Raw genomic sequence first — 87673 nt, forward strand, 5'->3', positions numbered from 1 at the left:
AGTCCACGAAGCCGGCTTTCCGGCCGGCGTCGTCAACATCATCACCGGTTTCGGCCCTTCCTGCGGTGCGGCACTCGGGCGGCATCCGAAGGTCGCGCATATCGCCTTTACCGGCGGGCCAGAGACGGCACGCCATGTCATCCGCAATTCGGCGGAGAACCTCGCCTCGACATCGTTGGAACTAGGGGGCAAATCGCCCTTCATCGTCTTTGCCGATGCCGATCTCGAAAGTGCCGCGAATGCGCAAGTCGCGGGCATTTTCGCGGCGACCGGCCAAAGCTGTGTTGCCGGCTCGCGGCTGATCATCGAGGCCAGCGTCAAGGAGGCATTTCTGTCGATCCTCAAGCGCAAGGCCGAAGCAATCCGCATCGGCTCACCGCTTGATATGGCAACCGAGGTCGGTCCGCTCGCCACCAAGAGACAACAGGATCATGTGGCCGCGCTTGTCGAGACATCCATCAGGAGCGGCGCTCGGCTCGTCACCGGCGGGCAAAAGCCCGACGGCGTGGGTTACTATTTCCCGCCGACGATCCTGGATTGCGATGGTGTCAGCTCGCCGTCATTGGCCGAGGAATTCTTCGGGCCCGTTCTGTCGGTTGTCTCGTTCGAGAGCGAGGCAGAAGCGTTGAGGCTTGCAAACGACACTCGCTACGGACTGGCATCCGGTGTCTTCACCCAGAACCTTACGCGCGCCCATCGCCTGATGAAGGGCATCCGCGCCGGCGTCGTCTGGGTCAACACCTATCGCGCGGTATCGCCGATCGCGCCCTTCGGTGGTTTCGGCCTCTCAGGCCATGGCCGGGAAGGCGGGCTTGCGGCTGCGCTCGATTACACGCGCACCAAGACCATCTGGCTTCGCACGTCGGATGATCCGATCCCCGATCCCTTCGTCATGAGGTGAGGCCGATGTTTTACGAGATCCGCACCTACCGACTGAAGAACGGCACCATCCCGCAGTATCTGAAGGTCGTCGAAGAGGAAGGGATTGCCATCCAGAAGGCGCATCTCGGCAATCTTGTCGGCTACTTCCATTCGGAAATCGGAGTAATCAACGAGATCGTGCACATCTGGGCCTATTCAAGCCTCGACGATCGTGAGGCGCGGCGCGGGCGGCTGGCGGCGGACCCCGAGTGGCAGGCTTTCCTGCCAAAGATCCGCGACCTGATCGAACAAGCGGAAAACAAGATTATGAAGCCCGCCGGTTTCTCCCCATTGGGATGAACGGGCGGGTGCGTAAGGCATGCCTCTAAGAACTTAAAAACAAGGACAAGGGAACATGAAAGCAAGAATTGCACTCGCGGCCTTTGCCGCAATGATAGCCGCATCCATGCCCGCCAAGGCCGAGACCATGGTCTTTACAAGCTGGGGAGGAACGACGCAGGATGCGCAGAAAGTTGCCTGGGCCAACCAGTTCACGGCCAAAACCAACATCGGCGTCATGCAGGACGGCCCGACTGATTATGGCAAGCTGAAAGCGATGGTCGAAGCCGGCCAAGTGAGCTGGGACGTCGTCGACGTCGAGGGCGATTATGCCGCGCAGGCTGGAAAGGCAGGCCTGCTCGAAAAGTTGGATTTTTCCGTCATCGATAAATCGAAACTCGATCCGCGTTTCGTCAGCGATTATTCGGTCGGAAGCTTCTATTATTCCTTCGTCATCGGATGCAACGCCGATGCCGTCAGCGCCTGCCCGAAGACCTGGGCGGATCTTTTTGACAGCAAGAAGTTTCCCGGCAAGCGCACCTTCTACAAATGGTCCGCGCCCGGCGTCATCGAAGCCGCACTGCTCGCCGACGGCGTTCCCGCCGACAAGCTCTATCCGCTCGATCTCGATCGCGCCTTCAAGAAGCTCGATACGATCAAGTCGGATATCGTCTGGTGGTCGAGCGGCGCGCAATCGCAGCAGCTGCTGGCGTCGGCCGAGGCACCTTTCGGCAGTCTCTGGAACGGCCGCATGACGGCGCTTGCCAATAGCGGCGTCAAGACGGAGACGTCATGGAGTCAGAACATTACGGCAGCGGATTCCCTTGTCATCCCGAAGGGTGCGCCGAACCTCGAAACGGCGATGAAGTTCATCGCGCTTGCGACCTCGGCACAGCCGCAGGCCGATCTAGCGAAGGCAACCGGATATGCGCCGATCAATCTCGGCTCGGCGAAACTGATGGATCCGGAGACGGCCAAGACCTTGCCCGACCAGCAGACGGCGAGCCAGGTCAACGCCGATATGAGCTATTGGGCCGCAAACCGGGATGCCATCGGCAAGAAGTGGTACGCCTGGCAGGCGCGATAAGCGGCGGAGATGACCAGACCACCGCGGAAAAATCTCCGCGGTGGGGCAATGCGAGGTCCAGGCCCGCGAGTAGCGCTCGCTGCCCGTCGGCGCCCGTGGTGGGAAAGGGTTGCCATGTCGACATACATAGACGTTGCGGATAAGGCCGCACCGGCGCGCAAGGCGGCAAGGCCCACCGGATTTGCCCAGGTGGCGCCGGCTCTCGCTTTCGTCGCGATCTTTTTCATCTTTCCGGTCATCGCGCTGCTTTTGCGCAGCGTGATGGAGCCGGCATTCGGCTTTGGCAATTATGCAGAGTTGTTGGGCTCCGAAACCTATCTGAAGATCTTCGGCAATACATTCATCGTGTCGGGCGTCGTGACCGTCTTGTCGCTGCTGATCGGTTTTCCTGTCGCATGGACGCTGGCGATCATGCCTTCGCGCTGGTCTTCCATCGTCTTTGCGATCCTGCTGCTGTCGATGTGGACCAACCTGCTGGCGCGAACCTATGCCTGGATGGTGCTTTTGCAGCGCACGGGACTGATCAACAAGATGCTCATCGGCATGGGTCTGATCGATAAGCCGCTTGCCCTGGTCAATAACCTCACAGGCGTGACGATTGGCATGACCTATATCATGCTGCCCTTCATCATTCTGCCGCTCTACGGCGTCATCAAAAAGGTCGATCCGGCCGTGCTGCAGGCGGCAGCGCTCTGCGGCGCTAGTCGTCTGCAGTGCCTGACTCGCATTCTGCTACCGCTTGCCGCTCCCGGCATGATGGCGGGGGCCTTGATGGTGTTCGTCATGTCGCTCGGCTACTACGTGACCCCGTCGCTGCTTGGCGGTACCGCCAACATGATGCTCGCCGAACTCATTGCGCAATTCGTGCAATCCCTCGTCAATTGGGGCATGGGCGGCGCAGCAGCCTTCATCCTGCTCGTCGTCACCCTGACGCTCTATGCCGTCCAGCTGCGGCTCTTCGGCGCCCAGAATATGGGAGGACGCTGAGATGCTGCTGAATTTCGATCGCCTCGGCTGGTGGAAATATGTGCTGCTCGCCATCACCGTCCTGACCGCGGCTTTCCTGCTGATGCCGATCCTGTTCATCGCGGCCTTGTCGTTCGGCTCGTCGCAATGGCTGATCTTTCCGCCGCCGGGCTGGACATGGCGCTGGTACACGGAACTGCTGTCCGATCCGCAATGGCTGGCTTCGGCCTGGACGAGCTTCAAGATCGCGGCGATCGTCACGGTGCTTTCGGTGCTGCTCGGCCTTGTGACATCCTTCGGCCTCGTGCGCGGAAAATTCCTGTTTCGCGATGCATTGAAGGCTCTGTTCCTGACGCCGATGATCCTCCCCGTCGTCGTCTTCGCCGTGGCGCTTTATGCGTTCTTCCTGCGGATCGGGTTGGGGGGCACTCTGATCGGCTTCGTCCTCTCTCATCTTGTCCTGGCGCTGCCATTTTCCATTCTGTCGATCTCCGGCGCGCTTGAGGGCTTCGACAAATCGATCGAGGATGCCGCCGTACTTTGCGGCGCCTCTCCGCTCGAGGCGAAGATCAGGGTGACGCTGCCGGCCATCAGCCACGGATTGTTCTCGGCCGCCGTCTTCTCGTTCCTGACATCGTGGGATGAGGTGGTGGTGGCGATCTTCATGGCGAGCCCGACGCTGCAAACCCTGCCGGTCAAGGTCTGGGCGACGCTCAGGCAGGATCTGACCCCGGTCGTCGCCGCCGCTTCCACTCTTCTCATCCTGTTGACGGTCATATTGATGACATTGGCCGCGATCGTACGCAAGGTTCTGAAATCATGAGCGAATCTTTCTTGAAGATCAAAGGCATCCGCAAGGAATACGGCCCCGTCGTCGCTGTCCACGACGTCAATCTCGAGGTCAGGCGCGGCGAGTTTCTGACCTTTCTCGGCCCCTCGGGTTCGGGCAAGAGCACGACGCTTTATATCCTCGCCGGTTTCGAGAACCCGACCAAGGGCGATATCCTGCTGAACGGCGAGACGCTACTGTCGACGCCATCGCACAAGCGTAATATCGGCATGGTGTTCCAGCGCTATACGTTGTTTCCGCATTTGACTGTCGGAGAGAATATAGCATTTCCGCTGAAGGTTCGCCGCAAGTCCAAGGCAGAGGTCGACAGCCGGGTCAGGGAAATGCTCCGCCTTGTCCGGCTCGAAGGCTTCGAAGACCGCAAGCCCGCGCAAATGTCGGGCGGCCAGCAGCAGCGCGTCGCCCTTGCAAGGGCGCTCGCCTATGATCCGCCGGTGCTTCTCATGGACGAGCCCTTGTCGGCGCTCGACAAGAAATTGCGCGAAGAGATCCAGCACGAGATCAAAAGGATCCACGAGCAGACCGAAGTAACGATCCTCTATGTGACTCACGACCAGGAAGAGGCCCTGCGGTTGTCCGATCGTATCGCCGTCTTCTCCAAAGGCATCATCGATCAGATCGGCACCGGGCCGGAACTTTACGCCAATCCGAAAACCCGCTTCGTTGCCGAATTCATCGGCGACAGCGATTTCATTTCGTGCCAACTGCTGTCCTCGGACAATGGCCAGGCGACGATCTCGCTCAGTGACAAGACCGTCTTCGACAGCATCCCGGTTCACGGCCGGCCGATGTCGGGCAGTAAGGCGGCATTGATGCTGCGGCCCGAGCGCATCCGGCTCGGGCGCGAGGCGGGTGTGAGCAAGGGCCTCAGCGCGACGGTCAATGATATCACTTTCCTCGGCAACAACGTGCATGTGACCACGCGGATTGCCGCCGGCGAAACCCTGTCCGTGCGTCTGCCCTTCGGCCATGAAGCCATCTCGGGCTTGAGCCGTGGCGACAATGTGCATCTGGAGTTCGATCCTGACGCCGCACATGTCTTCTGCTAGTGCTGGCCGGCACTCTTACTGCGCAATGAAGGCAACGACTGCGACGACGGCAATCAGGACCATGAAAAGCAACCGAAAACGCACGGAGTCGCTGGCGCACTGCGTCGGGGCTGCAGTTCATACAGACCCGCGTCGGCCGCTGGCTGGCTTTCAGGCTGTCGAGAGCCTTCCTAAGGTGGGCTGCATCCTTGGCATCGAAGCCCCTTTACACCCCCCGACATAGACCTAATCACCCTTTCGGCCGCCAAGAGGAGGGCTCCCGATCCCGCTGCGGGCATCGGTCGGTCACCCATCGCTTACAATCATGCAACTTTCCCTCTTTTCTATCGCTATTCGCGCCCCGGAAAATCAGGCGCTGATCAATCGCTCAGCCGTAAACTTATCGGTCACGAGTATGTCGATGACACCGGTATCGCAAATTGCGGTTCTGTCGCAAAACGATATTGAGGTCACGGATGCGGAGCCATGCACTGGGGCTCAAGCGGCAATAAGTTCGGAATTGCTCTGCGATTGACGGGCGTGGATTGTCGGCGAACCTCGCCTGCCGTTTGTGCATCATATGGACCATCTCGATACCGTGTTGCGACAGAACCTTTACAGCTTCATAGGGGAAGCTTCGGTTCGCCTTATGACCTGCGGCAGGCGCCATCTCCTTACCCTTATGATTTGCGGGCAAGTGCGCCGCTCACAGAATGGCCATCAATACAGTGGCCAGGATCGTGGCGCCCATGAGGACATTAACTGCTCTCTCTGTCGCTGGCTTGAGGTTGGCCCGACCAAGGGCGACGCCAGCCCAGAGCCAGGCAAGGTCGACGACGACCATGACAGCAACGCAGACGATCCATTTGATCGACATGTCAGCAACGGTGTCGAGCCGGACGATCGAGTACGATGCCATGAGCGACGCAAAGGCGATATAGGCCTTGGGATTTGTCACGCCAAGGAACGCTCCGCCGGCCACCGTCGAGGCGAAGTTCGTTCGGCTCTCTGTTTCACTCGCTCCAACCGGTGCGAAAGCGATCTTGTAAGAGAGATAGAGCAGATAGGCGGTTGCGATGAACATCATCGCCTTTGTGGCACCCGGAATGGCGGCGAATATGGAAAAGAGGCCGGCCGCGCTCGCACCGGCGGCAATCGCCAGACCAAGCTGCAGGCCGCCGTAGAAGCGCAAACCCTGGAGAAATCCCCGGTTCTTGCCAACAGCAATAAGCGCCGCAATGGCTGGGCCGGGCGACCCAAGCAGAAGTACCGCAGCAATCCAAAAAAGGGATAAATTCCCAATATCAATCGTCATGAAAGCCATCACATAAAGGATTCTTTATGTCTTTATATGTTCTTGGCCAAGTTGCGTCAAGCGATCACCAGGGGCCGAGCGAGGAAGATCTGTTCGACGCCAGTCCAGACTATAGCTCCTCAATCCGGGCCTCGTGTTTGTCGCTCTGGGCATGCGAGGGTCGGCTGGGGAGGGCGGACCTGTGGCCGGCTGGCGCTTGCGCCTAACCCGAAAAAGGCGGCTTCATTAACCTGAAATGACCGACGACATCGTCGGAGAGCAGCTAATTACATCATGGCAAGCGCTCTGGTTGCTATAAGGGAGGCTGAACCACATCGCCTCGCCGATCGCAAGATAGCGGCTACCAAGACGGCGACATTTGCTAAGGATACAATTCTCTCCTAACGCGTGGTGATGACGTTGGACCAGCCGGGAATTCGTACGACAAAGTCGCTGAGTGTGGCACCGGGGCGTGTAACAACGTAGGCCGAATACGGTATGATCTGGATCGTCGGTTCCACGATCGTGTGGTGGCCTGATCTAGTCGAAAAATAAAATCCGAGCGGACGCCGGCTTCGGTGGCCCTGTCCCTCGAAGCTCCGGGATACCCCGAAGCTGATTGCGGCCCACCTCCTTTCCATTACTTATCCGTCCTCCAACGCAGGCCATGTCAGTCCCTTGCAAGCTTATGGAAAACGGTCATGCCACCCAGAAGAGCTACAATAGCAAGCACCACCGCAAATCCTGTCGAACCAAGGGAAAGACCCGCCCTATCGATGACGAAGCCGGTCGCGACAGGCATCAGCCCGGCCGGGATATAGCCGCCGATATTGAGAACGGCGTTTGCCTCCGCCCGATGATTGCCTGGGACGTGCAGTCCGATCAGCGTCAGGCCGCCGAGCTGCCCGAGGCCCTGTCCACTGCCAGCAAGCAGTGCTGCGACAATCAGGGCGGCGACATTAGACGAGATCACCGCCAGCGCGATGCCTGCCATGGACAGGATCGTTGCCGCGGCGGCGCATAGGAAAATGGTGCGCACGGAAAATCGGCGGGCGGCGAATTGGACGCCGGTCGCCGTAAGAAACATGGCGCAGGCCATGCCGCCGGCGATCAATGGGCTGGTGACACCGAGCAGATGCGACAGCAGCGAGGGGCCGAGTGCCAGCACAAAGGACGTCGCGGTGATACCCGGCCCAAAGACCGCAATACCCAACAGAAGATGGCGATGATTGGCGCGCGGCACGCTCGGCAGATGCAGCCGCCAGCCATGATCGGCCTTTGTGCCGTGATGCTTCAGTGGCAGGATCAGGATCGCGGCTAATGCACTCAGCAGTACGGCAAGCTCGACGGCAAAGATCGGAATCACCGGTGCCGCCAGCAAGAGGGCGATGCCGCCGGCGAGCAGCGGCCCGAGGCCAGCCCCGAGAACCATGGAGACGGACGCGATCAGCGAGGCTTGCCGTTTGCGTTCTGGTCCGCCGAGATCGACCACCGCCGCCATGCCCGCCGACACTACGACGCCAACAGCTACACCCGATAGGAAGCGCGCGGCGATCAGCATCGCCACCGAATGGGCGCTGGCGAAGAGCACACAGGCGACGAGTGCGGCCGCGAGTCCCGGGACAAGGACGGGCTTGCGCCCGTAACGATCGGAGAGCTGCCCGGCGACCAGCAGCGTCAATAGCAGGCCAAGAATGTAAGCGGCGAAGATAACGGTCAGCGTGGCTGATGAGAAGCCAATCGCAGCCTGCCACCGCACATAGAGCGGTGTCGCCGAATTCGAGAGAATGAAGACGGCGGTGATGATCCAGGCGGCCATCCACATACGCCAAGGCGGATGGGCGGCGTTCTCATAGGCTGAGTGGACAGTGTGGGCGGGGTTAAGAGACGACATGGGCAGACTCCATTTGTCAGTACGATTTTAGTCGTACTTACCATAGTTCGATGGAAGTCGTACATATTAATTCGACAGGAATCGTACTGACGTGCTATGAGAGCTGCCATGGCCCTTTCGACCACCGACACCCACCACTCAATTCCCACCGATCTCCCGGCGCCGCTGCCTGAGCCGTCAGCAGAGGATTTGCGCCTCGATATCATCATGGGAGCGCTCGCCGATCCCTTGCGTCTCACCATCGTCAGAAAGCTGCTTCTGGAGTCGGAAGCCTATGACCACACCTGCGGATGGTTCGGTTTCGACCGGCCGAAGTCCTCGCTGACCCATCATTTCAAGGCACTGCGGGAGGCGGGCTTGATTCGGCAACGGCAATATGGGCTTGAGCGCCGTAGCCGGGTGCGCGCTGAAGACCTCGATACCCGGTTCCCAGGCCTTCTCGATCTGGTGAAGGCGTGGCAGCCGTAAGACCAAACCGATGACTAAGTCTGTCTCCGTCTCCATCGGCGAATCGACCATTGTGGTCCGCTTGCGTCGTTTGGCCATTGTCGTCGGGTTTAAACCGCATTGGACGGCCAGGGACCGGGCGCTTTCCTAGGCTCGAAGCAGCGTCGTCATTCGGGAGCTGCCGCGGAGGCAGTCGAGAGGAACATGCCCCAGACGGCAGCGCCCGTCACACAGAACGCGAGCCCAAGTAGCACCTGCACCAAGCCCGGTACGTCGAGATGTCTGGCCAAAATTGCAAGCGATGCGAGAATGCAAAGCTCCGGGGAAAATCATATACCGAGCGCCGTTGCTCTCATTGTCTGTCCACGACGTCGTTGGATTCGTTCGCTCATTTTTGAAGCAGTCCTAAGCCGGTTAAGAGCCGAATGATGTAGTCTCTGAGCTGCTCCTCCGTTTGGTCCGCAGGCTCGAGAAGGATCTGATGGAGCAGAGCGCCGGTCAGCATGTCTTGGATCAGTTCCGGATCGAGACCACCCGAAAGAGCGCCAGTGGCACGAGCGCGCCGGATCATGTTGGAGAAGGCCGCTCTGCGTGGACGCAGGACGGCCTCGGAATAAATTGCCTTCAGCTCTGATTTTTCGCCCAGGGCCAGCACGCTGCGCGAAAGGCCCCGATAGAGGGGGTTGAGCATCTGACGCGGCACGTTCTCGACGAACCAGTCCATCACCTCTGAAATCGGCCGCTCGGCCCAGTCGGCGAATGTGGCCTCCGCCTCCTCGCGAAGACGGCCCAGAGCTCGCGCGAGGATTTCTTCTCTGGAAGACCAGCGGCGGTAGATCGCGGTCCTGCTGACGCCGGACCGTTGTGTGATCTGCTCGAAGCTAACCGCGCTGAGGCCGCCCTCGATGAATAGCGCCAACGCTGCATCAAGGATCGCGGCATCGACCTCGGGGCTGCGGGGGCGGCCGGTTCCGATGCTGGAGGATGCGCACATTGACAAGGATCCAAACCAAAGTTACGCTACAGTAACGTATCGTAAGTCGGTGCGTCAACATCGGAGGCGAAAAATGGTGGCGAAAGTCCTCGCAATCCTTCTGGCTGTCTATTCCCTCCAGGCCCTGGCGAAGTTCGGCTTCTTCTTCGCGCTCAGCTATCGCAGTCGCCGGATGGCCCTAGATCGCGCGTATGCGGGCAAGGCGAGCGCCACCAAGACGGCCGATGCCTTTCTCCTCGTGCTTGCCATTGTGCTCGCGGTACTGCTCGACCTTCGGGGCGCTGACCATGTGAGCTTCCTCACAGGCTTGCTCGTCGGGATGACCCTCATCCAAATCTACTTCCATCAATTCTCCGTCCCGCTTTCCAATGAGGAGGCGCCGGAGCCTCCTTCCTCGCCGATCAAGATCATGTCGTACGCGATCCAGGCGCGGCCCAGCCGTCCCTGGAAGGAGTTGGTGGTGATCGCAGTCTTGCTCGTCTGGTCGCTGTACGGCCTCGCCCAGCAGTACGGATTGCTCTGGTGAACACCAACGCCGAACGGTTCCGATCGCTCCGGCGCGAGCGGGCGCGATGTCGCTTTGTCCGCTATAGTCAGCGCGAACATCGGGATTTTCGGCGCCTTGTTCTTGTTCAGGATGTCACGGGTGCAGGATGAGGGGATCGTCGGTGCTTGAAACGGTGGCCTGCCTCGGCTCCAGCAGCACCGCTGGCAAAGGGCAGGCATTCGATTGGATTGGCGAACTATCTCGACGGCCGCGCAACGCACGGTTCAAATTTCTCAACTTCGGCGTTGGCGGCGATTTGGCAAACGATGCCCTGAAGCGCGTGGACAGCGTTCTGGCGAGCACACCGGACCGCATCGTTGTTTGGGTCGGCGGTAACGATGCCCTGGCGATGGTATCGCCTAAGGCACGACGACTTTTCCGAATAATGAAGTTTGCATCCACGCCTGCGACCGAGACGCGGTTTGACGACTGCTTTGAGAGGCTCGTTCGACGGCTGAAGTCCAGCGGCGCCCGCGTGGCCGTATGCTCTCTCGTGCCGATCGGGGAATCGCCTACATCCCATCATCCTTTTCAGGCTGCGCTCAACTCCGCAATCCGCGACTTAAGCGCAAGTATCCAACGCATCGCTTGCGATGAAACCGTCGAGTACATCCCGATGTTCGAGACCTTCCGGGCTGCCATCGCGGCCGATCCGGGCCGGGCGCTTACGACCCTTCGGTTCCTATCGATGTACCGCGATGCGTTTCGTGCGATGGTGCTGGGGATGTCTCCCGATGAAATCGGGCGGTTGAACGGTTGGAAATTTCATAGCGACGGCATCCATCTCAACGGCAGAGGAGGGATGATCGCTGCGGACCTGATCCAATCCAACTTGGACGGCCCCAACCCTTTTTCGGCCTCAACGCGAATTGGCGATCGAGAGACGGGCATATGACACATTGTCGTCTGGCACTTTCGTGGTTGCCTTCATTTGGCGAGAAGTTTCTGCCCTTAACGGCACCGCAACGTTACTCGGTCATCTCGGCTGGTTTCGGGTCGATTGAGCCGCAGGTTGCCACGATGGATGAGTCATCGCAGGTCCTGGGCTGCATGCTCAACCTAGGCGGCAGGAATTAAGGCTCGATTCCTTATTCAAGTGCTTAAATGCCATTTCGCATTATAAGAGGTCAGTCACTGCCGAGGTAGCGACTTCACTCGAAGCGATAGTCGGAGAGATCTACCCCGACGATGAGGGGCTCTGCGGCCGGCCCGTTGTCCGGACCGCGGGGATAGACCCGGAATTTGGACGGCAGCACGATGCCCTCCACGGTCACGTGCTCGAGGAGATAGCGGGCGGCCGTGTTGTTGCCCTGGATCTCAACCTCATAGTCATGGCGCCGGATCAGTCCGTCCGGACCGATGTAGAAAGTCTGCTCTCTGCTGTGGGTCGCGATTGTCGCCGGAAAGGTCGTCCGCAGCCGGCGCCACGTCTCGCCTTGCTCTGACCAGGGTGCTATTTCCTCTGCCACGACGCCCGGAAGTGCGAGAAGGAAAGGAGAGGTCAGATAGGTCCACATCGTGTAGCCCGCGAAATAGGCGAGTTGCGGATCGCTCCAATGCGTCTCCATCGCGAACCCATCGAAGCTCGCGCGCGGCCGCGAGAGCTTCTCGACAACCTCACCTTCCGGCGTCTCGATCGTCACCTCGTCCGGTGTGAAATGTGAGCGGTTCTGGGTCGGACGGAACGGCCAGTGTGACACCTCCTCCTTCCGAAGGTTCACGCGCACATTGGCGTGAGTGAGCGTGCCAGGCTTGCCCTTCAGGTCCCAGAGAACGCCGAACTGGTGGAGCTTAGCCGTCAAAAAGGAGAACCGCCGGAACCGTTCGAGGCCGCCATGCGCGTCGATCACCGCCTGCTTAAGGTCTTGCATAGGTGGATCTCCTCAGGCGTCCAGGAAGGTGTGGCAGTGGGCAACGAAGATCTCCGGGTACTGAAACAGCGCGCCGTGGCCTGAGTCGGGATAGAGGACGAGCTGCGCATTCTTCATCGCCTTGAACATGTTGTAGGCGTTGATGCTCGGGAACATCGTGTCGTCGCTGCCATGCACGATCAGCGCCGGCTGGGCGATGGCGCGCAGCGTCGTATCGCCTTCATCCTTTGCCGCGCACCAGCCGATGATCGCCTTGGCCTGGGGCTCGCTGACATCGTCGCCGTTGTCCGGGTCGCGGTCCTGCGTGCGAGCCGTGGCGCGGGCCACGAAGGCTTTGCCGGCGCGCTGGCTTTCTTCCGAGGGCGTGAAGAACAAGGGCAGGCGCACATCCGGCGCGCCTTTCGCGAAGGCGTCCTCCACCACGGCGAGGAGATGCTCCTCGCCGCCACGGGGCGCCGCACCGGCGATGATGATCTTACGGATCAGGCTTGGGTACTGCACGGCGAGGACCTGGGTGAGCATGCCGCCCAGGGAGAAGCCGAGAAGATCGACCTTGCTCAGGCCGAGGCCGCGTATGAACGTCGCCGCATCGGCCGCCATCTGTTCCACCGTGTCGGGCGTCCGACCAGTCGAGGTGCCGATACCGAGATTGTTGAAGGCGATAACGGGCCGCGTTGTGGCAAGGCCGTTCGCCACCGCAGGATCCCAAGCATCCATCGTCCCGGTGAAGTGCTGCAGTAGGATAAGTGGTGTCCCGGCTGGCGGGCCAAGCCGCCTGAAGGCGAAGCGGACGTCGCCGACGTTCAAGTATTCTGTTCTTGCGGTTTCGAGTGACATGATTGTTCCTTTGTGAGCTGCCTCACCCGAGGCAAAGTCGATCTGTATGATTGGCGCATCTACATGGTGAGGACGATGCGGAAGCGGGCTTCTCCCGCCATCATCTTGCGATAGGCTTCTGGCGCGTGTTCCAGCGGCATCGTCTCGATCATGGCGCTGACGTCAGCGAGCGAACTGAAACGCAATGTGGCGTCGGCGGTTGCGGGGTCGCCGGTTAAGGCGCCCTCGACAGAGCGCCCACCGAACAGGAGGTCCGAGGTTGCGATATCCACGGGTTCGGGAGATGCGCCAAGCGCGATGATCCGTCCGCGCGGCCTAAGCCCCTTAACCGCGTCGGCCACGGCCCTACCACCCGACGCGGTAACAACAACGAGATGCGCACCCCCAAGATCCTGCAGCGCCGAAGCAACCGTGATGGCGGAGCTATCGATATAATGATGCGCGCCGAGCTTTTCGGCGAGACCACCCTTGTCCGGTCCGCGCCCGATCGCCACGACCTCGAAGCCCATGCGCCGGGCGAACTGCACCGCAAGGTGCCCGAGCCCGCCGATGCCGATTACGGCTACGAGATCGCCGGCGCGTGCGGGAGAGTTGCGCAGCGCGCTGAAGGTCGTCAGCCCCGCGCAGAGCAGCGGAGCGGCGTCCTCCGAGGCGAGGCCGTCGGGGATCGACACGAGACTGCTGGCGCGTGCGAGCATGTATTGCGCGTAGCCCCCGTCATGATGAATGCCGGTGAATTCCTGGTTCCGGCAGTTGACGAGATCGCCGCCGCGGCACTCCGCACAATGTCCGCAACTACCTCCGAGGAAACCGACGCCGACACGCTGCCCGAGCCTCCAGCCCTCAACGTTGCTGCCGACGGCATCGATCACGCCGACCACCTCATGGCCCGGCACCCTCGGCCATTGAATGGGGAAGACCCCTTCGACCGTCGCGGCGTCGGAGTGGCAAACCCCGCAGGCTTCGACGCGCAGACGGACCTGCCCGACGGCGGGATCGACAAGTGGCTTTTGCGTCAGTTCGAGCTGTCCCGGCGCGACAGCTTGGACGGCGATGTATGTTGTCGGATGGCGCGACATGAAAAACTCCAGCGTCTGATACTTTGTCAAAGCGCTATCAGCGGCCTCTCCAAGCCGACAGGACGTAGATGCCATCATTCCAGCCATGAACATGGCGAAGTGTCGCCAGAACAATTATTTATGCACGGAAAGCAAACATCACGGAGTAAGCATGAAGATCGGCCTTGTCCTTTGCCCCAGTTTCCAACCTGTCTGCTTCGGGGCCGTTGCGGCATTCGACGTGGCCAACAAGCAAGCCGGTGAAACGCTCTACGACGTGCGTGTCCTCTCGGAAGAAGGAGGACTGGTCGCCTCGGGTGCCGGCATGCGGGTTATGACGGACCCCTTCGACGACGCGGCCTATGACACGCTGATCGTCGCCGCGGGTCTCGAGATACCGACGTCTTCGCCGGGCCTGGTCCGGCTGCTTCGAGTTGCTGCGCGCGACGCCCGCCGCGTCGCCGCCATCTGCCTCGGCTCGTTCATCCTGGGAGATGCCGGCTTGCTGAACGGCCGTCGCGCCACGACACACTGGCGCTATGCCCAGACCCTGCAGGAGCGGTTTCCGAGCTGTCAGGTCGACATGGACAAGATCTACGTCGCGGACGGCCCGATCTGGACATCGGCGGGCATGACGGCGGGAACGGATCTCGTCGTTGGCCTGATCGAGCGCGACCATGGGACAGAAGTCGCCCGGTCGGTCGCGAAGGGAATGGTCATGTACCATCGCCGATCGGGCGGGCAGTCCCAGCATTCCGCGTTGCTGGACCTCGGCACCAACGAGGACAGAATTCAGCGCGCGCTGAACTTCGCCCGCCAGAACCTCGCCCGAAGCCTGACGATCGACGATCTTGCCGAAGCTGCAGCCCTCAGTCCCCGCCAGTTCACGCGGCTCTTTCGTGCAGAGACCGGCACAACGCCGGCAAAGGCGGTCGAAGCGCTCAGGGTCGAGGCCGCCAAGATGATGCTGGAGCAGAGCCGGTTGCCGATCGAGGTGATCGCCCGCGAGGCGGGGTTCGCGAACAGGGAGCGGATGCGCCTCGCCTTTGTGCGCGTGCACGGGGAGGTCCCGAGGGCGATTCGCAACGACGCTGGGCCGCTCGCCGCCCTTTAGCCGGCCGCCCTAAGCAGCACAGCTTCGAGTTCACGATCGATATAGAGCCCCACCTCGTGGACATGTGCGCCGCCCAACTGACCAAACAGCGATGAAGGGCGATCATATTCGGAGACCGTCTCTCCGTAGTCGGTTTCAAACAACGCCACGCAGAACGGCGCGTAAAGCGAAGCACCACTCGGCGTCCGGTTCAACGTGCCAGGGCCAATGAAACTAGCTGAGGCGGATGTTTGAGAGATCGATCGAGACGACAAGCGGGTCGGTGCCGAAGCTCCCGTCGGGCTGGCGGGCATAGATGCGGCGTTTCGTCGGAAATTTGATACCTGATACTTCCGCATAATCCTCAATGATGTGCGCGCCGGGCGTGTTGCCTGAGATCTCGACATCATAGTCATGACGCTTCAGCAACCCGTCCGCATCGAAATAGAGCGTCTGCACGGTGCTGTGTGTTGCGATTCCGATAGGGAATCGCACCGCGAGGCGGCGCCAGTCGCCGCCGTCGGTCGGCCAAGGCTCCAGTTCTTCCGTTTCGACATTCGGCCAAGCCAGCAGGAACGGCATGTTCAGATAGGTCCACATAGCGCAACCGGCGAAGTAGGCGAGTTGCAGTTCCGTCCACGGCGTTTGCAGGGTGTGACCGGCAAAGCTTGCCCGCGGCTCAAGCAATTCCTCGCGAACCGTTCCATCCTCCGTTTCCAGAACGACGCGGTTCGGCTCGAAGCGGGAGCGTCGTTTGCCGCCGCCGAACGGAGCGTGCGAAGCCCACTCCTTCTTGAGCCCGACGGTAACGGTCGTGCGCTCGAGCGTCTGTGGGTGGCCCTTCAGCGGCCACAAAACGCCTCCCTGAATAAGATCGGCGGAGACCTGCTCGAACTGCCGCCAGCGCTGGAGGCCCCCATGAGCTTCGATGGCAAGTTCTTTAAGTCGTATCATGATCTGCTCCCAGCGGTGCCACGCGATGGCGAGGCTTCTGTCGTTGGAGGCTAGACGGTTGATGACACTTCCTGAACGTCTTAGATGCCTTGATTCTGGCCACTGTCCTCGAACTGGTGAAGCCTTGCGTGCACGAGAGCAGACTGATCCTACTGGCGAAGCTAGGTCGTTCCAAGCGATAAGAGGGCGAGCATGATGTCTCTCGGAAAGAGGGCCGTCCAACTGGAAAGAACAAAAGGCTCGGTTGGAAATTTGCTATGTCGGCGATCGCTCCGTTCGTCGCTTGGCGGTGCCTTCGCCATCGTAGGAAGCACGCGGCAACCTACATCGATCAGAACTAGATCCCGCTGTTTTGAAAGCGATTTTATACCGTGGTCGGCGGTTCGATTCCCTTCAAGAGCTTAGATCATTTCCGAACGCGCTTGCCTGCAGCGGAGCATCACCATGTCAGCCACTGCTTGATAGACTTGTGCACCAGAGTGGCCGCCACTTTTCATCTCAAAAGTGTCGCTTCCAGTAGAAGTGGCGAGTCGCGCGCGGAGTTGTGTTGCGCTTCAGATCGACTTCGAAGTTGTATATACAAATAAGAATTGGATATTTTGCTGTATTTGTGAATAGATATACATGTAGTTTCGTAATATTAATCAATTTCGATATTTATCCTCGGGCGGCGATAAATGAAGGACTGAAGCTACATGGCTCTTCCGTCGAAAAAATTGCCTCGAACATTTCTGATGGCGGTGCTGACGTCCCTTCGAAAGGCGTTCTTCAGCATCGCGATTACGAGTGCCGTGATTAGCGTACTGGCCCTGACAGGTTCCTTTTTTATGCTTCAGGTCTACGACCGGGTCATTCCCGGTCACAGCCTTTCGACACTGGTCGGTATTGCGATCATCGCTGCAACCCTTTTCGTGTTTCACGGCGCTCTTGAGCTGTTGCGTTCGATGCTCCTGGCGCACGTTGGCGTGGCGCTGGACGAGCGGATGAACGGTAAGGTCTTTGCCTCGCTGGTGCTTCAACCACAAGTAATGCCGGTGACAGGCGATGGAATGCAGTCGGTTCGCGATCTGGACAGAGTTCGGTCTTTTCTCTCCAGTACCGGTCCGATCGCCCTGTTCGACCTGCCATGGATACCGCTTTATCTCGGATTGTGCTTTCTTTTCCACTTCTGGATTGGGCTGACCGCGACCTGCGGCGCCATCGTCCTCATCGTTCTGACCGTTCTTGCCGAGATATTGTCGCAACGTCCGGCAGCCGAGGCGGCCAAACAGTCGGCAGCGCGCCTTGCCTTTGCTGAAGGTGCACGACGAAACTGGGAAGCGGTTGTCGCAATGGGTTTCGTCGGTCGGATGGCGGAACGATGGGCCGATCTGAACGGCGCCTATCTCGAAAATCAACTTGCCGCCGCCAACGTAACTGGAATCCTGACGACCACCTCCCGCATCCTTCGCATGATGCTTCAGTCTGCCGTGCTTGCGGTTGGCGCAGTCCTCGTTATCCGGCAAGAAGCGACGGGTGGCATCATGATCGCAAGCTCGATCTTGGTCAGCCGGGCCCTCGCACCGGTGGAGCTTGCTATCGGCCAATGGAAGGCCTTCGTTGCCGCCCGGCAAAGCTGGTTGCGCCTTGTCAAACTGCTTGAAATCCTGCCTGCCGGAGAGCGGAGCATCAGCTTGCCGGCACCCAGATCAAAATTGACGGTGGACGGTCTGAGCCTCGCCTCTCCGGGAAGCCGTGAACTCATCCTTCGTAACATCTCGTTTGATATATCGGCCGGGACCATATTGGGTGTCATTGGTCCCAGCGCCTCGGGAAAGTCGTCGCTTGCGCGCGCGGTCACCGGCCTCTGGCCGACGACGATCGGCTCGGTACGCCTTGATCACGCCGCTCTCGCGCAATGGGATCCCTCGGAACTTGGGCGTCACATCGGCTATCTTCCACAGGATGTCAGCCTCTTCGATGGTTCGATTGCCGAGAACATCGCCCGCTTTGAAAAGCAGCCTTCATCGAAATTGGTTGTCGCTGCTGCAAAGTCTGCCGGCGTCTATGACATGATCGTGGAGTTGCCGCAGGGCTTCGATACGATGATCGGGGAGGGGGGCTCTCGGCTTTCTGCTGGGCAGCGGCAGCGCATTGCGCTTGCGCGAGCGCTCTATGGCGATCCGTTTTTGGTGGTGCTGGATGAACCCAATTCCAATCTCGATGCAGAAGGCGATGCGGCTCTGACCCAAGCTCTCCTCGGCGTCGGTGCGCGGGGCGGCATCGCAATGGTCATCGCCCACCGGCCGAGCGCTTTGGTGGCGGCCGACATGTTGATGGTCATCGCCGCGGGAAGGCTGCAGGCGTTTGGACCTAAGGACATGGTCCTCGGAAAGCCGGTGAAGCAACCGGTCAAACAGAGTGCGGTCCGCCTGATGGTCGCCGGCGAGGACGCCGGATCATGAGCACAGAAAAGCCGTCACCCAGCGAGCGTTCGATACGCCGGCTTTCCGTTGCGGCGTTGGGGACGATCGTCCTGCTTGTCGGCGTGATCGGTGGCCTTGCTGCGACCACGGAGATATCGGGTGCGGTCATTGCCCCCGGAACGCTTGCGGTCGACAGCTATGTAAAATCAGTTCAGCATCTCAAAGGGGGAGTTGTCGGCGACATTCAAGTCAAGAACGGTGATCGTGTCGATGCTGGCCAACTTTTGATCCATCTCGACGATACGCAAACGAACGCCAATCTCGCAATCATACGAAAACGATTGGATGAACTGTCCGCAAGGACCGCGCGGCTGGTAGCCGAACGCGACGGCGCGCCAGCGATCGCCTTTTCGGCGGAACTGCTTTCGCGGGCCGACGAAGATGAAGTCTCGCGCACGATCGCCGGCGAGACGCGCCTGTTCGAAGACCGATTGGCATCCAGGCAAAGCCGCAAATCACAGCTGAGCGAGCGTATCCAGCAACTGAGCCAGGAGGTGGACGGTCTGGTCGCGCAAGAGAATGGCAAGCGCAGGGAGATCGATCTGATCGCCAAGGAGCTTTCCAGCCTTCAGCGGCTGTTCGATAAGGGCATCATCCCTGCGGCGAAGGTCTATGCGCTGCAACGCGAGAGTGCCAGCCTGACCGGAGAACTCGGTAATCTCGTTTCGAGCATCGCACAGGCCAAAGGCAAGATGACCGAGACGGAACTGCAAATCGGACAGGTTGACGACGATCATAGCGCCGAGGTTTCGGAGCAACTGCGTCAGGCGCAGAGCGACACCGGGCAATTCATGGAGCGACTGGTGGCCGCAAAGGATGATTTGAAACGGATCGACATAAGAGCGCCGCAGGCCGGCATCATCGACCATCTGAGCGTGCATGCGGCGGGTGCTGTGATATCGCCCGGAGAAACCATTATGCAGATCGTGCCGGATCGGGACGCACTTGTCGCCGAGCTTAAACTTTCGCCGCGGGATATCGACCAGGTCACCATCGGGCAGCCGGTCATGCTCAGGTTTTCAGCGTTCAGTCAGCGGGATACGCCTCAACTGAACGCGCAAATCACTAAGATTTCCGCCGAGCCGACCACTGACCAGCATTCCAATGCAAGTTATTACGTCCTTCGCGCCCGCATATCGAAGGAGGAGTGGGGTCGGCTCGGAAAGCTCACTCCCGTCTCCGGCATGCCGGTCGAGGCCTTCTTGCAGACCGGTGATAGAACGGTACTGACCTATTTGACAAAGCCGATGGCCGATCAGATGGCTCGCGCTTTTCGCGAGGAATAGCGCCCCGCCGCTACATCGCTGCCGTCAATTCGCTGCAGCTGGAAAAAAGCTAGTCTGCAGGATCAATGGGATAGGAAGCAGGCTTGATTTGACCCTTGATTTTAGGGGGGTTCGGTCGCAAGCTTAAATTTCATTTAAGCTTGGAGGGGCCGAGATGATTAAGGTAGTTCCTATAACAACAGCGAATTTAACCGACCATCAAATCGGCTCGGACGATATATTGATAGCGCCGGATTCGACGAACATCCTTTATGGGGATGCCGGAGGCAGCCTGTTGGATCACTCCACAGGCGGCAACGATAATCTGACCATACATGGCTCGGGCAGCTTTTATGGCGATGCCGTCAGAAATATCGCTGATCACGCGATCGGTGGCGACGATTCTCTGTTCGTCCAGATAACCGGATCAAGCAGTACTACGACCAATTTGTATGGGGACGCGGGAGGAAGCCTCTCTGACAGCGCGAAAGGCGGCAACGACGTTTTCAGCGTAGCTCCAGGCCAAACCAACATCACGGTTGCCATGTATGGTGACGCCGGAAAGGATATGTCAGGGCACGCAGCGGGAGGCAACGATACGTTTCAGCTTTCTGCGTTTCAGAGCACTTTCACAATCTATGGCGACGCTGGCGGCAATATGAAGGATCATGCCGTCGGCGGCAACGACACAGTCACAGACAGTAGCTCCGAGGGCTTCGTTACATTCTACGGCGATACGGGCAAGAACATGTCCGGCCATGCGCATGGTGGTAATGATGTTCTTAATACAGGCCTTGAAGACAGCGTAACGTTTTACGGCGATGCAGGTGGTGATCTCCGCGATCACGCCATTGGCGGCAACGATACCATGAACGTTGCGTCCGTCGGGGCAGTCCTGGCTTATGGCGACGCCAATAGCATGTCGGGCAATGCCCATGGTGGTAATGACAGCCTGATCGTCAGGGCGCAACAAAACGCAAATGACATGATCGTAGGTGATGCGCAAGCAATGTCAGGCAATGCGTATGGAGGCGACGACGTATTGAACGTCTCTGCGGTTCGTCACACGGATGGGCCTATTACCCTGATTGGCGACGCCCAAAAGATGTCCGGTAATTCCCACGGCGGCAACGATACCCTGATCAGCGGCAACGGCAACGAGGACATGTGGGGTGATGCACAGGTAATGATCGGCCACGCCGAAGGTGGAAATGACACGTTTGTATTCAAGCCCAGTAACGGCAGTGACAAAATCGAGGATTTTGGTCAGGGCGCTTGCGGCCCAGGATCGAATTGGGGAGTCGATCACATTGACGTTTCGGCATTGGGAATCAAAGACTTCAGCCAGCTCAATATTATCTCAGCGTTCGATCCAGTTACGCACGACACCACGATTGCATTCGGTACGGGTGGTGTGGTCGTGCACAGTCAGCATGCGCTGCTGGCGCATGACTTTCTGTTCGCATAAGCAGCGGAGTTAAAGCCCTTTGGGGATGAGCCGAGAGGCAGCAGCGTCAATTTGACGAGGGTGCCATCGGACAGCGGGATATAGTACCCCCTGTATTGTCGCGTATTTTGCATTTTGTTGGCATTGCATGTTGGCGGTCCACGCAATGGCGAAAACCGGAGCGGACCAATTTGTCGTGGAGGTAGAGATGTCTACGATCGATCTTACCCAATACCAACTGACGTTTGACGACGAGTTCAACACGCGCAGCATTTCTCAGACAGGTAACGGCACGACTTGGGCCGATATCCGTCCGCAATGGCGCTACGACGCCAATTCCGATATCGGCTTTGGTCGTTCTTCATTCGTTGACCCTTCGTCGGGTTACGATCCCTTCAAAGTGAGCGACGGTGTGTTGACGATTACGGCCGTGCCCGACCACACCGCGTCCGGCTTCCCCGGCAGCTGGGAATCCGGCCTGATCACGACGCAGGGGCATTTTTCGCAAACATATGGCTACTTCGAGATGCGGGCTGATTTCTCGAACCTTCCGGGAGCATGGGCCGCGTTCTGGCTTCTACCGGACAATATGATAGCCGATCCAAATAACGCCGGGCACTGGCAGGAACTTGACGTCGTCGAAAACTATGGAAGTTTCGAGAAGGGCATATATAGCGGCATTCATACGACCGATGCCGCGGCGAATCTTAACTGGCAACAAAATTTGCAGGTCTATAGCGAGCTCGCTCAGCCAACCGGTTTTCATACATATGGATTGGATTGGAATGCCGATACCCTAGGCTTCTACGTCGATGGCCAGCTTATGGGAACGAAGGCCACGCCGAGTGATATGCATGGGCCAATGTATCTCTTGGCCGATCTGGCCACGCAGGACGATCCCAATAACAATGCGGATATTACCAAAGCGCCGATTTCAGAACAGATCGATTATATCCGCGTGTATTCTCACCTTCCCGCTACCACTCCGACGCCTCCCGTAACCGTTCCTCCGCCAGTGAGCGACGGAACCACGATCGGTACCGGAGCGGACAAACTCGTTTTGTTGATCAGTGAGGATGCCTATCTTGGCGACGCCCAGTACAGGGTTACCGTCGACGGAATACAAATCGGTGATATACAGACGGCGCACTCTCCTCATGGCTCTGGCCAGTCAGATCACTTGGTGGTGCAGGGTGATTGGGGCCAAGGTGTCCATGACGCGAGCGTGACGTTCCTGAACGACGCGTGGGGCGGGACACCCACCACCGACCGAAATCTGTATTTGGATGGTGCTACCTACAACGGCGCGGATGTCTCCGGCGCGCAACATGCTTTGATGGGTGTCAGTGCATTCCACTTCAATATATATTCTGACCCTCCTGCTACCACCCCGACGCCTCCCGTAACCGTTCCTCCGCCAGCGAGCGGCGGAACCACGATCGGTACCGGAGCGGACAAACTCGTTTTGTCGATCAGCGAGGATGCCTATCTTGGCGACGCCCAGTACAGGGTTACCGTCGACGGAATACAAATCGGTGGGATACAAACGGCGCACTCTTCTCACGGCTCTGGCCAGCCAGATCACTTGGTGGTGCAGGGTGATTGGGACAAAGGTGTCCATGACGCGAGCGTGACGTTCCTGAACGACGCGTGGGGCGGGACACCCACCACCGACCGAAATCTGTATTTGGATGGTGCTACCTACAACGGCGCGGATGTCTCCGGCGCACAACATGCTTTGATGGGCGTCAGCGCGTTCCACTTCAACTTCTTCGATGTCTGAAGCCGGTGGCGTTCAGATCATTGGCGACATGCAGGACTGCGTGGTGGCTGCCGCCGCTGCGCGGAAAGTTCCCGTCAAATGACAACTTAGGATGAAGGGTGCTCGGCGCCCTCTTTTTGCCCGCTTCGCAACCGAGAGGATGGACGTCAGACAGACGGCGGTGATGGCTTCGCTAAAGCCTCTATTGAAGCCATCGAACGTGCGGGGTTCTCATGATCGTTTCCAAAATGGTGCCGCTCTTCAGCCTGATGGCTCTCGCCCCCGTGGTCGCCTCCATCGCTTTTGCAGCGCAAGACCTCGTCGCGCTCCGACAGGCCGACATGAAGGCCATGGCAACCGCTGCGAAAACCATGGCGGAGATGTTCCGCGAGCCCGGCAGCTATTCGTCGATGGAATTCGAGAAGGCTGCCGCTGCGATCAGCGCCAGATCCGATACGGTGCTGGCTGGTCATTTCGCTCAAGGATTGGATGATCCGGGCTCGAAAGCCAGCTCCGAGATCGGCGCCGAACGTGAACGCTTCGGCGCTTTGGCGAACGATCTGCGCGATTATGCGCGGGCGCTAGAGGCGGCTGCTGTCGAGAACCCCGGAGCGATGACAGAGAGCATGCGGATGAAGCCCGGCGAGGCGATGGGCGGAGGCCCGTTCGGGACTCACGTCCAGAGCAAGGCACAACTGGCATCCATTCCTGCCGAGCACATCTTCCACTTGATGATGCAGACCTGCACGACTTGCCACGCAAGGTTCAGGACGAGCCGCTAAGACATCGGACTTCCGCAACCTGCGGCAGCTTTCGTATCTTGCGTTCGCGAAGCAGTCAGACCGCGCACGGCCTCAAATCGGTCATTCCTGCGGACAAAGTCAACGTCCGTTACTGAGGAATTTCAGACACATAACTTTTGTGACAACCGGATCGCCGGTTCTGATCCATTCAAGAGCTTCATCAGAGTTCTTCTAGGCTTTCATTGAGCGCCTCAATGTTGCGTAGCCGCTTGCGCCCTTCCACGCCGGCTTTTTCGAGGCAGCGGGTGATCAGCAGGTGGCATAGCGCCATGACCGCGGTGTGATTGAAGAGCGGGCCGGGGGCGAGCGTCTGGCACTGGAAATGCCAGGTCGCGCCGGTTTCGAACGCGGCGCCCTCGTCGGTGATGTAAAGAAGCTTCGCCTTCGACATGCGGATCTGTGCGAGAATGGTGTCGATCTGGGCGATCCGACGGCGCATGGCGAAGAAGACCACCACATCTTCCTCCCGCAGGCTGACGAGATGTTCGCCCAAAGTCTGCCCCGTGCCGGGGATCGCGACAATTTCCTCGATCACCTGCGTCAACTGCCATTGCAGATAGGAGGCGAAAGGATGGCTGCTTCGGAAGCCGAGCACCCAGACCTTGCGGGCCGCCATCATGGCGTCGGTCACGGCTCTGATCTGGCCATCGGAAATGGAGAGAAACGTCGCTTCCAGATTGGCGATGCCTTGCGCGACATGCGCCTGCATCGACTGTGCCGCCGACGCATCGGCCGCCGCCGTCAGGAACAGCCGCGATCCCGTCTGCTTTTCCGCGCGCGCGTGGCGGCGCGCTTCTTCATAGGTCTGGTAGCCGAGGTGCTGGATGAAGCGGGTGACGGTCGCCTTGGAGACATGTGCAAGGGCCGCAAGTTCCTGCGCCGAATAGCTGGCGAGTTCGCCCGGAAAGTCGCAAACGAATTCGCCGAGCCGCTTTTCAGCAGGATGCAGATCGGGCAAGGCCTGCCTCACGCGATACAGGAACGATCTATCCTTCGGCACCGGAAACTCCTCCGAGACATCAGGGGGCGGAATTTCGCGTGGAGTTCTCCGGCGTGCAACAGAAAAAGCATCCCGGTGACGGCGCGATGCGCTCATCGCGGTGGCCCCGCATTTGCCGTCCGCAGCCCGCCGATACGGGACAGGAGAAGTTCGACGGCGGAGCGGATCGGCGCGATCACCGGCGCAAACATCTGCCGCCGCAGGTCGTCGGCCGCCTGTCCGAGCGGCCCGCCGCCGATGATGACGGCTTCCGCCCCATCCTTTTCGAAACATTCGCGCACGGCGACCGCGAGTGCCGCATGCAGGCGTTCGAGATCGGAGGCGAGGGCGACCGGGTCGCCGCTCGTCAGCCGCGTGCCCGTGAAGAGCGGGGAGATACCCAGCGCATCGGCCTTTGATGCGAAGCTGCCGACAAGATTGGGTGTTACCGTCGCGATGCCGAAACGCCGTCCGCCGGCGGAAGCTTCCAGCATGCTCGCCTCGCAGATGCCGACGGCCGCAATGCCGGAGACCTCCCTCAGCCGCTCGAGCCCCGGATCTCCGAAGGCGCTGACGATCAGCCCGTCCGAGCGACCGGCCGCGGCGACCCCCATGTCTACAACGCCCTCCGCTGCTGCCGAAAGCGCCGCAGCGTCGAGGATCATCGGCACGCCCCGGGCGGCGGTGACGCCGTCAATGGTGAATTCCTCGGGGAGATATTTTCGGGCGATCTCCGTCATCATCGCAGTGGTCTTCCGCGACGTGTTGGGGTTAATCAGGGTGATGTGCTTCATGTCGAGACCGGTATGTTATCGCCGGCCGCCTCCCTTTGTCTGTTTTTCATCATCCTAGTCCTCTTCAGGCATATTGCACACAGGCGACCTTCGAGGTTTCATCGGTTGCCATAAGCGCAGGTATTTCGGTTCGGCAGAGATCGGAAACTTGGGGGCAGCGCGGCGCGAACGCGCAGCCGGCCGGCATGTTGGCGAGATCCGGGGGAGCGCCGGGAATGGTGATCAGCCGGTCACGGCCATTGGCGAGCTCGACGCGGGCGCCGAGTAGGCCTCGCGTGTAGGGGTGCCGCGGGTCGCGGATGATGTCCGCCACCTTGCCTTCTTCGACGATCCGCCCGGCATACATGACGGCGATCCGGTCCGCGACTTCGGCGGCGACGCCGATATCGTGGGTCACGAAGATGACCGCGAGGCCGTATTCCTTCTGAAGCTCGCGGATCAAGAGCAGGATCTGGATCTGCACGGTGGCGTCGAGTGCCGTCGTCGGCTCATCGGCGAGCAGGACCTTCGGATTGCAGGCAAGCGCCATGGCGATCATCGATCGCTGCAGCATGCCGCCCGACATTTCATGCGGATAGTTCTGCAGCCGGCGCTCGGGGGAGGGAATCCTCACCTTCTGGAAAAGCGCAAGCGCCCGCGCCGCCGCTTCCGAGCGCGAAATGCGTTCGTGCCGCATGATCGTTTCTTCGATCTGCCGGCCGAGCGTGTAGACCGGGTCGAGCGCCAGCCGCGGCTCCTGGAAGACCATCGAGACCACCGCGCCGCGCAGCCCCGAAAGGTCGCGCGAGGAAAGCCCCATCACATCCTGCCCCGCGACGGACATCGAGCCTTCGATTTTCGTGCCTTTCGGATGTAGGCGCAGCAGCGAGCGCATGGTGACGCTCTTGCCGGAGCCCGATTCGCCAAGCAGCGCCACCACCTCGCCGGGCCGGACCGACAGGCTGACGCCGGTGACGGCCTTCACGGGCTTACGGCCGCGGTTGAAGGTGACGGAAAGGTTGTTGATGTTGATCATCGCATCGTTATGCATCTCAGGCCTCCATCGGGGCCGGCGCGCGGCTGTGGCCGGATCCCGGTATGGACATCAGGCAGGCGGCCGCCTGGCTTGCGGACACGTCGGTGAGCGGCGGTAGCTTTTCGCTGCACACGTTTTCGGCAAACGAACAGCGTGTGTGGAAACGGCAGCCGGACGGCGGATCGATCGGGTTGGGCGGGTCGCCGGAAAGCGGCGGCTCCGTCGTCCGCGCGGACGGGTCCATCTTCGGCATCGAGGCAAGCAGCGCCGACGAATAGGGATGCCGGGTATTGTCGAAGATCGCCTCGCGGCTGCCGACTTCGGCCACCTTGCCGAGATACATGACCATCACCCGGTCGCACATGAAGCGCACGACGTTCAAGTCGTGGGAGATGAACAGGTAGGTCAGGCCGAAATCTCGCTTCAGGTCGAGCAGCAGATTCAGCACCTGCGCCTCGACGGATTTGTCGAGCGCCGAGACTGCCTCGTCGAGGATGACAAGGCGTGGTTCGAGTGCCAAGGCGCGGGCGATGTTGACGCGCTGCCGCTGGCCGCCGGACAGTTCGTGCGGATAGCGGCCGGCAAATCGGGATGGTTCCAGCCCGACCCGGAAGAGCAGGTCATGGACCCTCGCGATCGCCTTCGCCGTAGGCACGCCGTGGACGCGCGGGGCAAAGGCTATGGATTCCTCGATCGTCAGACGCGGATTGAGCGAAGCGTAACTGTCCTGAAAGACCATCTGCACCTGGCGGCGGTAATCTGCGAGCGCCAGTGCCTCGCCGACCTTTTCGCCGTCGAACAGGATATCGCCCTGGTCCGGCACGATGAGCTGCATGAGCAGGCGCGCCGTAGTCGACTTGCCGCAGCCGCTTTCGCCGACGATGCCGAGTGTTTCGCCCTTGAGGATGTCGAAATCGACACCGTCGACGGCGCGGACGGCCTTTTTGGGCCTCAGGAAGCCGCTTCCCTTCACCGGAAAATGCTTGAGCAGGCCGCGGGCGGAAATCAGCGGCTGAGCTGGGCCGCCGCGTTCGCCGACGGGCAGGTCGTAGGCTAGTTTTTCAACGATGCTGATCATGATTTCACGTCCATGGCTGAGCGCAGCCCGTCTGAGAAAAGATTGAAGCAGATCGAGGTGATGAAGATCATCACGCCGGGAAGGGCGGCCACGAACGGGTTGTTGTAGATCGCCGTTCTCAGCGTATTGAGCATCAGCCCCCATTCGGCATCCGGTGGGCGCACGCCGAGCCCGAGGAAGGAGAGGCCGGAGGCGAGGATCATCGACACCGAGATCAGGCTGGTCGCAAAAACGAAGATCGGCCCGAGCACGTTGCCGAGGATATGCACCCGGATGATTGTGGCCGGCGGGGCGCCGGAGGCACGGGCGGCATCGACGTAATCGAGCTTGCGCACTTGTGTCGTGACGCTTTCAGCGACGCGGGCGATCTGCGGGATGAACACAACGGTCAACGAGACGAGCGCGTTGGTGAGCCCTGATCCGAGCGCACCTGAGAGCGCGACCGCCAGAAGCACGGAAGGGAAGGCATAGAACACGTCGACGGTGCGCATGATCAGCGTGTTGACGAGACCGCCGGCGTAACCGGCGATGATACCGATCGCCGCGCCGATCACGAAGGCGATTGGCACCGGCACGACACCCATGATCAGCGACAGCCGGGCGCCGTAGATCAGCCGGGATAGCATGTCGCGGCCGAGTTCGTCCGTGCCGAGGATATAACCTTCCGTGCCAATTGGCTTCAGGCGGCGAATGACGCTGCCCTTCGACGGGTCGTAGGGCGCGATATAGGGTGCCAGGATCGCGATCAGCACGAGGATGATGAGGATCGCCAGCGCCGTGATCGCGACGGGATCATGACTGAGGCGGCGCAGTACGCCGCTCCAGAAGCCCGGGGACCTGGCGATGTCAGGTGTGGGACCCGAAATGTCTGCGGTGACGACGGCCATGGTCAGTTCCTCTGGATGCGCGGATCGATCACGCTCTGCAGCACGTCGACCACCAGGTTGAGGAAAACGAAGAACATTGCCAGCACCAGGATCGTGCCCTGCAGGATCGGCAGATCGCGGGTGAAGATCGCTCCGTTCAGCAGGAAGCCGGTGCCCGGCCAAGAGAAGACGGTCTCGATCAGGATCGAGCCGCCCAGGAGATAGCCGAGCTGCAGGCCCATGACCGAAAGCGCGGTAGGCGCCGCGTTGCGCACCACGTGCCGCAGGATTTGCCGCGTCATCAGTCCCTTGGCCGCGAGTGCCTGAGTGAAATCCTGGGAAAGGATGTCGGCCACCAGCGAGCGGATGGTACGGGCGATGATTCCCATCGGGATGACCGACATGGTCACTGCCGGCAGGATGAGGAACTGCAGATAGGCCCAGCTCAGGCTGCGGCCCGATGACCCTTCCGGCCCGCCTCCCATTGCCGGTAGCCAGCCGAGCGTGACGGAGAAGGCGATCACCAGCACCATGCCGAGCCAGTAATGCGGCACGCTGACGCCGAGCATTGACACCGCCGAGGCCAGCCGGTCGATCCAGCCGCCGCGGAGAACGCCGGCGAGGAAGCCGAGCGTCAAGCCGGCCACGAAACCGATGAAGGCCGCGGCGACCGCCAGGATGATCGAGTTGACCGAGGCATCGAGGATCTCGCCGAGCACCGGACGGCCCGTGGCGATCGAAGTGCCAAGATCGCCCTGCAGTGCATGCCAGGCCCACAGCGCGTATTGCATGGGTAGGGGCTGATCGAGGCCGTAGAAGGCACGCATCCGCGCCTGCATGTCGGCGGAAGCGTCCGAGGGCAGGATGGCGGCGAGCGGATCGCCCGGCGCGATATGGATGAGCATGAAACAGACGATGCTGACGCCGATCGTGACAGGGATGACGTGGAGCAATCGTTTCAGGGCATAGAGCAGCATGGTGTCCTCGCCGGAAAGGGTTGATCGGGCATCATGAAAGGCGGTGCGCCGCCGTGGTGCAAATGGCAGCGCACCGCATGCTCGAAATCATTCTATCGAGATCGGTGAGAAATCCTGGAACCAATTCTGCGCCTGCACGAAGCCCTTGACCTTGACCGTCATGGCCCGCGGGTTGACATCATGCGTGACCATCAAGAACAGCGCATCGTTCACATATTTCTCGTGAATCTGCTGCATCACCTTGTCCTGTTCCTTGGCGTCGAAAGTGTTGCGCACCTTGTCGAACAACGCGTCCATCTCCTTGTCGCAATAATAACCCCAGTTGGTGCCGGTCGGCGGAGCGAGGTTGCACTGCGACTGACGGATCATCGCCGTGAACGGATCCTGGATAAAGTAACTGTAGTTGATTGCCGTGGCGCCCTTGGCGCTCGCGTCCTTGGCACCGGCGCGCCAGACGTTGATTACCGTGTTCCAGTCCATGACCTCGTATTCGACCTTGATGCCGACTTCGGCGAGCGTCTGCTGGATGTATTCGTTCATCTGCAGCGGCAACATTTGGCCGGAACCGGACGAGGAGATGATGACCTTGGTCGTCAGCGGCTTTTCCGGCGTGTAGCCAGCTTCCTTCATCAGCTTCTTGGCTTCCTCGACATTGTAGTCAAGCTTGAAGGTCGGCTTGCCGAACCACTGGTGGCCGGGCGGCATGTAGCCTTGGGCCGGCACCGATAGGCCGCCGAGCAGTTCGTTGAGGCCGGTGCGGTCGACCGCGAGGTTGGCGGCTTTGCGAATGCGGATGTCGTTCCACGGCGAACCTTCTATGCGCGATAGATGCCAGGTCCAGTTATGCGGGTAGGAATTGGTGATGACCTTGAATCCGGCGTCCTTCAGCGACTTTACCGAATCCGGCGCCGGTGCCTCGATCCAGTCTACCTGGCCCGAGCGCAGGGCGGCGACGCGGGTGTTCGGCTCTGGCAGCGGGATCAGCACCAGTTTATCGAGCTTCGGGATGCGCGCCTTGTCCCAATACTCCTTGTTCGGGGTCAGCTCGGCGCGCTCGCGTGGGGTAAAGCCGTTTTCGAGCTTCCACGGACCGGTGCCGGAGGGCTTCTGGGCAACGGTATCCCAGTTCTTGCCCTGCTTCTCCCAGTTTGCCGGCGAGGACATGAGGATCCAGCTCAGCTGGTAGGGAAGCGTTGCATCGGGTCCATTGGTGGTGATCTCCACCGTCAGAGGATCGATCGCCTTGTAGGACGCAACGCCAGGAATACGCGACTTGCCCTGCGCCGCCTGGCGCTTGTCGAACTGCGGCGCGTCGGGCTTCAAAAGCTTGTCGAGGTTCCAAACGACGGCATCGGCATTGAACACGCTGCCGTCATGGAACTTGACGCCATCCCGCAGCTTAAAGGTCCACTTAGTTTTGTCGGTCGCATCTACCTGCCAGGACGTGGCGAGGCTCGGGATGAGAGCAGAGGGCTTGTCGGCGCTCGACAGGTCCCATTCAATTAGCGAATTGTAGACCGTGTAGCCCATGAAGCGCTGACCTTCGCCGCCCTGGTCGGTCTGGCCGGTGGTGAGCGGAATGTCGGAAGCCGTCATGCCGATGCGCAGCGTCCCCGCCGCAAGCGCCGGATTGGCGGCCGCCGCCGTCAGGACGATGGCCGCGAAGCCGGCCACCGCCATCGTCTGAAGGGTCGCAGTCAGGCCGGTGTCGTGTTGGGTATTCAATGATGTTCTGGTCATGCTGTTTCCCTCCTTTATGAATTGCTGCCAAGCTTTCGCCCAGTCAGGAAAAGAGAAGCAGATTTCATGCCATTTAATGTGAAATTATAGTTTCATTTAAATATCATAAGGATAGAAGAAAATCGCCAAAGTGCGCCGGAAGAATGCCGGCGGACTTGCTGATTTCCGAGGCGTAGCAACGCGATCTGATGAAAATTGTAACGCCGATCATCCTGCATGGCGTCGACCGCAATAGCCTTGCAATGGACCCCAGGCGACGTTGCGGAGTAGGGGCTTGCTGAAATCACCAGGCGCAGGACCTTTTCTCATCCCTATCCTCCGGTCGCTCTTGTGCCTTGGGATGAGGATGGTCGGGCGTGATGCCCCTACCATGAGCTGTCCATAGCACGTGCTTCGAGGCACCAGCTACCCGATATGCGGCGATTGCTCCGAGGATGAGAGCCGATCGCAACGGCTGCTCATTCTCGGTGTGACATCTGGCAATGGCGATTTACGGTAGGGCAGATCGCTGGCCGGAGCAGCCTTACGGTGCGATCTCCACCACGACACGCCCCCTGATTTTGCCCTCGACGATATCCTGAGCGAGGCTCGGAAGCTGGGAGAAGGGCTCGATCGTCGCCAATGTCCCGATCCTTTCTGTTTTCAGGTGTTCGGCCAGGGTCTGCCATGCGCGGATCCGTTTGGGCATCGGTGCCATAACGGAATCAATGCCAAGCAGTGCCACACCGCGCAGGATATGCGGAAGAACCGTTGCTGGCAGGTCTGCGCCTGCCGCAAGGCCGCAGGCAGCAACCGCCCCGCCGTAGACGGTCTGCGAAAGTGCGTTTGCGAGCGTCGTCGAGCCAACGGAATCAATCACGCCGGCCCAGCGCTCCTTTTGTAGAGGGCCGCCCTTTTCTGAAAGCGATGCCCGGTCAACGAAAGCGCTCGCGCCGAGCGATCCGAGATAGTCCCGCGTTTCCGGCCGGCCGGTCGATGCGGTTACTTTGTAACCCTTGTCCGCAAGCAGGCTGATCGCCACCGAGCCGACACCGCCCGCCGCACCGGTCACGAGAATTTCGCGATCATCGTTGGCGATCGTGCCCCAATCCTCGAGTGCATTGACACAAAGCGCCGCCGTGTAGCCGGCCGTTCCAATTGCCATTGCCTGCGAAAGGCTGAACGTTTCGGGCAGTGCGATCAGCCATTCCGCTTTCAGGCGCTGAAATCGCGAATATCCGCCCCATTCTGTTTCAGACAGGCCCCAGCCGTTGACGATGACCTTGTCGCCGGGCGCCCATTTGTCCGATCGGGATTCAACCACGATTCCGGCAAGGTCGATACCTCCGACCATGGGAGTACGCCGGGCTATCCGTCCCTTGCCGGTTAGGGCAAGGCCATCCTTGTAATTGATGGTCGAATAATGAACCTCGACGAGAACATCATGATCCGGCAGATCGGAGAGTGAAAGCTGGCGGAAGCCGGCCTGCGGCTTGCCATCGGCCATGTCGATGACCATTGCCTGGAATGTATCGGACATGTGTCCCCCTTTTTACACTTGAAATCGGCCATTCGCCTTGTCAGGCCTGATGCTGCGCCTTCATCCTGTCGCGTGCGTCCATCGCGGTTGCGTAGCTGTTGCGAATGTAGGCTAGCAGGTCCGCCAATGCCCTTATCGCGGTCTCGGTATCGCGCTTGGCGACGGCCTCCATGATCTGCCGGTGAAAGCCAGCGACCTTGCGGCGCTCGCGAACCCGAAAGACGATCATGTTGGTGATGGGGATGAAGGACTCGATCACCGTGTACATCATCAGCTTCAGCGGGCCATTACAGGTGGAATCCACCAGAGCGCGATGAAAGCGTACATCGGATGCACAGAAGTCTTCGTCACTGATCGTCTCGTCACGCTGGATCTCGATCTCCACCGCCATTCGCTCCAGATCGGCAGCGCCGTGATTTTCGCAGGCGAGCCTGCAACAGATCGTCTCTGTCTCAAGGCGGGCCGTAATGATCTCGTCGATATCGAAGGCGCCGATGCCGACAAGCAGGGTTGCTGCTGCGGTGATCGCGTTGGAAAGCCCTTCCGGATCCGGCCTCTTGACGAAGTTTCCTCCGAGCGGGCCACGCCTCGAGTGGATGAGGTTTTGCGCTGCCAGGCGTTTCAGCGCCTCGCGCACGGTCGGCCGCGATATGCCGAAGCTTCTCGCGAGATCCTCTTCCGTGGGGAGCCGTTCGTCGATCTTCAGGCGGCCATCCATGATCGCGGACTTTATGTTCTCCGCAACCTGCTTGGCGATGCCAGCCCTCACGACCTCATCAAATTTCAACGTCATCGATTGTTGCCCTCACCTCGATTTCATAGATGCCATGGCCGCTTCGAAAACGCTACTGAAAATTGAATATAGGTTTGACAAATATCGGATAGACGATAACCTGCCCTCGATCCAGATAACCAAGGGGAACGAAATTGGGCGGATCGACTGGTCGGGCGGAGATCGCCCAAGGTGCCTATGCGCCTGTCGGCCGGCCTGCAGAGTTGCTGCGCCGTCTGAACGGAAGGATCGGTAGTAAGGCCGTTCTCGCTGGCGACGACGTCGGCGACGGCTATCGCAGTGACGCAACCGACGAGCGCGGTGAGCGCCCGATAATCGTTTTCCGGCCCGCGGATACGGCGGAAGTATCCGCTATCCTTGAAGAATGCAATCGTCTGGGTCAGCCCGTCGTCGTCCAAGGCGGCAGGACGGGTCTTGCGGGCGGGGCGAGGCCTCATGTCGGCGAAGTGTCGCTTTCGCTTGAGCGAATGGTGAACCTGTCGCCGGTGGATGAGAATGCCGCCACCATCATCGCAGAGGCCGGTGTGACGCTTCAATCGGTACAGGAGGCTGCGGCAGGCTACGGGCTATTTTTCGGTGTCGATATCGGCGCGCGCGGCACGTCCACGGTTGGCGGCAATGTTGCCACCAATGCGGGCGGTATCCGTGTCCTGCGCTATGGCATGTATCGGTCCCAGGTTCTGGGGCTTGAGGTTGTGCTTGCGGATGGCTCCGTCCTGACCAGCTTGAAGGGATTGCCCAAGGACAATTCGGGCTTCGATCTCAATCAGCTCTTCGTCGGAAGCGAAGGTGTGCTTGGCGTGGTCACGCGGGCCTGTCTGCGGCTGCATCCAGAGCCGCGGTCGCAGGCGAATGCCTTTTGCGGATTGCCGTCGTTAAGTGCCGCTATTGCCCTTCTGAAGCATTTGCGTTCTGCGCTCGGCCCGTCGCTGTCGGCCTTCGAAGTGATTTTTCCGAACGTTTATGACGGGGTTCTGTCGCTGACCGGTGCTCAGCCACCTGTTGCGGCAGGTGCCGAGATGTACGCCCTTGTGGAGATGCAGGGACAGGACGAGGCCGGCGATCGGGAGCGTTTTTCCGAAGCGCTCATGGCTTGCTACGAAAGCGGAATCGTGACGGACGTGGCTGTTTCGGGGTCGTTGCGCGAGTATCACGCAATCTGGAAACTTCGCGAGGCTGCCAGTGAATTCATCTTCTCGATGGACCACGTCTCCGGCTTCGATGTCAGCCTGCCCTTGTCCAACATACAGGCCTTCCTTGATGCTGCCAGCCACGAGATCGCGGCCGCCGATCCGAATGCCGAGATCTATATTTTCGGCCACCTCGGCGATGGCAATCTGCATTTTCTTGTCCGCACTCATCATCATGAGCGGATCGCCGATATAACTCTTTCTGCCGTGATCCGTGCCGACGGCGCGATTTCCGCCGAGCACGGAATTGGCCTTGAGAAGAAGAAATGGCTGCCTCTCGGGCGAAGTGCCGCCGAGATGGATGCCATGCGCCGGCTGAAGGCCGCCTTCGATCCCAACAATATTCTCAATCCTGGTCGGGTTTTCGACATGCCGTCGCCGGGCGTGCCGGAGCGTGCGTAGATGCAGAACCTTTCCGATATGACCCGCGCATCGCCCAGTGAAAAAGGCCCAAGCCTTGATGACCGGTATACGGTCGATCATGGAAAAATCCTTGTGTCGGGCACACAGGCGCTGGTGCGTCTTCCAATGATCCAGCGACAGCGCGATCTGGCAAGGGGCCTCAACACTGCCGGTTACGTCTCCGGTTATCGCGGTTCGCCGCTCGCAAGCTTCGACCGCGAGATGGCGCGTGCCAAGACCTATCTCGACCAGAACCATATCCGCTTTCAGCCCGGCCTCAATGAGGACATGGCGGCCACGGCTGTATGGGGAACGCAGCAAACGGCGATGTTCTCCGGCGTCCGCTATGACGGTGTCTTCTCGATGTGGTACGGCAAGGGGCCAGGCGTCGATCGCACCATGGATGTGATCCGGCATGCCAATGCCGTCGGCACCAACCCGAATGGTGGCGTGCTGCTGCTCGTCGGCGACGATCATGGCGCCGTCTCATCGACCTTGCCGCATCAGAGCGAGTACAACCTGATATCGGCCATGGTGCCTTTGCTGTCGCCCGCCGGCGTTGCCGAATATATCGACTACGGTTTGCTGGGATTTGCGCTAAGCCGCTATTCGGGTGCGTGGATCGGCTTCAAGTGCCAGACCGAGATTGTCGAATGCACGGCAACAGTCGATCTCGATCCGGCTCATCCCGCGATCGTCTATCCGGATGCGCAAGGCAATCTGTCGCTTCGCTGGCCTGACGGGCCGCATGCGATGGAGCGCCGGCTGGAAGACAAGCTTTCTGCCGTTCATAGATTTGCCCGTCACAACGGGCTCGACCGTACCATCTGGCAGGGGCAGCCCACTAAGGCGCGTCTCGGCATCGTCTCGACCGGCAAGTCCTGGCTCGATCTGATGGGCGCGCTTTCGCGCCTCGGCATAAACGAGCGGCGTGCAGGCGAGCTCGGCATCCGGCTCTACAAGGTGGGTCTTGTCTGGCCAATCGAGCCGGAGGGGATCGCACGGTTTGCCGCCGACGTCGAGACGCTACTGGTCGTCGAAGAAAAGCGCCCGATCATGGAAGACCAGATCAAGGCTCTGCTCTTCAACATGCCGTCCGATGACAGGCCGAGAGTGTTCGGCAAACTCGGGCCGGCGGGCACATCGCTTCTGTCCGCCGTCGGCGAGATCGATGCGGTGGCCGTCGCGAGGGCCATCCTTGCTGTGCTCGGGCCACAGGCCGATGATCTCGATAGCCGGTCGCGGGAGATGGAGGCAATTGTTGCAGCCGGCGTAACGGAAAGTCCGGCACTCAAGCGCGATCCGTATTTCTGCTCCGGCTGTCCGCACAGCGTCTCGACCCGGCTGCCCGAAGGAAGCCGTGCGTCGACCGGTATCGGATGCCACATGATGGTCATCGGGCTTGAGGACCGGAACACCTCGACCTTTACCCAGATGGGGGGTGAGGGCGGTGCATGGATCGGGCTTTCTCAGTTCACCGATGAAAAACATATCTTCGTCAACATGGGCGACGGCACCTATTTTCATTCGGGCCTGCTTGCGATCCGGGCCGCGATCGCCGCGAAGGTCAACGCCACTTACAAGATCCTCTATAACGATGCCGTCGCCATGACCGGAGGTCAAAAGCACGATGGTGAGGTCTCTGTTCCCGGTATCGTCGGTCAGATGCTGGCCGAAGGGGCTGCAAGAGTGGCCGTCGTCGCCGAGCGGCCGGAGGTCTGGCGGGGTCGCTTGCCACGCAATGTCACGGTCAACCATCGCGACGAACTCGATCAGGTGCAGCGTGAGCTGCGTGAGATCGACGGGGTGACGGTGCTGGTCTACGATCAGGTCTGTGCGGCAGAGAAACGCCGGCGTCGCAAGCGCGGGGCGCTGGCGGTCTCGGACAAGCGAGCCTTCATCAACGAACTGGTCTGCGAAGGATGCGGCGATTGCTCGGCCGTTTCCAACTGCATCTCGATCGAGCCGCAGGAAACGGAGTTTGGCCGTAAGCGCAAGATCAACCAGTCGAGTTGCAATACCGACCTTTCCTGCATCAAGGGCTTCTGTCCGAGCTTCGTCACGGTGGAGGGCGGAAAGATCAGAAAGCCGGCTGCGAAAGCCCAGCAAGCAACATTCGATGACATGCCGTTACCTGTTCTAACGGAGATCGGAGCGCAGCCGTATAATATGCTGTTAGCCGGTATCGGCGGGACGGGGGTGATTACCGTCAGCGCTATCCTCTCCATGGCGGCGCATCTTGATGGGCTTTTTGTGCAGACGCTGGATCAAACGGGGCTTGCGCAGAAGAACGGGGCTGTCATTTCGCATCTTCGCGTGGCGCGGATGGCTGGTGACTTGTCGGCGGTCCGGATCGGTGTCGGCGAAAGCGATCTGGTGCTCGGCTTCGACATCGTGGTGTCGGCCGGTCGCAATGCGCTATCGACCTTTGGCGCTGGCCGCACGCGCGCCGTTCTCGACAATCACTTTGCGCCGACGGCGTCTTTCGTTCAGAACACGGCGATCGATTTTCAGCAGGAAGCGACGCTGAAAACGCTGCGCCGCGCAGCAGGCGACGACGCTGTTCACCTCGTCTCGGCGACCAAGCTTGGCGCGGCGCTGATGGGCGATGCGATTGCAGCCAACATGTTCCTGCTCGGTCATGCATGGCAGCGCGGCCTGGTGCCGATCAGCCTTGCTTCCATCGATCAGGCGATTGCACTCAACGGAACCGGCGTTGCGATGAACCGCGCCGCTTTCGGCTGGGGCCGCCGCTCGGCGGTCTCCCCCGATATCGTCGCCAGCGCTGCGGGAGCTGATCTAGCCGAGGTCAAGCCCGTCGAGACACTCGACACGATCATCGAGCGGCGTGAGGCTTTTCTCGTCGCGTATCAGAGCGCTGCCTATGCGCGCCGGTACCGGGCACTGGTCGATGCTGCGCGGCAGGTCGAAAACCGGCTCATGGCCGGCGAGGAGTTTGCAATGGCCGTCGCCAAAAATGCCTTCAAGCTGATGGCCTACAAGGACGAATACGAGGTGGCGCGTCTGCACCGCGACCGGAGCTTCAAGGCCGCGATCGAAGCGCAGTTCGAAGGCGACTTCAGCATCAAGCATCATCTGGCGCCACCCATCCTGTCACGGCGGATCGACAAACGCACCGGAAATCCGGCGAAGATCGCCATCCCCGAGAAAATGATCGGCCCGGCCTTTGCGCTTCTGGAAAAGCTGCGCTTCCTGCGCGGGACGGCGCTGGATCCCTTCGGCTATACCGAAGAGCGCCGGATGGAGCGGCGCCTGATCGCTGACTATCAGGCGATGATCGAGGATCTCACGAGACAGCTTTCCGTCGAAACGCACGCCCATGCCGTCGCGCTTGCCCGACTGCCGGAAGAGATCAAGGGGTTCGGCCCCGTCAAGATGGCGTCGATCGGGCGCTTCGAAAAGAAGATGGCGGCCTTGCTTGCAGCGCCAGCCAATGACGAGAAACGAACAGCGATGCCGGATCAGGACGCGGCCAAGAGGAAAAGCATATGAGCACTTCCGAGACCTTCGAGACGATCCTTTACGAGAAAGACGGCCGGGATAAATTCGCGACGATCACCATCAATCGTCCTGAAAAGCTCAATGCGATGAACAAGACGACGGTGCGCGAAATCGACCGCGCCGTCGCCATGGCTGTCGCCGACAAGGAGGTCAACGCGCTCATCATCACGGGGGCGGGCCGTGCATTCTCGTCCGGCTATGATCTTCAGGGCGCCGATTACGATGTCGATATCGAGGACTGGCATGCGGACATGTCGGAGAACGCCCAGGCGCTCCTCAATATCTGGAAAGCACCGATCCCGGTCATCGCTTCCGTGAACGGTTATGCGCTTGCGGGTGCGCTTGAGCTGATGATGGCCTGCGATCTAACTATTGCCAGCGACAATGCGAAGTTCGGCGAGCCGGAGGTGCGACACAATTCCGGCCCGCCGGCACTGTTCATGCCCTGGCTGCTGGCCACCCGTGACGTGCGCTGGCTGATGTACACAGGCGATTTGGTCGATGCCGAGGAAGCCTTGCGCATGCACCTCATCAACAAGATCGTGCCCGCCGATCAATTGAGGGAAAAGACCGAGAACCTGGCACGCAAGCTGGCCCGCATGCCCGTGCCGGCAATCAAGTTCGCCAAGTCCTCCATCAACAACCAGCAGATGGCCGCTGGCCTGATGACATCCTTCGATTTCAACGTCCACGCCATCGCCGCCCTGCATGTCAGTCGCGATGGGCAGGAGTGGATGCGCAATCTGCAGAAGATGTCGCTGAAGGAATATCTCGAATTCCGCGATGCCCCGTTCAAGGGGCTCGACTGACCATGTTTTAAGATATCGCCCGGCGGCACTCATTCGGTGCTATCGCCGCAGCCGATGAAGGAAAGAGGCTCCAGGATGCAGACGATCACAGCGCCGGATGAGGTGCAGGACAGCATACCCGTCATCGATATTGCACCATTCATCGCAGGCGCGGAAGCAAGCCGAAAGGTCGTCACCGCCATTGAGGATGCCTGCCGCCGAACCGGCTTCTTCCTCGTGACGGGGCACGGCGTCAGCGCTGACGTGACAACCCGTCTCTACAACCTCGCTCGCGATTTCTTCGATGAGCCGCAGGAGTGGAAGATCGGGCAGGGAAGAGGCACCTCGATAGAGGGTGGTGTTGCCTTTTCGCCGATCGCCGACGAGGCGCTTGCAGCGACACTCGGCATCAAGACGCCGGGCGATTACAAGGAAAGCCTGAACTTTGGCCCGCGCCTGCCCGGCGATCTATGGCCAACCAGGCCGGAAGGGCTGGAGCAGGCCTTTGCCGACTACTTCGCGGAGATGGAAAAGCTTGCAGGCCATTTGCGCCGCGCATTCTGCGAGGCGATAGGCCTCGCCCCCGACTACTTCGAGCCGGCGTTTGAAAACCACCTCTCGGCGCTACGGGTGATCAATTATCCGGAGCAGAAGGAGAGCCCGCTGCCGGGCCAACTCCGCGCCGGCGTTCACACCGATTACGGCTTTATGACCATCCTGCGTTCGGAAGCCTCGCCGGGTGGATTGCAGGTGAAAAACCGGGCAGGTGACTGGCTGGATGCGCCGAATGTCGAAGGCGCCTACGTCATCAATATTGGTGACGCCTTTATGCGCTGGTCCAACGATGAATGGCTGTCGACGCCGCATAGGGTCGCCAATCCGCCCGGTGCTTTCAAGGGGGCGACGCGTCGCCAGTCCATCCCATTCTTCCTCAATCCGTCCAGGGACACCGTGATTGAGTGTCTCGCGCCTTTTGCAGCAAAGGGCGCCGCCAAATACGAGCCGATCACCTACGGCGACTACATTTCACTGAAGACCAGCCAGGCCTTCGGCAAAAGCTGACGGCAAGAAGCGGAATACCGCCTGCCCCGCAATACATGACCAAGTCAGAACCATTTTGAGGGAACGTCAATGATGAACATGAACAGGCGGCAGGTTCTTGCCGGAATGGGTGGAGTAACAGCGGCGGCCATGGTTGGCCTGCCGGCATGGGCGCAATCCAAGACACTTGTCGTGCCGACGCTCGGCGGCGCATGGGAGCAGTTCTGGCGCCAGACGCTGGCACCGGCCTTTACTCAGAAAAGCGGCGCTCAGGTGACACTGGACGCGGGTAACGGACGTGTCTGGAGCGCCAACCTGCGGGCGGCGGGGGCGCAGAAGCCGCCATATTCGATCCTGATGACCAATGAGGCATTCGCATCGAGCCTGCGCAAGGAAGGCTTCTTCGAAAAGCTCGATCTGGCGAAATTGCCAAACTATGCCGACCTCTATCCGCTTGCCAAGAAGACCGACGGCTGGGGTGCCGTGGCCATGGTGTCACCGATCGGCCTCGCCTATCGCACGGACATGGTCCAGACGCCGCCGAAAGCCTGGAAGGATCTCTGGGACAACCCCGAATTCAAGGGGCGCATCGGCCTCTACAATTTTGCCAATACTGCCGGCAAGATGGAACTGATGCTCGCATCCAAGATCTTCGGCAAAGATCAATATGATGTCGATGCCGGTTTCAAGGCGCTGGAAAAGCTTGGCCCAGTCATCCAGGCCGATTTCAACCTTTCCACCGGCATCGCATCCGGCGAATTCGTCGTCGCTCCCTTCGATTTCGGCGAGGTGGCGCGTCTGCGCGGCCAGGGCCTTCCGATTGACGTCATCGTGCCGGAAGAGGGGCTTTTGATGTTCGATCAAACCCTCAACATTCTCGCAAACGGCCCCGAGAAGGATCTGGCCTATCAATATGCCAACTTCCTTCTGTCACCTGACGGCCAGTTGCCGCTGATGAAGCAGTTCTTCGTCTCGCCGACCAATGCCAAGGTTGTCGTCCCTGACGATCTGAAGAAGGACGTGCCGATTTCCGGCGAAGTGATGGATAAGATCCTCACCTGGGACTGGGACTTCATGAACGAGAAGCAGGCAGGCTTTGCCGAGACCTGGGCCAAGATCATGAAATGATTTCTGTCTTCTCCATGAGGCAGCAACAACCGGATCGCCTTGTTGGGGCGGTCCCTGCATTCTCCCCTGACGCGATGAGATTTGCGGTGCGCCGCACAGACAATCTGGAAGATCGATCATGACCGAGGTGAGCATCGAAGGGCTGACCAAGCATTACGGCGCCTCGCGTGCCGTCAACGGCATTTCCGTCAAGATAGGACAGGGCGAGTTCATCTCGCTGCTCGGGCCATCAGGATGTGGCAAGACCACGACGCTGAAGATGATTGCTGGCTTCGAGGATGTCACATCCGGCGCCATCCGCTTCGACGGGCAGGATGTCTCGCATGTGCCGGCGGAAAAGCGCGATATCGGCATGGTGTTCCAGAACTATGCACTCTTCCCGCACATGACCGTGGCGCAGAACCTCGCTTTCGGGCTGGAAATGCGCAGGATTTCGCGGTCTGAAATCACAATCCGCACCGCCAAGGTTCTGGATATGGTGCAGCTATCCGGATATGCCGACCGTTATCCGCGCCAATTGTCCGGCGGCCAGCAGCAGCGCGTGGCGCTTGCCCGCGCGCTGGTCATCGAACCCCGTATCCTGTTGCTTGATGAGCCACTTGCCAATCTCGATGCCAAGCTTCGTGACGAAATGCGGGTCTTCATACGCGACCTGCAGAAGCGCGTGGGCATTACCACGGTCTATGTGACCCACGATCAGGCCGAAGCGATGACGATGTCGGACAGGATCGTCGTGATGTTCGGCGGGCAAATTGCGCAGTATGGCGCTCCGTCTGATGTTTATGACCGACCGGCAAGCCTGGAAGTCGCGCAGTTCGTCGGGCAGGTGAATACGTTGCCCGGCCGCCTGAAGGGCAGGAGCGATGACGGTACGTCGATCGTCGAAACCGTGCTTGGAACGGCGAATGTCAAAGGTACCGTGCCGTCGAGCGACGGCTCCATCCCCGTATTGCTGCGGCCAGAGGCCATCGAACTTGCGGCCGCGGGGGAAGAGGACGCCGGTATTATCGCAACGGTTTCGCAGAGCTATTATTCCGGCAGTCTGATCGACTATCGGCTGATGCTCGAAAGCGGCGAAGCGCTGAGCGTCCAGACCTTTCCGCGAAGCCGTTTCCAGCCGGGTGATCGCGTGACGGTGAAGGTCGATAGCGAGCGTTTCTGGGTGCCGGGAACGATCGCATGATACGCCGCGCCAGATCCGCCTATCCGCTTCTCCTGATCGCGCCCTCGGCATTGCTTCTCGGGCTGTTTCTTGTTCTGCCTTATCTCAATATTGTGGTGATGAGCCTGCGCAACCCGGCCAACGGCTCGCCCTATGCGCCCGGATTTACGGTCGGCAATTACCTGAGGCTGGCGACCGATACGTTCTACATGCAGCAGGTGGCGAACACGCTCTTGATCGGTCTGGTCACGACGCTTGTTTGCCTCATTCTCGGTTTTCCGGTTGCCTGGCAGCTGTCGCGCGAGAAGATGCGGTTTCGCGGCCTTGCCTATGGGCTCGTGCTGTCGCCGCTTCTTGTCGGCATTGTCATCCGTAGCTATGGGTGGACGATCCTTCTTGGAAATAACGGCATCATCAACAAGACGCTGATGAATTTGGGCCTGATCGATCGCCCGATCGGACTGATGTACAACGTCCTCGGTATCGTCATTGCGCTCGTCCACGTCTTCCTGCCCTTCATGATCCTGCCATTGATGAGTGCGCTGCAGGGGATCGACCCGTCGTTGAAGTCGGCCGCACGCTCGCTTGGCGCGGGAAAGCTGACGGTCTTCAGGCGCGTAATCCTGCCGCTGGCCATGCCGGGCATCCAGGCGGGCTGCATTCTGGTGTTCGTGCTTTCATTGAGCGCCTACGTGACCCCTGCCCTGATCGGTGGCCTGAGGGTGAAGACGATGGCAGTCAGCGTCGTCGACGCGCTGATCGACACATTCCAGTGGCCGTTCGGCTCCGCCATGGCACTGACGCTTTCCCTTACCGGAGCGGTGATCGTTGTAATCTTCGCGCGGCTTACCCGCATGAAATGGAAGATGAGCTGATGTCCAAGCATATGTTGAATGGCTATTGCCTCATCATCTACGGCTTTCTGCTGCTGCCCATTCTCGTGGTCGTCGGTGCCTCCTTCAATGCAGGGTCATTTCTGACCTTCCCGCCCCAAGGCCTCTCATTTCGGTGGTATGTTGTCTTCTTCCATAACGATGTCTTCTGGCGTGCTATTCGAACCTCGCTTTGGGTCGCGGCCGTCTCGACCCTGATTTCCGGTGTCATCGGCACGATGGCCGCAATGTTCTACGTGCAGCATGCGGGGCGATGGAAGGAGAGTGTCCGGCTTGCGCTGCTGTTGCCGCTGCTTTTGCCGGAAGTTCTGACAGCGATCTCGCTTCTGTTCTTTGTCTACGCGATCGGTATCGGCACGACGACAATGGCTGGCATGCTGATTGGGCATGTGCTCATGACGCTGCCCTTCGTCTTCATCAACGTGTCTGCGGCGATGGAAGCCTATGAACCGTCATGGAGCCTTGCCGCCCGCAGTCTTGGTGCCGGACCATTCACGCGCTTCAGACGCATTATGCTGCCATTGATCAAGCCCGGCGTCATCGGCGGCTGCCTGTTTGCGTTCATCATCTCGTTCGACCTCTTCACTATATCGTTCATGTTGAAGAATGTCGGAACGGCCACGCTTCCGATCCAGATCTACGATTATCTCAGAACGAACTTTACCCCGGAGGCGGCGGCAGTATCGACATTGTCTATCGTGATGACGGTCGTCGTGGTCGTGGTCTCGGAAAAGCTGTTCGGCTTGCGGATACACCGTTTTTGAACGGACTCTGTTGCAAATATTCCAGGTGACTGAAGAAAACTAGCTTAATCCGCCGTCATGCAGGCTGCCCCTCAAGGCTCAAGAGCATTTCCGCTTTTCTTCGAATCGCGAAAGCGCTCTATCTTTTGTTTTTACGCAGTTCCAGACGCAAAACCGCTTCGCACTTTTGCTGGAACTGCTCTAGGTGAGTAAAGCTACAGCTTCCCTCAAGGCGCTCGATTCAGGGTGTCAAAGAGCGCTGTGATGTCAGCTTCGTTGATCGCGTCACCGACATACCAGCTCAAGGTATCGTAGAAGCCCAGGAAAGAGCCGTTGAGCTTTTCGAGGATGGCCATCGCTTCATCGCCGGAGATGCGGAGCTTCCTCGCCAGCAATTCTGTCAACGCAGGTATCGCCCGTTCATTCGCGAAAACCAGCGCTGGCGGCGAAAGGGTAGACAGGGTTGCCGGAGGGAAGCGCTCGGAACGGCAAGCGAGTCGGCTTTGGAGGCGGATATCGCGCGAGGAAGCCGCCGCCTCGATGATGAAAGCTTCTGCATCGAGCACCCATGCACCGCGCGCGGTATCGAAATATTGGAAATCCCGCGCGGAAAGCGTCAGGGTCACAACCTTGGCTTCGCCCGGTTGAAGCTCGACCTTAGTAAACGCCTTGAGTTCCCGGATCGGCCGCCGGTGGTTGGGCTTTATCGGACGGACGTAGAGTTGGGCGATTTCCTTGCCAGCCACTTCGCCGGTGTTGCGGATGGTGACGCTCACTCTGCAGCCCATCGACGGGCCGATTTCCTGCCTGTCGAGTGCCATGCTCTCGTAAGAAAAACGCGTGTAGCTTAGGCCATGACCGAAAGGGAACAGGGGCGTCACCGCCTTGAGGTCATAGAAGCGATAGCCGACGAAAATTCCTTCGCTGTAGACATGCCGGCTGTTCTCACCGGGATAGGTGTGCCAACCGGGAATGTCCTCGATGCGGATGGGCATCGTCGTCGTCAGTTTTCCGCAAGGGTTCTGTTCGCCGAACAGAACGCGGGCAATGGCTTCGCCGCCGCCCTGGCCAGGATAAAAGCAGGCCAGCACGGCCTGCGTGGCACCCAGCCACGGCATTTCGACTGCATCCGGTGTCGTTAGAACGACGATTACTTTCCGGCCGGCCTCAGTGAGCGAGCGGATCAGGCTGTCGTGGCCGGCCGCCAGTTTCAAGGTGTCGCGATCATTGCCTTCGCCGTTATGCGACTTCTCGTTCTCGGTGAAGATGATGACTGCGTCCGCTGTCGTTGCAGCATCTAGAACGGCTTGTGTTTCACTCTCCATCGGAATGCTTTGCGCTGTCGGGAAAGGCACGTGACGTACCTTCAGATGCTCTCCCGCACGTGCTGCGATCCGCTCCAAGGGGCTGTCGACGCGATAAGGATTGGTCGTCGCTGACCCCGATCCCTGGATCGTTGGGACCAGGGCGCCATCGCCAACCACGAGTAACTCGCCGGTAGTCGCCGCATCGAGCGGCAGTGTCTGCTGTTCGTTGCGCAGCAGAACGATGGACTCAGCTGCGATCTGTTGGGCGAGGGCGTGATGGCGGTCCAGATCGACAGGGGCTGCGGGCAGCCTCTCGGCATGACAGCGGCGGACGAGGCCGATAACCCGCTCACAAGCCCGATCGAGTATGTCGTCGGCCACCTTGCCTTCTTCGATAGCCAACAGAAGCCGTGCCTTGCGAGGTTTGCTTTCCGGCATGTCGAGGTCAGTACCGGCTTTAAGCGATGCCGGCCGATCCTTGATGGCGTGCCAGTCAGACAGGACAAGCCCGTCATATCCCCATTCATCCCTCAGGATGTGTTTCAGCAACCAGTGGCTTTCCGCCGCTTGAACGCCGTTCACCGGATTATAGGCGCTCATCACGGTCCAGGGCGGGCTCTTGCGGATCGCCCGCTCGAAGCCTGCGAGATAGATCTCCCGCAGAGCCCGTTCATCCACATCGGAACTGGTCGTTGTCCGATCGATTTCCGAGTTGTTGCAGGCAAAATGCTTCAGCGAGGCACCGATACCGTTGTCCTGCAGGCCGGAAATCAGAGCGGCGGCAAGATCGCCGTTGATGACCGGATCCTCCGAGTAATATTCATAGGCGCGGCCGGCGAGCGGCGTCCGTCGTGTGTTGATACCCGGTCCGAGCAGGAGATGGATTCCCAGGCTACGGCATTCGAGAGCAAGCGCTTCGCCCATGCGATACAGCAGGTCCACATCCCAGGAACATCCGACGAGATTGCCGTTCGGAAAGCAGGTGGCTGGTCGCGTCGTGCCAAACATGCCGCCTTTATCGTCGGCCTGTTGGTTAATCAGGTCGAGGAATGCGGCGAGGCTTTCTTCATCGCCGGTGCCGGCATCTATCTGGGTTGTCGAGTAGCGCACGCCGTAGGTGCCATCCGTCATCAGAATCGCGTCGATCCCGAGCCTTTCGATTGCGGCTGTTCTCCAGAGGCCTTGGCCACTGACGAGAGCGACTTTCTCATTCGTGGTCATGGAGGTGACCAGCGCTCGGATTTCCGCATCGTCCGCTTCGGGCATGGTGTGTCTTCCCCTGTCTGAGTAAATAGGCGCGGACCACATGTAGTGCCGTCAACAGATCTTCTGGAGCAGTTCCATCAGCATCATGCGCTCGGCAGCTGTCAGCGGCCCCAGGGTCTCTTGCGAAATCTCCAGCGCAATGGAGAGATTACGGTCTACAGTGGCCTCGCCTTCGTCGGTCAGTGTCAAGACCAGGCGTCGTGCATCTGCGGGGTCGGGCGCGGTGTGCACCAGGCCACGCTTGACGAGGCGGTCGACGACCCCCTTGATGGTCGCCATGTCCATTGCGGTTTCGCGGCCGAGGTTACCTTGCGAGCAGGGCTGCAGATCCTTGAGCTTGACGAGCGCCGCCCATTGGGTGGTCGTCAGCTTCTCGGAGATCAGGCTGGCGAAGATCGAGACGTGGCGTTGGTTCGCCTGGCGCAGGAAGAAGCCGATCTGCTCGCCCAGTGCATATTGGGTGTGGTTCGGTTTCGCTGCCATCTCTGCACCCTTCGCTCCCCGGGCCTTGTCCTTGAGTGGAATATCCATCTTGTCTCTCAGCCGGGCTTGCTGCCGAATCGGGCAATCCAAATCAACGTCATACAGTCCACAAACCCAGAATGGCTTCAGTTGTCAAAATTTCAATCTGCTCCGAAAACCTCGGTGCCAGACGCGTCAGTACCATCTCGTGTGCCACCATGTCGCCGCTCGCCAGAGCGTCGCTGGCGAGGACCACCCTGTAGCCAAGATCGACCGCGTCCAATGCGCTCGCATACACGCAGACATCAGTCTCGACACCGGTGAACACAAGCGTATCGACGTCTTCGCTATCAAGGCGATCGATAAAGCCGGGAGCTCCGAAGATCGAAAAGGTTTCCTTGTCGACGATTGACCCCGGCTGCGCGAACGCAGCCAGCGGTGCAACAAGATCCAGCATCCCCGGATCGAGTTCGTCCAGAGTTACCGTTTTCCAGCGCTCATAATAGGCTTGCCATCGGCCTTTCGCCTCCTCGGGACGTTGCGCGACGATGAAGCGGGCAAAGACCGTCCTTTCAGGCCTGGCCTCGGCAAGCCGTTGCACATTCGGCACGATGCCCGCGAGGGCCGGCGTAGACCAAGGCGTTTCCTCGGCGAAGAGCCGTTGCATGTCGATGACGACATGCAAGGTCTTATGGGACAACGGTGCCCTCGTCATTGTCAATCCACAACGCAGACGGTGTGTTCCGGCGACCAGTTCAGCGTCACGCTGTCACCCTCCTTGAGGACGGTGCCGTCTCGGTTCTGAACGAAGAGTTTCAGTGGCAGACCGTCTTTGGTCTCAAGGAGATAGGAGAGCACCGGTCCGGCGTAGATGACCGTGGTGATCCGCGCCGTAAGGCTGTTGCCTTCGGCATTCCCCGCCGAGATTGACATCTTCTCCGGCCGCACTGCGAGCGTGACCTTGGTCCCATCGCCGGGCAGGGGGCTTGCGCTGCGCACTGTCGTGCCGTCGGAAAGCCGCACCGCACCGTTCTCGACGGTGCCGACAAGGAAGTTGGAATCACCCAGAAACTCCGCGGCGAAACGCGTCAGAGGCTTCTCGTAGACAGTCTCGGGCGCGCCCATCTGCACGATACGACCTTTGTCGAGAATGGCCACCTTGTCGGACAGCGTCAGAGCTTCTTCCTGGTCGTGGGTGACGAAGATCGTCGTCAGGCCGCTCTCGCGCTGGATCCGCAGCAGTTCGACCTGCATCTCCTGCCGCAGCCTACGGTCGAGCGCGGACAGTGGCTCGTCAAGCAGCAGCACGCTCGGCTTGATGACAATGGCGCGTGCCAGCGCTACACGCTGTTGCTGGCCGCCCGAAAGCTGCTTTGGCATCCGGTTGCCAAAGCCCGGCAGGCGCACCATTTCCAAGGCGCGATCGACTTCTTTGCGGGCTGCGGCACCCTTGATGCCGCGTCGCTCGAGACCGAAGGCCACGTTCTGAGTAATCGTCATGTGCGGGAACAGCGCGTAGGACTGGAACATCATGCCGATGTTGCGGCCCCATACTGGAATGTTCGTGACATCTCTGCTGCCGATGGTCACCACACCCAGATCAGGCTTGATGAAGCCGGCGATGATGCGCAGGAGCGTCGTCTTGCCGGAGCCTGAAGGCCCAAGAAGGCTGGTGAACGAGCCCTCGGGGAATTCGGTGGTGATATCGGCCAGAACCGGCGTGGTACCGTAGGTCTTGGCGACGGAATTGACGTTAACGTTTGTCACGGGTGTCTCCGGGCTTGGCGAAGCGCGCGAAAATCAGGATCACGGTCATCGACCCGAGCAGAAGCACAGTCGAGATCGCATTGATTTCGGGGGTGAAGCCCTTGCGGATCGAGGAGTAGATCTGAACCGGCAGCGTGGTGAAGCCGGGCGTTGCGAGAAAATAGGAAATCACGAACTGGTCGAGCGAGACCGCGAAGGCAAACAAGGCGGCGCCCAGGATGCTGGGGTAAAGCAGCGGCAGGGTGACGGAGAAGAACGCATGAACGGGGGTGGACCCCAGGCTCATGGCCGCCTCTTCGAGATCGGCCCGGATTGTCCGGAAGCCGGTTCCCACCACCAGGACTACATAAGGGATGGCAAGGGCAACGTGACCGATGATAATCGCGTGCATGCCGCGGCCGATGCCGGTCCAGTAGAAGAAGATCAGCATCGCCGTGCCGGTGATCAGCCATGGAATGGCGATCGGCGGCAGCAGCATGATCTGCAGGAAGCTCTTGCCACGGAACGTGCCGCGCGACAGGGCAACAGATGCCATGGTGCCAAGCGCGGTTGCGACAACCGCCGTAATGACGGCGATGATGATGCTGTTCATACCAGCAGTGAGCAGGATGCTGTTGTTCCAGAGCGCCTCGTACCAGCGGGTCGAGAAGCTGAACGGCAGTTCGTAGAGCGGCGAGGCGTTGAAGCCCATCGCCATCATCACGAGGATCGGCGTGTAGAGGAAGAGCAGTACGACGATCAGATAGAAACGACCAAGCGATCTCATTCGGTGTTCCTTCCTTTAAGCTGCCGTGCCGCGGCGCAGGACGCCGGAGAACGTGCCGAAGATTGCAAGTACGACGGCGAGCAACGTGAAGGACAGCGAGGCGCCGAGCGGCCAGTTGAAGGCTTGCGTGAACTGGTCCTCGATGACGGTGCCCATGGTGACGCCGACGCGGCCGCCCAGAATTCGGGGCTCCATGAAGGACCCGATGACAGGGATGAAGGTCAGCACGGCACCCGAGATCAAGCCTGGAGCAGCCATTGGCACGAGAATCTTGAAGAGAATTGTCCACCACCGCGCACCAAGGCTGGCGGCCGCTTCGATGATCGCGTCATCGATCGTAACCAGCGCGATATAACAGGTGAGGATCATGTAAGGCAGATAACCATGTACCAGGCCAACAACGACTGCATAGCGTGTATAGAGGAAGCCGATCGATCCAGCATCCGGTAAGACCATGTGGAAGATGGTGTCGAGGAAGCCGTTTTCGCGCAGCACCATTGTCCATGAGAAGATACGGACAAGGCCGTTCGTCCAGAATGGCAGCAGGATGAGGATGAGCAGCATCTCGCGCGTCTTGCCGAAGGTGGAACGAGCAAGCGCAACGGCTGCCAGGAAGCCGAGCACGGCGCAGGCAAACGTCGTCCAGAAGCCGATAAGCAGCGACGTGAAAGCAATACCGATCAGATAAGGCTGGTCGATGAAGGCACGATACTGCTTCAGGGTAAAGACGATCGGCGCCTTGCCCATTGGGGTTGCCGCCATGAAGCTGAAGACCAACATGGTCAGCAGCGGGAGAAAGACGGCAAGCGTCAGCCAGCCGTAGGTTGGCATCAGCAGCGCCGTCGTCGACACCCAGGACGGCAGGGGACGCCGCAAGCGCGGACCCGAAGGTCCGCGCTCTGACGCCGATGTCAGATTGTCATTCTGCATAGAAGGCTTTCACTTCCTGCCATAGGTTGTTGAAGGCTTCACGACGGTCATCCGGCAGAGCCGACATGATGCCCATGGTCTTCAGGTATTCCGGCTTGTGAACCTGGCGGCTCAGGTCGTCGGCCGGCAGGCTTGCAAGTGCTGCGGAGTTGGACGATGCCGGTGCACCGACCTTGGTGGCCCATTCGAGATAGAAGGTTGGGTCGATCAGCCAGTTTGCGAAGACCAATGCGCCTTCGGCGTTGGGAGCCGACGCCGGAATACCGAGACCATCGACCCAGCCGATGCCGCCTTCCTTGGGAACGACGAAATCGACAGGCAGCTTCGAATTGCGCTTTGAACGGACCGAGCCGCCCGACCAGAAGAGCGAAAGGTCGAATTCCTTGGCTGCAAAGGACTTGTTCCATTGGTCTTCCGTCGACCATAGCAGCTTGACGTTCGGCTTGATGGACTTCAACGCGTCGCGAATGACACCGAGATCCTTCGGGCTATTCATGTCCTGACCGGTCATCAGGGCACCGGCGGCAACGCAGATAACCGCATCGTCGTCCATGGCAACGCGGCCCTTATAGGCGGGATCCGCCAGGACCTTGTAGCTATCTGGAACAGGCATGCCGTCGCGGATGGCGAGCGAAGTCATGCCCCAGACCCATGGCACCGCATAGCCCTTGCCATCCTTCAGGAAGTTGGCGTTGGAGCGCAGATTTGCGTCGATCGTGGCAGCGTTCGGAACCTTGCTGAAATCGATCGGCTGCAGGAGGTCTTCCGCGGTTGCCTGCGCGCAGCGCGCAGCGTTGAGAACGACGAGATCATAGGCGCCCGGGTTGGTGCGCAGCTTGGTCAGCATTTCCGACTCGGAGCTATAGTAGTCGTGGACGACCTCGATGCCGGTCTTCTCGGCAAAGGCCTTGATCGACCAGGCTTCGTCGGTGCCGTAACCCTGCCAGTTTAGAACCGTGATCTTACCGGCGGAAAAGGCCATGCGCGGCATGGCCGAGAAGGCAGCGCCGGCAATGACCGCTCCGGACATCAGCTTCAGCGTGTTGCGTCTTGTGATTTCAGTCATTTGGAACCCCTCTTGAAAATCTACTCTTGTCAACGGCCGCGGCGGCAGCCGACGACCTCAGGCTTCACGCAAATCATCGGCAGTCCGCTTATTAAAAGCGCGCCATATGATTTGTATGCAAACTAAATTGACGTGAGGCTGACGACCGGTCACGCCCAATTGGAACGTACGGGTTCTCCCAGCGCCTTTCGGCGCAGCGTTAAATCCTAGCCATTCTATCAGGCATTGCCGTTATGAATTTGCTATCGCGAGCGTGTCGCTCCCGATAGGCAATTCCGTTCAACCCTCATGCTCTTCCGGCATTCTTTTTATTTGTATGCAAAGTAATATGGCTGATCTGCGCCTGTCAAGTTCCATCAGGCGCCAATACCACTCACACTGTCAAAAAATAGACATCCAGTTTCCGGCCGTGCGTGGCCCTTGCGATTTCGAGACGCGCGCCATCGGTACTCGCCTCGAACCGAACTTCCTGGCCATCGAGATGTGCTGCCACGATGCGGTCTGGCTCGACCTTCGGAAGCGCGACAAACCCGTCGTTGCCCGTCGGAATGATGGTGCAGGAGAAACGTGCATCACTGACAGCGATCTGCGTGAACGATGTTTGCAGGTTAGTCTTCAGCGATGCGCGACCGTCCAGGCTCATTTCCAGCAGGCCATCGGAGATCGAGACCGAAAGCATTCCAGAAGGCGACAGCATCGGACCGACGGAAAGGTCAGCGCCGGCATTGTGAAGGGTCCAGCCGCTCCACGGATCGAAGTCGATGATCTCCCCGACAGCCATCAGCGGCAGCATGGCCGCCCAGATGTAAAAGGGATCCGTATCGCCCTGGTCCATCGCTTCGCCCGTCGTGGCATTATAGTTCTCCGCCGCGATCCGGTCCGTGTTCCAGGACTTCATGAAGAGCTCGTAGCTCTGCCGCGCAAGCCTATTCGCCTCCGCTGCAAAGCCGTAGCGGCGCAGCCCGAGCCAGACCATATAGTTGACGTTCGGCCAGATGCGGCCACGCCAGTAGACATTGTCGGCAAAGGCGGGATCGTCACGCGTCGCGTTCGGCAGGACGTAGTCCCCGCCGAAGGTGGTTTCGTCGCTGAGGTGTTGGAGCAACTTCTCGGCCTGCTCGGACGTGGCTGCGCCACATAGCAGGGGATAGAAGCTGGTCGGCGAAAGCGACCGCACAAAGCCGCCCTGGCGCTGCCGGTTGGCGAAGATGTTGCGGTTTTCATCCCACAGGTTTTCCGAGATCAGCTTGCGGCAGCGTTCGGCGATGGCCGCGAATTCACTGGCATCCTCCTCCTTGCCGAGAACCTCGGCTATCTTCGACAGCATCTCGGCATCAAGCGCCGCCGCGCAATTCAGCCCGAGATCGAATGTCGAAAGGGTGCGCGTGATGGGATCGTAGACGGCCTCGTCATGAGTGGCCGAATTATCCATGCCTGTTTCGTTGCGCGCGGCAAAGTGCGTGCCCTTATAGAGGCCTTCGCCGACGTCCGATGTGCCGCAGGACAGCAGGCCGGAGGCGTCGGGATCGCGGTGTTCGCGCCACCAACGCTGATTGCGGGCCAGCGCATCATAGCTTGCCGCCAGAAGCGAACGCTCGCCGGTGCGCTGGTAAAGCTGCCAGGCAACGAGCGCGCCGTTTGGATGCTGGCTGCGGTCCACCCAGGCATCATTCGAGGTAACGATGCAGGCGATATTGCCCTGAGGGGTGGCGCTTGCCATCGCCGTTGCCATATTCTCGCGGGCGAGATCGGCGTCGAAGACACCGGCCAGCAGAGCGGCAAACAGCTGATCATTGTACCAGACGGCGAATTTGCCGAGATTCCAGATACGCGTCACAGCCGTATAGGGCCGGGAGTTGGTTTCATCCCAGATCGTGTTCCAGGCGACGACGTCGCGGATCGCGTCCAGAGATCCTTCGTACGTGCCATTATGGGCGGTGGGAGCAGCGCTCGGGTTGTCGGCCGCAAGGCAGGTCTGTGCTTTGAGAACCGCAAGTTCGGCGCTGTCGGCCACGGCGGCGGCATAGGCTCCCTGGCGCATCATTTCCAGATTGAAGCGCAGGGCGATCACTGGCGCCTCGTTTTTCCGGCTCGCAGTGTAGAAATATCCATTCGCCTCGAAATCGGCGCGCAGGTCGTCGATCGTGTCATGGCCAGTCACATGCACCGGAGCCTCGGCCGTCGCCACCGCGACGAAGCGCGTGCCGATCTTGACGAGTGTGACGTTGCGGCCGGCTTCATGCGTGACCACTTCTCCGCCGTCTGCCGAAATCGCCAGGGTCAGCCAGAAGCGCAGCCCCCATTCACCACCCGCTTTGCCCTCCCAATTTCCGCGAACCGCGAAGGGATCGGACTTCTCGGTTCTGAAGGCGACGGTGGTTCCGCTATGTTCCGTTTCCAGTTCGATCAACGATCCGTCGATGGCATGGCGGCCGAGCCGCACCGTGTTGCGACGCGGCTCGATGGCTGACGTCGTCCGGCTGCGCGTGGAATAGAGAACGGGCGTGATGCGCACACCGAGCGGCAGAAACACCATTTCCGCCGGTCTGTCGGACCAGCTGTTCCAGGCGCGCATCAAGGGAACGGTAGAATGTTTCAGCATCGTTCTTATTCCGGTCTGTTTTGCAACGGTATGAGGAGGGGGCTGGCTGTCAGCCCGCTCTTGTCCGGGCCGCTGCCGAGATAGGGCGTGTTGTCGTAATAGCGGTTTGCCGCCGTGTTGGCGACGTGAAGCTCGAGTTCATGGGTGCCGGCGGCAAGGCGGCCGAGCCCTAAGCGATAAGGCCGCCAGCCGCGGCGTCCCGCTTCGGTTCCATCGATATAAGCAGTGACCGCCGTATAAACGGTCGGCAGTTCCAGCATCCAGTCGGCATCGGTTTCCGTTGTGAAGGAAAGCCGGTAGATGCCCGTGCCACTGAAGGCCGGAAAGCCTTGCTCTTCCCAGCCGCTGTCAACGGAAATGGGCGCGAAGGCCTGATCTTGGCCGGGCGCGAATGTCCAGCCGTCTGCCAGAGCAATGAGCCGGTTTCGCTCAAGCGCCGGTCGGCTCGATAGATGGCCGATGGCGACAGCCGCCTGGTCGTTTTGACGGAGACGGATGCAGCGAACTTCGTGCGGTTCCAATTCTACGGTCAGCTTGTGAACGGCGGCGAAGGCTTCGACAGCCCCTTGTTCCGCGTCCCATATCGCATAATCGAAGCCATCTCCGAGCAAGATGTCAAAGCTGATATCTTCTGCGCCATCGTTGAAAACGACCATCCTCCACCAGCCGTCAACATCATGACCGATCCATTGCCACGGCCTTTGGCCCGAAATCTGCGGACCGTCGAGCGTCAGGGTCGACAGGAGGGCGGACACCGTTTCGGCATTGGGCATCGCTGTGGTGTGCGACGTGACGCCAACCGAGCCGGAGACTCTCTCGCCCGTGCAAACCGTGGAGACGGTTTCGCCCGAAGACCAGATCCGACCGCCGGCCTTCGTGAAGGCATCGAGCTTTTGAAGCGTAACAGCCGTTTCCAGTACCGTCACCGAAGGCAGCACCACCGCGTCGAACGCGAGACCGGATGCAAGCAGACGTCTATCTTCTATAGCCGCGTTTGCGATATCCGCCTCGCTCACGAACATGAAATCGCAGCCCTGCGCCAACAGTTGCTCGCACCAGGCGCCGATATGGGTGGCATGGCCGTGGCGAGGCCCTTCGGCAAAGGCAGTGTAGAGAGGATAGAGAATAGCTACCGGTGCCTGCGGCCTTGCAGGTTCGATAAAGGCGGAAACGCGTGCGATCTCTTCGGCGAAAAGATCATGATAGAGCCACCACGGCTCGAAGTTGATGCCGGGCGCGAAGTCGAAGCGCGGATTGGTGAAGGGTGTCGGGTCGTTGTCGAGTCCATCGGTCTGGTAGACGCCGTGCCAGAGGAACTGCCGTGTGCCAAGGCAGGCAAGCCGGATCGCCTGGGCGCGCGATGCCTCCAGCGTCACCTCCCATTGGCCGGCAGCGCGCACTTCAGTGCGTTCGGCGCTGAAATAGGTCTCGACGACGCAGCGGCTGCGTCCATTCGAGCGGGCGACGGAATCACCCATCTTGGGAGCCAACTGTGGCGTGAGATTGTTTGCGTCCACGACCGTTTCGTGCCTGATGGCGTCGATGCCGAAGAAGTCCACCGCCGGCGCGACGCGCGGATCGATACTTGTGAAGCCGCCATTGGGTGCCCATGAGCTGACATGAGCGAGGATCTCATGCCCCGTGAGGACGATCCCTTTTCCTTCCGCCCAGCCCCTGAGCGTGCCGAAGAATGCATTGTTCATCAAGGTGGAATAGGCTGCGTGAAACAACGCACGCAGTCGCAAGGTTTCCGGCCCAACGTTACGCACCACCGCGAGAAGGGCGACGGCGAACGACACGCCCGTCTTGGACAGGGCACAGTCTTTCAGCGCAGGCGCAAACAGCAGGCTGTTGCCGAGATTTCCCGCCATCTGGTCCCAGCGATAGAAGCCGGGGGCCGGCTGATCGTAGAATACAGATCCAACGGGATCGGGCACGCGCTTGCCAAGGGCTGTGACGATGGGTTCGAGGCCAACGTCGATGAAACGCTGGGCTGCCTCCGGCAGCAGATAGTTGATGATCCGTGATGTCGCGGATCGCGCGCTTATGAAGACCGTCAGCGTCCAGCCGAATGCGACCGCGCCATCATAGGAATAGGTGCAGGAAGCACGATCGGAACCTGTGATGCTGACCTGCGATGTTACGTCGATGATCTGATCATATGCCTCGATTGGGCCGGAGGGATGCAGCACTGCTGCCTCGACTGTCCATTCGCACCATTCGATGTGGCCGCCTTCATATTGCCAGGCAATGATGTCGGCGCCCATCTTCAGCGTGAATGCCGGATGGATCCTGCTTATCGTGCCCTGCGTATCTGCCGAAGACGACCAGAACAGGTGACGCTCGCGCAGTTCGTCACGCCCTTCCACAGTCTTGCCACCGGCATGGCCGCTGATCCAGTTATAGTCGTCATAAATGCCAAGCTTGAGCCCGAGCTGAGCCGCGATGTCGGCGGCCAGCCTGTAGGCTGACAGATAGTGCGGTGACAGGTACTGTTCGCGCGGCAGGGCGAGTCGCGCCTGGATCAGGATGGTGCCGATGCCCTTCGCCTGGAAATCGGCAAGCTGTGTCCGGCAGGTCGCCTCATCGGGAATGCTATGCCAGAACCAGTAGGCTGAAGGACGAAATGCGGCAGTCGGGCGCTCAAAGAGGGCCCGACTTTCGTTATCCGCAATGGCCGCTGTTTCAGGCAATGTGTGTTCCTCAGTGTGCGGTGGCGGCAATGCGTTGCAATGCCGCCGATGTATCGCTCCAGGCCGGCTTGTCCGGCGCGAAACGGGCGCGCAGGTAGTCGGTGAGATCCTTCAGCTGCGTCTCGTTCAGCGTATCGCGGAATGCCGGCATGGACATGACTTCCGGCGCTTCGCGGCCGGTGGTTTCCGCAAGGATCGCCGGGGCTTCGACACCGCCGAGGATCGCCTGGATGAGATTGTCGGGCGTATCGGCATGCAGATTGCTGTTCAGCGCCAGCGATGAGAGGACCGTGTTGCCGGTATGGCATGTGGCGCAGGCGCCATTGAAGATGCGCTCGCCCTTGGGCGAAACCAGTCCCACACTGACCTTTGCCGCCTCGCTGGCTGCAATCGCTGCCTGGCTCTGGGCCACGGCCTTCGAAGGGTCGCTGTCCTTATTCAGGCTGGCCAGATAATTTGCCATGGCGCGGATGTCCGAGTCCGGCAATGGCTGCATGACCTCCACCACATGCGCCATCGGACCGGCGGCGCTGCCGTGGTCGCGCGAATGACCCGTGCGCAGGTAGTCGTAGAAGGCATCTTCTGTCCAGCCAACCGGACCCTTGGCCATGGCGTTGAGCGCAGGCGCCTCCCAGCCATCGGCAAAGCCGCCCGAGAGATGGGCACTTCCGGTCTTTTCAGCACCCAGCGCATTGCGTTCGGTGTGGCAGGCGGAACAGTGGCCGAGCGTCTCGACGAGATAGGCGCCCCTATTCCAGGTGGCATTGCGCGTCTGGTCGTAGGTCATGGGCGTCGACTTCAGGAACAGCGCATTCCACCCTGCCATCATCATGCGGATGCTATAGGGAAACTTCAGCTTTGTTTCCGGCGCCTTTCCCGCCACTGCCGTCTGCGTCATCATATAGGCATAGAGCGCCTGCAGGTCCGCATCCTCAGCGCCAGCGAAGGATGTGTAGGGATGGGCCGGATAGAGGTGGTGGCCATCGCGGCTGATGCCTTCACGCATGGCCCGCTCGAAGGCGGTGTAGGACCAGGCGCCGATGCCGTTTTTCACATCCGGCGTGATGTTGGTGGCATAGACCGTGCCGAATGCCGTTTCGAAGCGTCGGCCGCCGGCGAAGGGTGTGCCGTCGTTGCCGACATGGCAGACATTGCAGGCGCCCGCCGCAGCGGCCAGGCGGCCGCGCTCGATCGTGGCTGCGCTATAGACATTCACGTCCGGCCGCTCGATCGTGGCGATCGCCGGCCGCCATGGGGATGCCATCGCCACAAGCCCTGAAATTGCCGCCGCGGCTCCGGCAGCCGAGATGCCGATATTCCACCACCGCTTCCTTTTCGCGGGGGGTGCCGGAGGCGGCGTGGCCGTATCGCCCTTCAGCGCCGCCAGCACCATTTCCGGTGTCAACGGCAGTTCGCGGAAACGTATGCCGGTGGCATCATAGACCGCGTTGGCGATGGCCGATGCGCTCGGAACGGAAGCGGATTCACCGACGCCGAGCGGCGGCTCGTCCTGTCTTGGAACCATCAGCACGTCGATATCGGGCAATTCGGGGAAGGTGATCAGCGGATAGCCGCCCCATTCCTTCGAGGTGACGGCGGTGGAGGAAAACTCGACGCGTTCCTTCAGCACCCGGCTGGTGGACTGGATGACGTTGCCGTGGATCTGATGCCGCACGCCGTCGGGATTGATCATCATCCCGGAATCCTGCGCGCAGGTCACCTTCGTCACGGCGATCTCGCCGGTCTTGGTGTTGACGGCGACATCGGCCACCCAGGCCGCCCAGGCGGCAGCCTTGCCCGGAAACGGCCCGTGAATATAGACGGCATAGGCGAAGCCGCGGCCGTAAAGCAGGTCGCCTTCGCCGCCGAGCGTGCCCCATTTTGTGTGGGGCACCCAGTTCGCCCGCTCTGCCAGGGCGTGCACGAGGTCCACGGCACGGGGATCATGAAGGTATCGCAGCCGGTATTCGATCGGATCGACGCCGGCCGCGGCCGCAAGTTCGTCAATATAGCATTCATGCGCGAAGGTGTTCGGCATCGCGGAAACGCCGCGGAACCACGAGGCCCGGGCAATCGGCGGCATATCGTGGACGGTGACCCGAAGATTGCCATAGGCATAGGGTGGGATCGCCGTGCGGTCGCCCATCTGCACCACGTCGGATACCGGCGGGACCTTGCCGGTCAGGATCAGCGGTAATGTCGGTGCGAGATTGGACGGATAGCGCGTCTCGAAATCATAGGCCGAAGGACCGCCCTCAAGATCGAGGCCGCCGCGCACGTCGATGATCTGGGCAGCGCCCTTTGGCTCCCAGGCATGCTCCTGCTCGCGCGTGAGCTGCACGCGCACTGGCGCGCGCACGGCGCGGGACAGAAGCGCTGCATCGGCAGTCACATCGTCGGCGCAGTTGCGGCCATAGCAGCCGGCGGCTTCCAGGCGCTCCACGAGGATCATATCCTCGGGCATGTCGAGGAGGAGTGCCAGATCGCGACGCATGGGGAAGGGGTTTTGCGTGCCCGACCACACAGTGAGCCCGGTCTCGCTGTAATCGGCCACGGCGCAGGACGGCCCGATCGAGCCATGCATCTGATAGGGCCAGATATAGGTGCGGTTCATGGGTTCCGCGCTGCCGGCGAGCGCCATCTCGACATTGCCGCGATCGATCAGCTTGCGCGGCGTGGCGGGATTAGCACGCAGCGCCATCTCCGGCGCGTTCAGATCCGGCCGCAGCGGCGGCTCCCGCCACAAGACCTTCAGCGTCTTCGCAGCCTCGATGGCGATTTCCTCGCGCGTTGCGACGACGCCGACGAAATCACCGATGGCGACAACGCCGACAACGCCATCGATATGGGCGATCGAGCCTTCGTCGATGGATATGAGGCTATTGCCGACATGCTCGCCGTGATCAAAGCCGGCATAGAGCGGCCGGATGACCCGGCCATGCAGCATGCCGGGCACGCGCACGTCATGCACATACGTCCATTGACCGGTTGCCTTGGCCGGGATGTCCACGCGCGGTCGCGAGGAGCCGACGATGCGGTAGGCAGACGCGGGCTTCAGCTCAGCACTGGCGTCGATCGACAGGCGCACATGCTCCCCCGCGACGAGTTCGCCGAAGGTGAAGCTCCAGTTCGCTCCGTTGCCGGCGCGGATGACGCCGTCTTCAAGGATAAGGTGCTCGACCGTGGTGCCCTTCAGGGCAGCAGCCTTCGCCATGAGGTGATGACGCGCCGTTGCCGCGGCCTGCCGAAGCGGCACGGCGGTGATCTGGATCGTCTCGCTGGCGATGGTGGCGCCCTGGTTGGGGACGGCGGAAGTCGCGCCCAGCACCATTTCCACATGCTCGAAAGGAACATGCAGTTCCTCGGCGATGATCTGCGCCAGTGACGTGCGGATGCCGGTTCCAAGATCGACATGCCCGTTGAATGCCTTGACGCGACCGACACTATCGATGGCGATGTAGAGCTCGGCTGCATCGCCCAGGGAGGCATCGGAGACGATCAGTAGGATGTCTGATGTGGCGAGATAGGCAGCTCTCGGCGTTTCGCGGTGGATGCTCATGGCGAAACCTCGATCCTGTCTTCCGTTCCCGAGCCCGCGGACTTTTCGGCCTTCGCATAGGCGACGGCGCGGCGTGCTGCGGCAAGTATTTCCATATGCGTGCCACAGCGGCAGAGATGATGCCGGAGCGCCGTGCGAATATCGCTCTCGTCGGGCTCCGCCTTCGCTTCCAGCAGGCCGGCGATGGCAATGATCATGCCATTCAGGCAGTAACCACATTGCGCTGCGGCTTCTTCGATGAAGGCGCGTTGGACGATATGCAGATGGCCGGGTTTTCCCAGGCCTTCAAGCGTCGTGACCTTGCGATCGCCGATTGCCTTCAGTGGCACGGCGCACGAGCGCACGGGCCGGCCGTCGATGAGGACCGCGCAGGCTCCGCATTCGCCGAGGCCGCACCCGTATTTGGGCCCGTTGAGGCAGAGATCGTTTCTGAGGATGTAAAGGAGTGGCGTTGCGCCGCCGGCTTCGATGTCGCTGACAGTGCCGTTGACGTTCAGGCTGAATGAGGCGGCCCCTTTCAAAAGCCCGGCTCCACCGCGCGGTCACCCGCCAAAGTGAGGCCGTCGATACTCAAATACGCCATTATGCTGAAGGCCTCTTCCTGATGCCTGCAATTCATAATGACGCGATTGCAGATCACGTCACGCATTTGCTGTTCCTTGCTCATTTATAAAGCGTATGCACTTTATATGGCCGTTTCTCCATGCGCATGCATGTGCCGGCAACAGCGACGATAATCATATTTTGCGGAAAAGCCAGAAGGAATTTTTGCAAAAGTGCAGATGCCGTACTTGCTATTTACAGCGTATGCGCTACAAAATTTGTCATACTTCCAATTCCAGTTTACGCGTCCAGGTGACGGCGAGAAGGGTCGGCCATGTCCAGCAGCAAGGAAAGAATCGCGATTATTGGCGCCGGCCTCGGCGGCGCCGTGGCGGGAGCGCTGCTCCAGCATGCCGGCTTCGACGTAAACGTCTATGAACAGGCGCCGAGCTTCTCGCGGCTGGGCGCCGGCATCCACATGGGCCCGAATGTTCTCAAGATCTTCGAGCGCATCGGCGTTGCCGAAAAGGTTGTCAGCATCAGCAGCACGCCTAGTCATTGGTTCAGCCGTGATGGCATCAGTGGCGACTATCTGTCGCGTATCCCGCTTGAAGGTTACGGCGCGACCTACTGCACCGTGCATCGTGGTGATCTTCAGGGCATCCAGTGCGACGCCCTGCAGCCAGGAACGCTGCATTTCGGCAAGAAGCTGACCCGTATCGACGACAATGGTACGGATGTTCTCATCGAGTTCGAAGATGGCACGTCTGTAAGGGCGGACATCGTGATCGGCGCCGACGGCATCAATTCACGCGTCCGCGAAACGCTGCTGGGTGCGGAGAAGCCAAACTACAGCGGTTGGGTCGGCCATCGTGCGCTAATTTCCTCCGACAAGCTGCGGAAATACAACCTGACCTTCGAAGATTGCGTCAAGTGGTGGGGTCCGGACCGCCACATGATGGTTTACTACACGACGGCTCGTCGCGATGAATATTACTACGTCACCGGCGTGCCTCATCCGGCCTGGGAATTCAATACTGCATTCGTACCCAGCAGTCGCGAGGAAATGGCGTCCGAGTTCGAGGGTTATCACCCCATCATCCAGGCGTTGATCGAAAGCACGGACGAGGTCACCAAGTGGCCGCTGTTCAACCGTAACCCGTTGCCTCTTTGGAGCAGCGGCCGACTTGTCCTGCTGGGTGATGCCTGCCATCCGATGAAGCCGCACATGGCGCAGGGTGCGGCCATGGCCATCGAAGATGCCGCCATGTTGACGCGCTGCCTCCAGGAGACCGGCGTCAACGATTTCGCCACCGCGTTCGGCCTTTACGAAGCCAATCGCCGTGATCGCGCAACCCGCGTGCAGAGCGTCTCCAATGCCAATACCTTCCTGCTGACGCAGGAGGATCCGTCCTGGGTCTACGGCTATGACGTCTATGCCGAACCGCTGCGCACGGAGAATGCAGCATGAGCAGCCGGTTCCTCCATGGTGCGAATGTCTTCGCCAACGGCATCCGTCAGCACTATCTGCGCTATGGCGGCAAGGGGCCGGTGGTCATTCTGGTTCCCGGCATAACATCGCCGGCAATCACCTGGGGTTTCGTTGCCGAAAGCCTGTCGCTGCGTCATGACGTTTATGTTCTTGACGTCCGCGGCCGTGGTCTTTCATCGACGGGCCCGGACCTCGACTACGGCCTCGATGCGATGGCCGATGATGTGATCGCCTTCGCCGGCGAGCTTGAACTGAGACAGCCCGCCATTCTCGGCCATTCCATGGGCGCGCGCATCGCGATGCGGGCGTCCAACCGCGCGCCCGGTTCCTTCAGCCGTCTGGCGCTGATCGATCCGCCGGTTTCCGGTCCCGGCCGTCGCCCGTATCCGAGCAAGCTGCCGTGGTATACGGATTCGATCGCACTCGCCGAGAAGGGAATGGGTGCCGAGGCGATGAAGGCGTTCTGCCCGACTTGGACCGGAGAACAGTTGCAGCTGCGCGCCGAATGGCTCCATACCTGCTATGCGCCTGGGATCGTCAAGGCGTTCAACGATTTCCACGATATCGACATCTTGCCCGATTTCGCCACCCTGACCGTTCCTGCGATGCTGATGGTCGCGGGCCGCGGCGGCGTGATCCAGGCGGCCGACGAAGAAGAGATCAAGGGTCTCAATCCCTCGCTGCAGATCACCCGCGTGCCAGACGCCGGTCACATGATCCCCTGGGATGACTTCGACGGCTTCTTCCTGGCGCTCGGCGACTTCCTGTCCCGCTGATTGTGGTGGCGGAGCATTTTGCTTCGCCGCTTGCCTGTCTTTCGCCTTCCATGCAGCAGAGGATTTCATCCGTGCAGAAATATTACCGTATCGGCCAAATCGTTCCGAGTTCCAACACCACGATGGAAACCGAAATTCCGGCCATGCTGACCGCCCGCCAGTCCATCCGGCCCGAGCGCTTCACGTTCCATTCAAGCCGCATGCGGATGAAGAAGGTCGTCAAGGAAGAGCTGGCGGCGATGGATGCGGAATCGGACCGCTGCGCCGTCGAGCTTTCGGATGCGCGCGTCGATGTGCTGGGTTATGCCTGCCTTGTTGCCATCATGGCCATGGGTCTCGGTTATCACCGCCAGTCGGAAAAGCGCCTGACGGGGCGCACACAGGAAAACGGCGCGAACATTCCAGTCGTTACCAGCGCCGGTGCCCTAATCGAGGGCCTAAAGGTGATGAATGCACGGAAGATTGCCGTCGTTGCGCCCTATATGAAGCCGCTCACGGAGCTCGTGGTCGATTATATCCGCGAAGAGGGCTTCGAGGTCATGGACTGGCGCGCGCTGGAAATCCCGGACAATCTCGATGTCGCCCGGCACGACCCGGAAAATCTTCCGGCCATCGTCCAAACGCTAGATCTAACGGATGTCGATGTGATCGTCCTTTCGGCCTGCGTCCAGATGCCTTCGCTGCCTGTTATCGCGAAGGTCGAAGCCATGACCGGCAAGCCGGTGCTGACCGCCGCTGTCGCCACGACCTATTGCATGCTGAAATCGCTCGGGCTGGAAGCCGTTGTGCCGGGTGCCGGCGCGCTCCTGTCCGGCGCCTACTAAGGGAGACGACAATGCAAACCGCCGAAGCCAATTATCAGGGTGTCTGGGGCAACCGCATCGGCTTCGGCCAGCGGCCAGCGCTCGTCGTTATCGATTTTCTCAAGGCATACACGATCGAAGGAGCGCCGCTCTATGCACCCGGCGTCGTCGAAGCGGTGGCACAAACACCGGCGCTGATCGCCTCCGCCCGGGCTTCAGGCATCCCCGTGATCCACACACGCATTCTCTATCTTGCGGAAAACTGCGCCGATGGCGGCATGTGGGTCAAGAAGTCGCCAGTCATGAAGGCCATGGTCGAAGGCAATGCGCTAGCCGAATTCTGCGAGGGCGTAGAGCCGGCGGCCGGCGAGCTTGTCATCGTCAAGCAATATGCCAGCGCCTTTTTCGGCACCAGCCTTGCTTCCCACCTGCATGCGCAGGGCATTGATACCGTCATCATGGCAGGATGCTCGACGAGCGGCTGCATCCGCGCCAGCGCGGTCGATGCCGTGCAGCACGGGTTTCGGGCCATTGTCGTGCGTGATTGCGTCGGCGACCGCCATCCGGACCCGCACAATGCCAACCTCTTCGACATCGATAGCAAGTATGGCGACGTCGTTTCGAGGGAGGAGGCGATTGCCGAAATCGCCAAGGTCAAGCCCAATAATCCGTAACCGCAAGCGCACCTGAGCCTTCAACCAACAAGGGGAACGAGCATGGATCAATTCAGCTTCACGGAAATCTGCCTGCATCAGCTGAAGATGTCGGGCGTCCACGAGGGCGAAAAACTTATCGTCCTGACACAGGGTAACGAGCGTCTGGACTATGCGGACGCCTTCATGGCCGCGGGCATGCGTCTCGGCGCCAAGATGTATCACATGCGTTTGCCGCCAGTGCCGCCGGCAGGTGCATGGGCGGTCGGCCAAACGGGCCTTGCCTCCATGCCGGAAGCGGTTGAGGCCCTCAAGGCCGCCGATATGCTGATCGACTGCATCTTCTTGCTCTTCAGCCCGGAGCAGATGGCGATCCAGGCCGCCGGAACGCGCATCCTGACCGCTGTCGAACCGCCGGAAGTTCTCGCCCGCATGCTGCCGACGAAGGAACTGCGCGAGCGCGTCGAGTTCGCTGGCGACCTGCTCTCCAAGGCGAAGGTCATGCGGATCACCTCGCCACACGGCACCGACGTCACCTATAAGCTCAACACCTATCCTGCCATCACCGAATATGCATGCACCGACGAGCCCGGTCGCTGGGACCACTGGCCGTCCGGCTTCGTCTTCACCGGCGGTGACGACGATGGCGTCGATGGCACAATCGTCGTTGCACCGGGCGATATCCTGCTGCCGCAGAACATCTACGTCCGCGACCCGATCACCTACACGATCGAAAAGGGCTGGATCACCGACATCAGAGGCGGGCTCGATGCCGATCTGGTCAAATCGTATATGGAAGGCTTCAACGATCCGCGCGGCATGGGCATGAGCCATGTCGGCTGGGGTCTGAACCAGAACGCCAAGTGGCATCGCATGGTGCCGGGAGAATTCCCGGGCGGCATGGGCATGGAAGCGCGCTCCTTCTACGGCAACGTCATGTTCTCCACCGGTCCGAACAACGAGCTCGGCGGCCCGAACGACACTGCCTGCCATCTGGATATTCCGATGCGCGGTTGTTCACTGTTCCTGGATGACGAGCCGATGGTACTCAATGGCAAAATCGCCGTGAAGGAAATGCAGGCAAAGTTCGACTGATAGAAGCGCCGGGCTTCCGGCATATTCGGTCAATCCCAACGTTCCGGTCGCGCGACCGGAACGGATGAGTTCGTGCGTCAATTCACTGGCGCCAAGGTGGCGAAGATCACCGCTTCGACTGTAATCCCAAATAAAAAGGAACGAGGGGTAACATGCAAACTCCAATCACCGTGGAACAGGGTCTCAGGGCGGCCGGCGTCGGCAGCTTCCAGAAGCGTTTGTTCATCATTTTCGGGCTTGTCTGGGCCGCTGATGCCATGCAGGTGCTAGCAATCGGCTTCACCGCACCTTCAATCGCCGCAAGCTTCGGCATCACCGTCCCACAGGCGCTCCAGACCGGTACGTTTTTCTTTCTCGGCATGCTCGTCGGCGCGTTCACTTTTGGTCGCCTTGCCGACCGGATCGGCCGTCGGCCGGTGTTGTTCATCGCAATCATTCTCGATGCGATCTGCGGTGTGGCATCGGCCTTTGCTCCTGATCCGCACTGGTTGCTCGTCGCGCGCTTCCTGACAGGTCTCGGTGTGGGTGGAACGCTTCCGGTTGACTATGCCATGATGGCCGAGTTTCTTCCGTCAGACCGACGCGGTCGCTGGCTCGTGCTGCTCGAAGGCTTCTGGGCTGTGGGAACTGTGGCACTGGCGCTTCTCGCACTGGTCGCCGGTTCGCAGGGCGGAGAGCCCTGGCGCACGATCTTCTTCGTGACTGGTCTGCCGGCGCTTGTCGGTGTTGTCCTGCGCTTTTACGTGCCGGAGTCACCACTCTATCTCAACCAACAGGGAAAATCGGAAGAGGCACGCAAGGTTCTTCAGCGTGTCGCCGCCACCAACGGCAACGTCGTCGAGATCGCGCCGCTGACGCCGCAGGCGCCACAGCGCAAGTCGATTGCCGCGCTGCTGTCGCCGGAGCTTCGGCGTCGGACCATCTTCCTGATGCTGGCGTGGATGCTGATCTCGGTTTCCTACTATGGCGTGTTTGTCTACCTGCCGGTGCGGCTGGCAGGAGAAGGCTTCGGCTTCATGCGCGGTCAGTTGTTCCTCCTCGTGCTGGCGATCGCCCAGCTTCCGGGTTATGCGCTGGCGGCCTATGGCGTCGAGAAATGGGGCCGTAAGCCGACGCTGATCGGTTTCCTGATCCTGAGCGCCATCGGCACATTGGGTTATGGGCTGGGTCAGTCGGTCGAGATCGTCATCTCCGCAACGCTGCTGCTCAGCTTTGCGCTGCTCGGCACCTGGGGCGCGATCTACGCCTTCACGCCGGAAATCTATCCGACCACGCTTCGCGCCAGCGGTATGGGCTTGTCCGGGTCCGTCGCGCGTTTCGGGGGGCTTCTGGCGCCGTCGATTGTCGCGCCGGTCATGACCTCGAATTTTGGTCTGGCGCTCGGTGTCATCTCCGGTCTTCTGTTGCTTGCGGCAGTCAGCGTAGCCTTCATCAATGCTGAATCCAGAAACATGGCTCTCGAATAGAGTGGCAGTCCCCGTGGTCGGCCCTATGCCGTTCACGGGGCTTCTCTCAGGAAGCGATTGTTCGTCCGCCTCTCCTCCATGTCACGCTGCGGTTCGGCCCGCTTGCGATTTGTTGGATTTTGGAGGATTAGAAGCGTCAATAGGAGCGGACGACGCGAGCATGGCAGAAAATAGCGACATCGGGGAAGCGGACCCGCGGGCGGGCTATCAGGTGACCGAGCAGGTGGGACATCTGTTGCGCAAGGCCTATCAGCGGCATCTTGCGATTTTCCAGGAAAATGCTAGCGATCCCGACCTGACCTCCGTGCAGTTTGTCACCCTTTGTACGCTGCACGACCGTGGCCCGAGTTCGCAGGCCGAGCTGGTGAAGGCAACCTCGGTCGATCAGGCAACTATTCGCGGCATCGTGGAGCGCCTCAAGGCGCGTGGTCTCATCAATCTCTCCAAGGATGCTGCCGATGGCCGCAAGGTTATCATCTCGCTGCTGGCGAAGGGTGAAGCGGTCCTGCGCTCCATGTATCCGAACGCGCATATCATCAGCGAAAAGACGATGGGACGGCTTAACCCTGCCGAACGGGTCGCGCTACTGTTCCTGTTGAAAAAGATCACGGAAGATGAACCGGGCGACGACTGAGATGCCGCAATGTCGTATCGCCGTCACTGAAGGCGTTGAATGACCGAGGTCGCGGGTTCCAATCCGTTCAAGGCCACCGTTTACAGGAGAATTCGGCCCAAGAACGGGCATCGTGAATTGGCACAGCCTTCGATCGGGCGGTATTGATGGATCGGCTCGCATAAGCTGCGGAGCGCTTCGAAGGCCGTGCAAGGACAAGGAAAACACCGAATAGGATGAGCGCCATGCCAAGGCAAGCCGTCGTTTCCGGAAGCTCTCCCAGCAATGTCCACCCCATTGCAAAGCCGACGAGCGGATTTACGCAGGCGAAGGTTGAGGCGATTTCCGGATTGAAGGACTTAATCACCTTGATATAGGAGACTAGGCATATCGCCGATCCGAGGTCTCTGCTCCTGATCTTCGATGGCAGACTGCCTGACGATTCCGCCTTCCCGGACGCCTTGCCAAGTCCTTCGATGAGCACGACATAATCGTCACCGCAATCATGCGCGCAGATGCCCAGGCGGCCAGACAGGCAGCCTATTCGCATGTCGCCATCGTCAGCGATGCCAGCGTTGCTTTTGTCGAACATCGTTAGGTGACCGCCAACCCGTAGGGGTCACAGGACATAACGGCGAGCGCGTCATCGTCGATGCGGAAACGTCTCATCCATCATGGCCCAGAAGCGATCGCGAAGCCGGGAAGCGATGTCGCCCGCCTTGCCGATGCCGACAGGCTAGCCCACCTTTTCCCGCTTCCGACGCAATAGGGCGGAGAAGAAGGATTGCGGCTTTTGCCTAAGCAGTTTTGAGAGACATCATGGCAAATCGGACGGACTGGAGAAAAAATATTCCATATAGGCTCGTTGGTGGGTATTTCCGTCTTTGCCTATAAAATTTGTGGTCTTTATCTTCCGTGTCATTAAACCCGAGAGGATGACATGAGAATTCATATTGCAGGTCTTTTTTCCGCAATTCTACTTGCAGCGACTGGGGTCGCACAGGCTGAGACAATCAAAGTGGGCGTTGTGCCGGGCGTTTATGCCGACTCCATCGAGGCGGTGATCCCCGAGGCAAAGGCCAAGGGCTTGGATATCCAAGTTGTCGAATTCAGCGACTGGACGACGCCAAACATCGCGCTTCAATCCGGCGATATCGATGTCAACTATTTCCAGCATCAGCCGTTCCTGAACAATGCGATCAAAGAACGGGGCTATGATTTTGTCAGTGCGGGTATCGGCGTTCTCGCCAATATCGGTATCTATTCCTTGAAGTACAAGAATTTTGCCGATGTGCCGCAAAACGGAAAGGTTGCGATCGCCAATGATCCCGTCAATCAGGGTCGCGGACTGCTCCTGCTGCAAAAGGCCGGGCTCATCAAGCTCAAGGACGGTGTGGGCTTCAAGGGCACGCTTGACGATATCATCGACAATCCCAAGAAGCTGACCTTCAACGAGGTCGAGGGTCCGCAGCTTGCGCGCGTGACCGGCGATGTCGACCTGGCCCAGGGCTATCCGCACTTCATCGTCGCATCCAAGGCTTTCGATCCGAGCTCGGGCCTTATCTATTCCGGTGTGGACGACAAGCAATTTGCCATCATTTTTGCAGTACAAAAGCAAAAGGTAAATGATGCCGGGATTAAGGAGCTCGTGGCGCTTTATCAGAATTCGCCGGCCGTACGAGCCGCAATCAGCAAAGCATTCGCCAATGATCAGAAGCTTTATACGCTCCCATGGCTGAATTGATCGAGCGGACAAGGCAGGATCCGGAACACAAGACGGCGGCGAGCGGCGGCACCTTGCAGCACGCCGCCGCTGTCAGTCAGCCGCTGTCAGGCTCTCCGGTAGGGTCGGTAGCTTTTGACGGTGTCGAGAAGATCTATTCGTCGGCGGCTGGTCCGGTCCATGCCCTCAAGAACATCAATCTCGATGTGCCGGCGGGTGGGATCTACGGTATCATCGGGCGAAGCGGGGCCGGAAAATCCAGCTTGCTGCGGACTATAAACCGCCTGGAAAAGCCAACCGGCGGAAAGGTCCTGGTCGACGGACAAGACATTTCGGTGCTCGATGAGGATGCGCTGGTCGCATTGCGACGACGCATCGGCATGATTTTCCAGCACTTCAATCTTCTCTCAGCCAAGACTGTCTGGGGCAATGTTGCTTTGCCATTGATCGTTGCCGGCGTGCCGCGCCGACAGATCGAAGAAAGAGTGGCCGAAGTCCTGTCGCTGGTGGGTTTGGAGGGCAAGGAGAGCGCCTATCCATCGCGCCTTTCCGGTGGTCAGAAGCAACGCGTGGGCATTGCTCGCGCACTTGTTCATAGGCCGGAAATCCTCCTTTGCGACGAGGCGACATCGGCGCTCGACCCGGAGACGACGCTTTCCATCCTCGGGTTACTCAAGGACATCAATCGCCGTCTCAAGCTGACCATCATTCTCATCACCCATGAAATGAGCGTCATCCGTGAGATCTGCGACCACGTGCTTGTTCTCGATCAGGGCGAGATTGCCGAAGCCGGGCCGGTCTGGCGCATTTTCGGCAATCCGCAGCATTCTGCCACGCAGGCGCTCTTGCGACCCCTCAACCGCGAAATTCCGGAGGATATAGCCAGGCATCTGCGATCTTCGCCGCGCAACGAGCAATCGCAGGCTATCTGGGAACTGGTCTATACGGGTGAGGGTGGCTTGGAACCCGACCTTTCCCGGATAGCCAGCGCAACCGGTGCTTCCGTGCGGTTGCTGCAGAGCTCGCTCGATCGCATTGAGGGTCGCGTTCACGGCCGACTGTTGATTGCAGTACGCCGGACGGGGAGCAATCCGATGGTCCCCTCGCAATTTGCCGATCTTGCTCATCAAGTCAGGGTATTGGGTTATGTCGACCATGATGTATGAACGCTTGTGGCAGGCGTTTCTCGATACGATTGCGATGGTCGGTGCTTCCGCTCTCATCGCATTTATCGCCGGCATTCCTCTTGCCGTCTTCCTGGTGCTTTCAGCGTCTGGCGGTCTCATTCATGCACCGCGGTTGCATGGCATTCTCGCCGCAATCATCAACGGTTTTCGCGCCACGCCGTTCATCGTTCTTTTGGTGGCGTTGCTGCCATTGACTCGACTGCTCACTGGAACGACGATCGGTGTGTGGGCCGCCGTCGTGCCGCTTTCCATCAGCGCGACACCGTTTTTTGCACGTATTGCCGAAGTCAGCCTTCGCGAGGTCGATGCTGGGTTGATCGAAGCTGCCCAGGCGATTGGCTGCCGCCGCTGGCACATCGTGCGCCATGTGCTTCTGCCTGAAGCGCTTCCGGGCATCGTCGGCGGCTTCACCATCACCATCGTCAGCATGATCGGCGCCTCGGCCATGGCAGGCGCGGTCGGCGCCGGCGGTCTCGGAGATATGGCGATCCGCTATGGCTATCAGCGCTTCGATACTACCGTCATGGCGGTGGTCATTGCCGTGCTTATTGCCATGGTCTGTTTGGTGCAGTTCGCGGGCGACCATGCCGTGCGGCGCCTGCGAGCGCGCTAATATCAGCGACAATATCCGGAGTAGCTCCATGACTGAACCTGATGCCGCGCCGGCTGCCTCCGGCTCGAAAGAAGAAAGCGCAATCAAGCGCCCGTTGCCACCGCGTACTCCACATCTGATCCGCTCGGATACCGAGGCGCTGGAGATTGCCGATAGCCTTGCAGCTCGTTTTGCAGCAGGTGCTGCAGAAAGGGACCGCGTTCGTCGCCTTCCTTGGGATGAGGTGGAGGAATATACCGCAAGCGGCCTCGGCGGCATCACTGTGCCGAAGGAATACGGAGGCGCCGACGTCTCCTGCGTAACGCTTGCCAAGGTCTTCGAAATCCTTTGCGCAGCCGACCCTGCACTCGGTCAGATTCCGCAGAATCAGTTCGGCGTGCTGGCGCTCTTGCGCGATGTGGGATCGCCACAGCAGAAAGCCCGTATCTACGGCGATATCCTTGCCGGTTATCGCATCGGCAACGCCGGACCGGAGCGTGGCCAGAAGGCGGTCAACCACAGCTCAACTCGCCTGGCGCGCGGAGCAGATGGATTAAGATTGACCGGGCGGCGCTTCTATTCCACCGGTGCCATCTTCGCTCATTGGATTCCGACGCGCGCCGTCGACGATGAGGGGCGTGCGGTCCAGGTCTGGGCTGCTTATGACGCGCCGGGCGTGCGCGTCATCGACGATTGGTCTTCCTTCGGCCAGCGCACGACGGCTAGCGGTTCGGTAGAGTTTACTTACGTGCCTGTGGACGAAGCTTTGGTTTTCCCGGTCTGGTCCTATGCGGACAGGCCCGGTGTCTCTGGTCCCATCTCGCAGCTCATTCAGGCGGCGATCGATTCTGGCATAGCGGCGGCTGCGATTGCCGATGCCGTGACCTTTGTCCGCGATCACGCAAGACCTTGGATGGATTCGGGCCTGCAGTCGGCCAGCGAGGATCCGACGATCCTGCATGAAATTGGCGATCTCCATGCGGACTTGCACGCGGCGCAAGCACTTCTTTACGAAGCGGGTGCCGTTATAGACGAGGTGGCAAAGGCGCCTGTCAGCGAGGCGGAGAGCGCCAGAGCTTCCGTTGCGGTTGCCGAAGCCAAGATATTGACGACGGAAGTCGCGTTGAAGGCGGCTGAAACGCTTTTCGATGTCGCGGGGTCCGCGGCGACGCGAGGTGCCCACAATCTGGATCGGCATTGGCGAAATGCGCGGGTGCATACGCTTCACGATCCCGTCCGCTGGAAATATCATCTGCTCGGCAATTATCAGCTCAACGGCATATTCCCGGCCCGCCATCAATGGAACTAGCGAGAAAAACCGTGACTGATACCGACTTGCGCGCCCCTGTCGATCCCGCACTGCCGCCGCTGCGGCGGCCCGATCTCATCTCCGACGACGAGCAGGCGATTGCGGTCGCAACCGTCCTGGCGGCAGAATTTGCCGCCGGTAGCACCGAACGGGACAGGGATCGCATCCTGCCATGGCGTGAACTGGAGCGTTTCAGCGAAACTGGTTTGTGGGGCATTACCGTGCCGCGCGAATTCGGCGGTGCAGGCGTGTCGACGCACACGTTGGCTCAGGTGATCGCCATTATCGGTGCTGCGGATGGATCGCTATCGCAGATTCCTCAAAACCACTTTTACGCGCTTGAAGTCTTGCGCGTCGGGGCTTCAGTCGAACAGCAACGCTTCTTTTTTGAGCGCGTGCTGGCGGGCGAGCGTTTCGGCAACGCGCTGGCGGAAATCGGCCAGCGCGATTTCAAGCGGCGTACCCGGCTTTTGCGCGAGCGGGGAAAGTGGATAGTTCACGGGCAAAAATTTTACTGCACAGGCGCCATTTACGCGCACTGGATTCCGACCCTTGTCGTTACCGAGGAGGACACAAGGGACGTCACTTATCTCGCCTTCGTTCCGCGACATGCGCCCGGCGTAACTGTCATTGACGATTGGGACGGCTTCGGGCAGCGGGTTACCGGAAGTGGCTCGGTCGAATTCGATCACGTGGAGATCGAGCCGGAATGGATCGTCCCCTTTCAGTCTTCCTTCGAACGCCCGACGACGATCGGTCCCGTCGCTCAAATCATGCATGCGGCCATCGATCTTGGTATAGGGCAGGGTGCCTATCGGGAAATGTTGCGGTTTATCCGCGAACGGGCTCGGCCCTGGCTGGACTCCAAGGTCGAACGTGCCTCGGAAGATCCCCTGACGCTGCAAAACGTCGGGAATGTCTGGCTTCGGCTGCGGGCCGCGGAAGGCTTGCTGAAGCGAGCTGCAGAGGCAACGGATGCGGCTCGTGCTGATATGACCGAGGACAGCGTTGCCCGCGCCTCGATCGCCGTTGCGGAAGCGAAGATATTGACGACCAAGGCAAGCCTGCTTGCCGCCAACAAGCTGTTCGAGCTGTCGGGCACCTCATCGACGCTTTCGGATGACAACTTCGATCGCTATTGGCGTAATGCCCGCACCCATACGCTGCATGACCCGGTGCGCTGGAAATATCAGGCCATCGGCAACTATTATCTCAATGGCAAACGGCCACCGCGCCACGGCGCGATCTGAAATCGGAATAACTGAAGATGGCGACCAGGAAAAAACAGATATTGCTCAACGCCTTCAACATGAACAGCGTCGGGCACATCAATCACGGACTATGGGCGCATCCCAGGGATCAGTCGCATCGCTACAAGACGCTCGACTATTGGACCTCGCTTGCCGCCACGCTGGAACGCGGGCTGTTCGACGGTATCTTTCTTGCCGACATTTTGGGCGTCTACGACGTCTATCAGGGCTCCGCCGATTTGACGCTTCGTGAATCCATTCAGTTGCCGGTCAACGATCCTCTCCTGCTCGTCTCCGCGATGGCGGCCGTAACCCGGCACCTTGGATTTGGTATCACCGTCAATGCCAGTGCTGACGCGCCGTATATTTTCGCCAGACGGATCTCGACCCTGGATCATCTGACCGATGGCCGCGTCGGCTGGAACATCGTGACGGGCTATCTCGACAGCGCGGCGCGGGGGCTGGGTCTTGACAACCAGATCGAGCATGACAGCCGCTATGATCGCGCGGATGATTATCTCGACCTGCTCTACAAGCTCTGGGAGGGAAGCTGGGAGGACGACGCGGTCCTGATCGATAAGGAAAGGCGCATCTATGCCGATTTGGCAAAGGTGCACGTGATCGACCATCAAGGGCCGTTCTACCGCTCGCAGGCCTATCACCTGGCCGAACCGTCGCCCCAGCGCACGCCGGTTCTTTATCAGGCCGGAACGTCTGGCCGTGGGAAGCAGTTTGCAGCGCGCCATGCAGAATGCGTCTTCATCGCAGCCCCCGACAAGAACTCAGCCCGCGCGGCCTCCCGTTCGTTGCGCGAGGCAGTGGTCGCGGCGGGCCGAAGGCCGGAAGACATAAAGATCTTTCTTGGCATCACCGTCATAACCGACCGCTCCGTCTCGGCGGCACGAGACAAGCACGCAGAGTATCTTCGGTACGCCAATCCGGAGGCAGGGCTTGCTCATTTTTCGGCCAGCACGGGCATCGATTTTTCCAGGTACGATCTCGATGAAGCCATCATCTATGGCAAATCCAATGCCAGCCAATCGGCAACGCAGATCGCTCAACAACGCGGCTGGACAAAGCGACAGCTGTTGCAGGAGCTCGCCATGGGTGGGCGTTACCCGGTCGTCGTCGGCGATGCCACGGAGGTTGCCGAAGAGCTTTCGTCATGGATGGATGAAGGCGAAATCGATGGGTTCAATCTTACCCGCACGGTCGTGCCGGAGAGCTTCGAGGACTTTATCGACATTGTGGTGCCGGCGCTTCAGGAGCGCGGTCTCTACAAAACCGCTTATGAACAGGGCTCGCTTCGGAGAAAGCTTTTTGGTGAAGGTGACAGATTGCCGGATCGTCACATAGGGGCATCCTTTCGCCGTCCATGATCAGCCAGATCGGGCACGAGCAGACGCTGAACGCATGTTGAGGATGACTGTGCGAACACGCAGGGGGCGTCAGGGTGTGAAAGCCTTCGAGGTGAACAGTGTTGCCAGGCGCGACAACTCCGGCCCGAGAACGCGATCGTCATCGACCGGAGGCACGACGCCGCGCACCTCCGAAACGAAATCACGCAATGCAGCCGGCGCCTGACGGCCGGTAACGTGGAGTGCCTGCGAAGCGATCACGGCAAGGCTCGCCAGGCAGGCGTCCAGGCAGCGGCCCGCTCGTTCTTCCTTGGCCCAGGCCAGGAAGGCGGTGGCGGCGACATCGTCCTGACCTGATCCTGCCGATTCCGTGCCGGGTATGAAGGTCCGCTGTGCAGCGAGCTTCGCCTGTTCGAGATATCCGGTTGTCGCCATCGGCACGTAGCCGAGACTGCCGTGGCCATCGCTGTCGCTCGGATGACGGCCGACCATCAGCATGTCGGGCAGATGCGACACCGCGCCGTTCAGGAGCTTGGAACCATGGCGGTCACACAGGAGGCAGATGTCGGCCCAGATGGCGGCAAGATCATCCAGCGCCGGCGCGGCCATCGCGTTATGATAGCCGCCCGTGCTGATGCACCGGCCGAGCGGATGCTCCGCGTCGGGCGGAATGTAGACCGGGTTGTCCGAGGCCGAGGCAAGCGACAGATTCGCCGCGCGCTCGGCGGCGGAGACGGCGCGATGGGCATGGCCCAGCACGCGAGGCACGATGCGATAGCTCACCGGAGCCTGATAGTTGCGGCGATCGGTGCCGGCGCCCGCGAGAAGCGTGCGCAATGCGCGAAGGGCGGCTGCTTCATGTTCGTCGCCCCAGAGCTGCTCTAGCGCGGCGTCATAATGCTCCATAGGCGCGCGGAACGCCTCGATCGACAGGGCGAAGACCTGTTCCACAAGATGAAGACGCCGCCGCGCTGCCAGGGCAGCATCCGCCAGAAGGGCCGCCGCGCAGGGCGAGCCGTTGATGAGCGATCCTCTTTCCTTGACTTCGAGGTCGAAGCGGGCTGTTAGCTCGGCAAACAGTGGATAGAGCGCAAGAATTTCTCCGGCGCCGCCTTGGCCGGACGATGCGACCGTCGGCAACGGAGCGCCATCGAGCATGTCGGCGACCGCCAGCGCGATGCGTGGGGTGGTCGCAGCGTTGCCCTCGATGAAATTCGCAAGACGGGCAAACACCATCGCCCTGATGACACGTTCGGGATAGGGATCGCCGAAGGATGTCGCGGCCGCAAACGCCTTGATCCGGGCGTGGCGCTCGCGCTCCTCCCGGGAAAGACGCGTGCTTGCCAGCTCTCCCATCGCCGTCGTGACACCGTAGATCATGACCGTCGGATCATTGTCGATCAGCAGCAGGAATGCTTCACGGCAACGGGCAATCTCGGCGATGGCCGCGTCGGAGATCTTCACATTCTCCCCCTGCCAGGCGACGCGAAGAACGGACTGGAGATTGATATCTGCCCTTTTCGTCAAAGTGACTGTCATGTTCGTTCCTTGGGGTAGGCGGGAATTGCGTGGTGCTTGAGCGCGAATTGTTCATCGCTCACCGGGGGCGTCAAGCGGCGACAGGCGCCTTCGCCGCTTGCTATGGCGCTATTCGCCGCGCACGATCCCTCTCGCCCTGGCATCCGCTATTCCTGGCGATGGTCTCCGCACGGCGCTTCGCTGTTCGATATGACTGACTTCGCCGAAAGTCGTTTTACGTTTTGCGCGGAAGGCCCGATAGTTGGTGGAAAACTTGCCTATTCGACCCTCGACATGGCATCCGGCGCCGGTCACGATGCGGCCTTCATCGCGACCTTTGCTCCGAGCGCGATGATCTTCGTACTGTGCCGCGACGGGCGTAGCCATACACCGGACGAATGGGCTGAACCCGACGCAATTGCAGCGGGAGCCTCGGCAATGCTGAAAGCAATCACGCGGCTCGACAAGACACTCGACATCGTTCGCCAACCGGGCTCTCGATTTAAGGAATACAGCAGTGACCGACCAAAGCATGCGCGGCTTTCTGGCCGCATTGGAAAACAGCGGTGACCTGCATCGCGTCGATCGGCGTGTCGATACCCGCTTCGAGATCGCCTCCATCCTTTCGCTGCGGGAGCGTGGTCCGGCGCAATTGTTTATGCAGGTGAACGACAGCGCCATGCCTATTGTCGGTAATCTCTATAATGACAGGAGGCGGTTCGCTACGGCCCTTGGCATTCCGAGGGAGCAGCTGGATTCTCTGTGTCTGTCCGCGCTGGAGCGGCCCATTGCGCCCAGAATGGTCGACGACGGACCGGTTCAGCAGATCGTACATTCCCAGCCGCTGGACATCGGTCGCCTTCTGCCGGTGCCGCATTGGTTCGAGCGGGAGGCTGCGCCCTATATCACGGCAGGGGTCATCGTCGCCAAGGATCCGGAAACGGGCCGGCGCAATGTCTCGATCGCGCGGCTGAGACTGGAAGGCGGTTGCCGGCTGATGGCCGGGATCGCAAAGAACCACCATCTGGCGCGGATCGCGGAGAAGGCCCATCAGAGAGGGCATGATCTCGAAATCGCAGTCGCGATCGGCAACCATGCAGCCGTGCTACTGGGCTCGCAGATGTATGTCGGCCTCGGCGATGACGAATTCGATATTGTTGGAGGACTGCTCGGCGAGCCCGTTGAACTCGTGAAATGCAAGACGGTCGACTTGGAAGTTCCTGCGCATGCGGAAATCGTTCTCGAAGGGCGTCTGCGGCCGGCCGATCTTATCGAAGAGGGAGCCGTGTCCGAATTTCCCGGCTTCTATGTCTACTATGGTCCCGGAATTGCCGTCGAGATCGACTGTGTCACGCATCGATCGGACGCCATCTATCAGGCCATCCTGCCCGGCTATGCGCCGGAGCACTGCTTGCTGGGCGCCGTAGCCATCGGTGCGACACTGACGCGCGATCTGCAGCGATCGATTCCGGCTGTTCATCGCGTGTTTGTGACGGATGGAGGGATGGGGCGGCTGCATGCAATCATCACGATGCACCAGCCGCGGCTTGGCGAGGGTAAGCGCGCAGTCATGCTGGCAATGGGGCTCGTCAATCTTCTCAAGCTTGTAATCGTGGTGGAGGATGACGTCGATCCGGAGGACCCCCGGCAAGTCGAATGGTCGCTTGCAGCGCGCTTCCGCGGGCACGAGGATCTGCTTGTTCTGCCCGGCGTTCGGGCCGACCGCTGCGATCCCCTGCATGAGAACCTCGTCGTCACCAAGATCGGCATGATCGCCACGACCCGGCCCGGCGACGGTGATGCCGGCGGTCGTTCCGAATTCGTAAGGCCGCCCCAGGATGTCTTCGAGCGCATTCGAAAAGAGCTGCACCTTTACTGATCCGTCGAACTGATCCGGGAGTTTTCCTTGTCCAAAGAACGCTTCATTGTTGCCATTACCGGAGCATCCGGCCACATCTATGGCATACGATTGCTCGAAACGCTGCGTGAACTAGGCCTGGAAACCCATCTCGTCATGTCCAGGTCGGCCATTGTCGCTCTAGCCCACGAAACCGATCTGAAGCTGAAGGACGTTCATGCCTTGGCCGATTACGTTCACGGCAATGATGATGTGGCGGCGCCGATTTCCAGCGGATCCTTTCGGACGCGTGGAATGATCATCGCCCCGTGCACCACCAAGACGCTGGGTGAAATCGCCTCGGGTGCGTGTGGAACGCTTGTCTCGCGCGCCGCCGATGTCGTCCTCAAGGAACGGCGGCGGTTGGTCATGATGCTGCGCGAGACGCCGCTGCATCTCGGCCATTTAAGAAATATGGTGACGGTGACGGAGATCGGAGCCATCATCATGCCACCTGTCCCGGCTTTCTATCCAAAGCCTGCGACCATCGACGAAATTGTCGATCATTCCGTTGGCCGCGCGCTTGACCTTTTCGATCTCGACAGCGGCCGGTTCAAGCGCTGGAAGGAGCCATCTGCGGATGTTCGCAAATAGCGCAAGGCTTGTCGCATCATTCTGACGGATGGATCGTTCGCGGCAGGGACGTTTGCCTGCACAGACCCATCAAGGGCAGTTGATGCTTCAAGGCATTGATCAGAGATCGCTCCATCTCGGTCAATACCCGCTCGGGCGAGAAGAGAATAGACAGGCGGCGCCGAATGGCCGGTTCAGAGATGGGGTTGAACTGAAGCGCGCCTGTCTCCACGAAATTCTGGACCGAGGATTGCGGCAAGATCGTCACAAGGCGCATGCGCCGGACCATCGCCAGCAACGCCGTCAGGGAGTTGACCTCCATCTGCGGTGCAAGGTGCCCGCCCAGTTCGGCTGCTGCCTTGTCAAGGACTTGCCTAAGTCCAAAATCATCGCCTGGAAGCGCCAGCGGTAGCTTCAGCGCATTGCGCAGCGGGACCTCGCCTGGTGGAAGGATGGGTCTCGCCGGATTTGACACGACCCCGAGTTGATCCTCGGTTGCCAGTTCGTCCTGCCACGAGCGGGAAACTTGCGCCTCGACCAGCGCGAAGCCGATCTCGCCAGCGTCCACGCGCTGTCGCAGCATCTCGGCGGAGCCCTCCAAGATCTTCAGCTTCACCTTCGGATAATGGCCCGACCACTCCTCCACCGCGGCAGCGATAGCGCGAGCCAGGGCGCCTTCGGGATGGACGAGGGGTATCACGCCGATGGCCAACCGTTCTCGCCGCGCCGTTGCATAATGCGCGGCATTGGCGGCGATGCCATTACAGGCCTCTGCCGCCGGTGCCAAAAGAGAGATTAGCGTGTTGGTGTGTTCGTTCGGCTGAAGACCGGTCCTTTGGCGAGTAAACAGGTCTCGCCCGACAGTGGCTTCCAGTTTGCGGAGCTGGTTGGAAAGGGCGGGTTGGGCGACGTTGAGGCGTTTGGCCGCCCTGGTGACACTCAATTGTTCGGAAATCGCCAGAAAATAGCGGATCTGTTTCAGGGTGATGCGAGGCTTGTAGTGAACGACCGTGTTGGCGAGTTGCAGCGCCTTCCGGAGCTCTTCGACATAGGCGAGTGCAGCAGGTTCATCGGCAGAAAAACGCGCGACAACCGGACTTACCAGGTCGATCGGCAACCTGGCATAGGGGAGGTTGAGACGGGAAACGCTTGCCATGACGAGACTTTGCGGGGCGAGGAGATGAAAGGGTGCGAGCTCCCGGGAAAGCCGGGCAAAGGTTCCGACATCCTCCTCGATGACGATGGGGTCCGGAAGTTCGTGTTTCGCACAGTAGGCGCGCACGTGACGAAGCTGCGTGTCGCCCAGCGGCGGCAAGAATAGTGACATCTCCCGCAATGCCGCAAAACTCACCACGCCGTTCATGTCGGCTTGACGGTTGCCGCCGCCGCCAATCGAGATCCACTCGTCCCGGAACAGCACGATGCTGTCCCGCGCTTCCTCATCCTGTGCATAGTCCACGGTGATGCGGGTACATTCGTTCAGCGCGCCAGCGGGACCGTGCTGCACATGCTCGCTGGCGTTCCATTCCAGCGCATGGACGTAAGGTGCCCTCCCGAGCATGAAGCGCGTGGTGGCGATGATATCGGGATTGCTTTCCCGAATGGAGCGGATTGCGAGGCTTGCCGCGCGCGACAGCCGACCCGCCATAAACTGCAGCGGTGAAGTGATCTCAAGCCGCTTTATGAAGTCGAAGGGCCTAGCCCGGAGGATCTGTTCAGCCGCCTCCACTGCTTGGAGCAGTGGCTCGACCGATTGATAAAGCCAGCGGGCCGCCTCCGTCGGAAAATGTCCGTTGGGGCCTCGCTCGAACAGGGCGATTCCCAACTCGCGCTCCAGTGAATCGATGTTCTCACTGATGGCCGATGGTGAAATTTCTGAACTTGCCGCAGCCTCAGCATGGTTCTTGAATTGGCATGCGAGGATGAAGTAGGAGAGTTGCGCCGTTTCCATTGATATTAAAATACAACAATTTGGCGCATCAAGATATGATGACGGCAGAGGCTATGCACACTCAAATCGCGCGAAAATTCGCCAATGTTTGGTGTTTTTACGGTATCTGAAAACGCTAAGCGGTAGATCGCGCTGTGATTGGCAAATCGGCCTGAAAGTCAATTCGGCTTTGCGAAGCGCTCGATGCGGAAGTCTTGCAGCGAAATATCCGTTTTCCCTGTCGCCATGATTTCCGCCATGACGTCGCCGACGCCGGGTCCGAGTTGGAAACCATGGCCGGAAAAGCCGAATGCGTGGAAGAGCCCCGGTGTCGTCGATGACCGTCCCATCACCGGAAGGCCGTCCTCGACATAGCCCTCGCAACCCGACCAGGTGCGTATCACCGCAACGTTTTTCAGCGCCGGCAAGATCGGCAGCAGCGAACGAAGCTGGCCCGGCAAGCGAGTAGGGTCCGCCTTGGCGTATCCGGTATCGAGCGACACGTCGGTGCGCTCGGCGCCGCCGCCGAAGACGATGTTGCCTCGTTCCACCTGCCGCAGGTATCCGCCGCCGTGATCATGTGCCCAGACGCCGACGACCGGCAGAATGCGATGGGGGAGAGGTTCGGTCACGCCCATTTGCGGACCCCTCGCAGTAATCGGAACCGTCTCTCCGAACAGGCTTGCAACGCGCGCACCCCAGGCGCCCGTCGCGTTGAGCAGCATCGAGGCTTCGTACAAGCCTTTCGACGTTTCGACTTGAAATCCGTACTCACTTGTCCTGACGGTCCCGATCTCGACATTTTCGACGATGTCGGCACCCAATTTTCGGGCGGCGTCTGCGAAGGCCGGTGCAATGAGACGCGGGTTGCCGCTTCCATCGTTCGGGGAAAAGGATGCTGCGATCGCATCGGGGCCGAGACCGGGAAAACGCGACCGTACTTCCTTCGTGGTCAGCTCTTCCAGCTCCAGTCCCCATGGCCGAGCCTCCTTGACGAAGGACCGCATCGCCGCAAGCCCTTCCTGCCTGAACACCAGCCGCAGGTGGCCGGTTGCGCGAAATTCCACATCGCGACCGAGCATAGCCTCAGCCTTTCGCCACAGGGCAAGCGAGCGATGGGCGAGCGGCAATTGCGGAATATACCGGCCGCTTCGTCTGACGTTGCCGAATGACGCTATCGTCGCGCCGCTCCCGACCCGATTGCGTTCGATAAGCGTCACGCGGATGCCGCGCCGGGCGAGAAAAAAGGCGGAGGCAGCTCCCATGAGCCCGCCGCCCAGCACGATAGCATCCATTGAGGATCTCCAGAGGCTGAAACAGTCCCCATCCTGTCCGACCCGGCTCGGCGCTGTCAAAGTCGGGATTACGCAATGCCCATAAGTCCGGCCTATGGGTTTTGCCGGTCGTCAGAGCATAAGTCCGGCTTATGACATTTGGCGTTTTCGCTCTTGGACCTTGCCGACCCGTCCATGCCAGTTTCGGGACAGGCAAAGGAAAGGAACGGATATGGCGGATGCGGCAAGACAAGCAGTAGAGGTTTCGCAGCAGGACTGGAAGATCGGCGTCGATATCGGCGGCACCTTCATCGATTTCTGCGCGCTGGAAAGCCGCTCCGGTCGCGTTGCGTCGTTGAAAGTGCTGACGACGCCCGATAATCCGGGTGCGGAGTTGATGACCGGACTTTCCCTGCTTGCCGAGCGTGAGGGGTTGCAGCCGGAGGCAATCAGTCGCTTCGTTCACGGTACCACGGTCGGCATCAACACCGTCATTCAGAGGCGCGGCGTGTCGCTCGCGCTCCTGACGAATGCCGGGTTCGAAGATGTCATCGAGCTCGCCCGGCTGAAAATGCCTGACGTCTATTCTCTTTTCTGCTCGCGGCCGGAACAGCTCATCGCACGCGACATGATCTTCGGCATCCCCGCGCGCTTGCGGGCCGATGGCAGCGAAGCGCGGGCGCCGGACATGAAAGCGGTTGCCGCGGCGGTGGCAGCCGCAAGAGCCAAGGGCGCGGCGGGCATTATCATATCCTTTCTGCATTCCTGGCGGGATCATGCCCAGGAAACCGCCGTCAAAAACGAAATTGAAAAACTCGCACCCGATCTCTTCGTTTTCACATCCTCGGAGGTGTGGCCGGTCATCCGCGAATATGAGCGGACGACGACGGCGATCCTCAACGGCTACGTCCATCCGCGGGTTTCGGGTTACCTGACGGCTCTTGAGGACAAGCTCGCATCGCGCGGAGTGAAGGCGCCGGCCCTGCTGACGAAATCGAACGGCGGCGTGATGAACGCGGCGGAAGGAAAGCGTTCCTGCGTCCAGATGCTGCTTTCCGGCACGGCTTCGGGCGTGATCGGTGCTGCCTGGCTCGCGCGTCTCGCCGGTGAGAAACATGTCCTCACCCTTGACATCGGCGGCACCTCGGCAGACTTCGCGTTGATCATCGACGGCGAGCCGCAATTCGGGACAGGCGAACTGATCGGCGAGTTTCCACTTCACATTCCCTCGGTCTCCGTCAGCTCCATAGGCGTCGGCGGCGGTTCCATTGCCAGCATCGACGCCCATGGCGTCTTGCGGGTGGGGCCTGAATCGGCCGGCTCCACACCCGGTCCCGCCTGTTATGGCCGCGGTGGCACGCAAGCGACCGTGACCGATGCCATGGCCGTCTGTGGCTGGCTGGGGCATAGCGAAATGGCCTACGGTCAGTTGCAGGTCGATGTCGGGCTGGCGCGCGTAGCCGTCTCGACGCTTGCCGAGCGTATCGGTCGCTCGGTTGAAGAGGTGTCCCAGGCCATTCTCGATATCGCTATCTCGGAGATGTTCGTTGAGGTGGAGAAGCTGGCCTCGCGGGCCGGGGTCGACCTGCGGGAGTTTACCCTCATGCCGTTCGGCGGTGGCGGCCCGATGCTGGGCGCGTTCCTTGCTCGCGAATTCCGCATGGCCAAGGTCATCGGACCGCCGCGTCCGGGCGTGGTGTCGGCTCTCGGCGGTCTGGTCGCGGATCTGCGCGGCGACTTCATCAAGACGGTCTTCACGCATCTATCGCCGGCAGCCGTGCCGTTGCTGCGCGGTTCCTTGGAGGCGCTGTCGGATGAAGGGCGAGGCTGGCTCATCAAGCAAGGCCATGAAGGGCCTGCCGAATTGCGGATTTCCGCCGACATGCGCTACGTCGGCCAAAGCTTTGAAATCGAGGTTCCGCTGCAGGCGGCCTGGGTAGCGGAAGGCAATCTCGCCGCGATGGAAGAGGCGTTCCATGCCATGCACGCCCGCCTCTATGATTTTGCCGACCCGGACGGCGGGATCGAGATCGTCAATCTCCGTCTGTCCGCCATCGGCGCCGGACCGATGCTGCAAACGACAATCGATCTCGAAGAGATTCCCGGCATGGCCGAGCCGGAACGCGAAATACCGGTTTATACCGGCAAGGCATTCGAATGGATCGGGCTATACCGGCGGGACCAATTGCATCCGGGCGGGCGCTTCAGCGGCCCCGCCGTCGTGGCCCAGGACGATACGACCTTCGCCATTCCGGCCGGCACGCAGGTGACGATCGACCGCCACCTGAACCTTCACCTCGCCTTTTCGGAGTAACGGCCCATGTTCGACCGTTCGAACCTTCAAGTGTTTGCCAATCACACCCGGGCTGCCGCCGAAAACATGGCCTATACGCTGCAGCGGACGGCCCACTCAGCCTTCGTCAAGGAGACGGAGGATTTCACCGTCATGCTGATCAATCGCAAAGGGGAAACCTTCGGCGTCCCGATGAGCCTTGGCGCGACATGGTATCCGGGGCTTACCTATACCCGGGCCATCGAAATGGTCGGGGACTACAAGCCGGGCGACGTTGCCTTTACCAATGATCCCTATTCCTGTTTCGTGGCCACGCACGCACCGGACACGCATCTCTGGAAGCCGGTTTTTTATGACGGCGAGATCATCGCCTGGACCGGCGGGCATATCCACAATACCGACATGGGCGGTGCCGTGCCTGCCTCCCTGTCGCGCGCGTTAACCGAGATCCATCAGGAAGGCATTCGCTTTCCGCCGATGAAGCTGGTCAATGAAGGTGTCTTTGACGAAGACATCCTGAAAATCATGACCACGAATGTCCGTAAACCAGACCTCAACATCGGCGACATCAAGGCGCTGGTCGGTGCGCTGAACACCGGCGAGCGCAAGATCCTGGCCATGGTCGAGAAATTCGGCAAGCAGGTCTTTCTAGAAGGCGCGGATGTGCTTCTCGATCACGCCGAAGCACAGGCGCGGGATCTCCTGCGGACAATGCCGGATGGCACGTGGGAATTCGTCGACTATGCCGACGAGGATTCCGTCGAGGCCAATCCATGCCGGCTGAAGCTGACGCTGACGATCAGGGGCGATGAGGCGATCCTCGATTTTACCGGCTCCGATCCGCAGCTCGGCTCGTCGCTCAACGTTCCCTCGGGCGGAGATCCGCGCCACACCATGCTGCTGGTCGGCGTCTATTACATTCTCTATACGCTGAACCCCAAGATCTTGCTCAACACCGGGTTGACCCGCCCCTTTACCTGCATTGCGCCGCAGGGGAGCGTTCTCAATCCGGTATCGCCGGCGGCTGTAGGCATGCGTTCGCTTACCTGTGCGCGCCTCCGGTCCGTGATCTTCGGCGCCTTCAGCCAGGCAGTTCCCGATCTGTTGCCTGCTGCACCGGCCGGCAACAATTGCATCGTCAACGTCATGACCACGGATGAACGGACCGGCCGCAGCGTGATCGCCGCCGTCAACCCGGTGGTCGGCGGTGGCGGCGGGATGCCACATCGTGACGGGACCAACGGTTCGGGTGCCGATGCAGGTTATCTGAAGAATACGCCGATCGAAATCACCGAAACCGAAGTGCCGATCGAGTTTGTCAAATATGGGCTTGCCAGAGACAGCGGTGGTGCCGGCCGTTGGCGTGGGGGCCTTGCGACCGAGATGGCGTTCCGCGTGTTCTCGCCCGGAAGTCGTATCACGGTCCGCAACCGCGACCGCAGCTTCTTCCGCCCCTGGGGTTTGCTCGGCGGCAAGGCGGCGGGGCTCTCAGACATGGCATTGAACCCCGGTCGCGAGGACTATCGCCGGCTCGGCAACATCGATACCGCCGTGCTGCAGCCGGGAGACGTACTTGAGATCCGCTCGGCTGGAGGCGGCGGTCGCGGAAATCCGCTTGAGCGCGAGGCCTGGCGCGTGCTGCAGGATGTGGAGCGCGGCTATGTTTCCTTGGAAGTGGCCGAGCGCGACTACGGCGTCATCATCCGCGACGGCAAGGTGGACGACGCCGAAACATCCCGTCTCAGGGCATCGCGCACGGTTCCAACGGCCCATTTCCATTACGGCGCGGAGCGTGAAGGCTACGAGGCGCAATGGACACCCGCGGCCTATAACCTGCTCACGGATATTCTCGCCTGTCTTCCGATCCATTGGCGCTTCTTCACCAAGACGGAGATTTTCCGCCGAATGAAGGGACGTGCGGGACAAGAGGGCGTTGTCGCGGCTTTTGCCGATGTCCGCGCACGGTTCCCGGAAATGCCGGAGGTTCGTCTTCAAATCAAAGAAGTGGAGGCGGCCGAATGAGCAAGGGGCCGCGTCCGACTGGAGAAACGGGGCGCATCGTCCGTCTCGCCGAACAGGACCGGCCATCCGTCCGCTTCCTGCTTAACGGCATGGAACGGGAAGCCCTGGCCGGTGACACGGTGCTGACGGCGATGCTGACAGTCTCACAGGTTCTTCGGCCATCCGAATTCGGGCCGGAAGGGCGGGCCGGCTTCTGCCTGATGGGCGCCTGCCAGGACTGCTGGGTCTGGCAGCATGATGGAGCCCGCCTGCGCGCCTGTTCGACCCTCGTCGGTAACGGCATGTCCCTGACGACCCAGGCACCGGGAGATTGGCCATGACGGTGGCGAATGACCGGAAGGCAACGGTGATTGTCGGGGCCGGTCCGGCGGGCATACGCGCTGCCGAGCTTCTGGT

76 protein-coding genes and 2 pseudogenes (1 of these 78 only partly in view) are annotated in these 87673 nt (G+C 60.2%); 43 read left to right on the forward strand and 35 right to left on the reverse strand.

Annotation, left to right across the window (positions count from 1 at the left end; all coding sequences use genetic code 11):
• The 6 genes from AC13QE_RS18380 to AC13QE_RS18405 form a co-directional block, all read left to right on the forward strand.
• Positions 1-901: the 3' portion of an aldehyde dehydrogenase gene (locus tag AC13QE_RS18380; RefSeq protein WP_488484758.1), read on the forward strand. Its footprint begins 563 nt before the window's first position; 901 of the gene's 1464 nt are visible here — the last part of the coding sequence; its start codon lies off the left edge, out of view; the stop codon is at positions 899-901.
• Between the two features lie 5 nt (positions 902-906).
• A complete protein-coding gene (locus tag AC13QE_RS18385; RefSeq protein ID WP_174172767.1) occupies positions 907-1221 on the forward strand; it encodes an NIPSNAP family protein in 315 nt (104 codons plus the stop codon).
• Positions 1222-1276: 55 nt separating this feature from the next.
• A complete protein-coding gene (locus tag AC13QE_RS18390) occupies positions 1277-2287 on the forward strand; it encodes an ABC transporter substrate-binding protein (RefSeq protein ID WP_488484759.1) in 1011 nt (336 codons plus the stop codon).
• Between the two features lie 114 nt (positions 2288-2401).
• Complete coding sequence (locus AC13QE_RS18395) at positions 2402-3274, forward strand: ABC transporter permease (protein WP_488484760.1); 873 nt, start codon at positions 2402-2404, stop codon at positions 3272-3274.
• 1 nt (position 3275) lies between these two features.
• Positions 3276-4076, forward strand: a complete 801-nt coding sequence (locus AC13QE_RS18400) for an ABC transporter permease (protein ID WP_488484761.1) — start codon at positions 3276-3278, stop codon at positions 4074-4076.
• The gene (locus AC13QE_RS18405; RefSeq protein WP_488484762.1) at positions 4073-5152 is read left to right on the forward strand and encodes an ABC transporter ATP-binding protein; all 1080 of its coding nucleotides are present in this window, start codon (positions 4073-4075) and stop codon (positions 5150-5152) included. Before AC13QE_RS18400 ends, AC13QE_RS18405 begins: the two co-directional genes overlap by 4 nt.
• A 496-nt stretch (positions 5153-5648) precedes the next feature.
• On the opposite strand, the pseudogene AC13QE_RS18410 reads toward AC13QE_RS18405, so the two are convergent.
• The 3 genes and pseudogenes from AC13QE_RS18410 to AC13QE_RS18420 form a co-directional block, all read right to left on the reverse strand.
• Positions 5649-5729 (reverse strand): annotated as a pseudogene (locus tag AC13QE_RS18410) (IS6 family transposase); the annotation flags it as partial.
• Positions 5730-5837: 108 nt separating this feature from the next.
• Entirely contained in the window at positions 5838-6446 is a 609-nt protein-coding gene (locus tag AC13QE_RS18415) for a LysE family translocator (RefSeq protein WP_488484763.1), read from the reverse strand.
• A gap of 649 nt (positions 6447-7095) precedes the next feature.
• Positions 7096-8319 carry an MFS transporter gene (locus AC13QE_RS18420; protein WP_488484764.1) on the reverse strand — a complete coding sequence of 408 codons (1224 nt, stop codon included), beginning with the start codon at positions 8317-8319 and terminating at the stop codon, positions 7096-7098.
• Between the two features lie 108 nt (positions 8320-8427).
• Between AC13QE_RS18420 and AC13QE_RS18425 the strand changes: the two genes are divergently transcribed.
• Positions 8428-8787: a helix-turn-helix domain-containing protein gene (locus tag AC13QE_RS18425; protein WP_132721969.1), complete on the forward strand. Its 360-nt coding sequence runs from the start codon at positions 8428-8430 to the stop codon at positions 8785-8787.
• A gap of 146 nt (positions 8788-8933) precedes the next feature.
• On the opposite strand, the gene AC13QE_RS18430 is transcribed toward AC13QE_RS18425, so the two are convergent.
• Together AC13QE_RS18430 and AC13QE_RS18435 are read right to left on the reverse strand one after the other, a co-directional pair.
• Positions 8934-9077 (reverse strand): hypothetical protein, encoded by a 144-nt coding sequence (locus tag AC13QE_RS18430; protein WP_488484827.1) that lies wholly within the window; start codon positions 9075-9077, stop codon positions 8934-8936.
• Positions 9078-9154: 77 nt separating this feature from the next.
• On the reverse strand, positions 9155-9760 hold the full coding sequence (locus AC13QE_RS18435) for a TetR/AcrR family transcriptional regulator (RefSeq protein ID WP_488484765.1): 606 nt from the start codon (positions 9758-9760) through the stop codon (positions 9155-9157).
• 73 nt (positions 9761-9833) lie between these two features.
• Here AC13QE_RS18435 and AC13QE_RS18440 point away from each other — a divergent pair, with 73 nt between their 5' ends.
• Both AC13QE_RS18440 and AC13QE_RS18445 read left to right on the forward strand, forming a co-directional pair.
• Entirely contained in the window at positions 9834-10286 is a 453-nt protein-coding gene (locus AC13QE_RS18440; RefSeq protein WP_488484766.1) for a hypothetical protein, read from the forward strand.
• 142 nt (positions 10287-10428) lie between these two features.
• Positions 10429-11202 (forward strand): SGNH/GDSL hydrolase family protein, encoded by a 774-nt coding sequence (locus AC13QE_RS18445; RefSeq protein WP_488484767.1) that lies wholly within the window; start codon positions 10429-10431, stop codon positions 11200-11202.
• 256 nt (positions 11203-11458) lie between these two features.
• Here AC13QE_RS18445 and AC13QE_RS18450 read toward each other — a convergent pair whose 3' ends face one another.
• The 3 genes from AC13QE_RS18450 to AC13QE_RS18460 are packed head-to-tail and all read right to left on the reverse strand — an operon-like array spanning position 11459 to position 14094.
• Positions 11459-12178 (reverse strand): hypothetical protein, encoded by a 720-nt coding sequence (locus tag AC13QE_RS18450; RefSeq protein WP_488484768.1) that lies wholly within the window; start codon positions 12176-12178, stop codon positions 11459-11461.
• 12 nt (positions 12179-12190) lie between these two features.
• On the reverse strand, positions 12191-13015 hold the full coding sequence (locus AC13QE_RS18455) for an alpha/beta fold hydrolase (protein ID WP_488484769.1): 825 nt from the start codon (positions 13013-13015) through the stop codon (positions 12191-12193).
• A 59-nt stretch (positions 13016-13074) separates the two neighbouring features.
• Entirely contained in the window at positions 13075-14094 is a 1020-nt protein-coding gene (locus tag AC13QE_RS18460; RefSeq protein ID WP_488484770.1) for an alcohol dehydrogenase, read from the reverse strand.
• Positions 14095-14245: 151 nt separating this feature from the next.
• On the opposite strand from AC13QE_RS18460, the gene AC13QE_RS18465 reads away from it, so the two are divergent.
• Complete coding sequence (locus AC13QE_RS18465; protein ID WP_488484771.1) at positions 14246-15187, forward strand: GlxA family transcriptional regulator; 942 nt, start codon at positions 14246-14248, stop codon at positions 15185-15187.
• Here the strand turns inward: AC13QE_RS18465 and AC13QE_RS18470 are convergent.
• Complete coding sequence (locus AC13QE_RS18470) at positions 15184-15336, reverse strand: DUF302 domain-containing protein (protein WP_165915369.1); 153 nt, start codon at positions 15334-15336, stop codon at positions 15184-15186. The genes AC13QE_RS18465 and AC13QE_RS18470 overlap by 4 nt on opposite strands.
• A 64-nt stretch (positions 15337-15400) precedes the next feature.
• Positions 15401-16120: a hypothetical protein gene (locus tag AC13QE_RS18475; RefSeq protein ID WP_488484772.1), complete on the reverse strand. Its 720-nt coding sequence runs from the start codon at positions 16118-16120 to the stop codon at positions 15401-15403.
• A 695-nt stretch (positions 16121-16815) separates the two neighbouring features.
• Here AC13QE_RS18475 and AC13QE_RS18480 point away from each other — a divergent pair.
• The 5 genes from AC13QE_RS18480 (at position 16816) to AC13QE_RS18500 (ending at position 23841) form a co-directional block, all read left to right on the forward strand.
• Positions 16816-18564 (forward strand): type I secretion system permease/ATPase, encoded by a 1749-nt coding sequence (locus AC13QE_RS18480; RefSeq protein WP_488484773.1) that lies wholly within the window; start codon positions 16816-16818, stop codon positions 18562-18564.
• Positions 18561-19871, forward strand: a complete 1311-nt coding sequence (locus AC13QE_RS18485; protein ID WP_488484774.1) for an HlyD family type I secretion periplasmic adaptor subunit — start codon at positions 18561-18563, stop codon at positions 19869-19871. The genes AC13QE_RS18480 and AC13QE_RS18485 overlap by 4 nt, the downstream gene beginning before the upstream one ends.
• Positions 19872-20025: 154 nt before the next feature.
• Positions 20026-21318, forward strand: a complete 1293-nt coding sequence (locus AC13QE_RS18490; RefSeq protein ID WP_488484775.1) for an autotransporter outer membrane beta-barrel domain-containing protein — start codon at positions 20026-20028, stop codon at positions 21316-21318.
• Between the two features lie 187 nt (positions 21319-21505).
• Complete coding sequence (locus AC13QE_RS18495) at positions 21506-23080, forward strand: carbohydrate-binding domain-containing protein (RefSeq protein WP_488484776.1); 1575 nt, start codon at positions 21506-21508, stop codon at positions 23078-23080.
• Between the two features lie 212 nt (positions 23081-23292).
• Complete coding sequence (locus AC13QE_RS18500; protein ID WP_488484777.1) at positions 23293-23841, forward strand: cytochrome c; 549 nt, start codon at positions 23293-23295, stop codon at positions 23839-23841.
• Between the two features lie 181 nt (positions 23842-24022).
• On the opposite strand, the gene AC13QE_RS18505 is transcribed toward AC13QE_RS18500, so the two are convergent.
• The 9 genes from AC13QE_RS18505 to AC13QE_RS18545 all read right to left on the reverse strand — a co-directional run bounded on the left by AC13QE_RS18505 (position 24023) and on the right by AC13QE_RS18545 (position 33623).
• Positions 24023-24862: a MurR/RpiR family transcriptional regulator gene (locus AC13QE_RS18505; RefSeq protein ID WP_488484778.1), complete on the reverse strand. Its 840-nt coding sequence runs from the start codon at positions 24860-24862 to the stop codon at positions 24023-24025.
• Between the two features lie 92 nt (positions 24863-24954).
• Positions 24955-25635 (reverse strand): aspartate/glutamate racemase family protein, encoded by a 681-nt coding sequence (locus tag AC13QE_RS18510; protein WP_488484779.1) that lies wholly within the window; start codon positions 25633-25635, stop codon positions 24955-24957.
• 64 nt (positions 25636-25699) lie between these two features.
• A complete protein-coding gene (locus tag AC13QE_RS18515) occupies positions 25700-26665 on the reverse strand; it encodes an ABC transporter ATP-binding protein (protein ID WP_488484780.1) in 966 nt (321 codons plus the stop codon).
• A 1-nt stretch (position 26666) separates the two neighbouring features.
• Positions 26667-27728, reverse strand: coding sequence for an ABC transporter ATP-binding protein (locus AC13QE_RS18520; protein ID WP_488484781.1), 1062 nt, complete (start codon positions 27726-27728; stop codon positions 26667-26669).
• Positions 27725-28615: an ABC transporter permease gene (locus AC13QE_RS18525; protein ID WP_488484782.1), complete on the reverse strand. Its 891-nt coding sequence runs from the start codon at positions 28613-28615 to the stop codon at positions 27725-27727. Before AC13QE_RS18525 ends, AC13QE_RS18520 begins: the two co-directional genes overlap by 4 nt.
• A gap of 2 nt (positions 28616-28617) precedes the next feature.
• On the reverse strand, positions 28618-29571 hold the full coding sequence (locus tag AC13QE_RS18530) for an ABC transporter permease (protein WP_488484783.1): 954 nt from the start codon (positions 29569-29571) through the stop codon (positions 28618-28620).
• Between the two features lie 87 nt (positions 29572-29658).
• A complete protein-coding gene (locus tag AC13QE_RS18535) occupies positions 29659-31251 on the reverse strand; it encodes an ABC transporter substrate-binding protein (RefSeq protein WP_488484828.1) in 1593 nt (530 codons plus the stop codon).
• Positions 31252-31834: 583 nt separating this feature from the next.
• Positions 31835-32830: an MDR family oxidoreductase gene (locus tag AC13QE_RS18540; protein ID WP_488484784.1), complete on the reverse strand. Its 996-nt coding sequence runs from the start codon at positions 32828-32830 to the stop codon at positions 31835-31837.
• 40 nt (positions 32831-32870) lie between these two features.
• Complete coding sequence (locus AC13QE_RS18545; RefSeq protein ID WP_132718796.1) at positions 32871-33623, reverse strand: FadR/GntR family transcriptional regulator; 753 nt, start codon at positions 33621-33623, stop codon at positions 32871-32873.
• A 134-nt stretch (positions 33624-33757) separates the two neighbouring features.
• Here AC13QE_RS18545 and AC13QE_RS18550 point away from each other — a divergent pair, with 134 nt between their 5' ends.
• From AC13QE_RS18550 to AC13QE_RS18585, 8 genes are all read left to right on the forward strand, one after another.
• Entirely contained in the window at positions 33758-35215 is a 1458-nt protein-coding gene (locus tag AC13QE_RS18550; protein ID WP_488484785.1) for an FAD-binding oxidoreductase, read from the forward strand.
• On the forward strand, positions 35216-38728 hold the full coding sequence (locus AC13QE_RS18555) for an indolepyruvate ferredoxin oxidoreductase family protein (protein ID WP_488484786.1): 3513 nt from the start codon (positions 35216-35218) through the stop codon (positions 38726-38728).
• Positions 38725-39546 (forward strand): enoyl-CoA hydratase/isomerase family protein, encoded by an 822-nt coding sequence (locus AC13QE_RS18560; RefSeq protein WP_132718804.1) that lies wholly within the window; start codon positions 38725-38727, stop codon positions 39544-39546. The genes AC13QE_RS18555 and AC13QE_RS18560 overlap by 4 nt, the downstream gene beginning before the upstream one ends.
• Positions 39547-39621: 75 nt before the next feature.
• Positions 39622-40587 carry an isopenicillin N synthase family dioxygenase gene (locus tag AC13QE_RS18565; protein WP_488484787.1) on the forward strand — a complete coding sequence of 322 codons (966 nt, stop codon included), beginning with the start codon at positions 39622-39624 and terminating at the stop codon, positions 40585-40587.
• 69 nt (positions 40588-40656) lie between these two features.
• Positions 40657-41694 carry an ABC transporter substrate-binding protein gene (locus tag AC13QE_RS18570; RefSeq protein ID WP_488484788.1) on the forward strand — a complete coding sequence of 346 codons (1038 nt, stop codon included), beginning with the start codon at positions 40657-40659 and terminating at the stop codon, positions 41692-41694.
• Between the two features lie 118 nt (positions 41695-41812).
• Entirely contained in the window at positions 41813-42877 is a 1065-nt protein-coding gene (locus AC13QE_RS18575; protein ID WP_488484789.1) for an ABC transporter ATP-binding protein, read from the forward strand.
• Entirely contained in the window at positions 42874-43731 is an 858-nt protein-coding gene (locus AC13QE_RS18580; RefSeq protein ID WP_488484790.1) for an ABC transporter permease, read from the forward strand. The genes AC13QE_RS18575 and AC13QE_RS18580 overlap by 4 nt, the downstream gene beginning before the upstream one ends.
• Complete coding sequence (locus tag AC13QE_RS18585; RefSeq protein WP_488484791.1) at positions 43731-44513, forward strand: ABC transporter permease; 783 nt, start codon at positions 43731-43733, stop codon at positions 44511-44513. Before AC13QE_RS18580 ends, AC13QE_RS18585 begins: the two co-directional genes overlap by 1 nt.
• Positions 44514-44719: 206 nt before the next feature.
• Here AC13QE_RS18585 and AC13QE_RS18590 read toward each other — a convergent pair whose 3' ends face one another.
• The 12 genes from AC13QE_RS18590 to AC13QE_RS18645 form a co-directional block, all read right to left on the reverse strand.
• Positions 44720-47065, reverse strand: coding sequence for a beta-glucosidase family protein (locus AC13QE_RS18590; RefSeq protein ID WP_488484792.1), 2346 nt, complete (start codon positions 47063-47065; stop codon positions 44720-44722).
• A gap of 51 nt (positions 47066-47116) precedes the next feature.
• Entirely contained in the window at positions 47117-47596 is a 480-nt protein-coding gene (locus tag AC13QE_RS18595) for a MarR family transcriptional regulator (RefSeq protein ID WP_132718824.1), read from the reverse strand.
• Between the two features lie 49 nt (positions 47597-47645).
• On the reverse strand, positions 47646-48242 hold the full coding sequence (locus tag AC13QE_RS18600) for a cysteine hydrolase family protein (protein ID WP_488484793.1): 597 nt from the start codon (positions 48240-48242) through the stop codon (positions 47646-47648).
• A gap of 2 nt (positions 48243-48244) precedes the next feature.
• Positions 48245-49294, reverse strand: a complete 1050-nt coding sequence (locus tag AC13QE_RS18605; protein ID WP_488484794.1) for an ABC transporter ATP-binding protein — start codon at positions 49292-49294, stop codon at positions 48245-48247.
• Positions 49281-50060, reverse strand: coding sequence for an ABC transporter permease (locus AC13QE_RS18610; protein WP_488484795.1), 780 nt, complete (start codon positions 50058-50060; stop codon positions 49281-49283). The genes AC13QE_RS18605 and AC13QE_RS18610 overlap by 14 nt, the downstream gene beginning before the upstream one ends.
• 15 nt (positions 50061-50075) lie before the next feature.
• Positions 50076-50990, reverse strand: a complete 915-nt coding sequence (locus tag AC13QE_RS18615) for an ABC transporter permease (protein ID WP_488484796.1) — start codon at positions 50988-50990, stop codon at positions 50076-50078.
• Positions 50980-52056 (reverse strand): ABC transporter substrate-binding protein, encoded by a 1077-nt coding sequence (locus AC13QE_RS18620; RefSeq protein ID WP_488484797.1) that lies wholly within the window; start codon positions 52054-52056, stop codon positions 50980-50982. Before AC13QE_RS18620 ends, AC13QE_RS18615 begins: the two co-directional genes overlap by 11 nt.
• Before the next feature lie 373 nt (positions 52057-52429).
• Positions 52430-54658 (reverse strand): MGH1-like glycoside hydrolase domain-containing protein, encoded by a 2229-nt coding sequence (locus tag AC13QE_RS18625; RefSeq protein ID WP_488484798.1) that lies wholly within the window; start codon positions 54656-54658, stop codon positions 52430-52432.
• A gap of 5 nt (positions 54659-54663) precedes the next feature.
• Entirely contained in the window at positions 54664-57351 is a 2688-nt protein-coding gene (locus tag AC13QE_RS18630; protein WP_488484799.1) for a carbohydrate-binding protein, read from the reverse strand.
• Positions 57352-57361: 10 nt separating this feature from the next.
• On the reverse strand, positions 57362-60910 hold the full coding sequence (locus AC13QE_RS18635; protein WP_488484800.1) for a molybdopterin cofactor-binding domain-containing protein: 3549 nt from the start codon (positions 60908-60910) through the stop codon (positions 57362-57364).
• Complete coding sequence (locus AC13QE_RS18640; RefSeq protein ID WP_488484801.1) at positions 60907-61431, reverse strand: (2Fe-2S)-binding protein; 525 nt, start codon at positions 61429-61431, stop codon at positions 60907-60909. The genes AC13QE_RS18635 and AC13QE_RS18640 overlap by 4 nt, the downstream gene beginning before the upstream one ends.
• Entirely contained in the window at positions 61428-61559 is a 132-nt protein-coding gene (locus AC13QE_RS18645) for a hypothetical protein (protein ID WP_488484802.1), read from the reverse strand. Before AC13QE_RS18645 ends, AC13QE_RS18640 begins: the two co-directional genes overlap by 4 nt.
• Positions 61560-61787: 228 nt before the next feature.
• On the opposite strand from AC13QE_RS18645, the gene AC13QE_RS18650 reads away from it, so the two are divergent.
• The 7 genes from AC13QE_RS18650 (at position 61788) to AC13QE_RS18680 (ending at position 68372) form a co-directional block, all read left to right on the forward strand.
• Entirely contained in the window at positions 61788-62924 is a 1137-nt protein-coding gene (locus AC13QE_RS18650) for an FAD-dependent monooxygenase (protein WP_112508807.1), read from the forward strand.
• Positions 62921-63721, forward strand: coding sequence for an alpha/beta fold hydrolase (locus AC13QE_RS18655; protein ID WP_488484803.1), 801 nt, complete (start codon positions 62921-62923; stop codon positions 63719-63721). The genes AC13QE_RS18650 and AC13QE_RS18655 overlap by 4 nt, the downstream gene beginning before the upstream one ends.
• 71 nt (positions 63722-63792) lie before the next feature.
• Entirely contained in the window at positions 63793-64545 is a 753-nt protein-coding gene (locus AC13QE_RS18660) for a maleate cis-trans isomerase family protein (protein ID WP_041678490.1), read from the forward strand.
• Between the two features lie 11 nt (positions 64546-64556).
• A complete protein-coding gene (locus AC13QE_RS18665) occupies positions 64557-65198 on the forward strand; it encodes an N-carbamoylsarcosine amidohydrolase (protein WP_488484804.1) in 642 nt (213 codons plus the stop codon).
• A gap of 42 nt (positions 65199-65240) precedes the next feature.
• Complete coding sequence (locus tag AC13QE_RS18670; RefSeq protein WP_112336068.1) at positions 65241-66272, forward strand: 2,5-dihydroxypyridine 5,6-dioxygenase NicX family protein; 1032 nt, start codon at positions 65241-65243, stop codon at positions 66270-66272.
• A 152-nt stretch (positions 66273-66424) separates the two neighbouring features.
• Positions 66425-67738 (forward strand): MFS transporter, encoded by a 1314-nt coding sequence (locus AC13QE_RS18675; protein ID WP_488484805.1) that lies wholly within the window; start codon positions 66425-66427, stop codon positions 67736-67738.
• A 160-nt stretch (positions 67739-67898) separates the two neighbouring features.
• Entirely contained in the window at positions 67899-68372 is a 474-nt protein-coding gene (locus tag AC13QE_RS18680; protein WP_132718860.1) for a MarR family transcriptional regulator, read from the forward strand.
• A gap of 67 nt (positions 68373-68439) precedes the next feature.
• On the opposite strand, the gene AC13QE_RS18685 is transcribed toward AC13QE_RS18680, so the two are convergent.
• Positions 68440-68835 carry an EamA family transporter gene (locus tag AC13QE_RS18685; protein ID WP_488484829.1) on the reverse strand — a complete coding sequence of 132 codons (396 nt, stop codon included), beginning with the start codon at positions 68833-68835 and terminating at the stop codon, positions 68440-68442.
• Here AC13QE_RS18685 and AC13QE_RS18690 point away from each other — a divergent pair.
• The 7 genes and pseudogenes from AC13QE_RS18690 to AC13QE_RS18720 all read left to right on the forward strand — a co-directional run.
• Positions 68791-68949 (forward strand): annotated as a pseudogene (locus AC13QE_RS18690) (FCD domain-containing protein); the annotation flags it as partial. The gene AC13QE_RS18685 and the pseudogene AC13QE_RS18690 overlap by 45 nt on opposite strands.
• A gap of 342 nt (positions 68950-69291) precedes the next feature.
• A complete protein-coding gene (locus AC13QE_RS18695; protein WP_488484806.1) occupies positions 69292-70095 on the forward strand; it encodes a MetQ/NlpA family ABC transporter substrate-binding protein in 804 nt (267 codons plus the stop codon).
• Positions 70083-71240, forward strand: coding sequence for a methionine ABC transporter ATP-binding protein (locus tag AC13QE_RS18700; RefSeq protein WP_488484807.1), 1158 nt, complete (start codon positions 70083-70085; stop codon positions 71238-71240). Before AC13QE_RS18695 ends, AC13QE_RS18700 begins: the two co-directional genes overlap by 13 nt.
• Positions 71221-71874, forward strand: a complete 654-nt coding sequence (locus tag AC13QE_RS18705) for a methionine ABC transporter permease (RefSeq protein ID WP_488484808.1) — start codon at positions 71221-71223, stop codon at positions 71872-71874. Before AC13QE_RS18700 ends, AC13QE_RS18705 begins: the two co-directional genes overlap by 20 nt.
• Positions 71875-71902: 28 nt before the next feature.
• Positions 71903-73162 (forward strand): SfnB family sulfur acquisition oxidoreductase, encoded by a 1260-nt coding sequence (locus AC13QE_RS18710; protein WP_488484809.1) that lies wholly within the window; start codon positions 71903-71905, stop codon positions 73160-73162.
• Positions 73153-74412, forward strand: coding sequence for an SfnB family sulfur acquisition oxidoreductase (locus AC13QE_RS18715; protein ID WP_488484810.1), 1260 nt, complete (start codon positions 73153-73155; stop codon positions 74410-74412). The genes AC13QE_RS18710 and AC13QE_RS18715 overlap by 10 nt, the downstream gene beginning before the upstream one ends.
• Before the next feature lie 17 nt (positions 74413-74429).
• Positions 74430-75791 (forward strand): LLM class flavin-dependent oxidoreductase, encoded by a 1362-nt coding sequence (locus AC13QE_RS18720; RefSeq protein ID WP_488484811.1) that lies wholly within the window; start codon positions 74430-74432, stop codon positions 75789-75791.
• Between the two features lie 69 nt (positions 75792-75860).
• Here AC13QE_RS18720 and AC13QE_RS18725 read toward each other — a convergent pair whose 3' ends face one another.
• Positions 75861-77309, reverse strand: coding sequence for an aromatic amino acid lyase (locus AC13QE_RS18725; protein ID WP_488484812.1), 1449 nt, complete (start codon positions 77307-77309; stop codon positions 75861-75863).
• 36 nt (positions 77310-77345) lie between these two features.
• On the opposite strand from AC13QE_RS18725, the gene AC13QE_RS18730 reads away from it, so the two are divergent.
• Genes AC13QE_RS18730 through AC13QE_RS18740 form a run of 3 tightly spaced genes read left to right on the forward strand, consistent with a single transcriptional unit; the run spans position 77346 to position 79779 of the window.
• On the forward strand, positions 77346-77858 hold the full coding sequence (locus AC13QE_RS18730) for a M20/M25/M40 family metallo-hydrolase (protein WP_488484813.1): 513 nt from the start codon (positions 77346-77348) through the stop codon (positions 77856-77858).
• Positions 77806-79167, forward strand: coding sequence for a UbiD family decarboxylase (locus AC13QE_RS18735; protein WP_488484814.1), 1362 nt, complete (start codon positions 77806-77808; stop codon positions 79165-79167). Before AC13QE_RS18730 ends, AC13QE_RS18735 begins: the two co-directional genes overlap by 53 nt.
• 27 nt (positions 79168-79194) lie before the next feature.
• Positions 79195-79779, forward strand: coding sequence for a UbiX family flavin prenyltransferase (locus AC13QE_RS18740; RefSeq protein ID WP_488484815.1), 585 nt, complete (start codon positions 79195-79197; stop codon positions 79777-79779).
• A 16-nt stretch (positions 79780-79795) separates the two neighbouring features.
• Here the strand turns inward: AC13QE_RS18740 and AC13QE_RS18745 are convergent, their stop codons facing one another.
• Both AC13QE_RS18745 and AC13QE_RS18750 read right to left on the reverse strand, forming a co-directional pair.
• The gene (locus tag AC13QE_RS18745; protein ID WP_488484816.1) at positions 79796-81709 is read right to left on the reverse strand and encodes a LysR family transcriptional regulator; all 1914 of its coding nucleotides are present in this window, start codon (positions 81707-81709) and stop codon (positions 79796-79798) included.
• A 158-nt stretch (positions 81710-81867) separates the two neighbouring features.
• The gene (locus AC13QE_RS18750) at positions 81868-82983 is read right to left on the reverse strand and encodes an NAD(P)/FAD-dependent oxidoreductase (RefSeq protein ID WP_488484817.1); all 1116 of its coding nucleotides are present in this window, start codon (positions 82981-82983) and stop codon (positions 81868-81870) included.
• A 211-nt stretch (positions 82984-83194) separates the two neighbouring features.
• Here AC13QE_RS18750 and AC13QE_RS18755 point away from each other — a divergent pair, with 211 nt between their 5' ends.
• The 3 genes from AC13QE_RS18755 to AC13QE_RS18765 are packed head-to-tail and all read left to right on the forward strand — an operon-like array spanning position 83195 to position 87597.
• The gene (locus tag AC13QE_RS18755) at positions 83195-85276 is read left to right on the forward strand and encodes a hydantoinase/oxoprolinase family protein (protein ID WP_488484818.1); all 2082 of its coding nucleotides are present in this window, start codon (positions 83195-83197) and stop codon (positions 85274-85276) included.
• A gap of 6 nt (positions 85277-85282) precedes the next feature.
• On the forward strand, positions 85283-87277 hold the full coding sequence (locus tag AC13QE_RS18760) for a hydantoinase B/oxoprolinase family protein (RefSeq protein WP_488484819.1): 1995 nt from the start codon (positions 85283-85285) through the stop codon (positions 87275-87277).
• Positions 87274-87597, forward strand: coding sequence for a (2Fe-2S)-binding protein (locus AC13QE_RS18765; protein WP_488484820.1), 324 nt, complete (start codon positions 87274-87276; stop codon positions 87595-87597). Before AC13QE_RS18760 ends, AC13QE_RS18765 begins: the two co-directional genes overlap by 4 nt.
• The last annotated feature ends 76 nt before the right edge of the window (positions 87598-87673 follow it).

The organism is Martinezella sp. CNPSo 3957 (assembly GCF_057784395.1).

Excerpts from the sequence above, each read along its gene's own strand:
- AC13QE_RS18750 (WP_488484817.1), bottom strand. The coding sequence starts at position 82,983 with ATGGATGCTATCGTGCTGGGCGGCGGGCTCATGGGAGCTGCCTCCGCC.
- AC13QE_RS18530 (WP_488484783.1), bottom strand. The coding sequence starts at position 29,571 with ATGCTGCTCTATGCCCTGAAACGATTGCTCCACGTCATCCCTGTCACG.
- AC13QE_RS18535 (WP_488484828.1), bottom strand. The coding sequence starts at position 31,251 with ATGGCGGTGGCCGGCTTCGCGGCCATCGTCCTGACGGCGGCGGCCGCC.
- AC13QE_RS18460 (WP_488484770.1), bottom strand. The coding sequence starts at position 14,094 with ATGTCGCGCCATCCGACAACATACATCGCCGTCCAAGCTGTCGCGCCG.
- AC13QE_RS18525 (WP_488484782.1), bottom strand. The coding sequence starts at position 28,615 with ATGGCCGTCGTCACCGCAGACATTTCGGGTCCCACACCTGACATCGCC.
- AC13QE_RS18515 (WP_488484780.1), bottom strand. The coding sequence starts at position 26,665 with ATGCATAACGATGCGATGATCAACATCAACAACCTTTCCGTCACCTTC.
- AC13QE_RS18560 (WP_132718804.1), top strand. The coding sequence starts at position 38,725 with ATGAGCACTTCCGAGACCTTCGAGACGATCCTTTACGAGAAAGACGGC.
- AC13QE_RS18520 (WP_488484781.1), bottom strand. The coding sequence starts at position 27,728 with ATGATCAGCATCGTTGAAAAACTAGCCTACGACCTGCCCGTCGGCGAA.
- AC13QE_RS18590 (WP_488484792.1), bottom strand. The coding sequence starts at position 47,065 with ATGCCCGAAGCGGACGATGCGGAAATCCGAGCGCTGGTCACCTCCATG.
- AC13QE_RS18625 (WP_488484798.1), bottom strand. The coding sequence starts at position 54,658 with ATGCTGAAACATTCTACCGTTCCCTTGATGCGCGCCTGGAACAGCTGG.
- AC13QE_RS18650 (WP_112508807.1), top strand. The coding sequence starts at position 61,788 with ATGTCCAGCAGCAAGGAAAGAATCGCGATTATTGGCGCCGGCCTCGGC.
- AC13QE_RS18415 (WP_488484763.1), bottom strand. The coding sequence starts at position 6,446 with ATGACGATTGATATTGGGAATTTATCCCTTTTTTGGATTGCTGCGGTA.
- AC13QE_RS18675 (WP_488484805.1), top strand. The coding sequence starts at position 66,425 with ATGCAAACTCCAATCACCGTGGAACAGGGTCTCAGGGCGGCCGGCGTC.
- AC13QE_RS18555 (WP_488484786.1), top strand. The coding sequence starts at position 35,216 with ATGCAGAACCTTTCCGATATGACCCGCGCATCGCCCAGTGAAAAAGGC.
- AC13QE_RS18595 (WP_132718824.1), bottom strand. The coding sequence starts at position 47,596 with ATGGATATTCCACTCAAGGACAAGGCCCGGGGAGCGAAGGGTGCAGAG.
- AC13QE_RS18425 (WP_132721969.1), top strand. The coding sequence starts at position 8,428 with ATGGCCCTTTCGACCACCGACACCCACCACTCAATTCCCACCGATCTC.
- AC13QE_RS18695 (WP_488484806.1), top strand. The coding sequence starts at position 69,292 with ATGAGAATTCATATTGCAGGTCTTTTTTCCGCAATTCTACTTGCAGCG.
- AC13QE_RS18765 (WP_488484820.1), top strand. The coding sequence starts at position 87,274 with ATGAGCAAGGGGCCGCGTCCGACTGGAGAAACGGGGCGCATCGTCCGT.
- AC13QE_RS18485 (WP_488484774.1), top strand. The coding sequence starts at position 18,561 with ATGAGCACAGAAAAGCCGTCACCCAGCGAGCGTTCGATACGCCGGCTT.
- AC13QE_RS18510 (WP_488484779.1), bottom strand. The coding sequence starts at position 25,635 with ATGAAGCACATCACCCTGATTAACCCCAACACGTCGCGGAAGACCACT.
- AC13QE_RS18755 (WP_488484818.1), top strand. The coding sequence starts at position 83,195 with ATGGCGGATGCGGCAAGACAAGCAGTAGAGGTTTCGCAGCAGGACTGG.
- AC13QE_RS18385 (WP_174172767.1), top strand. The coding sequence starts at position 907 with ATGTTTTACGAGATCCGCACCTACCGACTGAAGAACGGCACCATCCCG.
- AC13QE_RS18400 (WP_488484761.1), top strand. The coding sequence starts at position 3,276 with ATGCTGCTGAATTTCGATCGCCTCGGCTGGTGGAAATATGTGCTGCTC.
- AC13QE_RS18585 (WP_488484791.1), top strand. The coding sequence starts at position 43,731 with ATGTCCAAGCATATGTTGAATGGCTATTGCCTCATCATCTACGGCTTT.
- AC13QE_RS18710 (WP_488484809.1), top strand. The coding sequence starts at position 71,903 with ATGACTGAACCTGATGCCGCGCCGGCTGCCTCCGGCTCGAAAGAAGAA.
- AC13QE_RS18465 (WP_488484771.1), top strand. The coding sequence starts at position 14,246 with ATGAAGATCGGCCTTGTCCTTTGCCCCAGTTTCCAACCTGTCTGCTTC.
- AC13QE_RS18655 (WP_488484803.1), top strand. The coding sequence starts at position 62,921 with ATGAGCAGCCGGTTCCTCCATGGTGCGAATGTCTTCGCCAACGGCATC.
- AC13QE_RS18570 (WP_488484788.1), top strand. The coding sequence starts at position 40,657 with ATGATGAACATGAACAGGCGGCAGGTTCTTGCCGGAATGGGTGGAGTA.
- AC13QE_RS18620 (WP_488484797.1), bottom strand. The coding sequence starts at position 52,056 with ATGACTGAAATCACAAGACGCAACACGCTGAAGCTGATGTCCGGAGCG.
- AC13QE_RS18405 (WP_488484762.1), top strand. The coding sequence starts at position 4,073 with ATGAGCGAATCTTTCTTGAAGATCAAAGGCATCCGCAAGGAATACGGC.
- AC13QE_RS18645 (WP_488484802.1), bottom strand. The coding sequence starts at position 61,559 with ATGCGTGACGTGATCTGCAATCGCGTCATTATGAATTGCAGGCATCAG.
- AC13QE_RS18455 (WP_488484769.1), bottom strand. The coding sequence starts at position 13,015 with ATGTCACTCGAAACCGCAAGAACAGAATACTTGAACGTCGGCGACGTC.
- AC13QE_RS18760 (WP_488484819.1), top strand. The coding sequence starts at position 85,283 with ATGTTCGACCGTTCGAACCTTCAAGTGTTTGCCAATCACACCCGGGCT.
- AC13QE_RS18725 (WP_488484812.1), bottom strand. The coding sequence starts at position 77,309 with ATGACAGTCACTTTGACGAAAAGGGCAGATATCAATCTCCAGTCCGTT.
- AC13QE_RS18390 (WP_488484759.1), top strand. The coding sequence starts at position 1,277 with ATGAAAGCAAGAATTGCACTCGCGGCCTTTGCCGCAATGATAGCCGCA.
- AC13QE_RS18720 (WP_488484811.1), top strand. The coding sequence starts at position 74,430 with ATGGCGACCAGGAAAAAACAGATATTGCTCAACGCCTTCAACATGAAC.
- AC13QE_RS18635 (WP_488484800.1), bottom strand. The coding sequence starts at position 60,910 with ATGAGCATCCACCGCGAAACGCCGAGAGCTGCCTATCTCGCCACATCA.
- AC13QE_RS18705 (WP_488484808.1), top strand. The coding sequence starts at position 71,221 with ATGTCGACCATGATGTATGAACGCTTGTGGCAGGCGTTTCTCGATACG.
- AC13QE_RS18440 (WP_488484766.1), top strand. The coding sequence starts at position 9,834 with ATGGTGGCGAAAGTCCTCGCAATCCTTCTGGCTGTCTATTCCCTCCAG.
- AC13QE_RS18700 (WP_488484807.1), top strand. The coding sequence starts at position 70,083 with ATGGCTGAATTGATCGAGCGGACAAGGCAGGATCCGGAACACAAGACG.
- AC13QE_RS18490 (WP_488484775.1), top strand. The coding sequence starts at position 20,026 with ATGATTAAGGTAGTTCCTATAACAACAGCGAATTTAACCGACCATCAA.
- AC13QE_RS18610 (WP_488484795.1), bottom strand. The coding sequence starts at position 50,060 with ATGAGATCGCTTGGTCGTTTCTATCTGATCGTCGTACTGCTCTTCCTC.
- AC13QE_RS18395 (WP_488484760.1), top strand. The coding sequence starts at position 2,402 with ATGTCGACATACATAGACGTTGCGGATAAGGCCGCACCGGCGCGCAAG.
- AC13QE_RS18565 (WP_488484787.1), top strand. The coding sequence starts at position 39,622 with ATGCAGACGATCACAGCGCCGGATGAGGTGCAGGACAGCATACCCGTC.
- AC13QE_RS18545 (WP_132718796.1), bottom strand. The coding sequence starts at position 33,623 with ATGACGTTGAAATTTGATGAGGTCGTGAGGGCTGGCATCGCCAAGCAG.
- AC13QE_RS18495 (WP_488484776.1), top strand. The coding sequence starts at position 21,506 with ATGTCTACGATCGATCTTACCCAATACCAACTGACGTTTGACGACGAG.
- AC13QE_RS18475 (WP_488484772.1), bottom strand. The coding sequence starts at position 16,120 with ATGATACGACTTAAAGAACTTGCCATCGAAGCTCATGGGGGCCTCCAG.
- AC13QE_RS18500 (WP_488484777.1), top strand. The coding sequence starts at position 23,293 with ATGATCGTTTCCAAAATGGTGCCGCTCTTCAGCCTGATGGCTCTCGCC.
- AC13QE_RS18615 (WP_488484796.1), bottom strand. The coding sequence starts at position 50,990 with ATGCAGAATGACAATCTGACATCGGCGTCAGAGCGCGGACCTTCGGGT.
- AC13QE_RS18435 (WP_488484765.1), bottom strand. The coding sequence starts at position 9,760 with ATGTGCGCATCCTCCAGCATCGGAACCGGCCGCCCCCGCAGCCCCGAG.
- AC13QE_RS18480 (WP_488484773.1), top strand. The coding sequence starts at position 16,816 with ATGGCTCTTCCGTCGAAAAAATTGCCTCGAACATTTCTGATGGCGGTG.
- AC13QE_RS18580 (WP_488484790.1), top strand. The coding sequence starts at position 42,874 with ATGATACGCCGCGCCAGATCCGCCTATCCGCTTCTCCTGATCGCGCCC.
- AC13QE_RS18715 (WP_488484810.1), top strand. The coding sequence starts at position 73,153 with ATGGAACTAGCGAGAAAAACCGTGACTGATACCGACTTGCGCGCCCCT.
- AC13QE_RS18450 (WP_488484768.1), bottom strand. The coding sequence starts at position 12,178 with ATGCAAGACCTTAAGCAGGCGGTGATCGACGCGCATGGCGGCCTCGAA.
- AC13QE_RS18420 (WP_488484764.1), bottom strand. The coding sequence starts at position 8,319 with ATGTCGTCTCTTAACCCCGCCCACACTGTCCACTCAGCCTATGAGAAC.
- AC13QE_RS18665 (WP_488484804.1), top strand. The coding sequence starts at position 64,557 with ATGCAAACCGCCGAAGCCAATTATCAGGGTGTCTGGGGCAACCGCATC.
- AC13QE_RS18575 (WP_488484789.1), top strand. The coding sequence starts at position 41,813 with ATGACCGAGGTGAGCATCGAAGGGCTGACCAAGCATTACGGCGCCTCG.
- AC13QE_RS18745 (WP_488484816.1), bottom strand. The coding sequence starts at position 81,709 with ATGGAAACGGCGCAACTCTCCTACTTCATCCTCGCATGCCAATTCAAG.
- AC13QE_RS18680 (WP_132718860.1), top strand. The coding sequence starts at position 67,899 with ATGGCAGAAAATAGCGACATCGGGGAAGCGGACCCGCGGGCGGGCTAT.
- AC13QE_RS18600 (WP_488484793.1), bottom strand. The coding sequence starts at position 48,242 with ATGACGAGGGCACCGTTGTCCCATAAGACCTTGCATGTCGTCATCGAC.
- AC13QE_RS18540 (WP_488484784.1), bottom strand. The coding sequence starts at position 32,830 with ATGTCCGATACATTCCAGGCAATGGTCATCGACATGGCCGATGGCAAG.
- AC13QE_RS18670 (WP_112336068.1), top strand. The coding sequence starts at position 65,241 with ATGGATCAATTCAGCTTCACGGAAATCTGCCTGCATCAGCTGAAGATG.